A 115,343-nucleotide genomic window follows, 5' to 3' on the forward strand; every position below is an offset into this window, starting at 1 on the left:
TGGGCAGTTCTCTCATCCCAAATGCGGCTTATCCCAAATGAGCTAATGCGTGACGAAACGCCGGTGGCAGGTTGTCGCCGAACCGCACCCGGCCATCGGCCTGGGTGAAAATGCCCATGTTCGCCAGCCACGTCTCGAATTCCGGCGCCGGCTTCAGGCCCAGGGTCTGGCGGGCGTAGAGGGCGTCGTGGAACGAAGTGGTCTGGTAGTTGAGCATGATGTCGTCGGAGCCGGGGATGCCCATGATGAAGTTGATCCCGGCCACGCCCAGCAGGGTCAGCAGAGTGTCCATGTCGTCCTGGTCGGCTTCGGCGTGGTTGGTGTAGCAGATGTCGCAACCCATCGGCACGCCCAAAAGCTTGCCGCAGAAGTGGTCTTCCAGGCCGGCGCGGATGATCTGTTTGCCGTTGTACAGGTATTCCGGGCCGATAAATCCTACGACCGTGTTCACCAGAAACGGCTTGAAATGCCGTGCGACGGCGTAGGCCCGGGTTTCGCAGGTCTGTTGATCGACGCCGTGGTGGGCGTTGGCTGACAGGGCGCTGCCCTGGCCGGTTTCGAAATACATCAGGTTGTTGCCCAAGGTGCCGCGATTCAGGCTCAGCCCGGCGTCGTAGCCTTCCTGCAAGACGTTCAGGTTGATGCCGAAACTGGCGTTGGCCGCTTCGGTGCCGGCGATGGACTGGAACACCAGGTCCAGGGGCACGCCACGGTTCGCCGCTTCAATGGAGGTGGTGACGTGGGTCAGCACGCAGCCTTGGGTCGGGATGTCGTAGCGCTGGATGATGGCGTCGAGCATTTCCAGCATGGCGCAGATCGACGCTGTGCTGTCGGTGGCCGGGTTGATTCCGATCATGGCGTCGCCATTGCCGAAGAGCAGGCCGTCGAGGATGCTTGCGGCGATCCCGGCGGGCTCGTCGGTGGGGTGGTTGGGTTGCAGGCGGGTGGAGAGCCGCCCACGCAGGCCGAGGGTGCCGCGAAATTTCGTCACCACGCGGATTTTCTGCGCTACCAGCACCAGGTCCTGCACGCGCATGATCTTCGATACGGCGGCGACCATTTCCGGGGTCAGGCCCGGGACCAGCGCCCGCAGGCTGTGTTCGTCGGCCGCATCGCTGAGCAGCCAGTCGCGAAAACCGCCGACGGTGAGATGGCTGACGGCGGCGAAGGCCTGTTTATCGTGGGTGTCGACGATCAGTCGGGTGACTTCGTCGTCCTCGTAAGGAATCAGCATTTCTTGCAGGAAATGGCTGAGGGGCAGGTCGGCCAAGGCCATTTGCGCTGCGACGCGTTCGCCATCGTTGAGCGCCGCGACCTCGGCCAGGAAATCCCCGGAACGCGCCGGGCTGGCCTTGGCCATCAGGTCTTTGAGGCTGTCGAAGCGGTAGGTCTGGGCGCCGACCGTGTGTGCAAAACTGGCCATACAGGTTCTCCGTGACGGCGCCGCTGGGCGGCGCCGTGGTTTTCGGCGTTTTACAACTTAGTGCAAGGCTTCTTCAGCTTTCTGAATGGCCGCGAATTCTTCTTCGGGCGTGCCTGCTACCAAGTGATGCCGACTGTAGAACGCGAAGTAAGCAATTAACACTCCATAGATGATCGCCGCGCCGATGACCACCCGCGGATCCACCAGAAAGCCCGCTACTACGGCGATGCACGCCAGCACCAGGGCCACGCCCGAGGTGAAGATGCCGCCCGGTGTGCGGTATGGCCGGTCCATTTTGGGGCGGCGGATGCGCAGGGTGATGTGCGCGGCCATCATCAGCACGTAGGAGATGGTGGCGCCGAACACCGCCACCAGAATCAGCAGATCGCCCTGGCCGGTCAGGGACAGACCGAAACCGATAATGCCGGGGATGACCAGCGCCAATACTGGTGCTTTGCTTTTATTGGTTTCGGAGAGCTTGCGTGGCAGGTAACCGGCGCGAGACAACGCGAAGATCTGCCGCGAGTAGGCGTAGATGATCGAGAAGAAGCTGGCGATCAGGCCCGCCAGGCCCACGAGGTTGACGAAGTTGCCCATCCAGGTCGAGCCGCCGTAGGCCTTGGTCAGGGCTTCCACCAGCGGGTTGCCCGAAGCCATCAGCGCATTGGAACCCGCGCCGCCTGGGCCGATCACCAGAATCAGCAGGGCAAACGCCACCAGCACCAGCATGGCGCCGATCAGGCCGCGCGGCAGGTCGCGCTTGGGGTTCTTGGTTTCTTCAGCCGCCAGCGGTACGCCTTCCACGGCCAGGAAAAACCAGATGGCATACGGAATGGCTGCCCACACGCCGACATAGCCGAACGGCAGGAATGGGCTGGCGCCCGTGGCTGTGGTGACCGGGATGTCCAGCAGGTTGGCGACGTCGAAGTGCGGCACCATCGCTACCAGAAACACGCCCAGTGCCAGGGCGGCGACGGCGGTGATGATGAACATCAGTTTGAGCGCTTCACCCACGCCGAATATGTGGATGGCGATGAAGATGATGTAGAACGCCAGGTAGATCATCCAGCCGCCAATGCCAAATAGCGATTGGCAATACGCGCCGATGAACACGGCAATCGCCGCCGGGGCGATGGCGTACTCAATGAGGATCGCCGTGCCCGTGAGAAACCCGCCCCAGGGCCCGAATGCGCTACGGGCAAAGCCATAGCCGCCGCCAGCGGTAGGAATCATCGAGGACAGCTCGGCCAGGGAAAAGCACATGCACAGGTACATCGCGGCCATCAGCAGCGTGGCAAGAAACATCCCGCCCCAACCGCCCTGGGCCAGGCCGAAGTTCCAGCCGGCATAGTCCCCGGAAATGACATACGCCACCCCCAGGCCCACCAGCAGGACCCAGCCCGCCGCGCCTTTTTTCAGTTCACGTTGTTGGAAGTATTCGGAGCCGACTTTTTCAAAGTCGACCGAGGACGTTGCCGGTTGCGGGTTTGCTTGATCGCTTGGCATAAGGGGTTACCTGTTTTTATTGTTTTTTGGCCCTGTTGGAGCGGGGCTGCTCTTGGAACCGGTGTGTTGCATACAGCAGGGATGCAAGCTTGATTGTTCCCACGCTCTGCGTGGGAACACAGCCAGGGACGCTCCGCGTCCCAAAGAGCCGAACGCGGAGCGTCCGTAGAGGCGTTCCCACGCAGAGCGTGGGAACGATCGGCCGGGCACAAATTTCCCGCAGGTTAGAAGAACCCCAACGGATTGATGTCATAGCTCACCAGCAGGTTCTTGGTCTGCTGGTAATGATCGAGCATCATCTTGTGGGTTTCACGACCCACGCCGGACTTCTTGTAGCCACCAAACGCCGCATGGGCCGGGTAGAGGTGGTAGCAGTTGGTCCAGACGCGACCGGCCTTGATCGCCCGGCCCATGCGGTAGGCGCGGTTGATGTCGCGGGTCCAGAGACCGGCGCCGAGGCCGAACTCGGTGTCGTTGGCGATGGCCAGGGCTTCGGCTTCATCCTTGAAGGTGGTGATGCTCACCACTGGGCCGAAGATTTCTTCCTGGAACACGCGCATCTTGTTGGTGCCCTTGAGCAGGGTGGGCTGGATGTAATAACCCGTGGCCAGGTTGCCCTCGAGTTTTTCCACCCGGCCGCCGGTCAGCAGTTCGGCGCCTTCGCCCTTGGCGATTTCCAGGTACGAAAGAATCTTGTCGAATTGCTGCTCGGACGCCTGGGCGCCGACCATGGTGTCGGTGTCCAGCGGGTCGCCGCGCTTGATCTGCAGGACTTTGTTCATCACAACTTTCATGAACTCGTCGTAGATCGACTCCTGCACCAGGGCGCGGGAAGGGCAAGTGCAGACTTCACCCTGGTTGAAGAACGCCAGCACCAGGCCTTCGGCCGCTTTCTCAATGAAGCTCGGCTCGGCCTGCATGATGTCTTCGAAGAAGATGTTCGGCGACTTGCCGCCCAATTCCACGGTAGACGGGATGATGTTCTCGGCCGCGCATTTCATGATGTGCGAGCCGACCGGGGTCGAGCCGGTGAAGGCGATCTTGGCGATGCGCTTGCTGGTGGCCAGGGCTTCACCGGCTTCCTTGCCGAAGCCTTGCACCACGTTCAGTACGCCAGGTGGCAGCAGATCGCCGATCAGCTCCATCAGCACGCAAATGCCCAATGGGGTTTGCTCGGCGGGCTTGAGCACCACGCAGTTACCGGCGGCCAGGGCCGGGGCGAGTTTCCAGGCGGCCATCAGCAGCGGGAAGTTCCACGGGATGATCTGCCCGACCACGCCCAGCGGTTCATGGATGTGATAGGCCACGGTGTTGCCGTCGATCTCGGCGGCGCTGCCTTCCTGGGCGCGCAGGCAACCGGCGAAGTAGCGGAAATGGTCGGCGGCCAGGGGGATGTCGGCGTTGAGGGTTTCGCGCACGGCCTTGCCGTTGTCCCAGGACTCGGTGATCGCCAGAACCTCAAGGTTTGCTTCGATGCGGTCGGCGATTTTCAGCAGGACCAGCGAACGGGCCTGGGCGGACGTGGCGCCCCAGGCATCGGCAGCGGCGTGGGCGGCGTCCAGGGCTTTTTCGATGTCTTCGGCGGTGGAACGCGGGAATTCGGCAATGGGCTGGCCATTGACCGGGGAAGTATTGGTGAAGTACTGACCTTTGACAGGCGCGACGAACTCGCCGCCGATGTAGTTACCGTATTTGCTCTTGAACGAAACGATAGCGCCTTCAGTACCGGGGTGAGCGTAACGCATGATGAGTTCTCCTTGGCTTTTGTGCTTATACGGGAGGCCGCGCAAAATTGAGCGCTGGTAATTAAGCCTAGAGCAAAGGTCGGGCCACTGCCTTGCAGGGCCCGTAAATCAAGACTTTAGGAGCAGTTCGTCGGACAAACGGATGCCCTGCGTGACGATAGCGGTACAGCGGGTGTGACAGTTTGTGCCAGATGCGAGACAGTCTTTGACTGACAGGTCGCGCCAGCATTGCAAAGGTGGGTGGGCTGGAGGATGCTGGGCCTCACCAGTTGGCCTGCCCAGCAAAGTTGTGGTGAGGGGATTTATCCCCGTTGGGCTGCGAAGCAGCCCCCTAAGCAGCCAACTCGATCAATCTGATACACCGCATGCTTAGGTTTCAGGGCTGCTTCGCAGCCCAGCGGGGATAAATCCCCTCGCCACAGGTTAAGTGTTGAACATTGGTTAAATGTTAAACAGTTGCTCCAGTGAGGCAGGTCCTTCGGGGAGAAATAATAAGAAATGCACAGCAACCACTTGAGTCGCCATGCCCAACAAGTCCTGACGGTCACCCAGGGCAAGGCCCATTTGCAGGGCCCTGGCAGCGATCCGTCGATTGCCCGTTCCTGGCTGCGCTGCCTTGAGGACTATCACCTCGACCCGGCGCAAAACCTGGCGCCGACGGTGCTTGAGCATGGCCGGGTGCTGGAAAGCCGCGAGCGCCTGCAACAGGTGTTGCACATCGCTGGCACGGAAATGACCAGCCTGCATCAACAGCTCTCCGGCGCCGGTCACGCGGTGCTGCTGACCGACGCGCGCGGCGTGATCCTCAACTGTGTCACCGCCCCCAGTGAGCGCAAGATTTTCGAACGGGCCGGCCTCTGGCTCGGCGCCGACTGGAGCGAAGCCTGCGAAGGCACCAACGGCATCGGCACCTGCCTGGTGGAGCGCCAGGCCCTGACCATTCACCAGGAAGAACACTTTCGCGGCCGCCACACCGGCCTGACCTGCTCGGCCAGCCCGGTTTTCGACCCCCACGGCGAACTGCTCGCGGTGCTGGATGTGTCATCGGCCCGGCCGGACGTGTCGCGCCAGAGCCAGTTCCACACCATGGCCCTGGTCAACCTCTCGGCGAAGATGATCGAGAGCTGCTATTTCCTGCGCTGCTTCGACAATCAATGGCTGCTGCGTTTTCACTTGCAGGCCGAGTCCGTGGGGTTGTTCAGCGAGGGGCTGCTGGCGTTCGACGGCGAAGGGCGGATCAGCGCGGTCAACCAGAGCGCGCTGAACCTGTTGGGGCATATTCGCGGTGGCTTGCTGGGTCAGCGGGTGGAAGACTTTTTCGATTGTTCACTGGATGAGCTGCTCGGACGGGCCAGCACCCAGGCCAGCGCCAGTTGGCCGTTGCGCACCCGTGACGGGCGGCATTTGTTTGCCGTGCTGCGGGGGCAGCCGCGCAGTGTGCCGGTCCCGGTCGTTCCTGCGTTTAAAGCCATCGAGCCCGCCCGGTTACCGGGCATCTGCCTGGGGGATGCGGCGTTGCAAGAGCATTTTCGCAAGGCGCTGCGAGTGTTCGAGCGCGATGTGCCGCTGCTGATCCATGGCGAAACCGGCTCCGGTAAAGAAGCCTTCGCCAAAGCCGTGCATCACGCCAGCCAGCGTGCTGGGAAAAACTTCGTGGCGCTTAACTGCGCAGCCATCCCGGAAAGCCTGATCGAGAGTGAGCTGTTCGGTTATCGCGGCGGCAGCTTCACCGGCGCGCGCAAGGAAGGCATGCGCGGCAAGCTGCAACAGGCCGACGGTGGCACGCTGTTTCTGGATGAGATCGGTGACATGCCCCTGGCCTTGCAGACCCGTTTGCTGCGGGTGCTGGAAGATCGCCAGGTGGTGCCCATCGGTGGCGAACCCGAAGCGGTGAACGTGCGCATCATCAGCGCCACCCACCGTCAGTTGCTTGATCGGGTGCGCGACGGCAGTTTTCGCGAGGACTTGTACTATCGCCTCAACGGCCTGGAGATCCCTTTGCCGGCGTTGCGCGAGCGCAGCGACAAGTCCCAGTTGCTGGATTTTCTGTTGGCCGAAGAAGCGGGCGCCGAAGCGGTGGCGATCGACGAACCGGCGCGCCAGGCATTGCTGAGTTTTGATTGGCCGGGCAACGTGCGGCAACTGCGCAATGTGCTGCGCACCCTTGCTGCGTTGTGCGACGGCGGGCGGATCGGGTTGGAGGATCTGCCGGCGATGATTCGCCAGTGTCCGGTGGCGTTGGTTGAAACCGTGGCGGAACGCCCGCTGGAAGATGCCGAGCGGTTGGCGCTGCTCGATGCACTGGAGCGCCAGCGCTGGCACATGACCCACACCGCCGAACAACTGGGCATCAGCCGCAATACCCTCTACCGGAAGCTGCGCAAGCACGCCATCGCCCGCTGAACCGCGTCGCGGCCATTTGCGAGCAAGCCCGCTCCCACATTCTGACCGCATTCTTCCTGAAAGAGCTCGGTCAACTGTGGGAGCGAGCCTGCTCGCGATGGCGGCAGCACATTCAGCATCAATGCAAACTGACCCACCGCTATCGCGAGCAAGCTCGCTCCCACAGAGGATTTGCGGTGTTCTGATGGTTGCAGTTCGAAACACAAGGTGCGATTTCCCCCTCCCTACGCTAACCTGCGGCCATGTTTACGAGGTCGACTATGCACATCCATATTCTCGGTATTTGCGGCACTTTCATGGGCTCGATGGCGGTATTGGCCAAGGAGCTGGGCCATCACGTGACCGGTTCCGACGCCAACGTCTACCCGCCGATGAGCACGCAGCTGGAGGCCCAGGGCATTGAACTGACCCAAGGCTACGACCCGGCGCAACTGGACCCGGCGCCGGACCTGGTGGTCATCGGCAACGCCATGTCCCGTGGCAATCCGGCGGTTGAATACGTGCTCAACAAAGGCCTGCCTTACGTGTCCGGCCCGCAATGGCTGGCCGATCATGTGTTGCAGGGCCGTTGGGTCCTGGCCGTGGCCGGCACCCATGGCAAGACCACCACCAGCAGTATGCTCGCCTGGGTGCTGGAGCACGCGGGCATGAGCCCGGGCTTCCTGATCGGCGGCGTGCCGCAGAATTTCTCGGTGTCGGCGCGCCTGGGCGGCACGCCGTTCTTCGTGATCGAGGCCGATGAATACGACAGCGCGTTCTTCGACAAGCGTTCGAAATTCGTCCACTACCGCCCGCGCACCGCGATCCTCAACAACCTTGAGTTCGATCACGCCGACATCTTCCCCGATCTGCCGGCCATCGAGCGGCAGTTCCACCATTTGGTGCGCACCATTCCGAGTGAAGGCCTGGTCATCCATCCGACCACCGAGCCCGCGTTGCAGCGGGTGATCGAAATGGGTTGCTGGACCCCGGTGCAAACCACCGGCGCCGGCGGGCAGTGGCAAGTGAAGTTGCTCAAGGACGACGGTTCGCAGTTCGAAGTCATGTTCGAAGGCGTGGCCCAAGGTGTGGTCGATTGGGACATGACCGGCCAGCACAACGTCGCCAACGCCCTGGCCACCCTGGCGGCGGCCCGTCATGTCGGCGTGGTGCCGTCGATGGGCATCGCCGCGCTGAGTGCGTTCAAAAGCGTGAAGCGGCGGATGGAAAAGGTCGCTGAAGTGCGCGGCATCACCATCTATGACGACTTCGCCCACCACCCGACGGCCATCGCCACCACCCTCGACGGTTTGCGCAAGCGCATCGGCGATGCACCGCTGATTGCCATCATCGAGCCGCGTTCCAACTCCATGAAACTCGGCGCCCACCGCGACGGCCTGCCGGAAAGCGTGGTGGATGCCGATCAGGTGATCTGGTACGCACCGGCCAACCTGGGCTGGGACCTGGGCGCCACCGCCGCGTTGTGCACGGTGCCGTCGATTGTCAGCGATTCCCTGGAGGGCATCATCGAGCGCGTGAAGAGCCAGGCCCAGCCTGGTACTCACGTGGTGATCATGAGCAACGGCGGCTTCGGCGGCCTGCACGGCAAACTGGCCGAGGCACTGAAATGAGCACGCGCCTGGAGAGCAACGGTCCCGACCGCATCACCCTGGCCATGACCGGTGCTTCCGGCGCCCAGTACGGCTTGCGCCTGCTCGATTGCCTGGTGCGGGAAGACCGCGAGGTGCATTTCCTCATCTCCAAGGCGGCGCAATTGGTGATGGCCACCGAGACCGACGTCACCCTGCCGGCCAAGACCCAGATGATGCAGGCCTTCCTCACCGAATACACCGGTGCGGCGGCGGGGCAGATACGTGTGTATGGCAAGGAAGACTGGATGTCGCCGGTGGCTTCGGGCTCCGGGGCGCCGGCGGCGATGGTGGTGGTGCCGTGTTCCACCGGTACGCTCTCGGCGATTGCCACCGGTGCCTGCAACAACCTGATCGAGCGCGCCGCCGACGTGACGCTCAAGGAGCGCCGCCAGTTGATCCTGGTACCGCGTGAGGCGCCGTATTCGAGCATTCATCTGGAGCACATGCTCAAGCTGTCGAACATGGGCGTGACGATTCTGCCGGCCTCTCCGGGTTTTTATCACCAGCCACAGACCATCGATGACCTGATCGATTTTGTGGTCGCGCGGATTCTCAATCTGCTGAACATCCCCCAGGACATGCTGCCGCGCTGGGGCGAGTACCATTTGAGCAGTGATGAATAAGCTGCTGGTGGTGCTGCTGGCGCTGCAACTGACCGGCTGCGCCACCGCCCGTACCCTGGACGCCGCGAAACCCGGCGCGCCGGTGGTGTATGCGGGCACGCGCCTGGATCTCTACGCCCTCAATGGCGGCTGCTGCGCGATGGACCGCTTCGGTGCCGAAGCCCCGAGCTATCCAGGCCTGGATCTGCCGGGCAGTGCGTTGCTCGACACCCTGTTGTTGCCCTTGTCATTGCTGACGGCGTTGGGCGTGGGGTTTCAGGCTACGGGTGGGTTGTAGCACCAACCCTGGCTGAAGAAGATCTAACTGTGTCGAGGGGTTTATCTGTGGCGAGGGGATTTATCCCCGCTGGACTGCGAAGCAGTCCCCAAAGACTGGGCTATTACTCCTGAGCAACAGCATGACACTGGGTTGTGCCAGTTGGGGCCGCTTCGCGGCCCAGCGGGGATAAATCCCCTCGCCACAATGATCGCGCTGTCCCAGGTGTCACTTTATTTGCCCAACTTACGCAACTCATCCGACTCCACCACCCGCACCCCTTCCTGTTCTTCCAGGGCCAGGCGCCACATGGCGCGGGCCAGTTGGCAGGCTTCGATGCCGTGGTACTTGCCGGGGATCAGCCTCGACAAGGGGCCGGCCAATTGTTCGGCCAACCGCGGTTCGGTGCGTTCGCCCAGTAGCAGGGAAGGGCGGCAGAGGGTCAGTTGTGGCCAGTCCTGGGCCTTGAGGGCGGCTTCCATTTCGCCTTTGACCCGGTTGTAGAAAATCGAAGAACTCGGGTCAGCCCCCAGCGCGCTGATCACGATCAGGTGCCTTGCGCCCAGCTCCCGGGCGCGCTTGGCGAAGGCCACCACCAGGTCCAGGTCCACCGCGCGAAACGCCTGTTCTGAGCCGGCCTTCTTGATGGTCGTGCCAAGGCAGCAAAATGCGATGTCCACCTGGCCACTGAGGCGGGGCAGCAGTTCAGCTGTTTCACCGACCGGGTTTTCCAGGTGTGGATGCTCGGCCAGCGGCCGGCGTGAAGGCGCCAATACACGTGTGATGGTCGGCTCGTTGAGCAGCCGGTCCAGTAGATGTTCCCCGGTCAACCCGGAAGCTCCGGCAAGCAAAACATGCTGAGGCGTCAAGTACATAGTGTTTCCCCCTTGATACGATTCAGCTTAGTTGCTCTTTTGGGCCTCGTCGTTCAATGCCGTACTTTGTAATGCTTTTCGCGCCTGTTGCTTGCGCAATAGCTGCCAATGGGAAAGGACGGTCCTGGGCGCCCAGATCTGCGGCTCGGAGGCTTCGAAATTGTCCGCCTGTTCCCGCTCGGCCACGGTGGCCTTGGCACGCTTGAAGGCTTGCTCAAGATCGTCGGTCTGGTTCAGTGCCTGGGCGAACAGCGCGTCGCCGAAGTAGGTGAAGTTGGCCTCCTCGGAGCAGCCGAACGACACCCGATCGGCGCGGGAAGCGGTCATGATCAAGGTGCGTTCATCCTTGAGCGCCGGGATGAAGCCGCCGGAGTAACAGGCTGAAATCACCACGATCTTGTCGCGATCCTTCAGCGGCGCCAGCACCACGGCCAGTTCATCGGCGGGCAGGTCGGCCAGTTCCATGCGCGGCTGGTCGAGCACCAGTTCGTGTTCGCTGGTGCCGTGGCTGGTCAGGTAGATGAAGATCAGGTCTTCCGGGCCGCTGCGTTCGGCCAGGGCGCTGGCGGCGCGGCGCAGGCTTTCGCGAGTGGCCATGGGCCGGTCACCGAGGTGATCGCGGTGGTTGACCAGGCGGATCTGGCCGAACGCGCCAAAACGGCTGGTGAGCATATTGGCGACGTAGTCGGACTCGCGCAGGAACACACTCTGCTTGCCGTCGCCGCCCACCGTCAGGCTGTACAGCTCCACCGCAGGGGTCGAGGCCGGGATATTGGCCAGGGCATTTTCCAACAGGCGACCCTGGGCCAAAAGGCCGAGCTCGAGCACATCCGGCAGTAGCCGCCCGCCAGCGTCGCGTACTCGCAGGCCGTTGGCCCAGGTGCCGCTTTGCACGGTGCCATCGGTCAGCGCCAGGGTGCCGCGCCCGTGGTAGGTGTCGTTCTCGAACTGGCCGATATAAAAGCTGCCGTCGGGCAGGTTCAGCCGGCCCTCGCCGCTAAAGCGCCAGTCATTGAATTGACCGAGGTAGTGGCTGCCGTCGGCACCGATCAGTTGGCCCTTGCCAGTGAGCGCGCCTTCCTTGAACTGGCCGATCCAGACATCGCCGTCGGCATTTTCATAACGACCGCGACCGCTGAGCTGGTTGTTCTTGAACCCGCCGATGTAGACATCGCCCTCGGCGCTGTTGAAGGTGCCTTTGCCCTGGAGCTGGCCGTCGACGAAATTGCCGGTGAACTGGTTGCCACTGGCATCGAAGCGCTGGCCTTCACCGTTGGGTTTGCCGTTGACGAACGGCCCCTGGTATTGGCTGCCGTCCTCAAGCTCCAGGCGCCCGAAACCGGAATAGCGGTCGGCCTTGAATTCGCCGCGGTAGATCATGCCGTGTTCTTTGAGCGTGCCTTCACCGTCGCGCCGGCCTTGCTTGAAGCCGCCGGTGTAGCTGCTGGTGGGCGTGGTCAGGCTACCCTGGCCGTTGAACAGGCCCTGCTGGAACTGGCCGCGATAGACCTCGCCATTGCTGCCGTGCCATTCCCCGGTGCCGTGCCACTGGCCTTTGTCGAACTGCCCGGCGTACCAACTGCCGTTGGGGTAGTCGACACGCCCCTGGCCCTGCAGCAAACCGTCCACCAGGTCGCCGCGATAGCGTCCGCCGTCGGGCAGGCGCGCGTCGGGAGGCAACAGCGATTCGCCGTCGCCGCAAGCGGTGAGCAGCAGGGTCAGGGCCAAAGGGAGAAATGAGCGCATAACGGGATCCAGATAATCAGGTCACGAGTATGCCGTAGCAATGCGCGTCAGGAGAAGCGATGCGAAACTGCCGCAGCGGCTTCGCATCCGCGAGGGGCTACACGAAGCAGAGCGACAGGGGCTCAGCGATGTAGGCCGGTTTGTCCGAACCTTCGATTTCCAGGGTAGCGGTGGCCTTGAGCAGCCATTGGCCGGGTTTCTTCTCGGTCACGTCCACCAGGTCGACCTTGAGGCGGACCTTGGAGTCGACTTTCACGGGCTGAATGAAGCGCACGCTGTCCAACCCGTAGTTGACGACCATCTTAACGCCTTCGGGCAGGATCAGGATGTCTTCCATGAGTTTGGGCATCAGCGACAGCGACAGGAAACCGTGGGCGATGGTGCTGCCGAACGGTGTCTGCGCGGCCTTGACCGGATCGACGTGGATGAACTGAAAGTCGCCAGTGGCTTCGGCGAACAGGTTAATGCGATCCTGATCGATGGTAAGCCATTCGGAACGTCCAAGTTCCTTGCCGACATAATCTTTGAGCGCTGCAACGGGAACGTAGGGCATTGAGACTCTCCTTGGGTTCATCGGTTTTGTCTTTTTTGGAACGGGGATCGGCGTCCCCGGAGAACCACTGTAGATCAACATGACGGGCAGGGCAGGTCATCGACCATGCTTTTTACGAATGCCGACCCATAGCGCGGGCGTGCTTATAATGCGCGCGCATTGTTTGCGTACGTGTTGCTGGGGAGGATGAAGGATGTTGCTACGGGGCCTGACCTGGCTGGTGCTGTTCCAATTGCTGGGCACCGCCATCAATCATTTGTTCCTGCCGGTGCTGCCGGGGCCGATCATTGGCCTGCTGTTGCTGCTGGGCTATCTGGTCATCCGTGGTGAAGTCGGCGAGCCATTGAACCTGGCGGCCGGCAGCCTGCTGCGCTACTTGCCGTTGCTGCTGGTGCCGCCAGCGGTGGGGGTGATGGTGTACGCCCGGGCCATCGCTGCCGATTTCTGGGCCATTGTCGGTGCGCTGGTGCTGTCGTTGATCCTGTCCATGGCGTTTACCGGTGTGCTGATGCAACGCCTGGCCCGGCGTCACGCCCCCGAGTCGGAGGATGGGCAATGATGCTTGATTGGCAGGGCGCCTGGAGTTCGGTGATCCATCATCCGCTGTTTGGTATCGGCATCACCCTGGGCGCCTATCAACTGGTGCTGGCGGCGTTCGAAAAGACCCGCTGGGTGTTTCTGCAGCCGGTGCTGATGTCGATGTTGCTGCTGATCGGTGTGCTGGTCGGCTGCGGCATCAGCTACGCCGAGTACCGTGAGAGCACGGAAATTCTCAGCGTTCTGCTGGGGCCGGCCACCGTCGCGCTGGCGGTGCCCTTGTACCTGAACCTGCGACGGATCCGGCAATTGTTCTGGCCGATTTTTACTACGCTGGTGATAGGCGGGGTGTTCGCCACGGGCTCTGCGGTGGTGTTGGGCTGGGCTTTTGGCGCCGAACACATGATCCTGATGACCATGGCGCCCAAGTCGGTGACTTCACCGATCGCCATGCTGGTGGCCGAGCAGATCGGCGGCGTAGCGGCCATGGCGGCGGTGTTTGTGTTGATCACCGGGGTGCTCGGGGCGATTCTGGGCCCGAGCATTCTGACTAGGCTTGGGGTCCATAGCCCTGAAGCCCGTGGCATGGCCCTGGGCCTGACCGCTCACGCGGTCGGCACGTCCGTGGCGTTGCAGGAAAGCGAAGAGTCCGGCGCCTTTGCGGCGCTGGCGATGAGTCTGATGGGCGTGGCCACGGCGGTGTTGCTGCCGTTGGTGGTGTCGATGACGGTTTAAGGAACTGCTTATGAGCTTGCCGCTTTTCCCGTTGAACACGGTACTGTTCCCCGGTTGCATCCTCGATTTGCAGATTTTCGAGGCGCGTTACCTCGATATGATCGGTCGCTGCATGAAAATGGGCGAGGGGTTCGGCGTGGTGTGCATCCTCGATGGCGAGGAAGTCGGTATCGCCCCCGACGGCTTTGCGCGGGTGGGCTGTGAAGCGCGAATCACCGATTTCTCCCAGCAGGACAACGGGCTGCTGGGCATTCGTGTGCAGGGTGGACGACGTTTTATCGTACACAGCAGCAGTGTCCAGGCCGATCAACTGACCGTCGCTGAAGTCGAGTGGCTGGAGGATGAGCCGGAACAGCCGCTGCAGGATGAGGATGCCGATCTGGTGGCGCTGCTCAAGGCCCTGGCCGAACACCCGATGGTCGAGGCCCTGAACATGGGCACCGAAGCCACCGGCCAGCAGTCGCTCGCCAATCAACTGGCCTACCTGCTGCCCTTCAATGAACTGGACAAGCTCGACCTGCTGCAACTCGATGATCCTCAGCAGCGGCTGGATGCAATCCAGGCGTTGCTTGATGAGTTGCAAGGCGAACTGTTCGCCTGAGGCGCTCATCACTGACCAGGCTGATCTCTTGTGGGAGCGAGCTTGCTCGCGATAACGGTGGCTCAGTTTGCATCAATGCTGAATGTACCGACGTCATCGCGAGCAGGCTCGCTCCCACAGTTGATCTTCAGTGACCACAAAGGGGCGTTTCACGGCCGATTCCCTGTGGGAGTGAGCCTGCTCGCGATAGCTGGCTGCCGGCCTCAATAGGCATACCGCAGCATCCCATTGGACAGGTGGCGCAGTGCGAAGAAGCTGAATGCCGCCACCATCGCCGGCAGAATCAACCACCAGATTTTCGGCGGCATGGCCGGCAGCGGGGTCTGGCGCTGGCTCAGCCAGAGCATCGCTGCGCAGACACAGGCAGCGAGCATGGCGCCGGCGACGATGTCGCTCGGCCAATGGGCACCCAGGTACACCCGCGACAGGGCAATGGCCAGCGCTGGCAAACAGCCCAGCAACAGCCAGGTCAGGCGCAGGCGTGGCGGTTGCCCGCGACCGGCCAGGATGGCCAGCGCCAGGAACAGGGCAAAGGCGCCGGAGGCATGACCGCTGGGCATGCTGTAGCTGGTCAGCGGCTCGCTCAGGACTTCCGGGCGTACACGGGCGAAAAAGTGCTTGGTGCCGGTATTGGCCAATGCGGTGAACAGCATCGTGGCCCCGGCAAAGATTGCCTGGCGCCATTGGCGCGCCAGCAATAGCAACCCGGTCAGCAGGGCGCTGAAAATCAGCATGTAGTGGAATTCGCCGATCAGCGTGAAGGTCACGGCGATTTCGTCCATTGTCGGGCTGCGATGTTCCTGGACCAGAGCCACCAGCCCCTGATCGAAAGCTGTGAGGTAGCGAAAGCCGATGAACAGCCCGATCAGGATCACCAGGCCCAGACCTGCGATCAGCGCTGAGGCATGTCGATGGCGCCGCAGGCTGCTGTTGACGCTCAATGCGATCATCACCGCGATGCTGCCAATCACGACACCGGCCTGTGGCCAGAAACCCTCGGGCAACGGCAGGCGGATCGCTGCGCCAGTGGCCCAGCCGGGCAGCAGGTACGCCACGCTCCAGCCGGCGGCGGCCAACAGGCTGACGGCGGCGAAGCGCGGGAAGGGCATGTCGAACATCCCGGCCACCATCGGCAACATGGGCCGCAGCGGGCCAATGAAGCGTCCCACCAGCAGGCTGGCGATGCCGTAGCGCTGGAAATAGCTTTCCGCCGCGCTCATCCACTCCGGGTGATGCCGCAGCCCCGGCAGGCGCCGGATGTTCTGGTGAAAATGCCTGCCCAGGAAATACGACACCAAGTCCCCCAGCAAACCGCCCAGCAGGCCCAGCAGCAAAGTCTCGCCCAGGGACAACGCGCCGCTGCCGGCCAGGACCGCGACCGCAAACAACAGCACCGTACCTGGCACGAGCAACCCGGCGATGGCCAGGCACTCTACACAGGCAACGATAAACACCGCCGCCGCCAGCCATTGCGGGTTGGCGGTCAGCCAGCCAGTGATGCTATCGAGCCATGGGCCCATAAAAACAACTCCATTTCCATTGAGCATTAAGCGGCATGCATTTTTTACTGTGGGAGCGAGCCTGCTCGCGATAGCGGTGTATCAGCCAACCTCTGATTCGACTGACCTGGCGCCATCGCGAGCAGGCTCGCTCCTACAGGGTTGGGCAGTGTGGCGTTCAGGAAAGCAAAAAATAATCCCGCCCTTCGACCTGTCCGCGACGCAGCGGGTTCCGCGTGCACCAGGGTGCGTAGGCCGCGTCGACGAAGCGGTAGAGCAGGTGTTCATCCCGTCCCAGTGGGATGCCCAGGCGGGTAGTCTGGATCACGTTGACTGTCGGCACGCCCACGTCTTCCACCAGCAAGCGTTCCGGGTCGAAGCGTTTGGCATCCCACTGCGGCACTTTCAGCCCCAGGGCCTTGCACAACAACGTCTGGCCGGCGCAAAGCTTTTGCGAGGGGCGCGGGCGGCCTTGGGCGTCGGGGTTGTTGAGCAGCATCTGCGCCAGGCTCGCCGGGCCGGAAACAGTATCGACCCACGGGTATGCCGATTTGATCAGCACCGCATTGCCGGGGCCATGGGCGCTGAAATTCAGCGAATCGCCACCCCGGGCGTAATACATATAGATGTGGCCGCCATCCAGAAACAAAGCCTTACGTTTTTCCGTGTAGCCCAGCGAGGCGTGGCTGCCCTTTTCAGCGAAGTAATAGGCTTCGGTTTCGATGATCCGCGCGCTGAGCCACAGGTCACCGACCTTGTGGCGAATGACTTTGCCCAGCAGGTCCCGGGCGAGCACTTGGGCATCGCGATCAAAAAAACCGTCGGGCAGGGCGTTTGGCAGTGGGGGCGAATCGGTCATGGCGTGAGACGAAGGGAGGCCAAAGGAAGCGCGATGATAGCAATGGAAAGCTTAATCGGCGCTGAACAGCGACTATTTGCACAGGTTTTGCTCTTCCGCCGGTCACCACTGTGAGTCCACGCTGTTAGTCGAGGGATACGACAGCTATAATCTGCCGCTTTCCCCTTGGCAAGACCACACAGACCATGACTGAGTCCGTTCTTGACTACATGACCCGCCTGGGTCGCGCCGCTCGCCAGGCGTCGCGCATCATCGGCCGTGCCAGCACCGCGCAGAAAAACCGCGCCCTGCTGGCCGCCGCCAATGCGCTGGACGCCGCTCGCGCCGAGTTGTCCGCCGCCAATGAGCTGGACCTGGCCGCCGGCCGGGCCAACGGCCTCGAGCCGGCCATGCTCGAACGCCTGGCGCTGACCCCGGCGCGCATCGACGGCATGATCGTCGGTCTGCGCCAGGTCGCGGCGCTGCCGGACCCGGTCGGGGCGATCCGGGACATGAGTTATCGGCCGTCGGGTATCCAGGTCGGCAAAATGCGCGTGCCCCTGGGCGTGGTCGGCATCATCTACGAGTCGCGACCGAACGTGACCATCGATGCTGCGAGTCTGTGCCTGAAGTCGGGTAACGCGACCATCCTGCGCGGTGGTTCCGAGGCCATTCATTCCAACCGCGCGATTGCCGCCTGCATCCAGCGCGGCCTCGCCGAAGCCGATCTGCCGGCGGCCGTGGTGCAAGTGGTGGAAACCACCGACCGCGCCGCGGTCGGCGCACTGATCACCATGCCCGAGTTCGTCGACGTCATCGTGCCCCGTGGCGGCAAGGGCCTGATCGAACGGGTCAGCCGCGACGCCCGCGTGCCGGTGATCAAGCACCTGGACGGCATCTGCCACGTTTACGTCAGTGCCCACGCCGAGTTGCCCAAAGCCCAGCGCATTGCCTTCAACGCCAAGACTTACCGCTATGGTATCTGCGGCGCGATGGAAACCCTGCTGGTGGACCAGGCCGTTGCCCAGGACTTCCTGCCGGCGATGGCCGCCCAGTTCCGCGAAAAAGGCGTCGAGCTGCGCGGTTGCCAGCGTACCCGGGCAATCATTGAGGCGGCCGAGGCCACCGAAGAAGACTGGAACACCGAGTACCTGGCGCCGATCCTGTCGATCCGCGTGGTCGACGGGCTGGACCAGGCCATCGAGCACATCAATCGCCATGGTTCCCACCACACCGACTCCATCGTCAGCGAACACCAGGGCGAAACCCGGCGTTTCGTGGCCGAAGTGGACTCGGCGTCGGTGATGATCAACACCCCGACCTGTTTCGCCGACGGCTTCGAATACGGATTGGGTGCCGAGATCGGCATTTCTACTGATAAGCTGCACGCCCGTGGCCCGGTGGGCCTCGAAGGCTTGACCTGCGAGAAGTACATCGTGGTCGGTGACGGCCAGTTGCGCGGACAGGAGCCGGTCTGACTTGGGCGACCTTGACCCGTCAGCCGCAGTGACGACGACAACTGCGCCCCAGCGCATCGGTATCCTGGGCGGCACGTTCGACCCAGTGCACATCGGCCACTTGCGCGGTGCGCTGGAAGTCGCCGATGCCCTGGCCCTCGATGAGCTACGCCTGACGCCCAGCGCCAGGCCGCCTCACCGGGATACGCCGCAGGTATCGGCCCAGGACCGTCTGGCGATGGTCGAGTGCGCGGTGGCCGGTGTGGCGCCGTTGGTGGTGGACGCCCGCGAATTGCTGCGGGACAAACCGTCCTACACCATTGATACCCTGGAGCTGATGCGCGCCGAACTGGCCGCCGATGCCCAGGTTTTTCTGCTTTTGGGCTGGGACGCATTTTGCGGCCTGCCCACTTGGCATCGCTGGGAAGAGTTGCTCCAGCATTGCCACATCCTGGTGTTGCAACGCCCGGATGCCGACAGCGAGCCGCCGGATGCCTTGCGCAACCTGCTGGCGGCGCGTTCGGTGAGCGACCCGCTGGCCCTGAAAGGGCCGAGCGGACAGATTGCATTCGTCTGGCAGACGCCGCTCGCGGTATCCGCCACCCAGATCCGTCAACTGCTGGCCAGCGGTAAGTCGGTACGTTTCCTGGTGCCCGACGCGGTCCTGGCCTACATCGATGCGCACGGGCTGTACCGTGCGTCGAACTGAAAAAAGGGCGCGCTTCAAGGCACGTGAATGCGTGTAGCGAAGCGCCCGAACATACGAGCAAAACGAGTTTTATATGACTGACAAAGACGTAAACAAAGTAAAGCGCAAGGGCACATTCAAGAGCGCCCCGCTTCCCGTAGAAGCCCATACTGGCGTGGTACTGGCAGGCGAAGAGCTGGTCAAGGTTGCCGTGGCGGCCCTGGAAGACGTCAAGGCCCAGGACATTCAGGTGATCGACGTTCGCGAGAAGCAGAGCATCACGGATTACATGATCATCGCCACCGGTACCTCCAACCGCCAGATCGGCGCGATGCTGGATAAGGTTCGCGAAGCGGTCAAGGCCCAGGGCGTCAAGCCGCTGGGTGAAGAAGGCAAGGGCGACAGCGACTGGGTGTTGCTGGATATGGACGACGTCATCGTGCACATGATGACCGCCTCGGCGCGCCAGTTCTATGACCTGGAGCGCCTGTGGGCCGGTGCCGAGCAAAGCCGTTCGGCCAGCGCCGCGCACCACAGCCCGGAAAATACCCATGAGCATTTCACCAAGCTCAACAAAGACCAGCAATAAGGGATCGCTGTGCGACTGCGCCTGATCGCCGTCGGTTCCCGCATGCCCAAGTGGGTGGAAGAAGGCTGGCATGAATATGCCAAGCGTCTTCCTTCCGAGCTGGCCCTGGAACTGGTGGAAATTCCGCTCAACACCCGCGGCAAGAACGCTGATGTGGCGCGCTTTATCCGTCAGGAAGGCGAAGCCATGTTGGCCAAGGTCGGGCCGAACGAGCGGATCGTCACGCTCGAAGTGCACGGCAAGCCTTGGAGCACCGAGCAACTGGCGGTCGAGCTCGATCGCTGGCGGCTGGACGCGCGCACGGTCAACTTCATGGTGGGTGGCCCGGAAGGGTTGGCACCGGAAGTCTGTGCCCGGGCCGATCAACGCTGGTCGTTGTCGCCTTTGACGTTGCCGCACCCGCTGGTGCGGATTCTGATCGGCGAACAGTTGTATCGTGCCTGGACAGTCCTGTCCGGGCACCCTTACCACAAGTAATCCTGCCCTCATGCCTCAGCCGATTCGCATCAAGGACCACGAAAAAGACGCCCGCCTGGTGCGTGGTCGCGTCGTGTTCGGTGCAATTGCGGTCGTGGCGCTGATTGGTGTGCTGATCGCGCGCCTGTATTTCCTCCAGGTGATTCAGTACGAGTACCACTCGACCCTGTCGGAAAACAATCGCGTGCATGTGCAGCCGATTCCGCCGACTCGCGGGTTGATTTTCGACCGCAACGGCGTGGTGGTGGCCGATAACCGGCCCAGCTTCAGCCTGAGCATGACCCGTGAGCGGTCCGGGGATTGGCAGAAGGTGCTCGACGTGATCGTCGAAGTGCTGCAACTGACCCCCGAGGACCGGGCGATTTTCGAGAAGCGCATGCGCCAGGGCCGGCGCCCGTTCGAGCCGGTGCCGATCCTGTTCGAGCTGACCGAAGAGCAGATCGCCCTGATCGCCGTGAACCAATTCCGCCTGCCGGGCGTTGAGGTGGTGGCGCAGTTGGTGCGTCACTACCCCCAGGGCGCGCACTTCGCCCATTCGGTGGGCTACATGGGGCGGATCAACGAAAAAGAGCTCAAGAACCTCGACCCGGTCAATTACAGCGGTACCCACCACATCGGCAAGACCGGCATCGAACGCTTCTACGAGGCCGAGCTGCACGGCCAGGTGGGCTACGAGGAAGTCGAGACCAATGCCCGTGGCCGCGTGTTGCGGGTGCTCAAGCGCACCGACCCGATCCCCGGCAAGGACATCGTCCTGAGCCTGGACATCAAATTGCAGGAAGCCGCCGAAGCGGCGTTGGGCGGCCGACGCGGCGCTGTCGTGGCGCTGGACCCGAACACCGGCGAGGTCCTGGCGATGGTCAGCCAGCCGAGTTTCGACCCGAACCTGTTCGTCACCGGCATCAGTTTCAAGGCCTACGCCGAGTTGCGCGATTCCATCGATCGGCCACTGTTCAACCGCGTGTTGCGCGGCCTCTATCCGCCGGGTTCGACCATCAAGCCGGCGGTAGCGATTGCCGGGCTGGACGCGGGTGTGATCACCGCTTCCAGCCGGGTCTACGACCCCGGTTATTACCAACTGCCGAACTACGACCACAAGTACCGCAACTGGAATCGCTCCGGCGACGGGTACGTGGATCTGGAAACGGCGATCATGCGGTCCAACGACACCTACTTCTATGACCTGGCCCACAAGCTGGGGATCGACCGGCTGGCGTCCTACATGGGCAAGTTCGGTCTCGGTCAGAAAGTGTCCCTGGACATGTTCGAAGAGTCGCCGGGCCTGATGCCATCCCGCGAGTGGAAGCGGGCGACCCGCCGCCAGCCGTGGTTCCCGGGTGAGACGCTGATCCTGGGGATCGGCCAGGGCTACATGCAGGCGACGCCGCTGCAACTGGCCCAGGCCACAGCCCTGGTGGCGAGCAAAGGCAAGTGGTATCGCCCGCATCTGGCCAAGACCATCGAGGGCCAGAAGCCCGTGGACCCCAACCCGGTGCCGGACATCATCCTGCGTAATCCGTCGGACTGGCAGAAGGTCAATATCGGCATGCAGCAGGTGATGCACGGCGCCCGGGGCACCGCGCGCAAGGCTGCCATCGGCGCGCAATACCGGATTGCCGGCAAGAGTGGTACGGCCCAGGTGGTCGCGATCAAGCAGGGCGAAAAGTACGACCGTTCCAAGGTTCAGGAGCGCCACCGCGACCACGCCTTGTTCGTTGGTTTCGCGCCGGCCGAGAACCCGAAGATCGTCGTGTCGGTGATGGTCGAGAACGGCGAGTCCGGCTCCGGCGTTGCCGCGCCGGTGGTGCGCCAGATCATGGACGCCTGGCTGCTGGATGAACACGGCCAGCTCAAGCCCGAATACGCAAGCCCCATCACTGCGGAGGCTACGGCCCGTGAAGAATAATTTCGACCGGATCCTCTCCAGCGAAGATGTGATGCGTCGTCGCGCCACTCTGTTGCAGCGCATGCACATCGACGGTCCGTTGTTGATCCTGTTGCTGACACTGGCCGCCGGCAGCCTGTTCGTGCTGTATTCGGCCAGCGGCAAGAATTGGGACCTGCTGGCCAAGCAGGCCACTTCATTCGGCATCGGCCTGGTATCGATGATCTTTATCGCCCAACTGGAGCCTCGGTTCATGGCGCGCTGGGTGCCACTGGCCTATGTGGGCGGCGTGGTCTTGTTGGTGATCGTGGACATCATGGGCCACAACGCCATGGGGGCGACACGCTGGATCAACATCCCCGGGGTGATCCGCTTCCAGCCTTCCGAGTTCCTGAAAATCATCATGCCGGCGACCATCGCCTGGTATCTGTCCAAGCGCACCTTGCCGCCACAGCTCAAGCATGTGGGCATCAGCCTGCTGCTGATTGGGGTCCCGTTTATCCTGATCGTGCGCCAGCCCGATCTCGGCACCTCGTTGCTGATCCTGGCCGGCGGCGCCTTCGTGCTGTTCATGGGCGGGTTGCGCTGGCGCTGGATCCTCAGCGTGATCGCTGCCGCCGTGCCGGTGTCCGTGGCCATGTGGTACTTCGTGATGCACGACTACCAGAAGCAGCGGGTCCTGACGTTCCTCGATCCGGAGAGCGATCCGCTGGGCACCGGCTGGAACATCATCCAGTCCAAGGCCGCCATCGGCTCCGGCGGTGTGTTCGGCAAAGGGTGGTTGCTGGGTACCCAGTCGCACCTGGACTTTCTGCCGGAAAGCCACACCGACTTCATCATCGCCGTGTTGGGCGAAGAGTTCGGTCTGGTGGGTATTTGCGTGCTGCTGCTGATCTACCTGTTGTTGATCGGCCGTGGCCTGGTGATTACCGCCCAGGCCCAGACATTGTTCGGCAAATTGCTCGCGGGCAGTCTGACCATGACGTTTTTTGTTTATGTTTTCGTCAATATCGGTATGGTCAGTGGCCTGTTGCCGGTCGTGGGGGTGCCGTTGCCATTCATTAGCTACGGAGGAACTTCGCTGGTGACGCTACTGTCAGCGTTTGGGGTTTTGATGTCGATCCATACCCATCGCAAGTGGATCGCGCAGGTTTGAATAAGGTGAAGAGTTCAATGCAAGCAATGCGTGGCTGGTCGACGCGATTTGCGCCGTGGGTCGGCCTGTTCGGCCTCCTGGGCGGTGCGTCGCACGCCCTGGCCGGCGAATATGAAGGCTCGCCGCAAGTGGCCGAATTCGTCGGTGAAATGACCCGCGACTACGGTTTTGCCGGTGAACAGCTGATGGGGGTGTTCCGCGAGGCCCAGCGCAAGCAGTCGATTCTCGACGCGATCTCCCGGCCCGCCGAGCGGGTCAAGCAGTGGAGCGAGTATCGGCCGATGTTCATCTCCGAGGCGCGCATCGCCCGGGGCGTGGACTTCTGGCGCCAGCACGAGGCCGTGCTGGCTCGCGCCGAGCAGGAGTATGGCGTGCCGGCTCAGGTCATCGTGTCTATTATTGGTGTCGAGACGTTTTTTGGTCGTAATACCGGGAATTTCCGGGTGGTCGATGCGCTGTCGACCCTGGGCTTCGACTATCCGCCGCGCGCCGAGTTCTTCCGCAAGGAGCTGCGCGAGTTCCTGCTGCTGGCTCGTGAGGAACAGGTCGATCCGTTGACCCTCAAGGGCTCCTATGCCGGAGCCATGGGCTTGCCACAGTTCATGCCCAGCAGTTTCCGCGCCTATGCGGTGGACTTCGACGGCGATGGCCACATTAATATCTGGACCAACCCGACCGATGCCATCGGCAGTGTTGCCAGCTACTTCAAGCGCCACGGCTGGGAGCCTGGCGAGCCGGTGGTCAGCCGTGCAGACGTGCGTGGCGACCAGGTAGACGAAGGCCTGACCACAGGCATCGAGCCGACGAAGACCGTCGGGGAGTTGCGGGCGCTGGGGTGGTCGAGTCATGATGCGCTGCGTGACGACATGCCAGTCACCGCGATTCGCCTGGAAGGCGAACAAGGCCCTGAGTACTGGATGGGCCTGAAGAATTTCTACGCGATTACGCGTTATAACCGCAGTGTGATGTACGCCATGGCCGTGCATCAGCTGTCTGAAGAGCTGGTCAAAGCACGGGGCGTCAAATAATGCAGGCATTGCCTACCTATCAACCCCTGAAAGCCGGACCCCTGAAGCTGGTAGCGCTGGCTGCGCTGTCGTTGCTGGTCGTCAGTTGCTCCACCAGTCGCCCGCCGGCCCAGAAAACCTCCACTGCCGTGCGCGCCACGCCAGGCCTGGACATCAACCGGGCCCACAAGGACGGCGCGCCGTGGTGGGACGTGGATGTTTCGCGCATTCCCGACGCCACGCCAACCCTGCACACCGGCCCGTACAAGGCCAACCCATACACGGTGCTGGGCAAGACGTATTTCCCGATGGCCGAATCCAAGCGTTACGTCGCTTCGGGCACGGCGTCCTGGTATGGCACCAAGTTCCACGGCCAGAACACCGCCAATGGCGAGGTTTATGACCTGTATGGCATGAGCGCGGCCCACAAGACCTTGCCGCTGCCCAGTTATGTGCGGGTGACCAACCTGGACAACAACAAGGCCGTGATCCTGCGGGTCAATGACCGCGGGCCGTTCTATTCCGACCGCATCATCGACCTGTCGTATGCGGCGGCAAAAAAACTCGGTTACGCTGAAACCGGCACCGCGCGAGTCAAGGTCGAAGGCATCGATCCGCAGGAATGGTGGGCCCAGCGAGGCCGTCCGGCGCCTTTGATGCTCAACGAGCCAAAAGTGGCGCAAAATGCCGCGCCGACCGTGACGGCTTCCACCGGTACGGTCGAGCAATGGTCCCCGCCGCCGCAGCAACATGCCGCCGCCGTGGTGCCCGTGCCGCTCGACGCAAAAAAAAACGCTTCTGCAACAGCGTCTGGCCAGTATCTGCAAGTCGGCGCGTTCGCCAACCCGGACGCTGCCGAACTGTTGAGATCCAAGCTCAGCTCGATGGTCAGCGCGCCGGTGTTCATCAGCTCCATCGTGCGCAACCAGCAGACACTGCATCGGGTACGCCTGGGGCCGATCGGTTCTCCGGATGAAGTCCAGCAGGTGCAGAACAGTGTGCGCCTGGCCAATCTCGGTTCGCCGAGCCTGGTCAGCGCGGAATGATTTGATTGAAGGCCCGCTAGCGGTTGGAGCGGGCCAGGTTGTTGGCTCTACGAATAACAAAAGCCCGGCAAGGGATGTGAGTGAGCAACTTAAATACGCGGCGACCCGTTAGAAGGTTGCCTGTTTAGTTTTGCCTTCGGGCAGTTTCCATTAGCGATTTCGAGAGACGGATGAACATCACCACCTTTGCCAAACGCCTTTGCCTGCTAGTCCCGCTGCTGCTCTCACCTGCCGCGTTCGCGGTCGAGATGATGCCCGCGCCCCCTCAACTGGCCGCCAAATCCTTTGTGCTCATGGATGCCAGCAGCGGTGAGGTCCTGGTGGAGAGCAATGGTGACCAGCGCCTGCCACCGGCCAGCCTGACCAAACTGATGACCGCCTACATCGCCACCCTGGAAATCCGTCGTGGCCAGATCGGTGAAAACGATCCGGTGACCGTCAGCGAAAACGCCTGGCGCACCGGCGGTTCGCGGATGTTCATCAAGGTCGGTTCGCAAGTGACCGTCAGCGACCTGCTGCACGGCATCATCATCCAGTCCGGCAACGACGCCAGCGTCGCCCTGGCCGAGCACATCGCCGGCAGCGAAGATGCGTTCGCCGACATGATGAACAAGACTGCCAGCGACCTGGGTCTGACCAACAGCCACTTCATGAACCCGACCGGCTTGCCGAACCCGGAGCACTACTCTTCGGCTCACGACATGGCGATTCTGGCGCGAGCGATCATTCACGAAGACCCGGCGCACTACGCCATCTACTCCCAGAAGGAATTCTTCTGGAACAACATCAAGCAGCCTAACCGCAACCTGCTGTTGTGGCGCGACAAGACCGTCGATGGCCTGAAGACCGGCCACACCGAAGAGGCCGGCTATTGCATGGTGTCTTCGGCCGTTCGTGACGGCATGCGCCTGATCGCCGTCGTTTTCGGCACCAACAGCGAAGTGGCCCGTGCCGCCGAAACCCAGAAGCTCTTGACCTACGGTTTCCGCTTCTTCGAAACCCAGACCTTCTACCAGAAGGGCACCGAACTGGCCCAGGCCCAGGTGTGGAAAGGCACCACCAATCAGGTGAAGGCCGGTCTGGCTCAGGACCTGACCATGACCCTGCCAAAAGGCCAGCTCAAAAAGCTGGTCGCGACCATGACCATGAATCCGCAAATGATCGCGCCAATCGCCAAGGGCGACGTGATCGGCAAGGTGGAAGTCAAACTGGACGACAAAGTGGTGCACAGCGCCGACCTGATTGCGCTGGACGCGGTCGAGGAAGGTGGTATCTTCCGCCGCATGTGGGATAGCATCCGTCTATTCTTCTACGGCTTGTTCAACTGATTGAAGTGTTGACCTGCATGGCCCCGTTCCTTTCCGGTGCGGGGCCATGTGCGTTATCACGGCTTACGAGGCCGTTACGCCATGACAGACTCAGAAGTAAAGGCGCCAAAGATCGAGTTTCCTTGCGAGGATTATCCGATCAAGGTAATTGGCGACACCGGTGTGGGATTCAAGGACAAGATCATCGCGATTCTTGAAAAACACGCCACCGTTGATCACAAGACCCTGGCCGAACGCCAGAGTACCAACGGCAAGTACACGACGATTCAGTTGCACATCATTGCCACCGGTCAGGAGCAGCTGTACGACATCAACAGCGAGTTGCGAGCGACCGGGTTCGTGCACATGGTGTTGTGATGCCGGGCACGCTGGGCTTTCGCGAGCTGGGCCAGATGGCTTACGAGCCGGTCTGGCATGCCATGCAACGCTTCACCAACGACCGCGGCACCACCGCCGGTGACGAAGTCTGGCTGGTGCAACACCCGCCGGTGTTCACCCAGGGCCAGGCCGGCAAGGCCGAACACCTGTTGCTGCCGGGGAATATCCCGGTGGTGAAGACCGACCGCGGTGGCCAGGTGACCTACCATGGCCCCGGTCAATTGGTGGCCTATCTGTTGCTGGACGTACGCAAGCTGGGGTTCGGTGTACGCGAGCTGGTCACCCGCATGGAGACCTGCCTGATCGAACTGCTGGCCAGCTACGGTGTGATAGCAGCGGCCAAGCCGGATGCTCCGGGTGTCTACGTCGACGGAGCGAAAATTGCCTCTCTGGGTTTGCGCATCCGCCATGGTTGTTCGTTTCACGGCCTGGCGTTGAACGTGGACATGGACATGGAGCCGTTTCGACGGATTAATCCCTGTGGCTATGCAGGGCTGGCGATGACCCAGCTGTGCGATCACACAGGATCGATTGAATTTGCCGAGGTAAGTGCCCGGCTGCGCGCGCAGCTCGTCAAACACCTCGACTACGCTGAGCAGACGACCCTCACGGGCGGAATCGACTGATATGACTACTGATGCTGTGCAAACCATGATCCCGACGCTGGATGTTACCGAGCGTCCGGCCCCGCGTGCCAAGGTCGAGGCCGGCGTAAAGCTGCGCGGCGCCGAGAAAGTTGCACGTATCCCGGTCAAGATCATCCCGACCACCGAACTGCCGAAGAAACCTGATTGGATCCGCGTGCGCATCCCGGTTTCGCCGGAAGTCGACCGCATCAAGGCGCTGCTGCGTAAACACAAACTGCACAGCGTCTGTGAAGAAGCGTCCTGCCCGAACCTGGGGGAATGCTTCTCCGGCGGCACCGCCACGTTCATGATCATGGGCGACATCTGCACCCGTCGCTGCCCGTTCTGTGACGTCGGCCATGGTCGGCCGAAGCCATTGGACGTGAACGAACCCGAAAGCCTGGCCATCGCCATTGCCGACCTCAAACTCAAGTACGTGGTCATCACCTCGGTGGACCGCGACGACCTGCGTGACGGTGGTGCCCAGCACTTTGCCGATTGCATCCGCGAAATCCGCAAGCTGTCACCGAACGTGCAGCTTGAGACGTTGGTGCCGGACTATCGCGGTCGCATGGACATCGCACTGCAAATCACCGCCGCCGAGCCGCCGGATGTCTTCAACCACAACCTGGAAACCGTACCGCGCCTGTACAAGGCTGCGCGTCCGGGTTCGGACTACCAGTGGTCGCTGACCTTGCTGCAACGCTTCAAGCAGATGATGCCGCACATTCCGACCAAATCCGGCTTGATGCTGGGCCTGGGGGAAACTGACGAAGAAGTCATCGAGGTCATGAAGCGCATGCGTGAGCATGACATCGACATGCTGACCCTGGGTCAGTATCTGCAGCCTTCGCGTAGTCACCTGCCGGTGCAGCGTTTTGTGCACCCGGATACCTTTGCCTGGTTTGCTGAGGAAGGGTACAAGATGGGCTTCAAGAACGTTGCTTCCGGGCCGTTGGTGCGGTCTTCGTATCATGCGGATGAGCAGGCTAAGTTGGTCAAGGCTGAGTTGCTCGGGTCTTGATCCTTTAGTTTTTTGGGGCGGGTACATATCCGTTGCTGCGGTAATGGCCTCTTATGGTTCCGCTCTTACAGCGGGTCACTTTTGGAAGAGCGCCAAAAGTAACCAAAAACGCTTTGCCCCACCACTCGGTGCCTCGCCTAGGCTCGGCATGCCTTCACTCCGGCATTGGTTCGTGGGCCCGCCGCGAAGGGCCATCCATGGCCCAGCGCGGCTAACCCGGCATCCATGCCGGGTTACCCACGAACCAATGCCTGCGTTCAGCCAGCGTGGTTAACGGGGCGCCCCAGATCAACGTCCACCGCGAGGCGGCCTGACAGCCGGCCTGGTTTGGGGGTATCGCGTTTCCCCTGTGGGAGCGGGTTTGCTCGCGAAAGCGGTGGTTCAGATACATGGATACTGGCTTTGCTGGCCTCATCGCGAGCAGGCTCGCTCCCACAGTGGGTCTGCGGTTTACATGAGTTTTGTGGCTGCTGAAGATCAAGTGTGGGAGCGAGCCTGCTCGCGATAGTGGTGGTTCAGCCACATAGATGCTGGACATGCCCAGCTCTTGCTTTGCTTTGCTTTAGATCTTGATCTTGATCTTGACGCCCCGTTAAACCACGCTGGCCGAACGCAGGTATTGCGCAGTGGGCATCCCGGCATGGATGCCGGGATAGCCGCGCTGGGCCATGGATGGCCCTTCGCGGCGGGCCCACGGAGCAATGCCTGCGTTCGGGCACACCGAGCCTAAGCGAGGTGCCGAGTGGTGGGGCAAAGCGTTTTTGGTTACTTTTGGCGCTCTTCCAAAAGTGACCCGCTGTAAGAGCGGAACCGCCAGCCGCCGTTACGCAAAAAAACGGATATACACCCATAACCATGCCTAAAAACCGGGAGACTCATGGAACCCACTCACACCCTAAATCCACATCACCCCGTCCCAGCACTCCCGACCGAAGGCCTGATCGCCGTGATCGCCCCCGCCGGTCCAGCAAACCTGGAAACGGACAAAGCCATCCAATGGATGCGCGCCCGGGGCCATGAGCTGCGTATATTCCCAGGTGTGTACGAAAAGGACGGCTACCTGGCCGGCAGCGACGAAGTACGCCTCAACGACCTGCATGCCGCCTTCGCCGACCCAGAAGTAAAAGCGATCATTTGCCTGCGCGGCGGCTACGGCACCCCGCGTTTGCTGGACCGCATCGATTTCGACCTGTTGCGGCGCAACGCCAAGCCCTTCGTCGGCTACAGCGACATCACCGCCTTGCACCTGGCCATCAGCCGATATGCAGGGTTTGTCACCTTTCATGGCCCGTTGCTCAACGCCGATCTTCTCGGCGACAAGGAACCCTCCACCGTCACTTCTTTTTTCAGCCTGTTGCGTGGGCAGTTGAAGGCCGGCAGTGTGCTGAGCCATCCCGCAGCTTATCCATTGACTACCGTCGCACCCGGCATCGCCTGCGGGCGTTTGCTGGGGGGCAATCTGTCGATGATTGCCGCGACCATGGGCACGCCCTACGAAATCGACGCCGAAGGCGTGATCCTGTTGGTGGAAGACATCAACGAGCCGCTTTACCGCATCGACCGTCTGCTGACCCAGTTACGGCTGGCTGGCACGCTGGCAAAGTTGCGGGGTGTGTTGCTGGGGGATGTCGCCGGGGTGGACCTTGAGGCGTTGAACAAGCTGTTCCAGCAGACCTTCGAGCCGTTTGGCATCCCGGTGTTGTCCGGTTGGCGCAGTGGGCATTGCGATCCGAACCTGACGTTGCCCATGGGCGCGTTGGTGACGCTGGATGCGGGGGAGAAGAGGTTGGTGCTGGAGCAGGATGTGGTGGTCAGCCGAGCGCTTGTTGCCTGAAAGTCCCTCATCGCGAGCAGGCTCGCTCCCACACTGGACCGCGTTTGGTAGTCAGCTGTGGGAGCGAGCCTGCTCGCGATGAGGGCAGCGGCCATAAGGCGATCTAGCGGTTACGCAACCCTTCCAGCAGCTTGTGCGTCGGATAACCATCCGCGGGCCAGCCGAACGACTGCTGGGCGCTGCGTATGGCCTTGCGGGTGTTGGCGCCGATGATGCCGTCGGGCGTGCCTGCGTCGAAGTTGTGTTTGCCCAGCAAGGTTTGCAGTTCAAAGCGTTCGCTACGGCTCAAGGGCAGATCGTCCTTGGGCCATTGCCCGCTGATCAGCCCCGCGCCGGCGAAGCGTTCTGACAGCAAACTCACCGCCAGGGCGTACGACGAGGAATTGTTGTACTTGAGGATGGCGCGGAAGTTATCGAGCACCAGGAAGGCCGGCCCGCGATAGCCGGCCGGCAGCAGCAGGGCTGCCGACAAGTGTTCGGCGCCGGCTGGGACCTGGCTGCCGTTGGGCAGGCTGACGCCCAGTTGCAGCCATTCGGAGACGGGTTTGCGGATCGCGCCATCGGCCAGCGGGTAGTCGAACCCTTCTCTGAGTCGTACCTCGAAGCCCCACGGCTGTCCGCGCTGCCAGCCAGAGCTTTGCAGGTAGTGTGCGGTCGAGGCCAGGGCGTCGGTGGCGCTGCCCCAGATATCGCGGCGGCCGTCACCATCGAAATCCACCGCGTGGGTGTTGTACGTGGTGGGAATGAACTGGGTCTGGCCCATGGCTCCGGCCCAGGAACCGAGCATTTTTTCCGGAGCGATGTCGCCGTCTTGCAGGATCTGCAGTGCGGCGATCAGCTGCGCATGGGCAAACCCCGGGCGTCGCCCTTCATAGGCCAGGGTCGCCAGGGAGTTGATCACCGACTTGGTGCCCTGGAACTGACCGAAGTTGCTTTCCATGCCCCACACCGCAACCAAGGCCTGGCGGTCGACGCCATAGCGCTGCTCGATGCTTTGCAGGATGTCGGCATGCTGTTGGACCAGTGTCTGGCCCCGGCGTACTCGCAGCGGCGACAGCGCTCCATCGAGGTATTCCCACACCGGACGGCTGAATTCTGGCTGGCTGCGGTCGGCTCTGATGACGCTCATGTCCGGGCTGACGCCGATAAAGGCGCGATCAAACAGGTCGGCACGGATTCCCGCGGCCAGGGCTTGCTTGCGAAACCCGGCTTGCCATTCGGCGAAAGTTTGCGTGGGGGCGATGACCAGGTTGTCACCGGTCGGGACCACGGGCGGCACGATGGCAGGAGCAGGCACGGCAGGGACGGTCTTGAGCGGTTGGGCGTCGGCGGCGGTAGGTTTTTCTGCGCAGGCGACAAGCAGAACGACGCTTGTGGCTGCAATCAATTGGCGCAGGGGCCAACGACGGGAAAGACAAAAGGGCATGCACGGGTCCAGATAAACAAATCAGATGCTGACCTTATCATGCGCAAAGGAGAATAGGGCTGGTCCGGGTGTTTCAAGCCGCCACAAAGCAAGAAGCCTCCCAGTTGTCAGACTGGAAGGCTTCGCGGCGGTAGCTGCCTTTGCCCTTGGCGGGTCGTTCCTGGCGGCTGCGGAACAGGGGCTGGGCGATGATGGATTTGGCCTTGTTGGGGCCATGCTTGGATGGCTTGTTGCTCATGATGGGATCTCTCGTGGGGTGGTTTTGCGGAGCAAATCATGGGACAGAGTCGGGAGGTTGTCCAGTCCCTGGGGTGTGCAAGAAGTGTCATCAGACGGACACGCAACTTGTGGTGGAAGATGACCCGTGGCGAGGGGATTTATCCCCGCTGGGGCGCGAAGCGTCCCCATTACAAACTGCCTGACACTCCACGGCGCCTAGTTTTGGGGTTGCTTCGCAACCCAGCGGGGATAAATCCCCTCGCCATAGGTATGCAGTGTGCTTCTGCCGAGTGACTACTCAGCGGGCAAAGGGAGTCGCTGCCCAGCCATCAACAGCGACAAGCGGCTCAGGCTCATCCATGGCGACCCTGCCGCCTGACCTTTGATCTGCGCATCGATGCGCTGGGCTTCGAGCAGCAGTTGTGCCCAGCGCGGTGCCGAGTAGCGTTGCAGGGCCTTGCTCATCAGCGGCTTGCGTTTGTCCCACACCGGCGGACGGGCTTGGCTGAAAGCCTTGTCCAACGGTACACCCTGGCTGTATTGCAATGAGAGGTTGGCCAGCAGGCGCAACTCTCGGGCCAGGGCCCAGAGGATCACCGGAGGCTCGACGCCTTCGCCCCGCAAGCCCTCGAGCATGCGCAGGGCGTGGGCGGCTTCACCGTTGAGGATCGCATCGGTCAGCCCGAACACATCGAAACGCGCACTGTCGGCCACGGCGGCCTGTACCGTTTCCACGGTGATCTGCCCGCCCTCGGCCATCAGCTTGAGCTTTTCGATTTCCTGAGCGGCGGCCAGCAGGTTGCCTTCGACCCGGGCGGCGATCAGTTCCACCGCATCCTGGCTGGCTGATAAGCCGGCCTGGGACAGGCGCTGGCGGATCCAGCTGGGCAACTGGCTGACGTCCACCGGCCAGATCTGTACGAACTGGGTCTGCTGACCTTCAACCAGGGCCTTGCCCCATTTGGTTTTTTGCGCGCTGCCGTCGAGTTTTGGCAGGCTGATGAGCAACAACGTGTCTTCAGCCGGTCGTGAGCAATATTCGATCAGCGCGGCGGCGCCCTTGTCACCGGGTTTGCCGGATGGCAAGCGCAGTTCCAGCAGGCGTTTTTCCGCGAACAGCGACATGCTCGCCCCAGCCTGCAACAGCGTGCCCCAGTCGAAACTGGCGTCGGCGGCGAACACCTGGCGTTCGTCGAAGCCTTGCTGACGGGCGGCAGAGCGAATGGCGTCGGCGGCTTCCTGGCACAGCAGCGGATCATCGCCACTGATGATGTAGACCGGCGCGAGGGCGCCTTGCAGGTGTTTGCCGAGTTGGGCGGGAGCGAGCTTCATAAGAGAAGGCGAGCGGGGCGCCGGAGCGCCCCGCAAGGCTTATTCAGAGGGGATTTGCATCGGCGACTGTTGCGGGGTTTCCGCTTCAGCCTTGCGTGCCGCTTCCAGTGCGTCGGCTTCTGCCTTGGCGCGGGCGTCGGCGGTCTGCTGCAACTGGTCCAGTTGGGCTGGGCTCAGTTGTTGCAGGCGCAGCATCATGCGTTGCACGAGGTCACGACGCATTTCGACACGTACTTCGCTCGACTCCTGGTCGGAACTGGTGATGTTGTTGCCATCGTGCAGGTAGACCTTCTGCACTTGCAGTTTGTCGTCCAGCAGTACCAGGTTGTTCTGGCCGCGGATCTCATAGCTCAGGACGTTGTTGAGTTCGTACTCGGCCGAGCGACCGGCACCGGCGTAACTCAGACTGCGCTGGCTTTGCTGTTCACTGGTCAGCACCAGTTTGTACGGCGCGCCGTTGTAGACCTTCACGCCGCTGTTTTCCAGTGAGTCGCGCAGCATCTTCACGGTCTCGCCATAAGCGTCCCGGGCGCTGAGGTCCAGCTCCGTGATGGCCAGCTCGGTGGTGCCGGTGCCGCGCAGCTGGAAGCCGCAGGCGCTCAACAGGACCGCCAGGCCCATTACCAGCAGATTACGTTTGATCATCTTGTTGCTCCCCTTGAAACCCTATGGCTCGACAGTGCGGCCCCGCAGGTTATATTCGGCGCCCGGCCCAAGCCGGCGCCCGATCCAATTAGCTTGCGACGATGTTGACCAGTTTGCCGGGCACGACGATCACTTTGCGGATCGTCAGGCCATCGACGAAGCGCAACACGTTTTCATTGGCCCGTGCGGCGGCTTCGATTTCTTCACGAGTGGCGGCGGCCGGCATTTCGATCTGGCCGCGCAGCTTGCCGTTGACCTGGATGACCAGGGTCAGGCTGTCCTGCACCAGCGCGGTTTCGTCCACCACCGGCCAGCTGGCGTCAATCACCGGGTCAGCGTGGCCCAGGCGGTTCCACAGCTCGTGGCTGATGTGCGGCGTGATCGGAGCCAGCAGCAGCGTCACGGCTTCCAGACCTTCGTGAACCAGTGCGCGATCCTGTTCGGTGCCTTGCGCGGCTTTTTCCAGGACATTCATCAGCGTCATCACCTGGGCGATGGCGGTGTTGAATTTGTGGTTCTGGCCGACGTCATGGCTGGCCTGCTTGATGGCCAGGTGGATCGAACGGCGAACGGCTTTCTGCTCGTCGTTCAGGCCGGCGACGTCCAGTTTGCCCGGCAGGCCCTGAGTGACGTGGGCTTGAGCCAGACGCCAGACGCGCTTGAGGAAGCGGTGCGAACCTTCGACGCCGGAGTCGGACCATTCCGCGCTCATGTCGGGTGGCGAGGCGAACATCATGAACAGGCGGCAGGTGTCGGCGCCGAACTGGTCGATCATCGACTGCGGGTCGACGCCGTTGTTCTTCGACTTGGCCATCTTCTCGGTGCCGCCGATTTCCACCGGCAGGCCGTCGGCGATCAGTTTGGCGCTGATGACCTTGGCTTTGCTGTCGCGTTCGAGTTCGACGTCGGCCGGGTTGTACCAGGTGTAGGCACCGTTGGCTTCGCGACGATAGTAAGTCTCGGCGATCACCATGCCTTGGGTCAGCAGGTTCTTGAACGGCTCGTTGGAGCTCACCAGGCCTTCGTCACGCATCAGCTTGTGGAAGAAACGCGCGTAGAGCAGGTGGAGAATGGCGTGTTCGATGCCGCCGATGTACTGATCCACCGGCAACCAGTGGTCAGCCGCGGATTTTTCCACCAGGCCGCCTTCATAGTGCGGCGAGGCGTAGCGGGCGTAGTACCACGAGGACTCGACGAACGTGTCCATGGTGTCGGTTTCACGCCGGGCCGGCGCGCCGCATTTCGGGCAGCTGCATTCGTAGAACTCGGGCATGCGCGCCAGGGGCGAGCCGGCGCCGTCGGGTACCACATCTTCGGGCAGGACCACGGGCAGTTGATCTTCCGGTACCGGTACGTCACCGCAAGTATCGCAGTGCACGATCGGAATCGGGCAGCCCCAGTAGCGCTGGCGGCTGATGCCCCAGTCCCGCAGGCGGAACTGGGTGCGGGAGGCACCGAGGTTTTTCTTGATCAGGGCCACTTCGATGGCGTCGAACGCGCCGGGGAAGTCCAGGCCGTCAAACTCGCCGGAGTTGATCAGTTCGCCGTGTTCGCCATAAGCGTCCTGCCATGGCGCCGGGGTCTGGTCACCGGCGCTGGTACGCACCACGGCCTTGATCGGCAGGTTGTACTTGTGGGCGAATTCGAAATCGCGCTCGTCGTGGGCCGGAACAGCCATGACGGCGCCGTCGCCGTAGTGCATCAGCACATAGTTGGCGACCCATACCGGGAGTTTTTCGCCGGTGAGCGGATGCTCGACGAACAGCGAGGTCGGCAGGCCTTTCTTCTCTTGAGTGGCGACATCGGCTTCAGCGACGCTGCCACCTTTGCATTCGGCAATGAACGCCTGCAGCTCGGGGTTGTTGCGGGCGGCCAGGGTCGCCAGCGGATGCTCGGCGGCCACGGCGACATAGGTGGCGCCCATCAGGGTATCCGGACGGGTGGTGAAGACTTTCAGATTGCCCGCTTCGCCAATGGAGGCGACGTCGTAGGGGAACTGCACTTCCATGCCCCGGGACTTGCCGATCCAGTTGCGCTGCATGGTCTTGACCTGTTCAGGCCAGCCGGTCAGCTCGTCGAGACTCTCCAGCAGTTCATCCGCGTAGGCGGTGATCTTGAAGTAGTACATCGGGATTTCGCGCTTTTCGATCAGCGCGCCGGAGCGCCAGCCGCGACCGTCAATCACCTGCTCGTTGGCCAGTACGGTCTGGTCCACCGGGTCCCAGTTCACGGTGCCGTTCTTGCGGTAGATCACACCTTTTTCGAACAGGCGGGTGAACAGCCATTGTTCCCAGCGGTAGTAATCAGGCTTGCAGGTGGTGACCTCGCGGGACCAGTCCACCGCCAGGCCCAGGCTGCGCAGCTGGGTCTTCATGTAGGCGATGTTTTCGTAGGTCCACTTGGCGGGGGCCACGTTGTTCTTCATCGCGGCGTTTTCCGCCGGCATGCCGAAAGCGTCCCAACCCATGGGTTGCAGGACATTCTTGCCTTGCATGCGCTGGTAGCGGGAGATCACATCGCCGATGGTGTAGTTGCGCACATGCCCCATGTGTAGCTTGCCGCTGGGGTAAGGGAACATCGACAGGCAGTAGTAAGTCTCCTTGCCTGGCTGTTCACTGACTTCAAAGGACTTTTGCTCGTCCCAGAACGACTGGGCGGCGGCTTCGATTTCACGGGGCTGATAGTGTTCGTGCATGGCTACTTTTGTACTGAATGGGGTGGCCCAATCCTCTTCGTTGCCATGCTGGACGCAGACGACGCCTGATGCGGCGTTTTCGATGCCCAGCCGAGCTGGAAGTGGAGTTACAGGAAGCGCCGTAGCATACATGACCGTGCTCTGCCGAGGGAAACCCTGATTGCGTGCCGGGGCATTGTCGATATCCGGTGACGGCCGCTGTTCAGGGCCGTTGGTCGCGGCGCCCTGCCGGTTTGCCCAGCGAAGCTAAGCTTCTCAATGGGGAGTGAGTCTTATCTTCAATGAGGTGAGGGATGGTTGAATCACAACGTAAAGTAACTACACCTGAGTTGTACGAAAAACTGATCGATCGTCTCGGGGTGGCCCTGGACGCTGCAAGAACCGCCGGTCGCTTGCGCGATGAACGTCCGGCAGAGCTGGAACTGCGTGGCTTGACCCCCGCAGAGTTCGAGCTGGTCAAGGCTTACCTTGAGCAGGTCGGGCATCAAGCCCCCACAAGTGGGGCTCAGCTACTCAAGCGCCTCGATACGCCCCGTTCGGCCAAGGTTGTATGGCTCAAGGATCGGACGCCCACCAGGGATGCTGTAAAAGTCCGGTCACTGCAGTTCAAGTAAAGCCGGATTCACGCTTGTCGCTTTTTTTGATTCAAGATTATTTCGAATCTGTTGTCGCTTTGCGTCAACCCACCTAGGCTTCGGGCATCTATGGAGATGCCCGATGCCGTTTCGCTATTTCATCAAACAACTTTTATTGCCGCCCGGCATTCTTTTGCTGCTGTTGGTGCTTGCCTGGTGGTGGCGCAACTCCCGGCCGCGCCTGGCTCGCCTGTGTTTCATTGCAGGGGTGGGCGGTTTCTGGCTGATGAGTTTGCCTGTGGTGGTGCAATGGAGCGCCAAGGCGCTGGAGCGCGAGCCACCGCTGCCTCGCAGCGAATGGGGGACGCTGGCGCAACGTGCCGATGCCATCGTGTTGCTTGGTTCGGGCCGCGATCGCGGTGACCTGGCCTGGGGTACCGACCAGCCCACCGGCATCGGTCTGGAGCGCCAGCGGTATGCGGCGCGACTGGCCAAGGCATCGGGATTGCCGGTGCTGACCAGCGGCGGCTTGCACTATGGCTCCCCGCCGAGTGAAGCGAAATTGATGGCCGATTCGATGCTCGATGATTTTGGTGTCACCGTGCGCTGGCAGGAAGGGCGCAGTCGCACGACCTGGGAAAACGCCCAGATGAGCGCCGAGATGTTGCTGCCGCAGGGCATCAGACGAGTCGTGGTGGTGACCCATGCGTCGCACATGCCACGGGCAGTCTGGAGTTTCGAGCGCTCGGGGTTTGAAGTGGTTCCTGCACCGGTGGGCTTTCTGGGGCAGGACAATGCCCGCCCGCTGGGCGGTTGGATGCCGGAGTTCAAGTCGATCTGGCAATCGGGGCAGTTGATGAACGAGGCGGTGGGGCAGGTGGGGTATAGGTTGTTTTATCGTTGAAGTGTTCCCGGATCGTTCCCACGCTCCTGCGTGGGCACGCCTCAAGGGACGCTCTGCGTTCCAAGGCGGGCTGGCGTCGGCCACCAATGACGCGGAGCGTCACGGGCTGCATTCCCACGCGGAGCGTGGGAACGAGCAACCTTAAACCGTCTTGGCCATCCGTCCCGCCATCAACGCCCAGCCCAGCAGCAACACGCACACGATGATCAACGGCCACGAGCGCCATTGCAGGTAGGGCGTCAGCCCGTGCATCGGCACGACTTCGCCGTACAGTACGCCACGCTCGAATTGCGGGATCTGTACGGTGATCTGGCCGAAGGGGTTGATCAGGCCGGTGACGCCGTTGTTGGTGGAGCGGATCATCCAGCGACCGGCTTCCAGGGCGCGCATCTGCGCCATTTGCAGGTGTTGCAACGGGCCGATCGAGGTGCCGAACCAGGTGTCGTTGCTGATGGTCAGCAGCAGGTCGCTGCGCGCCGAGAGGCCGGCGGCGAACTCCGGGTAGACCACTTCATAGCAGATGAACGGCGCGATCTGGTAACCCTTGGCTTGCAGCAAAGGCTGGTCGGCCGGGCCCCGGGCAAAGTCCGACATGGGGAGATCGAAGAACGCGATCAACCCCCGCAGAATGTCCTGCAACGGCACATATTCGCCAAATGGCACCAGTTTTTGCTTCAGATAAGTGCCGTCACCTTCACCGGTCACGGTGATGCCGTTGAAGTAACGCTTCTGCTGGTGCACCAGTTGGCGAATCGGAACGCCGGTAATCAGCGCCGAATTTCGCTCGGCGGCGAAGGTGCCCATCATGTCCAGGTAGCCCTGGGCAGATTCCTTGAGCACCGGCACAGCTGTTTCCGGCCAGATCAGCAGGTCGACCCGTTTGGAGGCAAAGCTCATGTCGCGGTACAACGCCAGTTGCGCGTTGAGCTGCTCGGGGTCCCACTTCATGCTTTGTTCGATGTTGCCCTGGATCGCCGCGACGCTCAGCGCATCACCCGAAGGGCTGGTCCAGGCATGGTCTTTGAGCGCCATGCCGGCGACCCACGGGCCGATCAGCAGGATCACGCCCGCTGCGATAAAGCCTTTGCGCCCGGCGCGGATCAACCGTGGCGCGTTGTACAGCAGCGCGGCGGTCAGGGCCAGGGTGAAGGAAATCAGCCACATCCCGCCCAGCGGCGCGAGGCCGGCCAAGGGGCCGTCAAGTTGGCTGTAACCGGAATACAGCCACGGAAACCCGGTGAGGAACCAGCCGCGAAAGGCTTCCTGGCCCAGCCACAGGGCGGCGAAGGCCAAGGCGTCGGCCAGCGGGGCTTCGTTACGCCGCAACCATCGGGCCCAGAGCCAGGCGGGCAGGGCGAAAAACCAGGCAATGGCGGCGATGAACAGCAGCATCAAGAAACCGGCGAGCAGCACCGAGGCGCCGCCGAAGTTGTGAATGCTGACGTAGATCCAGCTGGTGCCGGCGCCAAACAGGCCGAAACCGAAGCACCAGCCACGGCCGAGGGCCTGGCGCGGTGAAAGCTCGCGCAGACCGGCATAGAACAGTCCGACCGCCAGCAGTGCCAGCGGCCAGATGTCGAACGGCGCCAGGGCCAGGGTGGTGATCGCGCCAGCCGCCATGGCCAGCAGGTTACCGGGCCAGCCGGGGCGGGTTGTCCAGCGCATGTGTGTCCTTAGCGGGTCTCGCAGGGTTTATCGGGCAATGGGTGACAGGCGCAGCAAGTGAATCCGACGGCTGTCGGCGTTCAGGATGCGAAAGCGCCAGGAACCGATTTCCGTGGTTTCATTGCGCTTGGGCAGGTGCCCGAAAGCACTCATCACCAGGCCGCCGACGGTGTCGAACTCATCGTCGGAGAATTGACTGTCGAAAAACTCGTTGAAGTTCTCGATCGGCGTCAGGGCCTTGATCAGGAAGTCGCCGCTGGGCAGCGGTTTGATGTAGCTGTCTTCCTCGACGTCGTGCTCGTCTTCGATGTCGCCGACGATCTGCTCGAGCACGTCTTCGATGGTGACCAGCCCGGCCACGCCGCCGTATTCGTCGATGACGATGGCCATGTGGTTGTGATTGGCGCGGAATTCACGCAGCAGCACGTTCAGGCGCTTGGACTCGGGCACGAAGGTGGCCGGGCGCAGCAAGTCCTTGATGTTGAAACTGTCGCCGTTCTCCTGAAGGATCAGCGGCAGCAGATCCTTGGCCAGCAGCACGCCCATGACGTCGTCATGGCTCTCGCCGACTACCGGGTAGCGCGAGTGAGCGGAATCGACCACGGCGGGCAGGAATTCGCGAGGTGTCTGGGTCGCCTTGATGCTGACCATCTGCGAACGGGGGACCATGATGTCCCGCACTTGCAGGTCAGCGACCTGGATGGCGCCTTCGACGATGGCCAGCGCTTCGCTGTCCAGCAGTTTGTTCTGGTGTGCATCGCGCAGCAGCTCCAGCAGCTCCTGGCGGTTTTTCGGCTCATGGGCAAAAGCCTGGGTGAGCTTGCCCAGCCATGACTTCTGCCCGTTGCTCGATCGATCTTCGCTCATAGCGATTACTCTGAATCCTTTGTCGTTACAGGTTGATGTATCAGTGTTCGTCGCCGGCGTAGGGGTCGGGGTGACCCAGCTCTGCAAGCAACGTTCGTTCCAGCGATTCCATTTCCTCGGCTTCGTCATCTTCTATATGGTCGTAACCCAATAGATGCAAGCAGCCGTGAATCACCAGATGGGCCCAGTGGGCCTCAGCGGTCTTGCCTTGTTCGGCCGCTTCGCGCTCCACCACCGGGATGCAGATCACCAGATCGCCCAGCAGCGGAATGTCGAGCAGTTCGTCGGGCACGTCGGCGGGGAACGACAACACATTGGTGGCGTAGTCTTTCTGCCGCCAGGTGTGGTTCAACTCGCGGCCTTCGGGCTCGTCCACCAGGCGGATGGTCAGTTCCGAGTCGGCGCTGCGCTGGCGCAGGGCCAGCTCGCACCATTGGCGTAACTGAGCCTCGCTGGGAGCGGGGCGTTCGCTGGCCAGTTGCAGGTCAAGTTCAAGCATCGTGGCGATTGCCCTTCTCAGCGGTCGCCAGCTCATCCTGATGATTCTCGAAGCGCTCGTAGGCTTCGACGATGCGCTGCACCAATGGATGGCGCACGACGTCCTTGGGCATGAAATGCGTGAAACTGATGCCCGGCACGTCCTTGAGCACCTGGATCACATGGTTCAGCCCGGATTTGGTGCCGCGGGGCAGGTCGACCTGGGTGATGTCCCCGGTGATCACCGCGGTGGAGCCGAAGCCGATCCGGGTCAGGAACATTTTCATCTGCTCGACCGTGGTGTTCTGGCTTTCGTCGAGGATGATGAAGCTGTTGTTCAGCGTACGGCCACGCATATAAGCCAGCGGTGCGACCTCGATGACCTGGCGTTCGATCAGCTTGGCGACGTATTCGAAGCCGAGCATTTCGTACAGTGCGTCATACAGCGGACGCAAGTACGGGTCGATTTTCTGGGCGAGGTCGCCGGGCAGGAAACCGAGTTTTTCCCCCGCTTCAACCGCCGGACGCACCAGCAGGATACGGCGCACCTGTTCGCGTTCCAGCGCATCGACGGCGCAGGCCACGGCCAGATAGGTCTTGCCGGTACCGGCCGGACCGATGCCGAAGTTGATGTCGTTGCCCAGGATTTCCTTCACGTAGCGCTGCTGATTCAAGCCGCGAGGGCGAATCATGCCTTTTTTCGTGCGCAAGGCCACGGCAGGTTCCGACGGAGCGTGGTTCTCGAGTTCTTCGAGGGCCGACTCCTGCAGGAACAGGTGGACGGTGTCCGGCGACAACTCGCTTCCCTTGGTTTCCCGATAGAGGCGGCGCAGCAGGTTTTCCGCGGAGGAGGTGTGCTTGGGTTCGCCGATCAGTTCGAACTGGTTTCCGCGGTTGCGGATCTCGATGGCCAGGCGCTGTTCGATCAAGCGCAGATGCTCGTCGAATTGCCCGCACAGATTGGCGAAGCGGCGAGCCTCAAAGGGCTCGAGAATGAAACGATGTGGTTCGATGGGTGCGTTCAAGGTCGTTTTTAGCCGCCCTGGGGCAATTAAGATGAAATCAAGGATAACGCCAGTAGGCTGGGTGCGAAAGCTCTTAAAGAGGCGAATCTGATCACAGGGCATGGCACGACCACTGTGGGAGCGAGCTTGCTCGCGATGGGGGCTTCACATTCAACATAAGTATTGACTGTCATGCCGCTATCGCGAGCAAGCTCGCTCCCACAGGAAGTGCGGGGTCACTGGACCAACGAGCCGCGCAACGAGTGCGGTTGCGCGGCATCGATGTGGACGTCGGCGAACTGGCCGATCAGGGCCGGAGTGTCGCAGCGGAAGTTGACGATGCGGTTGTTTTCGGTCCGTCCTTGCAATTCGCCCGGGTCTTTTTTCGAGTAATCGGTCACCAGAATCCGCTGGACGGAGCCGACCATCTGTCGGCTGATCTCGAAACCTTGCTGGTTCAAGCGATGTTGCAAGGCGTTGAGCCGTTCTTTTTTCACTTCTTCAGGGGTTTCGTCCGCCAAATCGGCCGCCGGAGTGCCGGGACGCTGGCTGTAGACGAAGGAATAGGAAAAATCGAAACCCACGTCTTCGATCAGCTTCATGGTCTGCTGGAAATCTTTCTCGGTTTCGCCGGGGAAACCCACGATAAAGTCTGAACTGATGCAGATCCCCGGCACCGCCGCCCGCAGTTTGCGCAGCTTGGATTTGTACTCCAGCGCCGTGTGGTTGCGCTTCATGGCCGCCAGGATCCGGTCGGAGCCCGATTGCACCGGCAGGTGCAGATGCTTGACCAGCTCAGGCACTTCGGCATGGGCCTGGATCAGGCTGTCGGAGAACTCCAGTGGGTGCGAGGTGGTGTAGCGGATACGGTCGATGCCCTCCACGGCCGCCACCACGCGGATCAGCTCGGCGAGGTCGGCCAGGCGCCCGTCGTGGGTCAGGCCGCGATAACCGTTGACGTTCTGCCCCAGCAGCGTCACTTCCCGCACGCCGTGTTCCGCCAGGTGGATGATTTCGGCGATGACGTCGTCGAACGGCCGGCTGACTTCTTCGCCACGGGTATAGGGCACCACGCAGAACGTGCAGTACTTGCTGCAACCTTCCATCACTGACACGTAGGCGCTCGGGCCGTCGATACGGGGTTCGGGCAGGTGGTCGAATTTTTCGATTTCCGGAAACGAAACGTCGACTTGCGGCAGTTTGGTGATGCGCGCCGCGTCGATCATCTCCGGCAGGCGGTGCAGGGTCTGCGGGCCGAAGACCACGTCTACGTAGGGCGCGCGGTCACGAATGGCAGCGCCTTCCTGGCTGGCCACGCAACCGCCCACGGCGATGACCATTTCCGGGTTGGCCAGTTTCAGTTCACGCCAGCGGCCGAGCTGGGAGTACACCCGGTCCTGGGCGCGCTCGCGAATCGAACAGGTGTTGAGCAGGATCACGTCGGCGTCTTCGGCACGGGCGGTGACTTCCAGGGCCTGGTGTTCACCCAGCAGATCGACCATGCGCGAGCTGTCGTACTCGTTCATCTGGCAACCGTGGGTTTCGATGTAAAGCTTCTTGGCCATGGACGGAGTCATCACGTGATTCAAAGAACCGCGCATTATAGGGAACAAGTCACCCGGTTCCTACCGCTGCGCGAGCAGTGGCTATGCTATAGTTCGCGCCCTCATTTTTACCCGCCGATGTGTTTCGCCTGCCATGACCAAACGTGAAGCTCCAATCTACAAGGTGATTTTCCTCAACCAGGGCCAGGTGTTCGAAATGTACGCCAAGCAGATCTATCAAAGTGATCTGTGGGGCTTCCTGGAAGTCGAAGAATTCGTCTTTGGCGAGCGCACGCAAATGGTCGTCGATCCGAGCGAAGAAAAGCTCAAGGCGCAGTTCGAAGGCGTGGTGCGCAGCTTCGTGCCGATGCATTCGATCGTGCGTATCGACGAGGTCGAGCGCCTGGGCACCCCGAAAATCAGCGAAGCCCGCGGCGCGGTCGGCAATGTCATGCCGTTTCCGATGCCGATGCCTGAGAAGTAAGCGCCAAGACAGAGTTGCCCCCAATCGCGAGCGGGCTCGCTCCCACACTGGATCTTCTGTGTGCACATTATTTGTGAACACCCGGGATTAACTGTGGGAGCGAGCCTGCTCGCGATTAGGCTCTCAAGGCCGTGGTGGATTCAGGGCAGTGGCGAGAAGGGCGTGCGCCCGTCGGCGTTTTGCAATTCCATCAGGTATTTGCGGAAGATCTGCCCCAGCACCTGGGTCGCGACTTCCAGTTCGTCGCGGGGCATCTGTTCGGCGACTTCGTCGGCGGTGTCCAGGGCTTCTTCGGCGCCATTGACCGCCGCCATCTTCAAGACAATGTAGGCCTGCACGTTGTTGGCCGGCACGCCTTCGCCATGGAAGAACATGCCGCCCAGCTTGTATTGCGCCTGGGCATGGCCTTGCAGTGAGGCTTTTTCGAAGTAGCTGAGGGCCAGTTTGAGGTCGCGCGGCGCAGCCTTGCCGTCGTAGTAGAACTCGCCCAACTCGTATTGCGCTTGTGCATCGCCCGCGTCCGCCGCTTTTTGACAGGCGTCGAGTGCCGGTGCGAGATCTTGTGGCTGGGTGTTGAGCGTGCAACGGCCCATCGCCGGGATCAACAACGAGTTGCCGCCTCCTTGTGCGTTCGCCAGCAGCGGCTGAAGGAGCAACAGGCAGCCCAGGGCAAGGGTGCGGCCGGTGCGGTTCATGGGAATCGACTTACCTCTGAGGGGCACGCGGACCCTCCGGGGGATCCAATAAGCGCGCATTATGAAATAAGCAGGGCCATCCTTACAAAGTCTTTACTCGTTTTTCTGCTGCGAGGGAGCGCTAACGGCAGCTTCGGGGGGTAATACGTAGGAAAAGGGGCAAGAGGTTGTCGTCAATCACTGACGCCAGCGTCAGCCAGCGTCAGTTATCCACAGGCTTACTTCAACGCGGCGAAGGCCCGCTCGGCGGCGTCGAGGGTGATCTTCAGCTCGGCCTCGCCATGGGCGATGGAGGTAAAGCCGGCTTCGAACGCGCTCGGTGCCAGGTACACGCCACCGTCGAGCATCAGGTGGAAGAAACGCTTGAAGCGGTCAGCGTCGCTGGCCATCACATCTTCGAAGGTCACGATGTCATCGGCGCCACTGAAGTACAGGCCGAACATGCCACCGGCCTGGGTGGTCACGAACGGAATGCCCGCTGCGTCGGCACGAATCTGCAAACCGTCGAGCAGACGGGTGGTGTAGTCGGTCAGCTCGGCGTGAAAGCCCGGGCGGCTGATCAGACGCAGGGTGGTCAGGCCGGCGGCCATGGCCAGCGGATTGCCTGACAGCGTACCGGCCTGGTAGACCGGACCTAGCGGCGCGATGCATTCCATGATGGCACGCTTGCCGCCGAAGCAACCGACCGGCATGCCGCCGCCGATGATCTTGCCGAAGGTGCTCAGGTCCGGTGTCACGCCGTAGTGGGCCTGGGCGCCGCCGAGGGCTACGCGGAAACCGGTCATCACTTCGTCGAAAATCAGCACCACGCCGTGCTGGTCGCACAGGCTGCGCAGGCCTTCGAGGAAACCCGGCGCCGGCGGTACGCAGTTCATGTTGCCAGCCACAGGCTCGACGATGATGCAGGCCACTTCCTGGCCGACTTCGCCGAGCATCTTCTCGACTTCTTCGAGGTCGTTGAACGGCAGGGTCAGGGTGTGCTTGGCAAACGCTGCGGGCACGCCGGCCGAACTTGGTACACCTTGGGTCAGCGCGCCGGAACCGGCCTTGACCAGCAGGCTGTCGGAGTGGCCGTGGTAGCAGCCTTCGAACTTGATGATGCTGTCGCGACCGGTGAAGCCCCGCGCCAGGCGAATCGCACTCATGGTTGCCTCGGTGCCGGAGCTGACCATGCGCACCATTTCCATCGACGGCACGATCGAGCAGACCAGGTCGGCCATCTCGGTTTCCATGGCGGTCGGGGCACCGTAGGACAGGCCATGCTGCAACTGGTTGCGCACCGCTTCCAGCACGTCCGGATGGCTGTGGCCGAGGATCATCGGGCCCCACGAACCGACGTAGTCCACATAGCGCTTGTCATCTTCGTCCGTCACGTACGCGCCTTCGGCGTGTTTGAAGAACAGCGGGGTACCGCCAACGCTCTTGAACGCACGAACGGGGGAGTTCACGCCGCCGGGGATGTGCTTTTGGGCATTGGCAAACAGGGTTTCGGAACGGGACATGGTTGGGCTCTCGAAATCGAAAAATTATTTGATCTGCAACAGATCGTTGAAGGCACGGGCGCGGCGCGTCACTTCCTGAGGGCTGTCGGCGCCGAACAGACCATGGACCACGGCCAGCAGGTCGACACCGTGAGCCACCAGCGGGGCGGCGTTGTCCAGGGTGATGCCGCCGATGGCGCACACCGGTATATGCAGTTTGATCCGGGCCTGGTCGAGCAGTTCAAGGTTTGCACTGGGTGCGCCGGGCTTGGTGTTGGAGTTGAAGAAGCGTCCGAACGCGACATAGCTGGCGCCCTCGCTGGCGGCCTGTTCGGCCAGTTCCAGGCTGGAATGACAGGTGGAGCCGATGATTGCGTCGCGCCCCAGCAGCGCCCGTACTGGCGCCAGAGGGCCATCGGTCTGGCCCAGGTGAACGCCGACGCCCAGGCGCGCGGCCAGTTCGGCGTCGTCGTTGATGATCAATCGGGTCTTGTAGCGCTCGCACAGATTGCGCAGCGCTTCGGCTTCGCGCAGACGGCGGGCTTCGTCGCTGCTTTTATCACGGTATTGCAGCAGGGTGACGCCACCTTCCAGTGCCGCTTGCACATACGCGAGGAATTTGCCGGCCAGCAGTTGGCTATCGGTGATGGCGTAAAGGCCACGTAGTTTCATTCCACAGCCTCCGGGGCTACGAGCAGAAATCCAGCGGCAGGCGACGCGGGACGAACTGGCCTTTGCCCAGCTGTTCGGCATCGCGCAGGGTGCGCCAGGTGTAATCCAGTGCTGTCTTGACCGCGCTGGCGAGGTGTTCGCCCTGGGCCAGTCGTCCAGCCAGGGCGCTGGCCAGGGTGCAGCCGGAACCATGGTAGCTGCCGGGCAAGCGCTGGCAGGTGAAGGTTTCGCGGCGACCATCGCGGCTGTACAGGCGATTGTGGACTTCATGTTCGTCGCCGTGACCACCGGTGATCAACAGGTGCTTGACGAAGGGCAGCAGTTTTTCGGCGCATTCATCGGCGCTGCCCTCTGGCAGTTCGGCGAGGATGCGTGCTTCCGGCAGATTGGGGGTGGCGATGATTGCCAGGGGTAACAGGCGTTCGCGCATGGCGTAGCCGACTTCATCCTTGCCCAATCGTCCGCCGCCACCGGCACGCAGCACCGGGTCGCAGACCATGGGCAAATGCGGGTGCGCCTGCAGCAGTTCGACTACCGTGTCGACCATTTCCAGTGAGCCGAGCATCCCCAGCTTGACCGCCGCTACCTGCGAATCGTTGAGCACGGCATTGGCTTGCGCCAGCACCCACTCCCGATCGAGCACGCGGAAATCGCTCACGTTAACCGTGTCCTGCACGGTCAATGCGGTAACGGCCGGGGCGGCATGACAACCCTGGGCGAGCAGGGCTTCGATATCTGCCTGCAAACCGGCGCCACCACTGGGGTCGTGGCCGGAGAGACAGAGGACAACGGGGCGAGAGCTGTAGATATTCATGGTGCGCGAGCTTACCACCAAACCTGTTTTGTCGGTGGTCGGACTCTGAGGGTTTTATGCTGGACTGCTTGCTCTGATGATTGCTTTTGATCCACCCGTTGCCGACCTGACCAAAGCAACAGCTCTATCTCAATGCTTGGCGCTGGAACGCCCGTTCTAGAGCCATCTGTAGGAAAAATTTCAATGGTGCAAATTGGCCATCAGCGGCTATGCTAGAAATGGATCCAACCAATAACAGGTAATGCCGGTTTTACGTCTACTCAGGGAATGGGGGGCTTCCTGATTCAACCGGACAGGCCACGCTGGGGCTTAAATGCGCTATTTGCTGATGTTGCTGCTGTGCTTGCCCGCTTTGGCAAGCGCCCTCGAATTCGATGAATTCACCCAAAGCCTGCCCTTGGGCCATGCCCTGCAGGTGTTCGAAGACACCCACGGTACGGCCACCATCGACGACGTCCTGGCAGAGGCTGCGGCGGGTCACTTCAAGCCCCATGACAAAGCCACGCTGAACGCTGGTTATTCGCGCTCGGCATTCTGGCTGAAAATAGACCTGCACTACCGTCCCGGCAATCCGGACGCCCAACGCACCTGGTTGTTGGAGCTGGCCTATCCGCCGCTGGACCATCTGGACTTGTATCTGCCTGACAGCGCCGGGGCGTATCGCCTGGTTCGCCAGACCGGCGATGCCTTGCCGTTCGCCAGCCGTGAAATTCGCCAGAACAACTACCTGTTCAGCCTGGACTTCAAACCTGAACAACGTCAGGCCGTGTACCTGCGCCTGCAAAGCCAGGGGTCGATCCAGGCGCCGCTGACGTTATGGTCGAGCACGGCCTATCTTGAGCAACAACCTGTGCGCTTGTACGTGTTGGGCACCATCTATGGCGTACTGCTGGGGATGCTGGTCTACAACCTGTTCATTTACCTGAGCGTGCGGGACACCAGTTACCTTTATTACATCGTTTATATCGCCTCGTTCGGCTTGTATCAGTTGTCGGTCAACGGAGCGGCCGTGGAGTATTTCTGGCCGGACAACCCCTGGTGGGCCAATGCCGCAACCCCCTTTTTCATCGGCTGTGCGGGTCTGTTCGGCAGCCAGTTTGCGCGCAGCTTCCTGCAAACCGCGCAACACAGTCGTTGGCTTGACCGGCTGCTGCTGGCGCTGATCGCCTACAGCGCGGTAGTGGTGGGCCTGTCGCTGATGACCAGTTACGCCTTGGCCTTGCGCCTGGCGACGGCATTGGCGCTGGTATTTACCGTGGTGATTTTCGCCGCTGGGCTGTTCGCCTGGTGGCGTGGCCTGCGGGTGGCGCGTTATTTCATCATCGCCTGGTCGGCGTTTCTGCTGGGGGGCGTGGTCAACACGATGATGGTGCTCGGTTATCTGCCGAACGTATTCCTGACCATGTACGCCAGCCAGATTGGCTCGGCCATCGAAGTAGCGCTGTTGTCCCTGGCCCTGGCCGACCGTATCAATGCCATGCGCGAGCAGCAGGCCCAGACGCTGTTTGACGCCGGGCAGAAACTTGAAGTGCTCAACCAGCAATTGGCCCATGGCAACAAACTCAAGGATGAATTCCTCGCCACCTTGACCCATGAGCTGCGCACGCCGATGAATGGCGTGATCGGTTCGCTGGAGTTGATGGAAACCGTCGAAATGAATGAGGAGCTGACCCAGTATCAACAGACCGCCGCAGGTTCTGCGCGGGACATGATGCGCATGGTCAACGGCATCCTCACCCTTACCGAGTTGCAGGCCGGCAAGCTCAAGGCCTACCCGGCGCCGTTCAGTCTGCGGGCGATGGTCGACGCCTTGCAGGTGCAGTTCGGTGCCAATGCGGCGGTCAAGAGCCTGGATTTCAAGGTCGACGTGGCACCCGGCCTGACGGACCGGCTGATCGGTGACAGTGGCAAGCTGGCTCAATGCCTGGAATGCCTGCTGGACAACGCCGTCAAGTTCACCCGCACAGGGGGCCTGGCGCTGCGGGTCAGTGGCAGGCCGTCGGGGCTCGATCGGCTGGTGCTGTCCTTTGCCGTGATCGACACCGGTATTGGTTTCACGGACCTCGGGGAGGCGAGCTTGTACCAGCGCTTCTTCCAGCTGGACGGTTCCATGACCCGGGAATACGGCGGCCTCGGTGTGGGGCTGGCGATCTGTCGGCAGCTGGTGGAGTTGCTGGGCGGACGCCTGACTCACACCTCCGAACCCGGTCGCGGCAGCCGATTCCAGTTGGATGTCGAGGTGGAAATGGCCGTGCCCGTGGAGGCGCCCACGCCATTTTCGTTCAGCCCGCGAGAAAGCGCGCGGTTGCCCCAGGATTGCACGGTGTTGCTGGCTGACGACAACAGCATTGATCTGCTGGTGATGCGCGGCATGTTGCTCAAGCTCGGTTACCGGGTGCGTACCGCCGACAGCGGCCGCGCGGCACTGGATATGCTGCAGGGCGAGAGTGTTGATGCCGTGCTGCTCGATTGCCAGTCGCCACCGCTGGACGGGGTGTCGGTCTGCTGTCAGATCCGTACGCTCGCCGGCTGCGAGGACCTGCCGGTGTTTGTGGTCAGTCCCAATCCGAATCACGAGCGCTGCACGTCGGGCGCGTTGACCGATTACCTGAGCAAACCGGTGAAATTCGAGGTGTTGCGCACGATTCTGCAACGGCGGGTACTTTGTCCAAAACAGGGTGAAAGCGCCGATATTTAGGCGGGTATGACACTTTGTTCGACCTTGGGGCGGTGCTTAACTGAACCTCTGCTGGCCGACCAAGGAGCCCTGTCATGAACCTGCACCAGTTCGCCGAGACCCACGAGGTCACCAATCAGCCACCGTCCCTGGATGGCGCCAACCTCTATCGCATCGACCTGCCGCTGCAACAGTGGTCGCAGCGTTTTGGTGCGGGTTGGGCGCAAGGGCGGATCGATGCGTATGGCGCACTGGCCGGCGGGCCGCTGATGGAAGCGGGGTTTCTGGCGAACCAGAACAAGCCGGTGTTTTCCAGCCACGACCGCTACGGCCATCGCATCGATCTGGTGGAATTCCATCCCGCTTACCACCAGTTGATGCGCACCGCCGTCGAGCATGGCTTGCCCAGCCTGCCATGGGCCCAGCCGCAACCCGGCGCCCACGTCGCCCGAGCCTCGATGACTTATCTGCACAGCCAGGCTGAAGCCGGCACCGGTTGTCCGCTGACCATGACCTTCGCCAGCGTCCCGGCGTTGCGTTTGCAACCGGACCTGGCCGAGCTCTGGGTGCCCAAAGCGCTCGCCACCGAGTACGACCCGCGAAACGTCGGCATGGCCCACAAGGCCGGGGTGACCCTCGGCATGGCGATGACTGAAAAGCAGGGCGGCACCGACGTGCGGGCCAACACCACCAAAGCTTATCCGGTGGGCGCCAGCGGTCCGGGCCAGGCCTATGAGCTGGTGGGCCACAAGTGGTTCTGCTCGGCGCCGATGTGCGATGCCTTCCTGACCCTGGCCCAGACCGACAAGGGCCTGAGCTGTTTCCTGCTGCCGCGCCATCGCCCGGACGACACCCGTAATCAGTTCTATATCCAGCGGCTGAAGAACAAGCTGGGCAACTGTTCCAACGCCTCCAGCGAAGTTGAATTCCGTGGGGCGCTGGCCTGGATGGTCGGTGAAGAAGGGCGAGGCGTGCCGACCATCATCGAGATGGTCGCCATGACCCGCTTCGATTGCATGGTCGGTTCCAGTGCTCTGATGCGCCAGGCCCTGACCCAGGCCAGCCATCACTGCGCGCATCGCCAGGTCGGTGGCAAGTTGTTGAGCGAGCAGCCACTGATGCAAAACGTATTGGCTGACCTGGCGCTGGAAAGTGAAGCCGCCCTCGCCCTGAGCCTGCGCATGGGCCGGGCGCTGGACCACTTGAGTGACGAACACGAGGCCAAGTTCGCGCGGCTGGTGACTGCGGTGGGCAAATACTGGATCTGCAAACGCGCCCCCGCGATGATCAACGAAGCCGCCGAATGCATGGGCGGCGCGGGTTATGTCGAAGACAGCATCCTGCCGCGCCTCTATCGTGAAGCACCAGTGAACTCGACCTGGGAAGGCTCCGGCAATGTGCAGTGCCTGGATGTGTTGCGGGCGCTGTCCAAGGAACCGGGCGTGCTTGAAGTGCTGTTCACCGAGCTGGGTGACGGCCACGGCGACAAACGCCTGGCTGCCCACATCGATCGGTTGCAGGCGGCGTTCAAGGATACCGCTGACATCCAGTACCGCGCCCGGCAATTGACTGAAGAGATCGCCATCGGCCTGCAAGCCAAGCTGCTGCTGGAAGCGGGCAACAGCGACGTCAGCGACGCCTTCATCGCCAGCCGCCTGGGTTCGGCTGGCCGGGCATACGGCGCCTTACCCCGAGGCCTGAATGTCGAGGCCATCGTGGCACGCTCCACGCCCCAAGGTTTCTAAACGCCGAACCTGTGGGAGCGAGCTTGCTCGCGAAGGCGTAGGCACATCCAACATCTCTGGTGACTGATACACCGCTATCGCGAGCAGGCTCGCTCCCACAGGGGATCTGCGGTGAATGAAGAATCTGCGGCTGGCGGCGATCAAGGGTGGGAGCGAGCCTGCTCGCGATGGCGGCGGCACATCCAACATCTCTGGTGACTGATACAGCGCTATCGCGAGCAAGCTCGCTCCCACAGGGGATCTGCGGTGAATGAAGAACCTGCGGCTGGTGGTGATCAAGGGTGGGAGCGAGCCTGCTCGCGATGGCGTCGGCACATCCAACATCTTTGCTGACTGATACACCGCTATCGCGAGCAAGCTCGCTCCCACAGGGGATCGGCGGTGAATGAAGAATCTGCGGCTGGCGGCGATCAAGGGTGGGAGCGAGCCTGCTCGCGAAGGCGTAGGCACATCCAACATCTCTGGTGACTGATACACCGCTATCGCGAGCAGGCTCGCTCCCACAGGGATCTGCGGTGAATGAAGAACCTGCGGCTGGCGGCGATCAAGGGTGGGAGCGAGCCTGCTCGCGAAGGCGTAGGCACATTTAACATCTCTGGTGACTGATACACCGCTATCGCGAGCAGGCTCGCTCCCACAGGGGATCTGCGGTGAATGAAGAACCTGCGGCTGGCGGCGATCAAGGGTGGGAGCGAGCCTGCTCGCGATGGCGGCGGCACATCCAACATCTCTGGTGACTGACACAGCGCTATCGCGAGCAAGCCCGCTCCCACAGGGAAGCTGCGGTGAATGAAGAATCTGCGGCTGGTGGTGATCAAGGGTGGGAGCGAGCCTGCTCGCGATGGCGTAGGCACATCCAACATCTTTGCTGACTGACACAGCGCTATCGCGAGCAGGCTGAACTGGTCAAGTAATTCTGGACACCAGTTAAGGTTTCACGCCGCCAGTTTCTCCATGGCTACCGGCGACCGGTAGTCGTTGTAGCTATGGAGCCTGACGTTGTTGTATCGCATCACATAACGTTGCACATCCACGCGGGCTTCATGCTCCGAGCTGTAGCCATCGTCTGGCACCCACTCTGATTTCAGGCTCCCAAAGAAACGCTCCATCGGGGCGTTGTCCCAGCACTCACCTTTACGACTCATGCTGTGCAGGAGTCCATGCTTGCGCATCTCATTCCTGAATTTGTGGCTGGTGTATTGGCAACCTTGGTCAGAATGAAACAGCACCTCTTTTGGACAGCCTCGCAATTGAACCGCCATTCGCAACGCTTCGCAGGTCAGCGTGGCATCGGAAATCATTGAAAACGACCACCCCACGATCCGGCGAGCAAACAAATCCAACACTGCCGCGAAATACATCCAGCGCTTACCCACCTTGATGTACGTCACATCTCCACACCACACCTGGTTGATCGCCGTGACATCAAACTTGCGCTTGAGCACATGCGGCGCTACCAGCGCTTCCACGCCGGAAGATTTGTACTTGTGCCGCCGCCGCTGATGACTGGCAACACCGGCTTCGCGCATCAAACTGCGAGCCAGATGTCGCCCGACACGATGCCCCTTTGCTTGCAGTTCCTTGGAAAGGGTGCGAGACCCGGCGGATGCTCTGGATTCCTTGTGATGCTCGACCAGCACGGCTTTGAGTTTCTCCCGCTCAGGCTTCACCTTGCCTTGGCGCTGACGCCAGGCGTAAAAGCTGCTGCGGTTGACCCCAAACGCCCGACAGCAATTGTTAACGCCGTACTGCTCGTCCAGCTCGTTGATCAACGAGAATGATCTTTGGAGTCCAAAAGCAGGAGAGCACTGGCCTTTTTTAGGATTTCAATGTCCAGGTCTTTTTGCCTGAGCAACGCTTTGAGCTGCTGAATCTCTCGCTGATCGGCGGTAATCGCCTTAGCCCCCTCGGGGGTCGAACCCAAGCGCTCTTTGCGAACCTGGTCGACCCAACGGCGCAAGGCGGTAGGGCCAATATCCAGGCTGGCACAGACTTCGGGAACGGACTGGCCCTCGTCCAGCACCATGCTGGCAGCCTTGAGCTTGAACTCACTGGAATAAGATTTGCGCATATCCAAACACCTCAGATTTGGGCGCCATCATAGCGCCCGATTGAAGTGTCCAAAATCATTAGGCCAGTTCAGGCTCGCTCCCACAGGGGATCTGCGGTGAATGAAGAATCTGCGGCTGGCGGCGATCAAGGGTGGGAGCGAGCCTGCTCGCGATGGCGGCGGCACATTCAACATCTCTGGAGACTGACACAGCGCTATCGCGAGCAAGCTCGCTCCCACAGGGGATCTGCGGTGAATGAAGAATCTGCGGCTGGTGGCGATCAAGGGTGGGAGCGAGCCTGCTCGCGATGGCGGCGGCACATTCAACATCTCTGGTGACTGATACAGCGCTATCGCGAGCAAGCTCGCTCCCACAGGGGATCTGCGGTGAATGAAGAATCTGCGACTGGCGGTGATCAAGGGTGGGAGCGAGCCTGCTCGCGAAGGCGTCGGCACATTCAACATCTTTGCTGACTGATACACCGCTATCGCGAGCAGGCTCGCTCCCACATGGGGATTTGTGGTGGATGATTGATCGCGCCCAATACGCCACTGTTCCCGTCGGCCGACGATGCAGGCAAGATGAAGGCCTGCAAGTCAGAACACAGGAAGCTGATCGTGACCGAAGCGTTTATTGTCGTTCAAACCGCCGAACAAGCCGTGGATCGTCTGGCGGCCCTGCACGAGCGTGCGACCACTGCGCTGAACCAGGCGCTCAAGCGGTACCTCAAGGATCGTATCGAGCCGGATGCCGAACAGCGGGCGTTGTTTCGCTATCCCGCCCTGCGCCTGACCTATCACTGCCATGGCGAAGTCCCGCAAACCACCCGCGCCTACGCCAAGGTCCAGTTGCCGGGCACTTACAGTGTCACCGTCACCCACCCGGCTGCGTTCCGTAAATACCTGCTGGAGCAGTTGGTCCCGCTGATGCACGACTTTACCGTCACCGTCGAAGTGGGTGTCAGCGAGCAGAACATCCCCTATCCCTACGTGGTGGAGCAGGGTGATGAACTGGCCGGCTCCGGTGTGACTGCCGCGGTGCTGGCGCGAGTGTTCCCCAGTACCGACCTGTCGGCCGCCACCGATGGCATTGCCGACGGCCTCTACGACTGGGAAAACACCGACCCGCTGCCGCTGGCGTTGTTTGATGCGGCGCGGGTGGACTTTTCCCTGCGTCGGCTGGTGCATTACACCGGCAGCGACTGGCGCCATGTGCAGCCGTGGATCCTGCTGACCAACTATCACCGTTATGTGGATCAGTTCATTGTCCATGGCCTGGAGCAACTGCGCAGTGACCCGCGTTTTGTGCGCATGGTCCTGCCGGGCAACGTGATCATCGAAAAGAGCATGGACCACGGTGAAGCCTCGGCGATCGCCGCGGGCGTGGTCTGGCACCGCTACCAGATGCCGGCCTATCACCTGCAGGCCAGCGACGGCCACGGCGTGACGCTGGTGAACATCGGCGTCGGGCCGTCCAACGCCAAGAACATCACCGACCACCTCGCCGTGCTGCGCCCCCACTGTTGGCTGATGATCGGTCACTGCGGTGGGTTGCGGCAGTCCCAGACCATCGGCGACTACGTGCTGGCCCACGCTTACATGCGTCGCGACGGCATCCTCGACCGGGTCGTGCCGCCGAATATTCCGATCCCGGCCCTGGCTGAAGTGCAGATGGCCTTGCAGCAAGCGGCGGCCAATGTCACCGGTGAAAAGGGCGACGAGCTGAAGAAACGCCTGCGCACCGGCACTGTGCTGACCTACGACGACCGCAACTGGGAATTGCGCTGGGCCCAGGAGCGTCCGTTGATCAACCTGTCCCGCGCCGTGGCGGTGGACATGGAAAGCGGCACCATCGCCGCTCAGGGATACCGCTTGCGGGTGCCGTACGGCACGTTGCTTTGTGTCTCGGACAAACCGCTGCACAGCGAGATCAAATTGCCGGGTTCGGCCAACGCGTTTTACGAACGGGCGGTCAACCAGCACCTGAAGATCGGCATCGCGGCGCTGGACCTGTTGCGCAACGAACTCAACTCGCTGCACTCGCGCAAGTTGCGCAGCTTCGACGAGCCGCCGTTCCGCTGATGAACTGATCCCGGTTGAAGGGGCAGTGGTTATTTAACGGTCGGGCCACTAGCATGGTCGGCCCAGACCGTTAGATGTTGTGTTTGCCATGCCTCGTCCGCCACGTCCCGCTTCCCGCCGCCCTGGCGCGAAACCTCCCGCATCCGCCCCGCGCCGTGTGGCCAAGGCCCCGCCGGCCGAGCCGAGGCTGATCCTGTTCAACAAACCCTTCGATGTGCTGACGCAGTTCAGTGACGATCAAGGGCGGGCGACGCTCAAGGACTTTATCGACGTGCCCGGCATTTATCCCGCCGGGAGGCTGGATCGCGACAGCGAAGGGTTGCTGCTGCTCACCAACGACGGGCAGTTGCAGGCCCGCATCGCCGACCCCCGACACAAACTGGCCAAGACCTATTGGGTGCAAGTAGAAGGTGAGCCCAGTGCCGAGCAATTACAGCGACTGTGCGCTGGCGTGGAACTGAACGACGGCATGACCTTGCCCGCACAAGCGCGGCAACTGGATGAGCCGCAGCTATGGCCGCGCAACCCGCCGGTGCGCTTTCGTAAAAGCGTGCCGACCAGTTGGCTGGAACTGGTGATTCGCGAAGGGCGCAACCGTCAGGTACGGCGCATGACCGCCGCGGTGGGCTTGCCGACATTGCGTCTGGTGCGGGTCAGGATCGGTGACTGGACGCTTGAAGGGCTGGATCAGGGACAGTGGAAGGAAGTGCCGGCGCGTTTATAAGGTGCCCGTCTCGATCAGGCCGATCACCACGCTCTTGATGACGAATGCCGCCACGCCCAGTCCCAGCACAAAAAACAGGATGAACGAGCCAAAACGCCCGGCCTTGGACTTCTTCGCCAGATCCCAGACGATGAAACCCATGAAAATGATCAGGATGCTGACAAGGCCAGTCATCATCCACTCTTCGAAAACCACAGGATCCATCGAAACACTCCGGCGTGGGCGAGGTTGAAAAGGCGGGGCGAGTATACGGCATGGAAAGAGGGCGAAGGATTGGGCTGCGACGGTGTGTCGCAGCTATTCATCGCCTGGGCTGACGCAGCGGTGTTCTCTTCAGTCGTGGTGGACACCGGCCCGCTTGAGCATCTGTTTGCAGCGTTCGGACAAGTGAAACACCCGCAGGTGCTTGCCGGCCTTGCTATAGCGTTCACGCAGGGTCTTGAGCGCCGCGATGGCCGAATAGTCGACAAAGCTCAAGTGACGGCAGTCCAGGGTCACCTGGGACGGATCGTTGGCCGGGTCGAACTGGTTGAGAAACGGCGTGGTCGAGGCGAAGAACAGGGTGCCGTGCAGGCGATAGAGCTTGCTGCCGTCCGCTTCCAGATGCGTATCGGCGTACAGTTCCCGGGCCTGTTGCCAGGCAAAGTTGAGCGCCGCAATGATAATGCCGCACAGCACCGCGGTCGCCAGATCGGTGAACACCGTGATGGTCGTCACCGCGATGATCACCAACACGTCATTGACGGGCACTTTGTTGATCACCCGCAGCGAGGCCCAGGCAAAGGTCTGCTGGGACACCACGAACATCACGCCTACCAGCGCGGCCAACGGAATGCGTTCGATCAACGGCGACAGAAACAACACGAACAGCAGAACCATCACCCCGGCCACCACGCCGGATAACCGGCCGCGCCCGCCCGAACTCAGGTTGATCACGGTCTGGCCGATCATTGCGCAACCGCCCATGCCGCCGAACAGTCCGGAGGCCATGTTGGCCGCGCCCAACGCTACGCACTCGCGGTCCGGGTAGCCGCGGCTCTCGGTGATCTCGTCGGTCAGGTTCAGGGTCAGCAGGGTTTCCAGCAGGCCGACCATCGCCATCACCACCGCATAGGGCGCGATGATCCGCAAGGTATCCAGGTTCCAGGGAATGTCCGGCCAGACAAAAGCCGGCAGGCCGCCGGCGATATGCGCCATATCACCCAGGGTGCGGGTCGGCAGCCCGAAAAAGTACACCGCCAGGCCAACCCCCAGGATCGCCACCAGGGCCGGCGGAACACTGCGGGTCAGGCGCGGCAACAGGTAGACGATGGCCATGGTCAGCGCCACCAGGCCGATCATCAGGTACAACGGGCCGCCACTGAGCCAGGTCTCGCCGCTCTTGAAGTGTTCCAGTTGCGCCAGGGCGATGATGATCGCCAGGCCGTTGACGAAACCGAGCATCACCGGGTGCGGCACCATGCGCACCAGTTTGCCCAGCCGCAACAGCCCGAACGCCATCATGATCAACCCGCCCAGCAGCACAGTGGCCAGCAGGTATTGCACGCCGTGTTGCACCACCAGCGCGACAATCACCACGGCCATCGATCCCGCCGCGCCAGACACCATGCCTGGCCGCCCACCGAACAGCGCGGTCAGCGTGCAGATGATGAAAGCGCCATACAACCCCATCAACGGGTTGAGATGGGCCACCAGGGCGAACGCGATGCATTCGGGCAGCAAGGCAAAAGAAGTGGTGAGGCCGGCGAGGGCGTCGGCGCGAAGACGTGCTGGTTTCATGATTGTCCTGGCGGGGCAGCGCCTGAGAGTCGACTGCCGTGGGCGTGGTGCAAAAACAGGGTGGGGATGGTACGGAATTGAGTGCGGTGCGGCCAGTGGTTGGTCGTCGTATGGATGATTGCGGGGCGGCTTCGCAGCCCGGAAGGCGCACGCTTCCTCGCCACGGGAGACGGCCAGGGATGAAAATCCTGCGCTGAATTTACATGGCAGGTGGTGAGCGATGTCCGTCAGCGACATTTCTTGTCTGTGTACGAAAATTACTTTCAGCGCGTTTGAAGATTAATCCTCGAAATGATTTATGAGTTTCACAAACACAACGACGTGACCCCATTCGAGGAGTAACGCATGGCCCCTGCATTCGGTTATTGGCTGTTGGTCTACGCGGCCATCGCCATCATTGCGCTGATCGTTTTGATCGCCCGATATCGGCTTAATCCGTTCATTGTCATTACGCTGGTGTCCATTGGCCTGGCGCTGCTGGCCGGGATGCCGCCGTCCAGTGTGGTCGGGGCGTATGAGGCGGGCGTGGGCAAGACCCTGGGGCACATCGCGCTGGTGGTGGCCTTGGGCACGATGCTCGGCAAGATGATGGCCGAGTCCGGCGGGGCCGAGCGCATGGCGCAAACGCTGATCGAGCGCTTCGGCGAGCGCAACGCCCATTGGGCGATGGTGTGCATTGCCTTCCTGGTGGGGCTGCCGTTGTTTTTCGAAGTCGGTTTCGTGCTGCTGGTGCCCATCGCGTTCACCATTGCCCGGCGCGTGGGCGTGTCAATCCTGATGGTGGGGTTGCCGATGGTCGCCGGTCTCTCGGTGGTGCATGCCCTGGTGCCGCCGCACCCGGCGGCAATGCTGGCGGTGCAGGCGTTCCAGGCCTCGGTGGGGCAAACCTTGCTGTACGCGATCCTGATCGGTATTCCTACCGCGATCATTGCCGGCCCTGTGTATGCCAAGTTCATCGTGCCGCGCATCCAACTGCCGGACGATAACCCGCTGGAGCGCCAATTCCTCGACCGCGAGCCCCGCGCCAATCTGCCAGGTTTCGGGATAACCCTGGGGACCATCCTGCTGCCGGTGGTGCTGATGTTGATCGGCGGTTGGGCCAACCTGATCTCCGAGCCGGGCAGCGGCTTCAATCAGTTCCTGCTGTTCATCGGCAACTCGGTGATTGCCTTGCTGCTGGCGACCCTTCTCAGCTTCTGGACGCTGGGCCTGGCCCAGGGCTTCAACCGTGAGTCGATCCTCAAGTTCACCAATGAATGCCTGGCGCCAACGGCCAGTATTACGTTGCTGGTGGGCGCTGGCGGTGGTTTGAACCGGATCCTGGTGGACGCCGGAGTCACTCAACAAATCGTCGGCCTGGCCCAGGAATTTCAATTATCGCCACTGGTCATGGGCTGGCTGTTCGCCGCCCTGATGCGTGTCGCCACCGGCTCGGCCACGGTGGCGATGACCACGGCCTCCGGTATCGTCGCCCCCGTGGCGATCGGTCTGGGCTATCCCCATCCCGAGCTGCTAGTGCTGGCCACCGGCGCCGGGTCGGTGATCTTTTCCCACGTCAACGACGGCGGCTTCTGGCTGATCAAGGAATACTTCAATATGACCGTCACTCAAACTTTCAAGACCTGGACCGTACTCGAAACGCTGATCTCCCTGGTTGCGTTCGGCCTGACCCTAGGACTTGCGCGCTTGCTTTAATCGCAGCGCTCCAACACAGGTGCCGTCATGGACATCCTTTACCAGATTCGCTCCCGTCAGGATTCCTTCAGCGCCGGCGAAGGAAGAATCGCCCGGCTGATGCTCGACGACGTAGGGTTCGCCGCCTCGGCCAGCCTGGATGAACTGGCCCAGCGGGCCGAAGTGAGCAGCGCCACGCTGTCACGGTTTGCCCGTACCGTTGGCTGCCGCGACCTGCGGGACTTGCGCCTGCAACTGGCCCAGGCCAGTGGCGTCGGCAGCCGGTTTCTCGACCCCGCCGGCGCGCCCGAGCAGTCGGCGTTTTATGGGCAGATCGTCGGCGATATCGAGACGACCCTGCGTCAGCACCTGTCGGCATTCGAAGAGTCTCGGTTCAGCGACGCGGTGCGGATGCTCGGCAAGGCGCGGATGATTCACGCGTTCGGGCTCGGCGGTTGGTCGGCGTTGTGCGGCGAGGAGTTGCAGGTACGGCTGGTGCGTTTCGGCTACTCGATTGCCGCCTGCCGGGATCCGGTGATGATGCGCATCACCGCCACCTCATTGAGCCAGGAGCATTTGGTCATCGCCTGTTCACTCACCGGCATCACCCCGGAACTGCTCGGCGCGGTGGAACTGGCGCGCAGTTATGGTGCGCCCATCCTGGCCATCACCCGCGCCGACTCACCGTTGGCCCGACTGGCCGATGTAGTGTTGCCGCTGCAAGGCGCGGAAACCTCGTTCATTTATAAGCCCACGGCGGCGCGCTACGGCATGTTGCTGGCCATCGATGTGCTCGCCACCGAGCTTGCGCTGGCCCACCCCGAAGACAATCAAGAGCGTCTGCGGCGAGTCAAACTCGCCCTGGACGATTACCGCGGCGGCGACGATCACTTGCCGCTGGGAGACTGAGATGCTGTACGACACGCTTATCCGCAACGCACGGGTCATCGATGGCAGCAACACCCCCGGTTACAGCGCCGACGTGGCGATCCGTGCCGGTCGCATCGAGCGCATCGCCGAGCTGCGCGATGCCCGGGCAATCGAAGAAATAGACGCCGCCGGCCGGGTGCTGGCTCCAGGGTTCATCGATGTGCACACCCACGACGACACGGTGGTCATTCGCCAACCGCAGATGCTGCCCAAACTCAGCCAGGGCGTGACCACGGTGATTGTCGGCAATTGCGGCATCAGTGCTTCACCAGTGAGCCTGCGGGGCGAGCCGCCGGACCCGATGAATTTGCTCGGCACCGCCCAAGCGTTCGTCTATCCGCGTTTCGATGATTATCGTTCGGCGGTGGAGGCGGCCACGCCGGCGGTCAACGTGGCGGCGCTGGTGGGGCACACGGCGCTGCGCAGCAACCACATGGATGATTTGTTGCGCACCGCCAGCGTGAGAGAAATCGCCGCCATGCGTCAGCAACTGCGCGAAAGCCTGGAGGCCGGCGCACTGGGGTTATCCACAGGCCTGGCCTACGCCAACGCATTTTCGGCCTCCACCGACGAAGTCATGCAACTGACCCAAGAGCTGAGCGCATTCGGTGCGGTCTACACCACCCATCTGCGCAGCGAATTCGAACCGGTGCTTGAGGCCATGGACGAAGCGTTCCAGATCGGCCGTCACGCTCGCAGCCCGGTGATCATTTCCCACCTCAAATGTGCGGGTGCCGGGAATTGGGGGCGCAGTCCGCAGGTGCTCGCGGCGCTGGAGAATGCGGCGAAAACCCATCCGGTCGGTTGTGATTGCTATCCCTATGCGGCCAGCTCCTCGACTCTGGATCTCAAGCAGGTGACCGATGCCCATCGCATCACCATCACCTGGTCGACGCCTCATCCGCACATGGGAGGGCGCGATCTGGCTGACATCGCCGCCGAATGGAATGTGCCGCTGCTGGATGCTGCGCGGCGCCTGCAACCGGCCGGCGCGGTGTACTACGGCATGGACGAAAGCGACGTACGACGAATCCTCGCCCACCCGTTGTCCATGGTCGGCTCCGACGGTTTGCCGGAGGATCCGTTTCCGCATCCGCGCTTGTGGGGGGCTTTCCCGCGGGTGCTGGGGCATTTCAGCCGAGACATCGGGCTGTTTGCGTTGCACACCGCCGTGCACAAAATGACCGGCCTGTCGGCGGCGCGCTTCGGCCTGAAGGACCGTGGGGAAATTCGGGAAGGGCATTGGGCGGATCTGGTGTTGTTCGATCCTCATACCATCAGGGATGTCGCCGATTTCAACGAGCCGCAACGGGCCGCCGACGGTATCGATGGGGTTTGGGTCAACGGCGTCTTGAGCTACCGCGAGGGCCGGGCGAATGGGCGCAGGCACGGGCGGTTTCTGGCGCGAGAAGGGGATCTACGCCGTGGATTCAGTTCGTCACCCGGCGCTTGAGAGGTGGAAACACAATGGAATGCCCTTGTGATCTGCTTCTCAGTGGTGGCATTGCGATATTAAAGAAGCCGCTGATATAGCCGAAGCAATGAGTTCAACCCATCTAAACTGGGTCTTTTCAGCCAGGGAGCAACCCATGAGCTTCGGTAAAACCACCCCGATCCTGCGGATCTTCGATGAAACCAAGGCATTGGCGTTCTATGTCGACTTCCTGGGATTTACCGTCGACTGGCAACATCGCTTTGGTGACGATTTTCCGCTGTACCTGCAAGTCTCTCGCGACGGATGCGTGCTGCACCTGTCCGAACACCATGGCGACTGCACCCCGGGCTCGGCACTGCGCATCGAAACGGATGAACTGGAAGCTTTCCAGGCGCAACTGCTGGCCAAGCAATACCCCTTCGCCCGCCCTCAGATTCAGGCCATGCCGTGGGGTAGCCAGGACATGACGGTGGTGGATCCGTTTGGCAATCGGTTGGTGTTTACCAACGGGATTAGTGTGTAACGAGGTTGGACACATTGATGGGCGAGCGGGGGTGTTGGACTAGATCTGCCGCCACGTGACGAAAGAGCCAAGGTGATGGATCTTTTTGACTGATTGTAATGACATTGCGCAAAGCGCCCATTTCTTCCGGGAAATGGGCGCTTGTCATGATCAGACCCGGAAGTGACTCACCATCATTTGCAATTGATTACCCAAACGTGCCAGTTCAACACTGGACGCTGCGGTTTCTTCGCTGGCGGCGGCGGTCTGTTCGGACACGTCGCGTACGTTGATGATGCTGCGGCTGATCTCCTCGGCCACGGCGCTTTGCTCTTCGGCGGCGGCGGCGATCTGCTGGTTCATCGACTGGATGTTCGACACCGTGCGGGTGATGTTTTCCAGTGAGACGCCGGCCTTGCGAGTCAGGGCTACGCTGCTGTCGGTGAGGCTGCGGCTGTTGTTCATCACGGCGGCCACTTGTAGGGTGCCGTTCTGCAGACCGGCCACCAGGCCTTCGATTTCCTCGGTGGACTTTTGGGTGCGCTGGGCCAGGCCACGGACTTCGTCGGCAACCACCGCGAAGCCACGACCGGCTTCACCGGCGCGCGCCGCTTCGATTGCCGCGTTCAGGGCCAACAGGTTGGTTTGTTCGGCGACGGCCTTGATCACGTCCATGACACTGCCGATCTTGTCGCTTTCCTGTTGCAGCACGGTCATGGCGTCGGTGGAGCGCTCCACTTCACTGGCCAGGCGCTCGATCTGGGCGATGGCTTCGTTGACCACCTGGTCGCCGGCACGGGCTTCACCGTCTGCCGCGGCGGCTGCCTGGGATGCCTCTTCGGCGTTGCGGGCAACTTCCTGAACCGTGGCGGTCATCTCGTGCATGGCGGTCGCCACCTGATCGGTCTCGACTTTCTGGCTGTTGACGCCGGCGCTGGTCTGCTCGGTTATTGCGGACAATTGTTCGGCAGCACTGGCGATCTGGGCCACGCCATCACGGATGCCGCTGATCAGATCGCGCAGGGTCACGCCCATGCGTGCGATGCCCTGTTGCAGTACGCCCAGCTCATCGCGACGGGTAACGATGAGGTTGTGCGAGAGGTCGCCACTGGCGATGCGATCGACCACCGCCAGGGTTTCGCGCAGCGGTCGGGTGATCTGGCGAGTGATGATGACCGCCGCGATGATGCCTACCAGCAACGCCAACAACGTGCTGACCAATTGCAGGGTGCGGGCCTGGGCGCTTTCGGCATCGCGACGGTCGAGCTGGATCTGATACAGCTGTTCGCTCAGGGAGACGATGGTCGTGCCCTGGTCGGTCATTTCCTTGCGGGCCTGCACCGCCTCGGCAATGGCCTGGGTGAAAGCCTGGACGGAGCTGCGGTATTGAGTCAGGGCAGCTTCGAGCTGACGCAGCTCACCTTGCCGGGTGCTGGCGAAATACGCATTCAGCGGTTGGAGCGAAGCGAGGGCGGCATCCAGTTGGGCGACGGCCTTGCGTTCGTTTTCGGGGTTGCTGTTGGCGGTGTAGCCGCGCACTTCATAGCGGGCCAACATGAACGCCTGCTTGGCCTCGGTGATGGCCTGGTACTGTTCCAGGCGCTGGTCGCTCGAGAGCATTTGCTGAACGTCGGTATTGATCGTCTCGATCAGCTGGTAAGCGGTCCCGGCGTTGGCAGTCATCGCGTCGCGGGCGGTGTTGGCGCTGCGGTAGGCGTTGCGCATTTTGTTCAGGGACACCTGATAGGCGCTGATCGTCGCGCTCTGCTCCTTGAGCAGCTTGACGTTTTCCGGGCTCTTGAAGCTGCTCAGCAGCGCGTTCTGTTGTGCAACGAAACTATCGAGGGTGGTTTGCACATTCTGTGCGGCGGTCTCGTCGCCATTGGTGAGCATGTATTGCAGGCGCACGACCCGAAGCTTGGTCAAGCCGGCATTGAGCTTGGTGATGTCGCTCATCCAGTTGCTGCGGTCGATCAGCCCTCCCAGGCTGGTCCAACTGGTCAGTGCCAGGACGCAGGTCAGTACCAGCACCAGGCCAAAGCCCAGGCCCAGTTTCATGTTGACGCTAATGTTGCCAAACCAGCTATTCATCATATTCCTCCAGGAACGTTGTGCTGCTTGATCGTCGGTACGCTGGAAGATTGTTGTTTTTGAGCCAGCTAAAACGTGTAACAGGGCTGTATCGGCTGCCGACTCTGGATCTGAAAGGATTTTTTTGGAGTGTCAGGCATTCGCTGGAGAACTTGCTGCGCGCCTCAGGGTTATCCTGAATTCCAGGCAAAAAAAAGCCCGCGGGAGGGCGGGCTAAAACCTTAGTTTCTTGAATGAGCGAGGGGACTTTACCCAATCACGCGAACGCGTGGGGTGAAGAAAAGTTCATGAGAGGCGGGTAGCAATGAGCAGAGAACGAAGCCCTCAACCTGGATCAGATTGAGGGCTTCTCTCAGCGCCTGACAACCTCACCTCAGATCAAACCGATCCAGGTTCATCACCTTGACCCACGCAGCGATGAAGTCGCTGACGAACTGCTCCTGCGCATCTGCGCTGGCATACACTTCGGCCAGGGCCCGTAGTTGGGCGTTGGAGCCGAAGACCAGATCGACACGAGTGCCGGTCCATTTGACCTGACCGGTCTTGCGGTCGCGGGCTTCGAACGTTTGCTGGTCGTCTGAGAGCGGTTTCCATTCCACGCCCATGTCCAGCAGGTTGACGAAGAAGTCGTTGGTCAACGCACCTGGCCGTTGGGTGAAAACCCCATGCCGGGTTTGGCCGACATTGGTATCGAGCACACGCAGGCCGCCGATCAGTGCGGTCATTTCCGGTGCACTGAGGGTCAGCAGTTGCGCCTTGTCGATCAGCAGTGCCTCGGCGGATACGCGATACCTGCCCTTGAGGTAGTTGCGAAAGCCATCGGCGATGGGTTCAAGAAAGCCGAACGACTCGACGTCGGTCTGCTCCTGGCTGGCGTCCATACGCCCCGGCGAGAAAGGCACCGTCACGCTGAGCCCGGCATTCTTCGCCGCCTGTTCAATGCCGGCGCTGCCAGCCAGCACGATCAGGTCCGCCAGGGAGATTTTTTTACCACCGGACTGGGCCCCGTTGAACTCGTCCCGGATTTTTTCGAGAGTCGCCAGCACCTGCGCCAATTGTTCCGGCTGGTTGGCCGGCCAATCTTTCTGCGGGGCCAGACGCAGCCGGCCACCGTTGGCACCGCCGCGCTTGTCGGAGCCACGGAAGCTGGACGCGGCCGCCCAGGCGGTGGACACCAGTTGTGAAACCGACAGGCCCGAGGCCAACAGTTTGCCTTTGAGGGATGCGATGTCGCTGTCGTTGACCAGGGCATGGTCCACTGCCGGGATAGGGTCCTGCCAGAGCAGCTCTTCGTTGGGCAGTTCCGGGCCGAGGTAGCGCGAGAGCGGGCCCATATCGCGGTGGATCAGCTTGAACCAGGCCCGGGCGAAGGCGTCGGCCAATTGGTCCGGGTTCTCCAGGAAGCGCCGTGAGATTTTCTCGTAGATCGGGTCGAAGCGCAGCGCCAGGTCAGTGGTCAGCATGGTTGGATTGCGACGCTTGGACGGATCATGGGCGTCCGGAATGATGCCCGCGCCAGCACCGTTTTTTGGGGTCCACTGATGCGCACCGGCCGGGCTCTTGGTCAGCTCCCACTCAAACCCGAACAGGTTCTCCAGATAATTGTTGCTCCAGCGGGTGGGCGTGGTGGTCCAGGTCACTTCCAGGCCACTGGTGATGGTGTCGGGGCCTTTGCCGGTGCCGAATGCGTTCTTCCAGCCCAGGCCCTGTTGTTCCAGGCCGGCGGCTTCAGGCTCGGCGCCGACATTGTCCGCAGGCCCTGCGCCGTGGGTCTTGCCAAAGGCATGGCCGCCGGCAATCAGGGCCACGGTCTCTTCATCGTTCATCGCCATGCGGCCAAAGGTTTCGCGGATATCCAGCCCCGCAGCGACCGGGTCCGGTTGACCCTCGGGGCCTTCCGGGTTGACGTAGATCAGCCCCATCTGCACGGCGGCCAGCGGGTTCTCCAGATTGCGCCCCAGATCGGTACGGCTTTCTTCATTGCCCGGCTCGGCCACCAGTTGTCCTTCGCCGGGATCTTGCATCGCGGCTTTATCCGGCTTGCCGTAGCGGGTGTCGCCGCCCAACCATTTGTTTTCGGAACCCCAGTAGACGTCTTCATCCGGCTCCCAGACGTCGGGACGACCGCCGGAAAAGCCGAAGGTCTTGAAGCCCATGGATTCCAGCGCGACGTTGCCGGTGAGCACGATCAGGTCGGCCCAGGATATGTTGCGACCGTACTTCTGCTTGATCGGCCATAACAGCCGGCGCGCCTTGTCGAGGCTGACGTTGTCCGGCCAGCTGTTGAGGGGCGCAAAACGCTGTTGGCCGGAGCCTGCGCCACCGCGCCCGTCGCCGGTGCGGTAAGTGCCGGCGCTGTGCCAGGCCATACGGACAAAGAGCGGGCCGTAGTGCCCGAAGTCCGCCGGCCACCAGTCCTGGGAGTCGGTCATCAACGCATTCAGGTCATTTTTCAGGGCCTGGAAATCCAGGCTTTTGAATGCTTCGGCGTAGTTGAAATCCTCGCCCATGGGGTCGGACAGCGGGGAGTGTTGGTGCAGGATTTTCAGATTCAGCTGGTTGGGCCACCAGTCACGGTTTGTGGTGCCACCACCCGCAGCATGATTGAACGGGCATTTCGATTCGTTTGCCATGAGGAGCTACCTTGGTCGTATTCATCCAGCTATCCAGCCCGAGCGGGCTCTATAGCGACAGGTGAAAATCAATACGTAGATGCAGGGCTCACAGTTCGCTCATTGATCGTTCGGCCTTCCGGCAATCGACGTCGATTGACCGCATCGTGGCCCACGGCAAGCCCAGTACGTTTCGAACGCTTTCGTATCTCTTATCAGGTCTGATCCGGCCAGCTTACGCTGGCGCTGAATCAAGGCTAGTCCTTCTGTGGCAGATCGCTAATAGCCGCAGTATTAATGGTTAATAGGCAGATTCTTTTACCCGGCTTGCCGGTCGAGGCAGATGATAGGGCCAGCGCTTGGTTACGGGAGAGGACCGGACCATGAACGAACGCCCCCGCAGCACGGCCATCCACGAAGCCGGCCACGCCTTGGCTTTTTGGTGGAACGGCCAGCCTATAAAACGCGTCACCGTACGCACCCGGGCTGAAGCCCGCGCGGGACCGATGTTCGACCTGCTCGGTCACCCGCAATACGCCGAAGGGTTAGTGGAGGCCGATTACCTCGTCCTGCGCCCGGCCTTCACCGCCCGGGGAATTGCTGAATATTTGCCATCGATGGTCGACTTTATTGAACGCGACCTGATCCATTGCTTTTCAGGGCCTGTGGCCGAAGCGATCTACCGACATCGCCAATCCGACCGGCTGTTCCGAAGCAGTGGCCGCGCAGACCTCGTCCGCGGGCATGAACTGATCAGCCTGCTGCCCCCACGCCTGTTGCTCGACGCCGAATCCCGAGCCATCGCCCGTAGCAGTTGCCTTGTGCATCGTTACTGGTTTGCCGTCCGCGCGGTGGCGGACCTTTTGCAGGAGCAGGGGGCGATCGAGGGAGAGACCGTCACCGCACTGCTGCACGAGATTACTGGGGAGGCGCCGGTGCGGTTGGGGAATGAGGTGAGGAGTCTTGATCTTTGATCGAGGGACTCACTGAAGGTTATATGTGCGAAATTTATGAGAGTAGGTGGATAGTTATTGATTTCTGTTGGGGTTGCGCTGCTGGCGACAGCGCGAAGTTGATTGTTTGCTTTACCAAAGTGTGGAAGCTGAAAGGGCTGATCTTTCAGTTTCAACTAGCAGAGCGAGCTGGTTTACTGATTCCAAAAGCTCTTGGTGATTGTTGGTTGAGTTGTATTGCAAAGCTTTTAAGTTGTAATTGCTGGATAGAAGTCTCTTGTACTCGGGTGTGATTGTTCCGCCTAAAGTAACAAAGTGAGGTGGCGCGGCGCCGAATGAGCGAGCGTACTGTTCCAGTATTAATGATAGATCTGGATCATTCATCCCGCAGCCAATGAATATGAATGTGTGGGTGAAAATTAGAGAGTCAATGGCGCGATAAAAATTCGCATGTTCATTGCGGATGTCTGCGTAATCCTCTCTGGTGAATATCAGCTTGTCTGGAGTGTCTATGCAGCCGTGTACTTTCAAAATTAAACGCTGGTGGCCAGTGCCGCGAAGTACTCTGGGAATATCCTCGTCGTAATATTTTTTTTATCTTTAGCAAATTATGATTTTGAGTGGATGCATAGCTATCGAAAATTTTATCAAAGTTAGGTGTTAGTACAATGGATGAGTCTAGAGAAAATATGGCTCTGTGGAGTTCGTTAGGTCTAAACTGTGGGGTTAGAAAGTTGCTCTCTACAAATGGTACCCAGTCTTGGTCAAGCTTGTATTTTATTATCTGGCAGCAGCTTAAATAATCTCCGTTTTTGAGGAGTCTGTTTAGCTCGGTTTTAGGCCCTGTGCAGCGAGCTATCCCCGCAGTCAAAAATGCTTTCCAAGATGGAGGGCTTAAGCCTGCTGCATTAACGGATGTCATAGAACATCCTGCACCCATAAATATTACTGATCTTCTTCGGGCTATGGACGAAACTACTTCTTCAGGCCATGCGATCATTGGAAAGCCTTCACGTTGGAGGTGAAGTTCTCAGCGATCCTTTCAAAAATATCTGCTGACTCTTTAACCTTCATGAAGTGTGCTCCAACAATACCGTCAGAAGCTTTTAAGTCAAAAATAGGTTTTCGACTATTTTGAGACATTGGTATTAAGCTGTGGAGGTTGGGGATGGATCCGAGCTTGTAATCCAGTCCCGCAGGACTATTTTGTTGCTCGATTAGACTGTTTTCAATCGCTTTTGGAACTTCTGACATGATTTTTTCATACGCTTTAACTGCACGTCTCTCACCAGTCGCGTCTTTCTTAGCCGTGTACTGTTGATTGACATATCCGAGAAGTTTAAGCCTGAATTCTAGGTCATCTACTTCCGTCTCTTCTGGCTCTGATAGGCCCTGAAGATGCAGGTCCAGCCGTTTTTTCCATTCTTTGAGCCATGCAGATATGTTTTCTGTTGCTCGAATGCTGAAAATATCCATCGAAAGTGGAAGTATAAAATAGTCGCATGCTATCAATACAGCTCTATTTATCGATCCCAGCGATGGTCCCATGTCAAAAAAAACGTAGTCATAGTCATCGCAGTGCGATAAGAATTCGCGGAACATATAAGTCGTTCGTACACCGCGAATCCCACCTGAATTCCAGTCGGAGGCCAAAGTGTCTTCAATTAGTGCTAGTCGGGGGTCACCTAATAGTACATCAATGCCAAATGACTCTGATCTGCGGTACTGATTCCCTACTGAGTATCCTTTGCCTTGGGATAGCGGGCGTGCCATTGAATAAATTGTAAAGGCTGTTTTTTTATCATAAATTTCCTCTAGTACATTATCGTCGAATGTGTACTGGGTTGCATTTGTTTGCGGGTCAGCATCTACTAAAAGTATTTTTTTATGCTTTACGTTGGCTAAGTATGCTGCGAGGTTGCATACAAGTGTGGTTTTTCCTACACCACCTTTATTGGTAAAAAAAGCTACGGATTTCATAATTTCCCTATTAAGTGGTGGATGCTGATAACAAATACTGGGCAATGATGGCCTAATGCCGTCTATTTGTCGATAGGATCCTATCCTGCGTTACGGCCTATAGAAACTCTGACCAAACCTTGGGAAAGGGAACAGATCTATTTACTATGATTTATAAATAACTCTATCTCCTTTCCTCTTTCTCTCAGACACATTTCAAGTGCCCGTCAACCGCGCATATTCCGCATCCAGATAGGCATCCACCGCTTCCACATCCAGCGACCCCGCCATGTAGTAGGCTTTGACTTCCTTGATCGCCAGCGTCCCGAACCGGGTCCAGGCCACTAGGTTGCTGCGCAACATGAAGGCGACGATGTTGCCGCCCGAACGCAGGGCCGCATCGGTGGTATCGACCAGGCACAACGTGCCGTGGCCGATCAGCAGCATCCGGCGTAACTCCGGATTGTTGGCGGAAGGGACGCAATCGCGCCAATCCTGTTCATGATAAAAGCGCTGCTTCACAACCCACATCATTCGGGTGAGCAGTTCGGTGATCAGTACGGGGATCGCCATCGCCAACCCGTGGCGTAAGTCGTAGCCCGACTCGAAGACTTTCACCGCTATGGTCGAAAATGTCTGGCGATGCTGTCCGAAAGAGCCCACATTGATAAATTGCAGCAGCGAGTAGAAGGGCATTGGAATGCCTGAACCGCGCCCGGCGTTCACTTTGCCGCGCCCGCCCGACGAGCCGGCCATGTCGGAAAACAAATGCCCCAACCAATTCATAAAACCGGCAAATACCTTGGCGACTACGTTGCTGCCGCTGAGCTCGAAGGTGTCAGTATTGATGCTGATCAGCTTCCCCTTGTCGACGAAGTGCGCTGTGTTGCTGAACTGATCGAGGATGGAAAAAAACATTCCGACCAGATCCGGGGAATGGCCGAGGCTTTTGACGTGATGGTTGCTGAGCGACATATTCTTCACAGCTCCGCCCGTGTCATGGCTGGTGCCGTGGTCGTAATTGATCTTGAACTTTTTCTCGAGAAAACCTATGGCGCTGGCGGTCTCTTGGCCAGGCTTGCCCGGACCTTTCCAGCCGTTAAACTTGGCAAACCGCTGCACCGCGTTGTCGGTCTGGTTGTCTGCCCACTTGCTCAGCGCCCCTTTCCCGGGGACTCCGACGAACAGCACATCCACCAGGCCGCCGATCAGGCCGCAGGTGCCGGCAATCATGTAGTCGTATTTGTCGCAGGCCGCCGCTTTTATCGAAAATTCGTCCTTGATGCGTTTCTCCAGCGCAATGCGCTGGCTGTCGGTCATCAAGTCGCGGAACGGGTCTTGGGCGAAGGCGAGGTCGTGCCGCGTGGCGTAGTTCTCCAACTGCGACAGGTAGGACGGCCAGTCGGTGTCGGCATCGATGTCAATGGTGTCGAGCAGGGCTAGGGGTTGCAGCGTCGTTTGATAGTCCGACGGTGCATCCAGCAAGTATTCATCGAAGACCACCAGGTCCTGCTCTTCGACGACGAACACTGTGTCCTGCTCGTTGACAATGCTCTGCGCCTGGGCCAGCAGACTGTCGAGCAGTGTGTCGTTGCTGCGCTGGTCCTGGCTCAAGCTGTTGAGAGAGCTGAGCATACTGTCCAGATGAGCATTGGTCTTGTCGAGCTGGTGCTGCTGGACGAGCATGGCCTGCGCCTGATCGTCCAGAAAGCGCTTCTGCGTCATGAGAACAGACCGCTCAGTTTCTCACGCGCCTTGCCGGCAACGTCTGCCGCCGTGCCTTTGAGAACGTCGCTTACGTTGAAGTAACCAACGGCCTCGAAGGCCCTGGCAAGGCTTTCCAGATCCTTGCTGTTTTTATAGCGTTTAATACCGAGTTTGGTCACCGTTTGTTCTTCGGCGTCCTTACTGGTGACCACGACCGAGCGTTCCTCATAGAAGCCGCGGATGAAGTCATAAAGTTCGGCTTTGGTCGGTTCGCGAGTCAGCGACTTGAGCTTGCCTTCGTCCAGGTACTGGGCGCAGCGCAATTTGGTCGCGCTGGCCTGGGCGGAGTTGGATTTGTCGGTCAGTACCGTGCCGGCGCCGGTCATTTGCGTCATCAGGCCCAGTAGCTTCTTGATTTTCTCGTCCTGAGCGCCGTGGGCCAGGATGTATTCGTTGAGTTTGCCGGTGATGAAATTGATGTCTTTCATCACTAGGGAAATGGTCAGTTGGGTTTGTTTGATCACTTCATTGAGCATCAGCTCACGACGCTTGGAGCGGGTCAGCTCGTTGGCGCCAGTCAGCTTGCGCACGCCGGCATAGGTCCCTACGCCGATCAACACTGCGACGCCTATGCCCGTCATCATTCCTGACATTCCGAGCAAACCACCCATGCCCAAGCTAGCCAGACCAGACGTCAGCCCGGCGGCGGACATGCCCACCACCGACCCCGACAAGTACACCGCCGCCAAGGGAGTGCCTACGGCCGCAGCCTTGGCGGACAGTAGTTTGAGGGCCGAGACAATCTGGTCATCGGTCATGTCATCGCGAAGCATGTCGTGGTCGTTTTTGATTGCCAGCACGGCCAGTTCGATCTCTTCATCGCTGACTAATAACAGCCCGCGGTGTTTTTGCAGAAACCCGAATGCGCCAATATCCCGGCCACCGGTGCTGTAGAAGAGATTGATCAGATCCTTGACCAGGGAAATATGCAGCGCCTTGATTTGACCGCCCGGGCTGTGGTTATCGATTCGGGCCAGCAAGGTTTCCAGGGGGATTTGCGCATTGCTGGAGCCCATGTAGGCCCTCAGGGTAAAGCGAGTTTCGGGGCTCAGGTCCAGACGCGTCATCAACTGCAGGATTTCAGCGAATTCCTTGTCATCGATTATGTCGTCGTTGTCATAAGCCATATTGATGACAGCCTGGACGTAGGCCACTTTCAGCGCTTCGCTCAGTTCATCGATGGAAACTAGTTGGCGCTCTTCCCTGTACTCGCCGAAGTCCTGCACACAGGCTTGTAGCGTTTCCGCCAGTTTGCGGTAGTTACAGTTCAGTAGGCCGGTAATGGACAGGCTGCTACCTTCGTTGCGGTGGATCAGCAGCGACACTTCGATTTTGTCACTCTTGCTGCCGGTGACAGTTTCAACGTATTCCGCCGAGGCAATCGAAGCATAGGGAACACTGACTGGATCGGAGAACGAAGCGCGATAGATGAGCTGTTCACCAGTGAACAGAATGCCGTCCTTGCCGCTGCCCAGCAGTGTGTTATCGAGCAGGGCGACCACGTTGGAAGGGTTGCCACCGAAGGCGAATGATTTGACTGCGTTGTTGAGTTTTTTTTCGTCGATCTGCGGAGCGATGGACATTTTGTTCGAAACGCTGCCGAGGTTCTCGCGCAGGTAAACGTTAACGTTGGTCATCTCACGTCCTTGTCAGTAGTGATCAGTGGCTTTTTGCCATTAAAGGAATCTAACAAGATGTGTCGTCCGGGTACAGACCTATCGATTGTTGACTGACGATGGCAGCCACAAAAAGTCCCCGTCTTTTTTGTCATTGCGGCGCTGTTCTTCGAGCACGTTCATTGGGCACGAGAGTATCCACGCTGCAACAGATGCAGACGGGTAAGCGAGGCTGAAAAGTTGCCTGTCCAGAATTCGAGCGATTGATCAGCATTCTCGGTCATTCCCTAATCTCTTCCAGACCGATAGAGCGGTGAAGGTCACCATGGCTGAGGACGAAATCCTTGTCTTTATCTCGACCGGCTTGAGCTGACGGCCGGAGAGGCGGAGGCAGGCATGAGAGCTACCTCTGTCAGCGTTTTGGTATCCCAAAACAATGACTCGGATGGCTTGGAATACCATGGGAATACTCAACCGGTGAGAACTCACGACTCCTCTGCTGAGCTCAATGGCCCTGAAACCCCCGTATTTACTGGATTTCAGGCACAAAAAAAGACGTCCGTGGACGTCTTTAGATGATGAAGTGGTGGAGCCGGGGGGATTTGAACCCCCGTCCGCCAGTACTCCGCTGTCGGTACTACATGCTTAGCCGTGTCTATTAAGTTAACCCTCAGCGACCCGACGGGCAGGGTGCTTTGGGCGAGTTGTGTAAGTTTTAGCCGATTCGTCCACAACGTACTGCACGGCGATTCCGTTCTATATGACAATCACTTTGGGTTTACGGACATCCCCTGGTGATTGCTGGACCCGAAGGTACCAGAAGGGAAGGGCTAAGGCTGCTTACGCAGCGAGAGCGTATTCCCCGTAGGTTTCGTCATTGGCAACTATAGGAAGTTGCAACAGTGGATTTACGAGTTCTGTTACCAACTCGGCATGCACCTAAAGTTTCGCAACCGGCGTCGAATCCTAAACGGCCCCGAGCCTGTAGCTCCGTGAATCAGCTGGAGCGACAAGCCTGTGCAGTGTACGCCAATACGCGGCTGAGGCCAACCCGAAGGTTGGCCTGACGCGAGGTTACTACTGATCGCCTTTGGTGTTGTTCTGCAATTTCTGAATGGCCTGAGTGGTCAGCGAGATGCAGTTCTTGGTGCCTTCCTCGGTGCCTTTGGCCTGTTCCGCCGTGGCTTGTCCGACGGTGGCGTCAATTTCGGTTTTCATGCCTTCGCTCATCTGCTCGGTGCTGACCTGGGCGTCTTTGATTTTCTGCAGATTGATCTGGCAAAGGTCTGCCTGGTTATCTGCGAACACCGGAGAGGCCAACAGCGCAGCGGAAATGAACAAGCCAGCAAATGCAGTGTGCTTCATGTGTATCTCCTTGAACGTTTGGTCTCGGTGCTGCCGGACATCGCCGCCAGGCCCGAGTCAATAAAGGGCCCGACGGCGTCGGGCCTATTCAAGTGACTACAGCGAAACGCAGGAATTCGATTTTTCTTCGGGTGCGATGGGGAGCCCCTCAGCATCAGCAGATTTGGGCCGGGTGACGCGATCCACCAGATACACCAGGCCGTGGTAGTCGATTTCGCCATGGCGCGTCAGACCGATCTCGCAGGTGCGGCTGGTGGAGACGCCTTCGCTGCAATACTGCACCGCGTCCTTGAGGGTTCGCAGTGAGTGGGCGTTGAGCTCCGGTGTGGTGAAGCCTTTGTCTCCGGCAAAACCACAGCAGTGGATGCCTTCGGGGATCACGACTTGCTTGCTGCATTTGCGCGCCAGGTCGATCAGCGCCTGGCTCTCGCCCAGGTGCTGGGTACTGCACGTGACGTGTACGGCAATCGGTGCATCCTGCGGGGTGAATTCGAGACGGTCCATTAAGTGCGTACGAATGAAACGTACCGGGTCGTACAGGTCCAATCGAACATTTCCCAAGTCCTGGACCAGGCGCAGCGTGCAAGGGCTGGTGTCGCAGTAGATCGGGTCGATCCCGCCGCGGCTGGCGTGGAGCAGGGCGCCGATCAACTCCTGGCGTTTGTGCTCGGCCTGTTCCGCGTAGCCTTTGGATGCGAAAGGCTGGCCGCAGCACAGGCTGTCCACGTTGTCCGGAAAGACCACCTGATAACCGGCTTTTTCCAGCAGTCGTTGAGTTTTTTCATACAGCGACATCTGTTCTTTGTCACCCGCCGCCGGCGCCATGGCGCGCGACACACACGCGGCCAGATAGACCACGCGCGGGCGTTCGTCGCAGACGGCCGGGCTGAAGCGGATGGCTTTTTCCGGCTGCGGCATGGCGTTGTCCCACTGGGGAACCTGACCCTTCGACAGTCGGGTCAGGCCGGCTGACAGGCGGGCCAGTCGCGGCGCGCCCAGCAGCATTCGGGCACCGTTGGCGACGTGCAGGGTAAAGCGTGCGCCTTGCAGGGCGATGGCGAAATTGCTTGCCAGCCAATCGGCGGTTTTCGTACGTGTTGCGCTGCGGCTACGGAGTTTTTTCACCAGCTCGCCGGTGTTGATGCCGACCGGGCAACGTTGTGCGCATAACCCGGTGGCGGCGCAGGTGTCGATGCCGTGGTATTGGTAGGCCGTTTCCAGCGCTGAAGTGTCGATGCCTGCGCGCTTTTTCGCCTGGATGTCCCGCCAGATCACGATGCGCTGGCGCGGGCTTAAGGTCAGGTCTTTGGACGGACAGACCGGCTCGCAGAAGCCGCACTCGATGCACTTGTCCACTATCTCGTCGGCCGCCGGCAGCGGCTTGAGGTGCTTGAGGTGGATTTGTGGATCTTCGCTGAGCACCACGTCCGGGTTGAGGATGCCGTTAGGGTCGAGCAGGCGTTTGAGTTGCCACATCAACTGGTAGGCGTCGCTGCCCCACTCCAGTTCGACGAATGGCGCCATGTTGCGGCCGGTGCCGTGTTCGGCCTTCAACGAACCGCCGAACTCCACCGCCACCAACTGCGCCACGTCATCCATGAATGCTTGATAGCGCGCAACTTCTTCGGCGTTGTTGAAGCCTTGGGTGAAGACGAAATGCAGATTGCCTTCCAGGGCGTGTCCGAAAAGAATCGCCTCGTCGTAGTGATGTTTGTCGAACAACTCGATCAGGCGGTTCACGCCAAGGGCCAGTTGCTCGACCGGGAAGGTCACGTCTTCGATGATCACCGTGGTCCCGGTTTTGCGTACCGCGCCCACCGCAGGGAAAGTGTCTTTGCGGATGGCCCAGAGTCGCGCGTTTTCTCGCGGGTCTTCGGTGAAGTCGACCTGTTTTTCCACAGGGAAACCGGCCAGCGATGCCATGATCCGGGCCAGTTGCTCTTGCAGCAAAGATGACGAAGCCGCGCGGGATTCAATCAGCAGGGCGCAGGCATTTGTCGACAGATGCTGTACGAAATCCGGCATGCCCGGTTTGTCCTGCACCGAACGCAAGCTGCGCCGGTCCAGCAACTCCACCGCCGATACCGGCTGGCTTTTCAACACCGTGACCGCGTTGCAGCAGGTTTCCACGTCCGGGAAGACGATCAGCGCCGAGGCTTTGTTCGGGTGATCGATGACGGTGTTGTAGGTCACCGCGCTGATGAAGCCGAGCGTGCCTTCGGAACCCACCAACAGGTGGCTCAAGATATCCACAGGCTCGTCGTAATCCACCAAGGCATTGAGCGACAGGCCAGTGGTATTTTTCAGACGGTATTTGTGGCGAATTCGAGCCGCCAGCTCGGTGTTGGCGCGGGTCTCGCGGCCAAGGGTTGCCAGACGTTCCAGCAGTTCGCCATGGCTTGTACGAAAGGCCGCCACGCTGGTTTCATCTTCAGTGTCCAGACGGGTGCCATCGGCCAGTACCAGGCGGATGCCGGCGAGGGTGTGATAGGTGTTTTGCGCTGTGCCGCAGCACATGCCGCTGGCATTGTTGGCGACGATGCCGCCGATTTTGCAGGCGTTGATCGATGCCGGATCGGGGCCGATCTTGCGGCCGAACGGTGCCAGCCAGGCATTGGCCTGGGCGCCGATCACGCCGGGCTGCAAGCGGATCTGCATGCCTTCTTGGCGAATCTCGCGAGCGTTCCAGTTATCCCCCAGCACGATCAGCACCGAGTCGCTGATGGCTTGCCCGGACAGGCTGGTGCCGGCGGCGCGGAAGGTGACCGGGACCTGGTCCCGTTGGGCCAGTTTTAGCAGGGCGATCACTTCATCTTCGGATTCGACGCGTATCACCAGTTTCGGAATCAGCCGATAGAAACTGGCGTCGGTGCCGAAGGCCAATGTCGACAGCGGGTCGTCGAAACGGCGCTTTGGCGGGATCAACTGCTGTACGTCGCGCAGGAAAGGGGCCGGAAGCGTCATTGGTCCTCCAGAATCAGAACCACCAGATCCTTCGGACCATGGGCGCCATAGGCCAGCACCTGTTCGATGTCGGCCGTCTTGGAGGGCCCCGAGACCAGCAGGGCGTTGGTGGGCATGCCTTGGGCCCAGGCGAATTCCTGTTGCACTTCATAGAAGTTGTCGCGGATTTCGCTGGCCTTGAGCAAAGCAAAATGCACCGGCGGAACCAGGCTCATCAACCGCGGTTCTTCACGCGTCGGCCAGAGAATCAGGCTACCGGTTGCCGCGATGGCACCCAGGGTCCCGGTCAGGCTGGCGGGGGTGTCGTTGAACAGTTCGGCTTTCCATTGCTCGACAGGCCGGTCGTAGGCCTTGAGCGTTGGCAGCTCGGGATTGTTCGCCCAGAACTGTGTGATTTTTTGCCCGTGAGGCGTCGTCGGGGCGATGAGCAGGCTGGGTAATTGACGGTCGCGCAGCAACTGCGCCAGCAGCGCCGGCCAACCTTCGCCAGACGTCAGGTGGATTTCAGTGTGCACCGCTTCCATCAGTTTGCGCAGTTGAGCGATGCGCTCCTCAGGGGCGTAGCGATAGGTTTTCGTCACCAGGTCGACATCGAAGTTGTCGGCCACTGGTGTGGTGCCGGTCAGACTTTTACGCAGCTTGGCGAGGATATTGTCCTTGGCGCTCATCGACGGTCTCCCTGCTGGTTCAGGTGTTCGCGGGCCAGGTCATGCAATGAGCGGGCGGCGGGTTTGGGGGCGCTGTGGTTCTGCGTCCATGGGCCGACGTTGTCGGGCGTCAGGGCGCGCAGGCGCGTGGCGAGGAAAGCGAACAGCCGATACAGGCGCGGCGAACTGTTGAGTCGGGCCCAGGCGTTCCAGATGAAGCGCTCCTTGGGCGAATACTTGCTGCCCTGGCCACGCATCACCGGGTTCGGACTGTCCGGTGCCTTGACGTTTTCTTCGCGCAGGCGCCGCAACAGCGCCGGAATTGGAATCTTCACCGGGCACACTTCGCCGCAGGCACCGCACAGTGAAGAGGCGCTTGGGTGGTCCGGCACTTTGGCCAGGCCCACCATGTGCGGCGTGATGATTTTTCCGATAGGCCCCGGGTAAACCTCGCCGTAGGCATGACCACCGATTCGGGTGTAGACCGGGCAATGATTCATGCAGGCGCCGCAACGAATGCAGTTCAGGGTCTGGCGCAGTTCGCTGTCGGCGAATGCCTGGCTGCGCCCGTTGTCCAGCAGGACCAGGTGCACTTGCTGAGGGCCGTCCAGTTCGTCGGCCTTGCGTGGGCCGGAGATCATGTTGACGTAGGTGGTGATCGGCTGGCCGAGGGCCGAGCGGGTCAGCAGCGAGAGCAGCGGCACCACGTCCCGCAGGTTCTCCACGACTTTTTCGATGCCGGTCACGGCAATGTGAACCGGTGGCACGGTGGTGGACATCCGCCCGTTGCCTTCGTTTTCCACTAGCAGCAATGTGCCGGTTTCAGCCACGGCGAAGTTGACGCCGGAGACGCCGATGTCAGCCTCGAAGAATTTCTGCCGCAGGACCTTGCGACCGATCTGAATGAGTTGGTCAACGTCCTTGGTGTACTCCACGCCAAGTTTGTCGTGGAACAAGGACGCGACCTGACCGGCGTTCTTGTGGATCGCCGGCATAATGATGTGTGAAGGCTTCTCGTGGTCGAGCTGGACGATGTATTCCCCCATGTCGGACTCGAGACATTCGATGTCCCGACCCTCGAGGAAATGGTTCATCTCCATCTCTTCGCTGACCATCGATTTGCCCTTGATCACTTGCCGCGCCTCGTGAGCGCGGATGATCGAGAGGACGATGCCATTGGCTTCGTCCACCGTTTCCGCCCAGTGTACTTTCACACCGTTGCGGGTCAGGTTGGTTTCAAGCTGCTCGAGCAGGTCGGGCAACTTCGATAACGCACGAGCGCGGACGGCATTGCCCAGCACTCGCAGATGTTCTCTTTCGTGGGCATCGCTGAAGGACGCTGCCCGCTTGGTCATCAGTGAATCCATCGCTGTGCGAAAGTTGTTTCGCAGTTGCGTGTCGTCCAGCGCCTTGTGGGCCCGGGCGCGAAAATCTTCCTGCACCTCAACGGTCGGAATCAGCGTCGGTGTGCTCATACGACACCCCCGGTGCGCTGCCAGAGGAAGCTCGCCAGGTGCTGCCCGCGTAATGCTTGCCGCTGTTTCTCCAGGGCGCCATTGATATTCATCAGGCAACCGCAGTCGGCACTGACGACCTGGTGCGCGCCGGACTCCTTCAGCGCGCGGGTCTTGTCGGCCACCATCGCGCCGGAAATATCCGGCATGCGAACGCTGAACGTCCCACCAAACCCACAGCATTCACTTTCATGGCTGTGTTCGACGCGCTCCACGTTGTCCAGCTGCGCCAGCAAGGCGCGGCCATGCAAGTGGGTGTTCATTTCCCGTCGTGCCGAGCAGGAGGTGTGCAGCGCGACCTTCACCGGTTCGCCCCTGTCGTTCAACTGCACCTTGCAGACAAACAGCAGAAACTCGGCCAATTCATAGGTTCTGGCCGCCAGGGCCTGGACCTGTTTGAGCGTATCGGGCTCGTCCTTGAACAGGTCGGCATAATGCTCGCGCAGCATGCCGGCACAGGAGCCCGACGGCACCACCACCGGATAATCTCCGGCAAACAACGCCAATTGCGCCCGCGCTACCGTCCGGGCCTGCTCGGTGTAACCGGAGGTGTACGCCGGTTGCCCGCAACAGGTCTGCCCTTGCGGGTAGTCCACCCGTATCCCTTCGCGCTCCAGAAGATGAATCGCATCCATCCCGGCTTCGGGATAGAACAGGTCCACCACGCAGGTTCCGAACAGGTAAACCCGTTCGGGCTTGTTGCTGGGGTACTGCCGAGGCTCGGGCAATGGCGGGGCGACACGGGTCGCATTCGGCACGGCGTTGTAAAAAAGCTCGCTCATCAGGCGTGTCTCCGGGTGGTCCCGGTTATCCGTCCGCTGAGGCTGCTGAATATAGATAAGGAATCTTTCAGCAGCCTTGCAGACCCGGTTATCAATAGCAGACGCCGAATCGTGGTTCGGCGTCGTTCTTTTTCGGTGTTAGCTGTCGTGCTTAGTGCACCAGCATGCCGGTGAACCAGTAGGCCTGGGCCAAGGTGATCAAGCCCACGATCGTTGCAAAGAATAGGCTGTGTTTCAGGGTGAAACGGAACAGATCCGATTCCTTGCCCACCAGGCCGGTCGCAGCGCAGGCCACGGCAATGGACTGTGGCGAAATCATCTTGCCGGTCACGCCGCCACTGGTATTGGCTGCGACCAGTAATGTGTCGTTGACGCCGATCTGGTGCGCGGTGGTGGCTTGCAGTGAGCCGAACAGCGCGTTGGACGAGGTATCGGAACCGGTCAGGAATACTCCCAGCCACCCCAGGAAGGGCGAGAAGAACGGAAACGCCGCGCCCGTGCCGGCCAATACCAGGGCCATGGTGGACGACATGCCCGAGAAGTTGGTGACGAAGGCGAACGCCAACACCATGCCAATGGACAGGATAGGCCAACGCAGCTCGTAGAAGGTTTCTTTTAAAGTGGTAAGACCAGTTCTGAGGTTGATCTTCAGCACCAGCATCGAGATCAATGCGGAAAAGAAAATCGCTGTGCCGGTGGCGGAAATCGGATCAAGTTTGAAGATCGCCGGGATGGCTGTTGGATTGGTCACGATCGGCGCGACCTTGATCACCATCTGATCCAGGTGCGGGATGGCGAAATTGAACACCCAGCCGTACATCGATCCGCCCGGGGCGAACATCGCCTTGAACGGTTTGAGCGTCCAGATCGTCACCAGCACGGTGAGGATCAGGAACGGTGACCAGGCCTTGAGGATTTCTCCCAGGCTGTAAGGGGAAGCCACGGTGCTGCGTGGCTGGCCGAAACCGCCGACGCTGGCGGTAATGGCTGCGCTGGAGGTGGCGCCGGCAATCTGGGCGCCTGCGGTGCGTTTTGGCTGCCAGATTTTCAGGAACAGGGTCAGGGAAACCAGGCTGGCAAGGGCCGACGTGATGTCCGGCAGTTCCGGGCCGATGAAGTTGGAAGTGAAGTATTGGGTGATGGCGAAGCTCAAGCCTGCCACCAGCGCCGCCGGCCAGGTTTCCCGAACGCCGCGCAGGCCATCCATCATGAACACCAGCCAGAACGGTACAAACAGCGACAGCAATGGCAATTGACGGCCCGTCATGGCGCCGATCTTGAACGCGTCGATCCCGGTGACCTGGCCGGCCACGATAATCGGAATGCCCAGGGCGCCGAAGGCCACGGGGGCGGTGTTGGCGATCAAGCAAAGGCCGGCGGCGTACAGGGGATTGAAGCCCAGGCCGACCAGCAGCGCCGCGGTAATCGCTACCGGCGCGCCGAAGCCGGCGGCACCTTCCAGAAATGCCCCGAAGCAAAAGCCGATCAACAGCACCTGCAGGCGCTGGTCATCGGTGATCGACAGCACCGAGCTGCGGATCACTTCGAACTGGCCGCTCTTGACGGTCAGTTTGTAGAGAAACACCGCCGCGACGATGATCCAGGCGATAGGCCACAGGCCATAGGCAAAACCATAACCGGCAGCAGCGAACGCCATGTCCGCCGGCATTTGAAACGCGAAGATTGCCACGGCAATCGCCAAGGCCAGGGTGATGCTGCCGGCCACATGTCCCTTGAGGCGAAACACCGCCAGGGCCAGGAAGAAAAATACGATGGGAATAACGGCCGCAAGTGCGGACAAGCCGAGGCTGCCGAGCGGGCTGTAGAGCTGTTGCCAGGTTTGCATAGTGGGTGGGCCCCTAATTGTTGTTGGTCAGGCACTGGTCAGCGATTTTGGATAATTGGTAAGACCAATTTACAAGCGCTGTCGGCTAGGGTAAAAGCCTTGGTTGTCGCATGTCAATTTGCCGCTCTGAAACTTTCGTCGAATGAGTGCGGCCGATGGCATCTGATCTGTGGGTCGAAGTGGCTTCTGGAGGGTGTCGGCGGGGCGCGGATAGGCGAGAATAGAGAGCCCGGCGAGCCGTCGGGATCGTGGAGAGTCGAGTTATGGGGTTTGATCAGATTCGTCAGCGCCGTTTGTCTGACGATATTGTCGAGCGGCTTGAAGGAATGATCCTTGAAGGCACGCTGAAGTCCGGCGAACGCCTGCCCGCCGAGCGTGCCTTGGCCGAGCAGTTCGGCGTGTCACGCCCTTCGTTGCGCGAAGCGATTCAGAAACTGGCGGCCAAGGGTTTGCTGGTCAGTCGCCAGGGCGGTGGCAACTATGTGGTGGAGTCGCTGGGCTCAACCTTCAGTGATCCCCTGTTGCAGTTGTTGGAAAGCAATCCTGAGGCGCAACGTGATTTGCTGGAGTTTCGCCATACGCTGGAAGCTTCCTGCGCTTACTACGCGGCACAGCGGGCCACGGACGTGGACCGCGAGCGGCTGACGGCGGCGTTCGAGGAGCTTCAGGATTGCTATTCACGCCATGAAAATGTGAGTCGGGCTGAGGAGGGCGCGGCGGATGCGCGGTTTCACCTGGCCATCGCCGAAGCCAGTCACAATGCAGTGTTGCTGCATACGATTCGGGGTCTGTTCGATCTGCTCAGGCGCAACGTCGTCACCAACATTGGCGGCATGTACAAACAGCGCAGCGAAACCCGAGACATGCTGATCAGTCAGCATCGGGAGTTGTACCAGGCCATTATGGGCGGCCACGCCGAGCAGGCGCGGGAAGTCTCCAGTCGGCATATTCTGTATGTGCAGGAAGTGTTGGAAGAGGTGCGTCAGGAAGTGCAGCGGGTGGCGCGGGCAGAGCGGCGCAAGGGGATGTAGTCAGTGGGTTCTATAGTGATTGGACCCCTGTGGGAGCGGGCCTGCTCGCGAAAGCGGTTTGTCTGACACATCAAGGTTGCATGTGCCTCCGTCATCGCGAGCAGGCTCGCTCCCACATTGGATCTTCAGCGAACGCATAACCCAGGCGAAAGAATCAGTCTTCCTTGCCCTTGTTGCGTACCGCGCGTTGCAGCTCGCGACCGGCGTCGCGTTCGCGCTCGGTATCACGCTTGTCGTATTCCTTCTTGCCTTTGCCCAGCGCAATTTCGCATTTGATCAAATGCTTGCTCCAGTACAACGACGTGCAGACGCAGGCGTAGCCTTTTTGCTGCACGGACGCGAAGAGCTTTTCCAGCTCGCGCTTGTTGAGCAGCAGCTTGCGCGAACGTGTCGGATCGGCGATCACGTGGGTGCTGGCGGTGGTCAGGGGCGTGATATGGCTGCCCAGCAGCCAGGCCTCGCCGTCCTTGAGCAGCACATAACTGTCGACCAGTTGCGCCTTGCCTGCACGTAAGCTCTTTACTTCCCAGCCGGCCAGGACCATGCCAGCCTCGAAACGTTGTTCGATGAAGTAGTCGTGTCGCGCTTTTTTATTTTGCGCGATGGTCCCTGTGGGGTGTTTCTTCTGTTTAGCCATAGGGGCGGCATTATAGGCAGTTGCGGGCGTGTCGGCTACGGTGAAGCTACGTGCTTGAGCAGGTTGAATGAATCCCGGACAATGCGGCCTCTTTTTCGAACGCTTGGGCGTGATCACGATGTCGACAGACAAGGTTTCTGTCCACGGCAGTTGGGCTAGCCGCTGGGTCTTCATATTCGCCGCAACCGGTTCGGCCGTGGGGCTGGGCAGTATCTGGAAGTTTCCCTACATGGTCGGCGTCTATGGCGGCGGTGCCTTTGTATTGATGTTTCTGGCGTGCATCGCGCTCATCGGCGCGCCGGTGATGCTGGCCGAAACCCTCATCGGTCGTCGCGCCCGGCAAAGCCCGGCCAATGCCCTGAAGGTGCTGGCAGTGGAGGCCGGGCACTCGGCCAAGTGGTCGTGGGGCGCGTTTGCCGGAATGATCACGGCGCTGCTGATCCTGTCTTTCTACAGTGTGGTCGGCGGCTGGTCGCTGGACTACATCATCGATATGGGGCGTGGGGACTTTCAGGGGGTGACACCCGATCAGGTTGGCGCCTACTTCGGCGATGTGATCTCCGATCCCTGGCGGCTGACACTTTGGCATACGATTTTCATGCTGCTTTCTGCGGTGGTGATTGCCCGCGGGGTGGTTGCGGGGCTTGAGCGCAGCCTGCGAATCATGATGCCGCTGCTGTTCGTGATGATCCTGGTATTGCTGGGCTACAGCATGACCACCGGGCACTTCATGGAGGGCGTTCACTTCATGTTCGATTTCCAGCCGGAGAAAGTCATGGATGGCCTGCTGCCGGCCATGGGGCATGCGTTTTTCTCCCTGAGCGTGGGGGTGGGCTCGATCATGATCTATGGCGCCTACATGCCCAAGAGCGCCTCGCTGACCAAGACCGTTGTAGGTGTCGCGCTGCTGGATACCTTTGTATCGTTGCTGGCCGGGCTGGCGTTGTTTCCGATTGTCTTCGCCGCCGGCCTGAACCCCAGCGAAGGGCCGGGGCTGATGTTCGTCAGCCTGCCATTCGCCTTCGGCAACATGGCATTTGGTCAATTCATGGGGGTGGTATTTTTTCTCCTGGTGGCCATTGCTGCCTGGAGTTCGGCCATTTCCCTGCTGGAACCCATGGTCGCTTATCTGGTGGAGCGAACCCGGCTCAGTCGCGCCTGGGTGACGTTCTGGCTGGCCTTTACCTGTTGGTTCGTTGGCCTGGGGACGGTGTTTTCCTTCAATATATGGAAGCAAGCGAAGTTTTTCGTGAACGAAGGAGGGATGTTCCATCTCTACCAGTGGGGAACAACCGGAGGGCTGGATTTCTTCGGCGTGATTGATTTCTTCACATCACGGATCATGCTGCCGCTGGGTGGTTTGTGTTTCGTGGTGTTTGCAGGATGGGTCATGGGGCGTGAGGCGGTGCGTGACGAATTGTCGTTGCGCAGCCCTGTACTATTTACCTTGAGCCTGTTCTTGATGCGCTATGTAGCGCCCATCGGCATTCTTGTAGTGTTTGCCGCCCAGCTGTGGAAGTGACGCTTACATGACGACACATATTCAACGCTCGGCCTTGCTGCCCTATCCGGCGCAGGCGTTGTACGACCTGGTCAACGATGTGGCAAGTTACCCGCAATTTTTGCCTTGGTGCTCGTCCGCCGAAGTGCTCGAAAGCTCTGAAGCCCATATGCGCGCCAGGCTCAATGTCGCCAAGGGCGGATTGAGCCAGCACTTTGTCACGCGCAACACCCTGGTGCCTGGACAGTCCATTGAAATGAACCTGGAAGAGGGGCCTTTCAATCAGCTCCACGGCGTCTGGGTGTTCAAGGCGCTGGGAGAGAAGGCCTGCAAGATCAGCCTGGATCTGTCGTTCGACTATGCAGGTCCGTTGGTGCGGGCCACGTTGGGGCCGTTGTTCAATCAGGCGGCCAATACCCTGGTCGACGCGTTCTGCCAGCGCGCCAAGCAAAACGCCGAGCTTGCCCGGTGATTGAGCTGGAAGTGGTGTATGCCGGCGTCGATCGTCAGGTCTTGCGCGTATTTTCCGTGCCGGAAGGCACGAGTGTTCGGGCGGCGTTAGAGGCGTCCGGCATTGCTGCTGAGTTTCCGCAACTGGATCTGGCCACTTGCCCGGTGGGGATTTTTGGCAAGGTGGTTGCCGATCCGGATCGCCAGGTGGTGCAGGCGGCTGATCGACTTGAAATTTATCGACCGTTATTGGCAGATCCAAAAGAGATTCGGCGGCTGCGCGCCGCCAAGGCCGCCCAGGCGCGCCAAGCTGATCAATAGTCAGCTCTGAATTGCAGGCAATAAAAAACCCGGTAAGCCGGGTTTTTTATTGAGCAATTTATTGCGGCGAAGTATCCAGTGGTTCTGGCGTCGGGACCGGTACGGTCTCGACGTTGTCCACGTCCTTCTGGATCTGATCGAGCAACGAGCCTGGCTTGACCGGTTTTTCCGGTTTCGGCTGCTCGGCATTCTGGGTTGGGTCGGTCACCGTAGTGCCGCTGTCCTGGCCCATAATGGCCTCGTCGCGGCTCACGCCGGGCATGAAATCGCCAGACAGGCTGACAAGTTGGTCATTGGCGTTGAAGATAACGCTGATGCGTTCCTGTTGGCGTTCACCACCACCTGGTTGCAGGCTGTACAAATAATCCCAGCGATCGGCATGGAACGTGTCGGTCAGCAGAGGGTTACCCATGATAAACCGTACTTGCCGACGGGTCATTCCCGGGCGTAACTGGTCTATCATGTCCTGCGTGACGACATTGCCCTGCTGGATGTCGATTTTGTAAACCCCGGGGAATGAACAACCGGCGAGTGCGAGCAGTCCCACAAAGGTGAAACTGGTTAGCAAGAGCTTGGTGTTTTGCATCGGTGGGCGACTTCCACTATCTTGGCTGGGACAACGTAAACGCCGATCATACCCGCATTAAGAGAAGCTGCGAAGCAGCATCGCGAGAAAGCTGACCATGGTTGAAAATAGCGAACTACGCAAAGCCGGCCTCAAAGTGACCCTGCCACGGGTCAAAATTCTGCAGATGCTCGATTCCGCCGAGCAACGCCACATGAGTGCCGAGGATGTCTACAAGGCGCTTATGGAAGCTGGCGAGGACGTCGGTCTGGCCACGGTTTACCGTGTCCTGACTCAGTTCGAGGCGGCGGGGCTGGTGGCTCGTCACAATTTCGATGGCGGTCATGCGGTCTTTGAATTGGCCGATGGGGAACATCACGACCACATGGTGGACGTGGAAACCCGTGAGGTCGTCGAATTCACTTGTCCGGCAATCGAAAAGCGCCAAAAGGAAATTGCTGAAGAGCATGGCTTCGAGTTGATCGATCACCATCTCGTCTTGCATGTGCGCAAGAGAAAGCCGGTTTAAAGCTGTTGAAACGCAAAAAGGCGACCCCAGGGTCGCCTTTTTGCGTTTGGGCTGTTCAGATTTTTGCCGCGACGACCATTTTTTTCGCGTGAGCCAGGGACTCCTTGGTGAGGTCGATGCCGCCCAGCATCCGTGCCACTTCTTCCACGCGCTCGTTCTTGTTCAGCTTGGACACGGCGGTGCGAGTGGCGTCCTCGTCACGCACCTTGTGCACAAATAAATGCTGGTGTCCTTGGGCTGCGACCTGGGGCAGGTGAGTCACTGTCAGCACTTGGCCGCGCTCCCCGAGTCGACGCAGCAACTGGCCGACAATTTCCGCCGTAGGGCCGCCAATACCCACGTCCACTTCGTCGAATACCAGCGTCGGCACACGCGAGGTCTGTGCGGTGATGACCTGGATGGCCAGGCTGATGCGTGACAACTCGCCGCCGGAGGCGACTTTGGCCAGGGCCTTGAGCGGTTGGCCAGGGTTGGCGCTGACCAGCAACTCCACCTGCTCCAGCCCGTTGGGTTGAAGCTCGTCCCCCGCGTTGGGGTGCAGCTCGATGGTGAAGCGCCCGCCGGGCATGCCCAGGCGCTGGATTTCCTGCTCAACGGCACTGGCCAGCCCGGTCGCGGCCTGCTGACGCAGCTCACTGAGCTCCCTGGCTTTTTCCTGATAATGACGGGCATAGGACGCCAGTTCGTCTCCCAGGCGCTCAATGGATTCGTCGTTGGCGTTCAGGGTTTCCAGCTCTTCAAGCAGGCGCTGCTGCAGTTCGGCGACATCGGTTGGCTGGACGCGGTGCTTGCGCGCCAGCGTATAGATAGTGTCCAGGCGTTCTTCCAGATATTGCAGGCGCGCCGGGTCGGCGTCGAAATGATCCAGAAACCGGTTCAGTTCCCCGACGGCCTCCTCGACCTGGATCTGTGCGCTCGTGAGCAGATTGGTCGCTTCGCTCAGGGCGCCTACCGAATTGTTGACGCTGGACAGCCGGTTCAGGCTGGCGGTCAGCGCATTGAGCACGTTCCCCGAGTCGCTTTCACTGCATTGCTCGACCACTTGCCGGCAAATGCCCAGCAGGGTTTCGGCATTGGTGAGGTTCTTGTGTTCCTGTTCCAGTTCCGCCAGCTCGTTTTCGCCCAGGGCCAGGTTCTCCAGCTCTTCGAGCTGATAACTCAGCAACTGGTGGCGGGCACGTTGTTCGTCGCCGGAGTTGGAGAGGCGATCCAGTTCCTGGCGGGTCTGGCGCCATCGCTGGGCGGCCAGTTGAACCTGGCGGGCCAGATCGGTGGCGCCGGCGTATTCGTCGAGCAGGCGGCGATGGGTCTCGGTCTTGAGCAGGGACTGGTGTTCATGCTGGCTGTGAATGTCGATCAGCAGCTCGCCCAGGGCCTTGAGGTCGCCGAGGGGGCAGGGCGTACCGTTGATGTAACCCCGGGAGCGGCCTTCGGCGGTGATGACCCGGCGCAATATGCACAGGCCGTCGGTATCCAGGTCACGTTCCGCCAGCCAGGCGCTGGCCTCGGGGATGTCGATCAGGTCGAAGGTGGCCAGGATGTCGGCCTTGTCCGCACCGGGGCGTACCACGCCGCTGTCGGCGCGATCGCCCAGCGTCAGGCCCAGCGCGTCGAGCATGATCGATTTGCCGGCACCGGTTTCACCGGTGATCACGCTCATGCCCCGATCGAGCTCGAGGTCGAGGTGTTCGACGATGGCGTAGTTGTGTACGGACAGGTGCACCAGCATAAAGGCCGCTCCCAGGCTTAGGTCTGGTTATTTATACAGTGTTTTGTTTCGGCCTGACAATGCCTTCGCTTAGCTCGATTTGCTTGGGTGGAAGACTTTCTTAGCGCCGGGAGGAATGAATATGCAGGGGTTTTTTGTAAGGTTAATTCGTCGGACCGCCCTTGAAGCTGGAAAACACGGCCCCATATACCGGGGCAGAAGCGCGAGTTGAGCTCGCGGACGAAGTTGAAAGGAGAAATCTATGGCTGACGAACAGACGCAGGACACGCAAAATCTAGACGCCAATCAGGCTCCCCAGGATTCGGGTGACGACCTGGCGGCACGTGTACAAGTGCTCGAAGAGCAACTGGCCGGTGCGCAGGATCAGGCGCTGCGTGTAGCCGCCGACCTGCAGAATGTCCGCCGTCGCGCCGAGCAAGATGTTGAAAAAGCTCATAAATTCGCCCTGGAGCGGTTCGCAGGCGACCTGTTGCCGATCATCGACAGTCTGGAGCGCGGCCTGGAGCTGTCCAATCCGGACGACGAAAACATTCGTCCGATGCGTGAAGGCATCGAGCTGACCCTGAAGATGTTCCAGGACACGCTCAAGCGCTATCAGCTTGAAGCCATTGATCCGCATGGCGAGCCCTTCAATGCCGAGCACCATCAGGCCATGGCGATGCAGGAAAGTGCGGACGTCGAGCCCAACAGCGTATTGAAGGTTTTCCAGAAGGGCTACTTGCTCAACGGTCGCTTGCTGCGCCCGGCCATGGTTGTGGTCAGCAAGACGCCGGCGCCGGTTTCGCCTTCTATTGATGAGCAGGCTTGAAATTTAGCGCAGCGGCCCCATTAAGAAGTCAAGCGTTTAAGTGCTACCGCAGTTAGCCACCACTGCTGCGGCAACAAAATCCAAGTTCCGGGAGAGTTAACATGGGCAAGATTATCGGTATCGACCTGGGGACCACCAACTCGTGCGTCTCCGTGCTGGAAAACGGCAAGGCCAAAGTAATTGAAAACGCTGAAGGCGCGCGTACTACGCCGTCGATCATCGCGTACGCCAACGATGGCGAAATTCTGGTTGGCCAGTCGGCCAAGCGTCAGGCAGTGACCAATCCGCATAACACCCTCTACGCGGTGAAGCGTCTGATCGGTCGCAAGTTCGACGAAGAAGTCGTTCAGAAAGACATCAAGATGGTGCCTTACAAAATCGCCAAGGCTGACAATGGCGACGCCTGGGTTGAAGTGAACGGCCAGAAAATGGCGCCGCCACAGATCTCGGCGGAAATCCTGAAGAAAATGAAGAAAACCGCCGAAGACTATCTCGGCGAAGCGGTGACCGAAGCGGTAATCACTGTTCCGGCCTACTTCAACGACAGCCAGCGTCAGGCGACCAAAGACGCCGGCCGCATCGCGGGCCTGGACGTCAAGCGCATCATCAACGAACCAACCGCGGCCGCTCTGGCTTACGGTATGGACAAGGCCAAGGGCGATCACACCGTGATCGTTTATGACCTGGGTGGCGGTACCTTCGACGTCTCCGTGATCGAGATCGCTGAAGTCGATGGTGAGCACCAGTTCGAAGTACTGGCCACCAACGGTGACACCTTCCTCGGTGGTGAGGACTTCGACATTCGTCTGATCGACTACCTCGTCGACGAATTCAAGAAAGAAAGCGGCATGAACCTCAAGGGTGACCCGCTGGCCATGCAGCGTCTGAAAGAAGCTGCCGAAAAAGCCAAGATCGAGCTGTCCTCGAGCCAGTCGACCGACGTGAACCTGCCGTACATCACTGCAGATGCCACGGGGCCGAAGCACCTGAACGTGAAAATCTCCCGCGCCAAGCTCGAAGCGCTGGTGGAAGACCTGGTTCAGCGCACCATCGAACCTTGCCGCATTGCAATGAAGGACGCCGGTATCGACGTTGGCTCGATCAACGACGTGATCCTGGTCGGCGGCCAGACCCGTATGCCGCTGGTTCAGAAGCTGGTAACCGATTTCTTCGGTAAAGAAGCGCGTAAAGACGTGAACCCGGACGAAGCCGTTGCCATGGGTGCCGCCATCCAGGGTGCTGTTCTGGCCGGTGACGTGAAAGACGTTCTGCTGCTCGACGTCAGCCCGCTGACCCTGGGTATCGAAACCATGGGTGGCGTGATGACTGCGCTGATCGAGAAAAACACTACGATTCCTACCAAGAAATCCCAAGTGTTCTCGACCGCCGATGACAACCAGAACGCCGTGACCATTCACGTGCTGCAGGGTGAGCGCAAGCAAGCCGCGCAGAACAAGTCCCTGGGCAAGTTCGACCTGGCCGAGATTCCGCCAGCTCCACGTGGCGTGCCACAAATCGAAGTGACCTTCGACATCGACGCCAACGGCATCCTGCACGTTGGTGCGAAAGACAAGGCCACCGGCAAGACCCAGTCGATCGTGATCAAGGCCAACTCCGGTCTGTCCGAGGAAGAAATTCAGCAGATGGTTCGCGATGCTGAAGTCAACGCCGAAGAAGACCGCAAGTTCGAAGAGCTGGCCAGTGCCCGCAACCAGGGTGATGCCCTGGTGCACTCGACTCGCAAGATGGTCGCTGATGCTGGCGATAAAGTGACCGCTGAAGAGAAAACCGCCATCGAGGCAGCTGTGGTTGCTCTTGAAGCGGCTGTCAAAGGTGACGACAAGGCGGCCATCGAGGCGAAGATCGAAGAACTGTCCAAGGTCTCCGCTCCAGTGGCTCAGAAGATGTACGCCGAGCAGGCTCAGCCGGCTGAAGGCGCAGCGCAGCAAGGCGAGTCGGCCGAAAAAGCCGATGATGTCGTTGATGCCGAGTTCGAAGAAGTGAAAGACCACAAGTAATCGCTTGTTGGTCGGCCGGTTGACTGCATTTGTGCGGTGACTGGTAGGATGTCGCCGCGCGGGAGCTTGCTCCCGCGTTGGCGTGTCTGGAGTCAGTGAATTTTTACAGCATGCGACAGCGTTCGGATGTTGGCGGTGTGATCGGGAATGCTCCTGCTTTCCGAGCGAGAGACGCCGCGTTTTGGCCGGTTCCCTGGCTGAAAGATGTGGGTTTGTACGAATCGTCGCTCAGCCACTTTTCGTACAGGGCCCAAGACCAGGATCGTTGAATTGACGTGAGTTGGGTCCGGGCCTGTATTGGGGCTCAACGAGTTTGGCAAGGTTCAGGAGAGGTTTGCCGGACGTCCTATAAGAGTGCAAAGACTAATGGCAAAGCGTGACTATTACGAAGTATTGGGTGTCGAGCGTGGTTCAAGCGACGCGGACCTGAAAAAGGCCTACCGTCGTCTGGCAATGAAGCACCACCCGGACCGTAATCCCGACGACAAAGCGTCGGAAGAGTTGTTCAAGGAAGCCAACGAGGCTTACGAAGTACTGTCCGATTCCAGCAAGCGTGCGGCTTACGACCAGTACGGTCATGCCGGTGTCGACCCGAGCATGGGCGGCGGCGGTGCCGGTTTTGGCGGGCAGAACTTCTCCGATATTTTTGGCGACGTGTTCAGCGACTTCTTCGGTGGCGGTCGCGGTGGTGCTCGTGGCGGCGCCCAGCGCGGCAGCGATTTGCGCTACACGCTGGAGTTGAACCTGGAAGAGGCGGTGCGCGGTACCACCGTCAACATCCGCGTTCCCACGCTGGTCAATTGCAAGCCGTGTGACGGGTCGGGCGCCAAGAAGGGCTCCTCGCCCGTCACCTGTCCGACTTGCGGCGGCATCGGTCAGGTGCGCATGCAACAGGGTTTCTTCTCTGTGCAGCAGACCTGTCCGCGTTGCCATGGCCAGGGCAAGATCATTTCCGATCCGTGCGATTCCTGCCACGGCGAAGGGCGCGTCGAAGAGTACAAGACGCTGTCGGTGAAAGTGCCGGCCGGTGTCGATACCGGTGACCGCATACGTTTGTCTGGCGAAGGCGAGGCGGGTGCCCAGGGCGGTCCGACTGGCGACCTGTACGTGGTCATCAACGTGCGTGAGCACGCGATCTTCCAGCGCGACGGCAAGCATCTGTTCTGCGAGGTGCCGATCAGTTTCGTCGATGCGGCCTTGGGCGGTGAGCTTGAGATCCCGACTCTCGATGGTCGCGTGAAGCTGAAAATCCCCGAGGGCACGCAAACCGGCAAGCAGTTCCGGATTCGCGGCAAGGGTGTTGCGCCGGTGCGTGGCGGCGGTGCGGGTGACCTGATGTGCCGTGTTGCGGTGGAGACTCCGGTCAATCTGAGTCGGCGCCAGCGCGAATTGCTGGAAGAGTTCCGCAGCTCGCTGGCGGACGATAACAGCCACTCCCCGAAAACCACCGGTTGGTTCGAAGGCGTGAAGCGCTTCTTCGGCGATCTGTAAGGAGCTCGCATGCGACGTATAGCTGTGATGGGCGCTGCCGGGCGCATGGGCAAGGCGTTGGTCGAGGCGGTGCAGCAGCGCTCGCCGCTCTCGGGCCTGACAGCTGCTATCGTCCGGCCCGACAGTACGCTGGTCGGTGCTGATGCGGGCGAGCTGGCCTCCCTGGGGCGTATCGGGGTGCCGATGTCCGGTGGCCTGGAAAAGGTCTTGGATGAGTTCGATGTCCTGATCGATTTCACCCTGCCGCAAGTGATGCTGAAAAATCTGGCCATTTGCCGCAAGCATGGCAAGGCCATGGTCATTGGCACGACCGGGCTGGATGCTGCGCAAAAGCAGTTACTGGCCGAGGCTGGCAACGATATTCCGATCGTTTTTGCGGCGAACTTCAGCGTGGGTGTGAATCTGTCGTTGAAGCTGCTGGAGATGACGGCTCGGGTTCTGGGTGACGATGCGGATATCGAAATCATCGAGGCTCACCACCGGCACAAGATCGACGCGCCTTCGGGCACGGCCCTGCGCATGGGCGAAGTGATTGCCGATACCTTGGGTCGCGATCTGCAGAAGGTGGCCGTCTACGGACGCGAAGGGCATACCGGTGCCCGTGAGCGCGACACCATCGGTTTCGCCACGGTTCGTGGTGGTGATGTGGTGGGGGATCACACCGTGCTGTTCGCCACAGAGGGCGAGCGTCTGGAGATCACTCACAAGGCGTCAAGCCGCATGACCTTCGCCAAGGGGGCGGTGCGTGCCGCGTTGTGGCTGGATGGTCGCGAGGCTGGTCTGTACGACATGCAGGATGTTCTCGACCTGCGTTGATGTTCCGGTGTGCTGTCTGGCAAACCTTTTGCCAGACGCAGCGCCAGAAAGCGGGGTTCAGGTTATACTGAGCCCCGTTTTACACCGCCTCGCGACGACCTGTCGCATTCCCCTGCCTTTAAGGCTCATTAGCGGTGGACCAAAAAAGCCTTTTTCTGTAAGCTACAGCTTTAGTGTGTCCACTAAAAGCGCGCAGAATAATTCAGTGAACAAGCGGGGTGACGTGTCCATACGTCACTCCGCTTTTTTACAACCTGCGATCGCCCTTTCAGGCTTTATTTACGGGAGGTCTTCTTGACTAAGCCAGCCATACTCGCCCTTGCTGATGGCAGCATTTTTCGCGGCGAAGCCATTGGAGCCGACGGCCAGACCGTTGGTGAGGTGGTGTTTAACACCGCAATGACCGGCTATCAGGAAATTCTTACCGATCCTTCCTACGCCCAGCAAATCGTTACTTTGACTTACCCGCACATCGGCAACACCGGCACCACGCCGCAAGATGCCGAGTCCGATCGTGTCTGGTCCGCCGGCCTGGTCATCCGTGATCTGCCGCTGGTAGCGAGCAACTGGCGTAACACCATGTCCCTGTCCGACTACCTCAAAGCCAACAACGTTGTGGCAATCGCCGGTATCGACACCCGTCGCCTGACCCGCATCCTTCGCGAGAAGGGCGCGCAGAACGGCTGCATCATGGCTGGTGAAAACATCACCGAAGAAGCCGCCATCGCCGCTGCCCAGGGCTTCCCTGGCCTTAAAGGCATGGATCTGGCGAAAGTCGTCAGCACCAAGAAGCAGTATGAGTGGCGCTCCACGGTCTGGGACTTGAAAACCGACAGCCACGCGACGATCGAGGCTTCCGAGCTGCCGTACCACGTGGTTGCTTACGACTACGGCGTCAAGCTGAACATCCTGCGCATGCTCGTGGAGCGTGGTTGCCGCGTGACCGTGGTGCCGGCGCAAACTCCGGCGGCAGATGTCCTGGCCCTCAATCCTGACGGCGTGTTCCTGTCCAACGGCCCGGGTGACCCCGAGCCTTGCGACTACGCGATCCAGGCGATCAAGGACGTGCTGGAAACCGAGATCCCGGTGTTCGGCATCTGCCTCGGTCATCAGTTGCTGGCCCTCGCTTCGGGCGCCAAGACCTTGAAAATGGGGCACGGCCACCACGGCGCCAACCACCCGGTCCAGGACCTGGATACTGGCGTGGTGATGATCACCAGTCAGAACCACGGCTTTGCGGTGGATGAGGCGACCCTGCCGGCAAACGTGCGGGCGATCCACAAGTCGCTGTTCGACGGCACGCTGCAAGGCATCGAGCGTACCGACAAGAGCGCATTCAGCTTCCAGGGCCACCCTGAAGCGAGCCCTGGCCCGAACGATGTAGCGCCGCTGTTCGATCGCTTCATCACCGAGATGGCCAAGCGACGCTGACCGCGTGAAGCCTGAGGGCGGCCCCGAAACCGGTGGTCCCCTTGGGCGCTGCAAAGATTGTTCGACGGCCTAGCCGACTGACCTGCGGATTTGAGTGACAAACCCATGCCAAAACGTACAGACATAAAAAGCATCCTGATTCTCGGCGCTGGCCCGATCGTGATCGGCCAGGCCTGCGAATTCGACTACTCCGGCGCCCAGGCCTGTAAAGCCCTGCGCGAAGAGGGCTATCGCGTCATCCTGGTGAACTCCAACCCGGCCACCATCATGACCGACCCGGCCATGGCCGACGCCACCTACATCGAGCCGATCAAGTGGCAGACCGTTGCCAAGATCATCGAGAAGGAGCGCCCGGACGCACTGCTGCCGACCATGGGTGGCCAGACTGCATTGAACTGCGCCCTGGACCTGGAGCGTGAAGGCGTCCTGGAGAAGTTCGGTGTGGAAATGATCGGCGCCAACGCCGACACCATCGACAAGGCCGAAGACCGTTCGCGCTTCGACAAGGCGATGAAGTCCATCGGTCTGGACTGCCCACGCTCGGGCATCGCCCACAGCATGGAAGAAGCCAACGCTGTCCTGGAACGCCTCGGCTTCCCGTGCATCATCCGTCCGTCCTTCACCATGGGCGGCACCGGTGGCGGCATCGCTTACAACCGTGAAGAATTCGAAGAAATCTGTGCCCGTGGTCTGGATCTGTCGCCGACCAAAGAGCTGCTGATCGACGAATCCCTGATCGGCTGGAAAGAATATGAAATGGAAGTTGTCCGCGACAAAAAGGACAACTGCATCATCGTCTGCTCCATCGAAAACTTCGACCCGATGGGCGTGCACACCGGTGACTCCATCACCGTCGCACCCGCCCAGACGCTGACTGACAAGGAATACCAGATCCTGCGGAACGCCTCCCTGGCGGTACTGCGCGAGATCGGCGTGGAAACCGGCGGCTCCAACGTCCAGTTCGGCATCTGCCCGAACACCGGTCGCATGGTGGTCATCGAGATGAACCCGCGGGTATCCCGTTCCTCGGCCCTGGCCTCGAAAGCCACCGGCTTCCCGATCGCCAAGGTCGCGGCCAAACTGGCTGTGGGTTACACCCTGGACGAACTGTCGAACGACATCACCGGTGGCAAGACCCCGGCGTCTTTCGAGCCGTCCATCGACTACGTCGTCACCAAGCTGCCACGTTTCGCCTTCGAAAAATTCGCCAAGGCCGACGCCCGCCTGACCACTCAGATGAAATCGGTCGGTGAAGTCATGGCCATCGGCCGGACCTTCCAGGAATCCCTGCAGAAAGCCCTTCGCGGCCTGGAAGTGGGTGTTTGCGGCCTCGATCCGAAACTGGACCTGAGCCACCCGGACGCCATGAGCGAGCTCAAGCGTGAGCTGACCGTGCCAGGCGCCGAGCGGATCTGGTACGTGGCGGACGCCTTCCGTGCCGGCATGACTGTCGAGCAGATCTTCGGCATGAACATGATCGACCCTTGGTTCCTGGTGCAGATCGAAGATCTGATCAAGGAAGAGGAGAAGGTCAAGACCCTGGGCATGTCCAGCATTGACCACGACACGATGTTCCGCCTCAAGCGCAAGGGCTTCTCCGACATGCGCCTGGCAAAACTGCTGGGTGTGACCGAGAAGAGCCTGCGCAGTCATCGCCACAAGCTTGAAGTGTTCCCGGTCTACAAGCGCGTGGACACTTGCGCCGCCGAATTCGCCACCGACACTGCTTACCTGTACTCCACGTACGAAGAAGAGTGTGAAGCCGCGCCGTCGACGCGTGACAAGATCATGATCCTGGGTGGCGGTCCTAACCGGATCGGCCAGGGCATCGAGTTCGACTACTGCTGCGTGCACGCGGCACTGGCCCTGCGCGACGACGGGTACGAGACCATCATGGTCAACTGCAACCCGGAAACCGTGTCCACCGACTACGACACCTCTGATCGCCTGTATTTCGAACCAGTGACCCTGGAAGACGTGCTGGAAATCGTCCGTGTCGAGAAGCCAAAAGGCGTGATCGTCCAGTACGGTGGCCAGACCCCTCTGAAACTGGCGCGTGCCCTTGAAGCGGCCGGTGTGCCGATCATCGGGACCAGCCCGGATGCCATCGACCGTGCAGAAGACCGTGAGCGCTTCCAGCAGATGGTTGAGCGTCTGAACCTGCGTCAGCCGCCTAACGCTACCGTGCGCAGCGAAGACGAAGCGATTCGCGCCGCCGCCAAGATCGGTTACCCGCTGGTGGTGCGGCCGTCCTATGTGCTGGGCGGTCGGGCGATGGAAATCGTTTACCAGGAAGACGAACTCAAGCGCTACCTGCGCGAAGCGGTTCAGGTGTCCAACGACAGCCCGGTGCTGCTGGACCACTTCCTCAACTGCGCCATCGAAATGGACGTGGATGCGGTCTGTGACGGCAAGGACGTGGTGATCGGCGCGATCATGCAGCACATCGAGCAGGCCGGTGTTCACTCCGGTGACTCCGCTTGTTCGCTGCCGCCTTATTCGTTGCCGGCCCACATCCAGGACGAAATGCGCGAGCAGGTCAAGAAAATGGCCCTGGAGCTGGGCGTGGTCGGCCTGATGAACGTGCAACTGGCCCTGCAGGGCGAGGACATCTACGTCATCGAAGTCAACCCGCGCGCGTCCCGTACCGTACCGTTCGTCTCCAAGTGCATCGGTGTGTCCCTGGCGATGATCGCTGCACGGGTCATGGCCGGTAAGACCCTGAAAGAGCTGAATTTCACCAAGGAAATCATTCCGAACTTCTACAGCGTCAAAGAAGCGGTGTTCCCGTTCGCCAAGTTCCCTGGCGTGGACCCGATCCTTGGCCCTGAAATGAAGTCCACCGGCGAAGTCATGGGCGTGGGCGATACCTTCGGCGAAGCTTTTGCCAAGGCCCAGATGGGCGCCAGCGAAGTTCTGCCAACTGGCGGCACGGCGTTCATCAGCGTGCGTGATGACGACAAGCCGCTGGTTGCAGGCGTGGCCCGTGATCTGATCAACTTGGGCTTCGAAGTGGTCGCCACTGCCGGTACCGCCAAGCTGATCGAGGCGGCTGGCTTGAAGGTGCGCCGCGTGAACAAGGTGACCGAGGGGCGTCCGCACGTGGTCGACATGATCAAGAATGATGAAGTCACGCTGATCATCAACACCACCGAAGGTCGCCAGTCGATCGCCGATTCGTATTCCATTCGTCGCAACGCGCTGCAGCACAAGATCTACTGCACCACGACCATTGCTGCGGGCGAAGCTATCTGCGAAGCGCTCAAGTTCGGTCCCGAGAAGACCGTGCGTCGCTTGCAGGATCTACATGCAGGATTGAAGGCATGAGCATAACCAAGTACCCGATGACGGTTCAGGGCGCGAAGGCCCTGGAAGAAGAACACGCTTTCCTGACCAAGGTCGAGCGTCCGCGCTTGAGCCAGGCGATTGGCGAAGCGCGTGAGCTGGGCGATCTCAAGGAAAACGCCGAATACCACGCTGCCCGCGAGGAGCAGGGTATGGTCGAGGCGCGAGTCCGTGATATCGAAGGTCGCATGCAGAATGCCGTGATCATTGATGTCACGACGATCCCGCACACTGGCAAGGTCATTTTCGGCACCACAGTGGAAATCGCCAACGTTGAGACTGATGAAAGCGTCACTTACCAGATCGTTGGTGAGGACGAGGCGGACATCAAGCTTGGCAAGATTTCCGTCGGCTCCCCCATTGCTCGCGCCTTGATTGCCAAGGAAGAGGGCGATGTAGTGGTTGTGAAGACGCCGGGTGGTGTCATCGAGTATGAGATTGTCGAAGTCCGTCACATCTGAGCGAAGGCGTCCGCTGCGAGCCGGCGCCATGATCTGGCAGCTCACCCAGATGTTGTGGGTGGGCGGCGTCTGGTTGTTGCACGTCGGTTTGCTGCCGGTGCTGGGTCGAATCGGCCTGGCACCGCTGCTCATCGATGAAATCGCAGCTATGCTGACGTCGCTTCTGGTGGGTTTTTCCTCGGCATGCGTAGTGTTTCAGGCTTTGGTGCTGGTTCAGGCCGAGGGCCTTGACAGTCTATGGCGCGACATTCGTGGGCAGTTGCTGCTCATGTCGTTGTATGCGTGCGGGATGTTTCTTGCTGTACGTCTCGGCTGGCCGGATGCGAGCCTGTGGCAGGTATTCAGCTACCTGGTGCTGGGTTTTTCCGGGTTGGTGCTGGTGTTGCAACCGGTACCCGGATGGAGCAGCAGGGTGCGCGAAGCACACCCTTGACCCTTTGGCATTACTTGAAGCGGTGAACGTTCGACAGTTGCTTGTTGACGCTGAAATTCTTGCGATAAATCAGTGCCATCTTGCCGATGACCTGCACCAGGTCTGCCTTGCCGGTCTTGCACAGTTCGGCAACGGCAGCCAGGCGGGCTTCGCGATCGAGAATATTGAGCTTGATCTTGATAAGCTCATGATCGCCCAAGGCGCGTTCCAGCTCAGCTAGAACACCTTCAGTCAAACCGTTGTCAGCCACAGTCAAAACCGGTTTCAGATGGTGGCCAATGGATTTGTATTGTTTCTTCTGCTCTTGAGTGAGCGGCATAATCTGACCCCTGCGTCTGATCTTGTAAAAAGCGGCGGCCAGTTTACCCGAGCGAGTCCGGGACCGCCCAGTTAATCACGACCCGTTTTATTTTTTAGAGGTGGCCCGTGGCCCGTTCCAAGACTAGCCAGAACTGGCTCAGAGAGCATTTCAACGATCCGTACGTCAAAATGGCGCAAAAAGACGGCTATCGTTCTCGTGCCAGCTATAAATTGCTCGAAATCCAGGAAAAGGATCGTCTGATCCGCCCTGGCATGACCGTGATCGACCTTGGCGCCGCACCGGGGGGGTGGTCTCAGGTGACCAGTCGTCTGATCGGCGGTCAGGGGCGATTGATTGCTTCCGACATCCTGGAAATGGACAGCATCCCCGACGTGACCTTCATCCAGGGCGATTTCACCGAAGACGCCGTGCTGGCGCAGATTCTCGAGGCTGTCGGAAATACGCAGGTTGACCTTGTGATTTCCGATATGGCCCCCAATATGAGTGGATTGGCGGCTGTCGACATGCCTCGAGCAATGTTCCTCAGCGAGCTGGCCCTGGATCTTGCCGGGCGGGTGTTGCGCCCAGGTGGTGATTTTTTGATCAAGGTCTTCCAGGGTGAAGGTTTTGATGAGTACCACAAGGGGATGCGCAAGCTGTTCGACAAAGTGCAGATGCGCAAGCCATTGTCGTCGCGCGATCGCTCTCGTGAGCAGTATCTGCTGGCGCGGGGCTTCCGGGGAATTGAAGGCGCAGCCAGTGATGAGCGTCTTTGATAAAGGCCGATAGTTTTTTTTGTCTCGCCTTGCAAGAGCCGTGTTACGAAAATTACGCGGTCAGAGTTTCACAAAGGGTTACAGACGGCGCCTGCCAGAGTCGTAGGTAATGTAGTAAGTTAGGCCGGTGAATATCATGCGAAGCGCGCGCCAGTAGCGGAGCTTGCTTCAGAGGGTAGTTAATTGAACGATATGGCAAAGAATCTGATCCTGTGGTTGATCATCGCCGCTGTCCTTGTGACCGTGATGAACAACTTCTCCAGCCCTAACGAGCCGCAGACCCTCAACTATTCCGACTTCATCCAGCAAGTCAAGGATGGCAAGGTCGAGCGCGTTGCCGTCGATGGTTATGTGATTACCGGCAAGCGCACCGATGGCGACAGCTTCAAGACCATTCGTCCGGCGATTCAGGACAACGGCCTGATCGGCGACCTGGTGGACAATCATGTCGTGGTCGAAGGCAAGCAGCCTGAGCAGCAGAGCATCTGGACCCAGCTTCTGGTGGCCAGCTTCCCGATCCTGGTGATCATCGCGGTGTTCATGTTCTTCATGCGCCAGATGCAGGGCGGTGCCGGTGGCAAGGGCGGGCCGATGAGTTTCGGCAAAAGCAAGGCCCGACTGCTCTCTGAAGACCAGGTGAAGACCACCCTGGCCGACGTCGCCGGGTGCGATGAGGCCAAGGAAGAGGTCGGCGAGCTGGTTGAATTCCTGCGTGATCCGGGCAAGTTCCAGCGCCTGGGCGGCCGTATCCCACGCGGCGTGCTGATGGTTGGTCCTCCGGGTACCGGTAAAACCTTGCTGGCCAAAGCGATTGCCGGCGAAGCCAAAGTGCCGTTCTTCACGATTTCCGGTTCCGACTTCGTGGAAATGTTCGTCGGTGTGGGCGCCAGTCGTGTGCGTGACATGTTCGAACAGGCCAAGAAACACGCGCCTTGCATCATCTTCATCGACGAAATCGACGCTGTCGGTCGCCATCGTGGCGCCGGCATGGGTGGTGGTCACGACGAGCGCGAGCAGACCCTCAACCAGTTGCTGGTCGAGATGGACGGTTTCGAAATGAATGACGGCATCATCGTGATTGCCGCCACCAACCGTCCGGACGTGCTCGATCCTGCGCTGTTGCGTCCAGGCCGTTTCGACCGCCAGGTCGTGGTGGGGCTGCCGGACATTCGTGGTCGCGAACAGATCCTCAAGGTTCATATGCGCAAGGTGCCGATGGGTGACGACGTCGCTCCGGCAGTGATCGCTCGTGGTACACCGGGTTTTTCCGGTGCCGACCTTGCGAACCTGGTCAACGAGGCGTCGCTGTTCGCTGCTCGTACCGGCAAGCGTGTCGTTGAGATGAAAGAGTTCGAACTGGCCAAAGACAAGATCATGATGGGCGCGGAGCGCAAATCCATGGTCATGTCCGAGAAAGAAAAGCAGAACACGGCGTATCACGAGGCGGGTCACGCGATCGTTGGTCGTGTGGTGCCCGAGCATGACCCGGTCTACAAGGTCTCGATCATCCCGCGCGGTCGTGCCTTGGGTGTGACCATGTTCCTGCCGGAAGAAGATCGTTACAGCCTGTCCAAGCGTGCGCTGATCAGCCAGATCTGTTCGCTCTACGGCGGCCGTATTGCCGAAGAAATGACACTGGGCTTTGACGGTGTAACCACCGGCGCGTCCAACGACATCATGCGTGCCAGCCAGATCGCCCGGAACATGGTCACCAAGTGGGGCCTGTCCGAAAAACTGGGCCCACTGATGTACGCCGAAGAAGAGGGTGAAGTGTTCCTCGGTCGTGGTGGCGGTGGCCAGCACGCAAGCTTCTCTGGCGAGACGGCAAAGCTGATCGACTCTGAAGTGCGCAGCATCATCGACCAGTGCTATGGCACCGCCAAGCAGATCCTCACGGATAACCGTGACAAGCTCGACGCCATGGCTGATGCCCTGATGAAGTATGAAACCATTGATGCCGAGCAGATCGACGACATCATGGCAGGTCGCGAGCCTCGCGAGCCTCGTGACTGGTCGGGCGGCGGCACCGGTACGTCCGGTACGCCTCCGGCGGTACAGGGCGAGCGTCCGGAGACACCGATTGGCGGTCCGGCTGCTGACGTTTAAGGCTTGAAATGACTTCTGTTCAGTCCTCAACCCGGTTGCCTTGCGGCAACCGGGTTCTTGATTTGTCCCATGTCCATGTCATGGGCATTCTCAATGTCACTCCCGATTCCTTTTCCGATGGCGGTCGATTCAGTCAGCTTGATGCTGCGTTGCGGCATGCCGAGGCTATGGTCGCCGCCGGCGCGACGTTGATCGATGTCGGCGGTGAGTCGACCCGGCCAGGCGCGCGGGCAGTCTCGCCCACCGAAGAGCTGGAGCGGGTGGCGCCGATTGTCGAGCGCATTCATCGCGAACTTGATGTCATCATCTCGGTGGATACATCAACGCCCGCGGTCATGCGTGAGACTGCACGGCTTGGAGCGGGGTTGATCAACGACGTTCGCTCCTTGCGGCGCGATGGTGCCCTGGATGCCGCAGCGGCTACGGGGTTGCCGGTGTGTCTGATGCATATGCTGGGCGAGCCCGGAACGATGCAGGACGACCCGCACTATCATGATGTGACCAGGGAAGTCGGAGAGTTTTTGGTGGAGCGCCTGGATCAATGTGCCGCCGCAGGTATTCCTGCGCAGCGGATCATTCTTGATCCCGGGTTCGGCTTTGCCAAGACGCTGGCTCACAATCTGAGCCTGTTCAAACATATGGAAGCCTTGCATACCCTGGGGCGGCCCCTGTTGGTCGGGGTTTCGCGAAAGAGCATGATAGGCAATGCCCTGGGTCGTCCCGTGGGGGAGCGCCTGTACGGCGGTCTTGCGCTGGCGGCCCTGGCTATTACAAAAGGCGCACGCATATTGCGGGTGCATGATGTGGTCGAAACGATGGATGTTGTGCGGATGATCGCAGCAGTGGATTCAGCCGAATAAGAATGACGGAGCACTTATGAGCAAGAAATACTTTGGCACCGACGGTATTCGTGGTCGGGTCGGCGAATACCCCATTACCCCTGATTTCATGCTCAAGCTCGGCTGGGCTGCCGGTATGGCATTCCGCAAGATGGGCGCCTGCAAAGTGCTGGTTGGCAAGGACACGCGAATTTCCGGCTACATGTTCGAATCGGCGCTCGAGGCCGGCCTGACTTCGGCGGGCGCCGATGTGATGCTGCTCGGTCCGATGCCGACGCCGGCCATTGCCTACCTGACGCGTACGTTCCAGGCCCAGGCAGGCATCGTAATCAGTGCTTCGCACAACCCGCATGATGACAACGGCATCAAGTTCTTCTCCGGCCAGGGTACCAAGCTGCCGGATGATATCGAGCTGATGATCGAAGAGCTGCTGGACGCGCCGATGACTGTGGTTGAGTCGAGCAAGATCGGTAAAGTGTCGCGGATCAACGATGCGTCAGGTCGTTATATCGAGTTTTGCAAAGGCAGCGTGCCCACCGGTACGAGCTTTTCGGGTCTGAAAATCGTCGTCGATTGTGCTCATGGTGCGACCTATAAAGTCGCGCCAAGCGTATTTCGCGAATTGGGAGCAGAGGTTGTCGTGCTCTCCGCCCAGCCTAACGGGCTGAACATCAACCACAACTGCGGCTCCACTCATACCGAGGCGCTGCAAGCGGCCGTGCTGGCCGAGCAGGCTGATCTCGGGATTGCCTTTGATGGTGACGGTGACCGGGTTCTGATGGTCGATCACACCGGCACTGTCGTCGATGGTGATGAGCTGCTGTTCATCATTGCTCGCGATCTGCACGGGCGCGGCAAGCTGCAGGGCGGCGTGGTGGGGACGTTGATGAGCAATCTCGGGCTCGAGTTGGCCCTGGTGGACCTGGATATTCCCTTCGTACGGGCCAACGTCGGTGATCGCTATGTGATCTCGGAGCTGCTGGAGCGCAATTGGGTGATCGGTGGCGAGAACTCCGGGCATATTGTTTGTTTTGACCACACCACCACTGGCGATGCGATTATCGCTGCTTTGCAAGTGTTGATGGCACTCAAGGCGCGCAATGAAGGGCTTGCGCAGTCGCGTCAGGCATTGCGCAAATGTCCGCAGGTGCTGATTAATGTGCGTTTCGGCGGTGGTGCGAACCCTCTTGAGCATGCGACGGTCAAGCAAGCCAGCGAGCGCGTAACGCAGGCTATGGCCGGGCGTGGGCGCGTGCTATTGCGCAAGTCTGGTACCGAGCCGTTGGTGCGGGTCATGGTCGAAGGCGAGGATGAAGCACAGGTCCGCGGTTATGCTGAAGAGCTGGCGAAGCTTGTTAGTGAAGTTTCTGCCTGAATTCGGCTTGCCAGTCATCAATCGGTTGGGTAACATCTGCGCCCACTTTGACCGACGAGGTACAGCATGCGTCGCCCTATGGTAGCTGGTAACTGGAAGATGCACGGTACCCGCGCCAGCGTCGCTGAGCTGATCAAAGGCCTTCGTCATCTGGCCTTGTCAAGCGGTGTTGACGTCGCGGTATTCCCGCCTTGCCTGTATATCAATCAAGTGGTTGATGGTTTGAAAGGTAAGTCGATTGCGGTTGGTGCGCAGAATTCCGCGGTGGAATCCATGCAGGGCGCGTTGACCGGTGAAATTGCGCCGAGTCAGCTGGTGGATGCAGGTTGTTCCCTGGTTTTGGTCGGGCATTCCGAGCGCCGCATGATCATGGGCGAGCAGGACAAGACCTTGATCCGCAAGTTTGCTGCGGCCCAGGCCTGTGGTCTGATTCCGGTGTTGTGCATAGGTGAAACCCTTGTGCAGCGTGAAGCCGGTAAGACCCTTGAAGTTGTCGAGCGTCAGCTGGGCAGCATCATCGAGGAGCTGGGTGTCGGTGCTTTTGCAAAGGCGGTCATTGCTTACGAGCCGGTCTGGGCCATTGGCACCGGGCTGACTGCTTCGCCGCAACAGGCGCAGGATGTGCACGCCGCCATCCGCGCGCAGTTGGCGGCAGAGAATTCTGAAGTGGCACGAGGTGTGCGGCTTCTATACGGCGGCAGCGTGAAGGCGGCCAATGCGGTCGAACTGTTCGGCATGCCGGATATCGATGGGGGGCTCATTGGTGGAGCGTCCCTGAATGCAGATGAGTTCGGTGCGATCTGTCGCGCCGCGGGAAACTGAAAAAATGCTGGAAACAGTCGTAGTCGTTTTTCATCTGCTGGGTGCATTGGGTGTAGTTGCCCTGGTATTGCTGCAGCAGGGTAAAGGTGCGGATGCTGGTGCGTCTTTCGGTGCAGGTGCTTCAAATACTGTGTTCGGAAGCCAAGGTTCCTCTACCTTTCTTAGTAAGTTTACTGCTATACTTGCCGCCGGTTTCTTCATAACCAGCTTGGGGTTAGGTTACTTTGCTAAAGAGAAGGCTCAAGAGCTGACTCAAGTAGGTTTGCCAAATCCAGCAGTGTTGGAAGTACCAAAGCAACAACCGGCTTCTGATGATGTACCGGTGCTTCAAGAGCAACAGTCGGCCAATCCGGCGACTGACGTGCCTCCAGCTCAAGAGCAGAAGTAAGAAGGTTTCAAACGCTGTATTGCCGAGGTGGTGGAATTGGTAGACACGCAACCTTGAGGTGGTTGTGCCCATAGGGTGTAGGGGTTCGAGTCCCCTTCTCGGTACCAATTATCAGGAGAGCCCGCGATTGCGGGCTTTCTTGTAGGTGGAAGGGTTACATTGACCCTGTAAGGGATCGGTCGTATACTTCCGCCCCAGCTTTGTCGCGGGATGGAGCAGTCTGGTAGCTCGTCGGGCTCATAACCCGAAGGTCGTCGGTTCAAATCCGGCTCCCGCAACCAGTTTCAGGGGCCCCTTCCAAGGGGCTTTTTGTTAGCTGGACACTTTATAACGCCGCTGTTCAACGGCGTTTCAGGGATGGGCTATTCGCCCATTTTTTTTTATTTGCACAGCATGCACAAACATGCACGAGGGGGTTCAGGTGTCGAGCAAGCTAGAACAGTTGCAGGCCTTGTTGGCCCCGGTGGTCGTGGCCCTTGGCTATGAATGCTGGGGTATTGAGTTTTCGGCTCAAGGTCGCCACTCACTGTTGCGCGTTTATATCGATAAGGAAGGCGGCGTATTGGTGGATGACTGCGCCATCGTCAGCCGTCAGATCAGCGGTGTATTGGATGTCGAAGATCCAATCACTTCCGAATACACCCTTGAAGTTTCCTCGCCTGGCATGGAACGCCCTCTGTTCACCCTTGAACAGTTCGCTTCGTTTGCCGGTGAACAAGTGAAGATCAAGCTGCGCTCGCCCTTCGAGGGTCGACGCAACTTTCAAGGCCTTCTGCGCGGTGTAGAAGAGCAGGATGTCGTGGTGCAGGTAGAAGACCATGAGTTCCTGTTGCCGATCGATATGATCGACAAGGCCAACATTATTCCCAGTTTTGACTGATACGTGCCAGATACTGCGGATCCCGCGGATCCAATGGCTTGCGAAAGGCGAGGCGTACGATGAGCAAAGAAGTACTGCTGGTTGTTGAGTCGGTATCCAATGAAAAGGGCGTACCGGCTAACGTTATTTTTGAAGCGCTGGAGCTGGCTCTGGCCACTGCTACCAAGAAGCGGTTTGAAGACGAAGTTGATTTGCGTGTGGAAATCAATCGCCACACCGGTGCCTATGAGACTTTCCGTCGCTGGACGGTCGTCGAAGAAGCCGACCTGGACGATCCGGCTATCGAAACCTGGCCAAGCAAGGTTGCAGAAACGCATCCTGGCGCCAAGGTAGGTGATGTAGTCGAAGAGAAGATCGAATCCATCGAGTTCGGTCGTATTGCTGCGCAGACCGCCAAGCAGGTCATTGTGCAGAAAGTTCGCGAAGCCGAGCGTGCGCAAGTCGTCGATGCTTATCGCGAGCGCCTGGGTGAAATCATCTCCGGCACCGTGAAGAAAGTCACCCGCGACAACGTGATTGTCGACCTGGGCAACAACGCTGAAGCGTTGCTGGCTCGTGAAGACATCATTTCTCGCGAAACTTTCCGGGTTGGCGTGCGACTGCGTGCGCTGCTCAAGGAAATCCGCACCGAGAACCGGGGCCCGCAGCTGATCCTGTCGCGTACCGCGCCGGAAATGCTGATCGAGTTGTTCCGCATCGAAGTGCCGGAAATTGCTGAAGGCCTGATCGAAGTAATGGCCGCCTCCCGTGATCCGGGTTCGCGTGCCAAGATCGCGGTCCGCTCCAAGGACAAGCGCATCGACCCGCAAGGTGCCTGCATTGGCATGCGTGGTTCGCGTGTCCAGGCCGTATCCGGCGAGTTGGGCGGCGAGCGTGTGGATATCGTCCTGTGGGACGACAACCCGGCTCAGTTCGTGATCAACGCCATGTCGCCTGCTGAAGTGGCGGCAATTATCGTCGACGAAGATGCCCATGCAATGGACATCGCCGTTGGCGCAGACAATCTCGCTCAGGCCATCGGTCGCGGTGGTCAGAACGTGCGTCTGGCTAGCCAATTGACTGGCTGGACACTGAACGTGATGACCGAATCGGACATCCAGGCTAAGCAGCAAGCTGAAACCGGCGATATCCTGCGCAACTTCATCGAAGAGCTTGAAGTCGATGAAGAGCTGGCGCAGGTGCTGGTGGATGAAGGCTTTACCAGCCTGGAAGAGATTGCCTACGTACCGGTGGAGGAAATGCTCAACATCGACGGCTTTGACGAGGACATCGTCAACGAGCTTCGCGCTCGGGCCAAGGATCGTTTGTTGACCAAAGCCATCGCTACTGAGGAAAAGCTGGCAGACGCCCATCCGGCCGAAGACCTGCTCTCGCTTGAGGGCATGGACAAGGATTTGGCGATGGAACTGGCGGTGCGCGGCGTAATTACCCGCGAAGACCTGGCCGAGCAGTCTATTGACGATCTGCTCGACATCGACGGCATTGACGATGATCGTGCCGGCAAGTTGATCATGGCCGCCCGAGCCCACTGGTTCGAGTAATTAGGCGCGGCCTGAGGAGAGAAGTGCATGACGCAAGTCACGGTGAAACAACTGGCCGATGAGGTCAAAACACCGGTAGAGCGCCTGTTGCAGCAGATGCGTGAGGCAGGTCTGCCGCACACCGCCGCCGAGGAACATGTGACCGACAGTGAGAAGCAGTCCCTGCTGACTCACTTGAAGAGCAGTCACAAGGCGAAAGTGGAAGAACCGCGCAAGATCACTCTGCAGCGTAAAACCACCAGCACCCTGCGTGTTGCCGGTAGCAAAAGCATCAGCGTTGAAGTACGCAAGAAGAAAGTCTTCGTACAGCGCAGCCCGGAAGAAATCGAAGCCGAGCGCAAACGCGAACTGGAAGAACGTCGCGCAGTAGAAAATGCTGCACGTCAGAAGGCTGAAGAAGAAGCCAAGCGTCGCGCCGAAGAAGAAGCGCGTCGCCAGCCTGCTGCTGCGCAATCCGCTCCGGCCGAAGCCGTTGCGGCTCCAGCCCCGGCAGCCGAGCCTGTGCGTGAAAGCGCGCCGGTCCCGGCACCCGCTCCAGCACCTGCGGCCGATACCCGCAAGCGCGACGAACAGCGTCGTCCGGACAAACCACGTGCCGACGACAACCGTCGGGGCAGTGGTGATGGCGAGCGCAAAAACGCTCCTCATCGTGCTTCGGTCAAGGAAAAGGCGCCAGCGCCACGCGTTGCGCCACGTACCACCGACGAAGAAAGCGATGGCTTCCGTCGTGGCGGTCGCGGCAAGGCCAAGCTGAAGAAACGCAACGCCCACGGTTTCCAGAGCCCTACCGGCCCTGTCGTGCGTGAAGTGAAAATCGGCGAGACCATCACTGTGGGCGATCTGGCCCAGCAGATGTCGGTCAAGGCTGCTGAAATCATCAAGTTCATGTTCAAGCTGGGTACGCCGGCCACCATCAACCAGGTACTGGATCAGGAAACTGCCCAACTGGTTGCTGAAGAGCTGGGCCACAAAGTGACCCTGGTCAGCGACACTGCCCTGGAAGATTCCCTGGCCGAGTCCCTGAAGTTTGAAGGCGAGGCGGTTTCCCGTGCTCCGGTCGTGACCGTAATGGGCCACGTTGACCACGGTAAAACCTCCCTGCTCGACTATATCCGTCGTGCGAAGGTTGCGGCAGGCGAGGCGGGTGGTATCACCCAGCACATCGGCGCCTACCACGTTGAAACCGACCGCGGCATGGTGACGTTCCTCGACACCCCGGGTCACGCTGCGTTTACCGCAATGCGTGCCCGTGGTGCCAAAGCGACCGACATCGTGATCCTGGTGGTAGCAGCGGACGACGGCGTGATGCCACAAACCATCGAAGCCGTTCAGCATGCCAAGGCAGCTGGCGTCCCTCTGGTGGTTGCGGTGAACAAGATCGACAAGCCGGGCGCCGATCTCGATCGCATCCGTAGCGAACTGTCGGTTCACGGCGTGACTTCCGAAGAGTGGGGTGGCGACACTCCATTCGTACCGGTCTCTGCGAAGATGGGTACCGGCGTTGACGAACTGCTCGAAGCCGTTCTGTTGCAAGCCGAGGTTCTGGAACTGACTGCTACACCTTCGGCTCCTGGCCGTGGCGTGGTCGTCGAATCGCGTCTCGACAAGGGCCGTGGCCCGGTTGCGACCGTTCTGGTTCAAGACGGTACCCTGCGCCAGGGCGACATGGTGCTGGTCGGTTCGAACTATGGCCGCGTGCGCGCCATGCTCGACGAGAACGGCAAGCCCATCAAGGAAGCAGGTCCTGCTATCCCGGTCGAGATCCTCGGCCTGGACGGCACTCCGGACGCTGGCGACGAGATGAGCGTTGTGGCTGACGAGAAGAAAGCCCGTGAAGTGGCTCTGTTCCGTCAAGGCAAGTTCCGCGAAGTCAAACTGGCTCGTGCTCACGCCGGCAAGCTGGAAAACATCTTCGAGAACATGGGTCAGGAAGAGAAGAAGACGCTCAACATCGTCCTCAAATCCGACGTCCGTGGATCGCTGGAAGCGTTGAACGGCGCCTTGAATGGCCTGGGTAACGACGAAGTGCAAGTGCGCGTGGTCGGTGGCGGTGTCGGTGGTATCACCGAATCCGACGCCAACCTGGCACTGGCCTCCAACGCTGTACTGTTTGGCTTCAACGTGCGTGCCGATGCCGGCGCTCGCAAGATCGTCGAGCAGGAAGGTCTGGATATGCGTTACTACAACGTGATCTACGACATCATCGAAGACGTCAAGAAAGCCCTGACCGGTATGTTGGGCAGCGATGTTCGCGAGAACATCCTGGGTACCGCTGAAGTGCGTGACGTGTTCCGTTCGCCGAAGTTTGGCGCGATCGCCGGTTGCATGGTGATCGAAGGTGTCGTTCACCGTAACCGTCCAATCCGTGTACTGCGTGAAGACATCGTTATCTTCGAAGGCGAGCTGGAATCCCTGCGCCGCTTCAAGGATGACGCTTCGGAAGTCCGCGCTGGCATGGAATGCGGTATTGGCGTCAAGAGCTACAACGACGTCAAGGTCGGCGACAAGATCGAAGTCTTCGAGAAGGTCCAGGTTGCTCGCAGCCTCTGACTCGCGTACTTCAAGAGCCGCACCGGGCAGTCGCATGAACATGCGCTGCCTCTCAGGCGGACTCTAAACGCAACGCCCGGTCTGGCTTTTGTCAGGCCGGGCGTTTGCCGCTTTCAGACCTCACGGGATTGACCGTGGGGCAGTAACAGGTAACAAGACATGGCAAAAGAATATAGCCGTACCCAACGAATCGGCGATCAGATGCAGCGCGAGCTGGCCCAACTGATCCGTCGCGAAGTCAAAGACCCGCGCGTCGGCCTGGTCACCATTACCGCAGTGGAAGTCAGCCGTGACGTCGGTCATGCAAAGATTTTCATCACCGTGATGGGGCAGGACAGCGCCGAAGAAATCGCCCAAAGCATCAAGGTGCTCAACTCGGCTGCCGGTTTTCTGCGGATGCAGTTGGCCCGTGAGATGAAGCTGCGCAGCGTTCCACAGTTGCACTTCCACTACGACGAAAGCGTCGTGCGGGGCGCGCATCTGTCGGCCCTGATCGAGCGCGCCGTGGCTGAAGACAGTCAGCACCCGGTTGCGGCTGAACCCGAAGACACCAAGGAGTAATCGGTGGCTCAGGTCAAACGTATCCGCCGCAACGTCAGCGGCATCATCCTGCTCGACAAACCGCTGGGATTCACCTCCAATGCGGCGCTGCAGAAGGTTCGCTGGCTGCTCAATGCCGAGAAAGCCGGGCACACCGGCAGCCTTGATCCGCTGGCTACCGGCGTGTTGCCACTGTGTTTTGGCGAGGCGACCAAGTTCTCTCAGTATTTGCTCGATTCGGACAAGGGCTACGAAACCCTGGCGCAACTGGGCAAGACCACCACCACGGCGGACGCCGAAGGTGAGGTGTTGCTGGAGCGGCCGGTGACCGTTGGTCAGGCTGATATCGAGGCTGTGTTGCCGGGTTTTCGCGGACAAATCAGCCAGATACCGCCGATGTACTCTGCTCTCAAGCGTGATGGCCAGCCGTTATACAAACTGGCCCGTGCAGGCGAAGTAGTGGAGCGTGAACCGCGTTCTGTTACTATTGCGCGCTTGGAATTGCTGGCCTTTGACGGTAATACTGCGCGGCTGGCAGTCGATTGCAGCAAAGGCACCTATATCCGCACCCTGGTGGAGGATATTGGTGAAAAGCTCGGCTGTGGTGCGTACGTGGCCGAACTGCGACGGACCCAGGCCGGACCTTTCACGCTGGCCCAGACGGTCACGCTGGAAGAGCTCGAAGCGGTACATGCCGAAGGCGGCAACGAAGCGGTTGACCGTTTCCTGATGCCATCGGACAGCGGCCTGCTGGACTGGCCACTGTTGCAGTTCTCCGAGCACAGCGCGTTCTACTGGCTCAACGGCCAACCGGTACGTGCTCCGGATGCACCGAAGTTCGGCATGGTACGGGTACAGGATCACAATGGCCGCTTCATCGGTATCGGTGAAGTGAGCGAAGACGGGCGCATTGCGCCGCGTCGACTGATTCGGTCGGAATGACCGGAACCAGCCTGTGTAACAGCAGGTTGGCGAGTGTGGCTGTTAACAGGCACGGTCACTACTCATTTATAGATACAGGGATTTGTCCCTGGCCTGTTGGTACGGTTTCCTTGGGAACGGTACCTTACAAGAGGAAAGCCACATGGCACTCAGCGTTGAAGAAAAAGCTCAGATCGTGACCGACTACCAGCAAGCTGTTGGTGATACTGGTTCGCCAGAAGTGCAAGTTGCACTGCTGACCGCCAACATCAACAAACTGCAGGGTCACTTCAAGGCCAACGGTAAAGATCACCACTCCCGTCGTGGTCTGATCCGCATGGTAAACCAGCGTCGTAAGCTGCTGGATTACCTCAAGGGTAAGGACGTAAGTCGTTACAGCACCTTGATCGGTCGCCTGGGTCTGCGTCGCTAATCAGCGATTGCGCTATGAGGTTGGTTGTCTGCCTGTTGCCTGCGTTTTGCGCCGGCAGCCGGCAGGCTCCCAGCCTCAAGTTTTATCTGGACAGTCGTTGGGCCGATTCCCCGCACTGCCCAAGAATTTCGCAAGAAGACAAGTTCCCCAAGAGCCACAAAGAAGGTAGGACACCGTGAACCCGGTAATCAAAAAATTCCAGTTCGGTCAGTCGACCGTTACCCTCGAGACTGGCCGTATCGCCCGTCAGGCCTCCGGCGCAGTGCTGGTCACCGTTGACGACGACGTCAGCGTATTGGTGACCGTTGTCGGTGCCAAGCAAGCCGATCCAGGCAAGGGCTTCTTCCCTCTGTCTGTCCACTACCAGGAAAAGACTTACGCTGCCGGTAAGATCCCTGGCGGTTTCTTCAAGCGCGAAGGCCGTCCTTCCGAGAAGGAAACCCTGACTTCCCGACTGATCGACCGTCCGATCCGTCCGCTGTTCCCAGAAGGCTTCATGAACGAAGTGCAGGTTGTCTGCACCGTCGTTTCCACCAGCAAGAAGACTGATCCGGACATCGCTGCGATGATCGGTACTTCGGCCGCGCTGGCGATCTCCGGCATTCCTTTCGATGGTCCGATCGGCG

Annotated in this window: 101 protein-coding genes, 2 tRNA genes, 1 other RNA gene and 1 pseudogene (2 of these 105 running past the window's edge); 60 read left to right on the top strand and 45 right to left on the bottom strand. The window is 60.3% G+C overall.

Translation table 11 applies throughout. From position 1 onward, the window contains the following. The 4 genes from eutC to exaC all read right to left on the bottom strand — a co-directional run. Position 1 carries a 1-nt sliver of an ethanolamine ammonia-lyase subunit EutC gene (gene eutC / locus BW979_RS07045; RefSeq protein WP_076383490.1) on the bottom strand. The gene continues 824 nt to the left of window position 1, outside the view, so a 1-nt sliver of its 825-nt coding sequence is all that appears in the window; its start codon straddles the left edge of the window (only 1 of its three bases is visible, at position 1); its stop codon lies off the left edge, out of view. 27 nt (positions 2-28) lie between these two features. Next, complete coding sequence (locus BW979_RS07050; RefSeq protein ID WP_076383491.1) at positions 29-1,423, bottom strand: ethanolamine ammonia-lyase subunit EutB; 1,395 nt, start codon at positions 1,421-1,423, stop codon at positions 29-31. Positions 1,424-1,480: 57 nt separating this feature from the next. Then, on the bottom strand, positions 1,481-2,929 hold the full coding sequence (gene eat, locus BW979_RS07055; RefSeq protein WP_076383492.1) for an ethanolamine permease: 1,449 nt from the start codon (positions 2,927-2,929) through the stop codon (positions 1,481-1,483). A 224-nt stretch (positions 2,930-3,153) separates the two neighbouring features. Then, a complete protein-coding gene (gene exaC / locus BW979_RS07060) occupies positions 3,154-4,674 on the bottom strand; it encodes an acetaldehyde dehydrogenase ExaC (protein ID WP_076383493.1) in 1,521 nt (506 codons plus the stop codon). 498 nt (positions 4,675-5,172) lie between these two features. On the opposite strand from exaC, the gene BW979_RS07065 reads away from it, so the two are divergent. The 4 genes from BW979_RS07065 to BW979_RS07080 all read left to right on the top strand — a co-directional run bounded on the left by BW979_RS07065 (position 5,173) and on the right by BW979_RS07080 (position 9,608). Next, the gene (locus BW979_RS07065) at positions 5,173-7,077 is read left to right on the top strand and encodes a sigma-54-dependent Fis family transcriptional regulator (protein ID WP_076383494.1); all 1,905 of its coding nucleotides are present in this window, start codon (positions 5,173-5,175) and stop codon (positions 7,075-7,077) included. A gap of 260 nt (positions 7,078-7,337) precedes the next feature. Then, entirely contained in the window at positions 7,338-8,687 is a 1,350-nt protein-coding gene (gene mpl, locus BW979_RS07070; protein WP_076383495.1) for a UDP-N-acetylmuramate:L-alanyl-gamma-D-glutamyl-meso-diaminopimelate ligase, read from the top strand. Then, positions 8,684-9,331, top strand: coding sequence for a flavin prenyltransferase UbiX (gene ubiX, locus BW979_RS07075; protein ID WP_076383496.1), 648 nt, complete (start codon positions 8,684-8,686; stop codon positions 9,329-9,331). The genes mpl and ubiX overlap by 4 nt, the downstream gene beginning before the upstream one ends. After that, a complete protein-coding gene (locus tag BW979_RS07080) occupies positions 9,324-9,608 on the top strand; it encodes a YceK/YidQ family lipoprotein (protein WP_076383497.1) in 285 nt (94 codons plus the stop codon). The genes ubiX and BW979_RS07080 overlap by 8 nt, the downstream gene beginning before the upstream one ends. Positions 9,609-9,820: 212 nt before the next feature. Here BW979_RS07080 and BW979_RS07085 read toward each other — a convergent pair whose 3' ends face one another. The 3 genes from BW979_RS07085 to BW979_RS07095 all read right to left on the bottom strand — a co-directional run bounded on the left by BW979_RS07085 (position 9,821) and on the right by BW979_RS07095 (position 12,761). Continuing rightward, on the bottom strand, positions 9,821-10,462 hold the full coding sequence (locus BW979_RS07085) for an oxidoreductase (RefSeq protein ID WP_047229480.1): 642 nt from the start codon (positions 10,460-10,462) through the stop codon (positions 9,821-9,823). A 27-nt stretch (positions 10,463-10,489) separates the two neighbouring features. Next, on the bottom strand, positions 10,490-12,208 hold the full coding sequence (locus tag BW979_RS07090) for a C13 family peptidase (protein ID WP_076383498.1): 1,719 nt from the start codon (positions 12,206-12,208) through the stop codon (positions 10,490-10,492). A gap of 97 nt (positions 12,209-12,305) precedes the next feature. Continuing rightward, on the bottom strand, positions 12,306-12,761 hold the full coding sequence (locus BW979_RS07095; RefSeq protein WP_047229482.1) for a MaoC family dehydratase: 456 nt from the start codon (positions 12,759-12,761) through the stop codon (positions 12,306-12,308). Between the two features lie 193 nt (positions 12,762-12,954). On the opposite strand from BW979_RS07095, the gene BW979_RS07100 reads away from it, so the two are divergent. Genes BW979_RS07100 through BW979_RS07110 form a run of 3 tightly spaced genes read left to right on the top strand, consistent with a single transcriptional unit; the run spans position 12,955 to position 14,634 of the window. Then, positions 12,955-13,320, top strand: a complete 366-nt coding sequence (locus tag BW979_RS07100; protein ID WP_047229483.1) for a CidA/LrgA family protein — start codon at positions 12,955-12,957, stop codon at positions 13,318-13,320. Continuing rightward, on the top strand, positions 13,317-14,033 hold the full coding sequence (locus BW979_RS07105) for an LrgB family protein (RefSeq protein WP_076383499.1): 717 nt from the start codon (positions 13,317-13,319) through the stop codon (positions 14,031-14,033). Before BW979_RS07100 ends, BW979_RS07105 begins: the two co-directional genes overlap by 4 nt. A gap of 10 nt (positions 14,034-14,043) precedes the next feature. After that, entirely contained in the window at positions 14,044-14,634 is a 591-nt protein-coding gene (locus tag BW979_RS07110) for an LON peptidase substrate-binding domain-containing protein (protein ID WP_047229485.1), read from the top strand. A 203-nt stretch (positions 14,635-14,837) separates the two neighbouring features. On the opposite strand, the gene BW979_RS07115 is transcribed toward BW979_RS07110, so the two are convergent. Both BW979_RS07115 and BW979_RS07120 read right to left on the bottom strand, forming a co-directional pair. Beyond that, on the bottom strand, positions 14,838-16,154 hold the full coding sequence (locus BW979_RS07115; protein WP_076383500.1) for a bifunctional DedA family/phosphatase PAP2 family protein: 1,317 nt from the start codon (positions 16,152-16,154) through the stop codon (positions 14,838-14,840). 157 nt (positions 16,155-16,311) lie between these two features. After that, on the bottom strand, positions 16,312-16,992 hold the full coding sequence (locus BW979_RS07120) for a DNA-3-methyladenine glycosylase (RefSeq protein WP_047229487.1): 681 nt from the start codon (positions 16,990-16,992) through the stop codon (positions 16,312-16,314). A 185-nt stretch (positions 16,993-17,177) separates the two neighbouring features. Between BW979_RS07120 and BW979_RS07125 the strand changes: the two genes are divergently transcribed. From BW979_RS07125 to BW979_RS07190, 13 genes are all read left to right on the top strand, one after another. Then, positions 17,178-18,449, top strand: coding sequence for a glutamate-5-semialdehyde dehydrogenase (locus BW979_RS07125; protein WP_047229488.1), 1,272 nt, complete (start codon positions 17,178-17,180; stop codon positions 18,447-18,449). Between the two features lies 1 nt (position 18,450). Continuing rightward, a complete protein-coding gene (gene nadD / locus BW979_RS07130) occupies positions 18,451-19,137 on the top strand; it encodes a nicotinate-nucleotide adenylyltransferase (RefSeq protein WP_047229489.1) in 687 nt (228 codons plus the stop codon). Positions 19,138-19,210: 73 nt separating this feature from the next. Next, on the top strand, positions 19,211-19,705 hold the full coding sequence (gene rsfS, locus BW979_RS07135) for a ribosome silencing factor (RefSeq protein WP_014340379.1): 495 nt from the start codon (positions 19,211-19,213) through the stop codon (positions 19,703-19,705). A gap of 9 nt (positions 19,706-19,714) precedes the next feature. Then, the gene (gene rlmH, locus BW979_RS07140) at positions 19,715-20,182 is read left to right on the top strand and encodes a 23S rRNA (pseudouridine(1915)-N(3))-methyltransferase RlmH (RefSeq protein ID WP_047229490.1); all 468 of its coding nucleotides are present in this window, start codon (positions 19,715-19,717) and stop codon (positions 20,180-20,182) included. A 10-nt stretch (positions 20,183-20,192) separates the two neighbouring features. After that, positions 20,193-22,088 carry a penicillin-binding protein 2 gene (gene mrdA / locus BW979_RS07145; protein WP_047229491.1) on the top strand — a complete coding sequence of 632 codons (1,896 nt, stop codon included), beginning with the start codon at positions 20,193-20,195 and terminating at the stop codon, positions 22,086-22,088. 31 nt (positions 22,089-22,119) lie between these two features. Continuing rightward, positions 22,120-23,223, top strand: coding sequence for a rod shape-determining protein RodA (rodA, locus tag BW979_RS07150; RefSeq protein ID WP_047229517.1), 1,104 nt, complete (start codon positions 22,120-22,122; stop codon positions 23,221-23,223). A gap of 17 nt (positions 23,224-23,240) precedes the next feature. Beyond that, complete coding sequence (gene mltB, locus BW979_RS07155; protein WP_047229492.1) at positions 23,241-24,251, top strand: lytic murein transglycosylase B; 1,011 nt, start codon at positions 23,241-23,243, stop codon at positions 24,249-24,251. Next, on the top strand, positions 24,251-25,276 hold the full coding sequence (locus BW979_RS07160; protein WP_047229493.1) for a septal ring lytic transglycosylase RlpA family protein: 1,026 nt from the start codon (positions 24,251-24,253) through the stop codon (positions 25,274-25,276). Before mltB ends, BW979_RS07160 begins: the two co-directional genes overlap by 1 nt. Before the next feature lie 170 nt (positions 25,277-25,446). Beyond that, positions 25,447-26,604, top strand: a complete 1,158-nt coding sequence (locus tag BW979_RS07165; RefSeq protein WP_047229494.1) for a D-alanyl-D-alanine carboxypeptidase family protein — start codon at positions 25,447-25,449, stop codon at positions 26,602-26,604. A gap of 81 nt (positions 26,605-26,685) precedes the next feature. Continuing rightward, the gene (locus tag BW979_RS07170; protein ID WP_047229495.1) at positions 26,686-26,961 is read left to right on the top strand and encodes a DUF493 domain-containing protein; all 276 of its coding nucleotides are present in this window, start codon (positions 26,686-26,688) and stop codon (positions 26,959-26,961) included. After that, positions 26,961-27,608 carry a lipoyl(octanoyl) transferase LipB gene (lipB, locus tag BW979_RS07175; RefSeq protein WP_047229496.1) on the top strand — a complete coding sequence of 216 codons (648 nt, stop codon included), beginning with the start codon at positions 26,961-26,963 and terminating at the stop codon, positions 27,606-27,608. Before BW979_RS07170 ends, lipB begins: the two co-directional genes overlap by 1 nt. A 1-nt stretch (position 27,609) precedes the next feature. Continuing rightward, on the top strand, positions 27,610-28,632 hold the full coding sequence (gene lipA, locus BW979_RS07180; protein WP_047229497.1) for a lipoyl synthase: 1,023 nt from the start codon (positions 27,610-27,612) through the stop codon (positions 28,630-28,632). Positions 28,633-29,509: 877 nt separating this feature from the next. Next, positions 29,510-30,466 carry a S66 peptidase family protein gene (locus tag BW979_RS07190; RefSeq protein ID WP_047229498.1) on the top strand — a complete coding sequence of 319 codons (957 nt, stop codon included), beginning with the start codon at positions 29,510-29,512 and terminating at the stop codon, positions 30,464-30,466. 103 nt (positions 30,467-30,569) lie between these two features. On the opposite strand, the gene BW979_RS07195 is transcribed toward BW979_RS07190, so the two are convergent. The 5 genes from BW979_RS07195 to leuS form a co-directional block, all read right to left on the bottom strand. After that, complete coding sequence (locus tag BW979_RS07195; RefSeq protein WP_076383503.1) at positions 30,570-31,892, bottom strand: lytic murein transglycosylase; 1,323 nt, start codon at positions 31,890-31,892, stop codon at positions 30,570-30,572. Positions 31,893-31,965: 73 nt separating this feature from the next. Further along, positions 31,966-32,130 carry an alternative ribosome rescue factor ArfA gene (gene arfA / locus BW979_RS07200; protein ID WP_076383504.1) on the bottom strand — a complete coding sequence of 55 codons (165 nt, stop codon included), beginning with the start codon at positions 32,128-32,130 and terminating at the stop codon, positions 31,966-31,968. A gap of 275 nt (positions 32,131-32,405) precedes the next feature. Next, positions 32,406-33,443, bottom strand: a complete 1,038-nt coding sequence (gene holA, locus BW979_RS07205) for a DNA polymerase III subunit delta (RefSeq protein WP_076383505.1) — start codon at positions 33,441-33,443, stop codon at positions 32,406-32,408. A 39-nt stretch (positions 33,444-33,482) separates the two neighbouring features. After that, the gene (locus BW979_RS07210; RefSeq protein WP_076383506.1) at positions 33,483-34,088 is read right to left on the bottom strand and encodes an LPS-assembly lipoprotein LptE; all 606 of its coding nucleotides are present in this window, start codon (positions 34,086-34,088) and stop codon (positions 33,483-33,485) included. A gap of 88 nt (positions 34,089-34,176) precedes the next feature. After that, the gene (leuS, locus tag BW979_RS07215) at positions 34,177-36,783 is read right to left on the bottom strand and encodes a leucine--tRNA ligase (RefSeq protein ID WP_047229503.1); all 2,607 of its coding nucleotides are present in this window, start codon (positions 36,781-36,783) and stop codon (positions 34,177-34,179) included. 293 nt (positions 36,784-37,076) lie between these two features. Between leuS and BW979_RS07220 the strand changes: the two genes are divergently transcribed. Both BW979_RS07220 and BW979_RS07225 read left to right on the top strand, forming a co-directional pair. Then, a complete protein-coding gene (locus BW979_RS07220) occupies positions 37,077-37,397 on the top strand; it encodes a hypothetical protein (RefSeq protein ID WP_047229504.1) in 321 nt (106 codons plus the stop codon). 103 nt (positions 37,398-37,500) lie between these two features. Next, positions 37,501-38,262 (top strand): YdcF family protein, encoded by a 762-nt coding sequence (locus tag BW979_RS07225; RefSeq protein ID WP_047229505.1) that lies wholly within the window; start codon positions 37,501-37,503, stop codon positions 38,260-38,262. 141 nt (positions 38,263-38,403) lie between these two features. Here BW979_RS07225 and lnt read toward each other — a convergent pair whose 3' ends face one another. From lnt to miaB, 5 genes are all read right to left on the bottom strand, one after another. Continuing rightward, complete coding sequence (gene lnt, locus BW979_RS07230; RefSeq protein WP_076383507.1) at positions 38,404-39,927, bottom strand: apolipoprotein N-acyltransferase; 1,524 nt, start codon at positions 39,925-39,927, stop codon at positions 38,404-38,406. Positions 39,928-39,954: 27 nt separating this feature from the next. Then, a complete protein-coding gene (locus BW979_RS07235) occupies positions 39,955-40,794 on the bottom strand; it encodes an HlyC/CorC family transporter (protein ID WP_025215634.1) in 840 nt (279 codons plus the stop codon). A gap of 40 nt (positions 40,795-40,834) precedes the next feature. Next, positions 40,835-41,293: an rRNA maturation RNase YbeY gene (gene ybeY / locus BW979_RS07240; RefSeq protein WP_047229507.1), complete on the bottom strand. Its 459-nt coding sequence runs from the start codon at positions 41,291-41,293 to the stop codon at positions 40,835-40,837. Next, a complete protein-coding gene (locus BW979_RS07245; RefSeq protein WP_047229508.1) occupies positions 41,286-42,296 on the bottom strand; it encodes a PhoH family protein in 1,011 nt (336 codons plus the stop codon). Before BW979_RS07245 ends, ybeY begins: the two co-directional genes overlap by 8 nt. 215 nt (positions 42,297-42,511) lie before the next feature. Continuing rightward, complete coding sequence (gene miaB / locus BW979_RS07250) at positions 42,512-43,840, bottom strand: tRNA (N6-isopentenyl adenosine(37)-C2)-methylthiotransferase MiaB (protein ID WP_172833785.1); 1,329 nt, start codon at positions 43,838-43,840, stop codon at positions 42,512-42,514. A gap of 133 nt (positions 43,841-43,973) precedes the next feature. Here miaB and BW979_RS07255 point away from each other — a divergent pair, with 133 nt between their 5' ends. Continuing rightward, positions 43,974-44,303 (top strand): DUF1820 family protein, encoded by a 330-nt coding sequence (locus tag BW979_RS07255; protein ID WP_016773045.1) that lies wholly within the window; start codon positions 43,974-43,976, stop codon positions 44,301-44,303. 140 nt (positions 44,304-44,443) lie between these two features. Here BW979_RS07255 and BW979_RS07260 read toward each other — a convergent pair whose 3' ends face one another. From BW979_RS07260 to BW979_RS07275, 4 genes are all read right to left on the bottom strand, one after another. Continuing rightward, on the bottom strand, positions 44,444-44,998 hold the full coding sequence (locus BW979_RS07260; RefSeq protein ID WP_076383509.1) for a tetratricopeptide repeat protein: 555 nt from the start codon (positions 44,996-44,998) through the stop codon (positions 44,444-44,446). Positions 44,999-45,216: 218 nt separating this feature from the next. After that, positions 45,217-46,500 (bottom strand): glutamate-1-semialdehyde 2,1-aminomutase, encoded by a 1,284-nt coding sequence (gene hemL / locus BW979_RS07265; protein ID WP_047229511.1) that lies wholly within the window; start codon positions 46,498-46,500, stop codon positions 45,217-45,219. Between the two features lie 24 nt (positions 46,501-46,524). Next, positions 46,525-47,151 carry a thiamine phosphate synthase gene (gene thiE, locus BW979_RS07270; protein ID WP_047229512.1) on the bottom strand — a complete coding sequence of 209 codons (627 nt, stop codon included), beginning with the start codon at positions 47,149-47,151 and terminating at the stop codon, positions 46,525-46,527. Between the two features lie 16 nt (positions 47,152-47,167). Further along, complete coding sequence (locus BW979_RS07275; protein ID WP_076383510.1) at positions 47,168-47,965, bottom strand: hydroxymethylpyrimidine/phosphomethylpyrimidine kinase; 798 nt, start codon at positions 47,963-47,965, stop codon at positions 47,168-47,170. Positions 47,966-48,278: 313 nt separating this feature from the next. Between BW979_RS07275 and BW979_RS07280 the strand changes: the two genes are divergently transcribed. Together BW979_RS07280 and BW979_RS07285 are read left to right on the top strand one after the other, a co-directional pair. Then, positions 48,279-50,663, top strand: coding sequence for a hybrid sensor histidine kinase/response regulator (locus tag BW979_RS07280; RefSeq protein ID WP_047229514.1), 2,385 nt, complete (start codon positions 48,279-48,281; stop codon positions 50,661-50,663). A gap of 74 nt (positions 50,664-50,737) precedes the next feature. Next, positions 50,738-52,387 carry an acyl-CoA dehydrogenase family protein gene (locus BW979_RS07285; protein WP_076383511.1) on the top strand — a complete coding sequence of 550 codons (1,650 nt, stop codon included), beginning with the start codon at positions 50,738-50,740 and terminating at the stop codon, positions 52,385-52,387. Between the two features lie 935 nt (positions 52,388-53,322). Here the strand turns inward: BW979_RS07285 and BW979_RS07290 are convergent. Both BW979_RS07290 and BW979_RS27770 read right to left on the bottom strand, forming a co-directional pair. Beyond that, positions 53,323-54,159, bottom strand: coding sequence for an IS3 family transposase (locus BW979_RS07290; RefSeq protein ID WP_047230569.1), 837 nt, complete (start codon positions 54,157-54,159; stop codon positions 53,323-53,325). Next, the gene (locus tag BW979_RS27770) at positions 54,156-54,458 is read right to left on the bottom strand and encodes an IS3 family transposase (RefSeq protein WP_047230570.1); all 303 of its coding nucleotides are present in this window, start codon (positions 54,456-54,458) and stop codon (positions 54,156-54,158) included. The genes BW979_RS07290 and BW979_RS27770 overlap by 4 nt, the downstream gene beginning before the upstream one ends. A 561-nt stretch (positions 54,459-55,019) precedes the next feature. Between BW979_RS27770 and amn the strand changes: the two genes are divergently transcribed. Further along, entirely contained in the window at positions 55,020-56,519 is a 1,500-nt protein-coding gene (amn, locus tag BW979_RS07300) for an AMP nucleosidase (protein ID WP_160893475.1), read from the top strand. 157 nt (positions 56,520-56,676) lie between these two features. Next, entirely contained in the window at positions 56,677-57,243 is a 567-nt protein-coding gene (locus tag BW979_RS07305) for a pseudouridine synthase (RefSeq protein WP_160893474.1), read from the top strand. On the opposite strand, the gene BW979_RS07310 is transcribed toward BW979_RS07305, so the two are convergent. Together BW979_RS07310 and BW979_RS07315 are read right to left on the bottom strand one after the other, a co-directional pair. Further along, complete coding sequence (locus BW979_RS07310) at positions 57,238-57,447, bottom strand: DUF2788 domain-containing protein (RefSeq protein ID WP_047230243.1); 210 nt, start codon at positions 57,445-57,447, stop codon at positions 57,238-57,240. The genes BW979_RS07305 and BW979_RS07310 overlap by 6 nt on opposite strands. Before the next feature lie 129 nt (positions 57,448-57,576). Next, complete coding sequence (locus BW979_RS07315) at positions 57,577-59,022, bottom strand: SulP family inorganic anion transporter (protein WP_076383512.1); 1,446 nt, start codon at positions 59,020-59,022, stop codon at positions 57,577-57,579. A gap of 345 nt (positions 59,023-59,367) precedes the next feature. Here BW979_RS07315 and BW979_RS07320 point away from each other — a divergent pair, with 345 nt between their 5' ends. The 4 genes from BW979_RS07320 to BW979_RS07335 all read left to right on the top strand — a co-directional run bounded on the left by BW979_RS07320 (position 59,368) and on the right by BW979_RS07335 (position 63,584). Further along, entirely contained in the window at positions 59,368-60,717 is a 1,350-nt protein-coding gene (locus BW979_RS07320; RefSeq protein ID WP_047230241.1) for a GntT/GntP/DsdX family permease, read from the top strand. 27 nt (positions 60,718-60,744) lie between these two features. Continuing rightward, a complete protein-coding gene (locus BW979_RS07325; protein WP_047230240.1) occupies positions 60,745-61,605 on the top strand; it encodes a MurR/RpiR family transcriptional regulator in 861 nt (286 codons plus the stop codon). Position 61,606: 1 nt separating this feature from the next. Next, positions 61,607-63,079, top strand: a complete 1,473-nt coding sequence (locus BW979_RS07330) for an N-acyl-D-amino-acid deacylase family protein (protein ID WP_076383513.1) — start codon at positions 61,607-61,609, stop codon at positions 63,077-63,079. Between the two features lie 136 nt (positions 63,080-63,215). Then, on the top strand, positions 63,216-63,584 hold the full coding sequence (locus BW979_RS07335) for a glyoxalase superfamily protein (RefSeq protein WP_047230238.1): 369 nt from the start codon (positions 63,216-63,218) through the stop codon (positions 63,582-63,584). Positions 63,585-63,734: 150 nt separating this feature from the next. Here the strand turns inward: BW979_RS07335 and BW979_RS28075 are convergent, their stop codons facing one another. The 3 genes and pseudogenes from BW979_RS28075 to katG form a co-directional block, all read right to left on the bottom strand. After that, the gene (locus BW979_RS28075) at positions 63,735-64,598 is read right to left on the bottom strand and encodes a methyl-accepting chemotaxis protein (protein WP_442962056.1); all 864 of its coding nucleotides are present in this window, start codon (positions 64,596-64,598) and stop codon (positions 63,735-63,737) included. A 42-nt stretch (positions 64,599-64,640) separates the two neighbouring features. Next, a pseudogene (locus tag BW979_RS28080) lies at positions 64,641-65,657 on the bottom strand (methyl-accepting chemotaxis protein); the annotation flags it as partial. Positions 65,658-66,022: 365 nt separating this feature from the next. After that, on the bottom strand, positions 66,023-68,287 hold the full coding sequence (katG, locus tag BW979_RS07345) for a catalase/peroxidase HPI (protein WP_076383515.1): 2,265 nt from the start codon (positions 68,285-68,287) through the stop codon (positions 66,023-66,025). 362 nt (positions 68,288-68,649) lie between these two features. Here katG and BW979_RS07350 point away from each other — a divergent pair, with 362 nt between their 5' ends. Further along, on the top strand, positions 68,650-69,240 hold the full coding sequence (locus tag BW979_RS07350; RefSeq protein WP_076383516.1) for a hypothetical protein: 591 nt from the start codon (positions 68,650-68,652) through the stop codon (positions 69,238-69,240). 111 nt (positions 69,241-69,351) lie between these two features. Here the strand turns inward: BW979_RS07350 and BW979_RS28085 are convergent, their stop codons facing one another. The 11 genes from BW979_RS28085 to BW979_RS07405 form a co-directional block, all read right to left on the bottom strand. Continuing rightward, a complete protein-coding gene (locus tag BW979_RS28085) occupies positions 69,352-69,792 on the bottom strand; it encodes an SIR2 family NAD-dependent protein deacylase (RefSeq protein WP_083714371.1) in 441 nt (146 codons plus the stop codon). 423 nt (positions 69,793-70,215) lie between these two features. Continuing rightward, positions 70,216-71,199, bottom strand: coding sequence for a ParA family protein (locus BW979_RS07360; RefSeq protein ID WP_076383518.1), 984 nt, complete (start codon positions 71,197-71,199; stop codon positions 70,216-70,218). A 195-nt stretch (positions 71,200-71,394) separates the two neighbouring features. After that, positions 71,395-72,903: a hypothetical protein gene (locus BW979_RS07365; protein ID WP_076383519.1), complete on the bottom strand. Its 1,509-nt coding sequence runs from the start codon at positions 72,901-72,903 to the stop codon at positions 71,395-71,397. Beyond that, on the bottom strand, positions 72,900-74,582 hold the full coding sequence (locus tag BW979_RS07370) for a hypothetical protein (RefSeq protein WP_076383520.1): 1,683 nt from the start codon (positions 74,580-74,582) through the stop codon (positions 72,900-72,902). The genes BW979_RS07365 and BW979_RS07370 overlap by 4 nt, the downstream gene beginning before the upstream one ends. A 563-nt stretch (positions 74,583-75,145) precedes the next feature. Then, positions 75,146-75,539: a transfer-messenger RNA gene (gene ssrA, locus BW979_RS07375) on the bottom strand. Positions 75,540-75,638: 99 nt separating this feature from the next. After that, on the bottom strand, positions 75,639-75,926 hold the full coding sequence (locus BW979_RS07380) for a hypothetical protein (RefSeq protein WP_047229080.1): 288 nt from the start codon (positions 75,924-75,926) through the stop codon (positions 75,639-75,641). A 96-nt stretch (positions 75,927-76,022) separates the two neighbouring features. Beyond that, positions 76,023-78,890, bottom strand: a complete 2,868-nt coding sequence (locus BW979_RS07385) for an FAD-binding and (Fe-S)-binding domain-containing protein (RefSeq protein WP_076383521.1) — start codon at positions 78,888-78,890, stop codon at positions 76,023-76,025. After that, complete coding sequence (locus tag BW979_RS07390; protein WP_076383522.1) at positions 78,887-79,558, bottom strand: LutC/YkgG family protein; 672 nt, start codon at positions 79,556-79,558, stop codon at positions 78,887-78,889. The genes BW979_RS07385 and BW979_RS07390 overlap by 4 nt, the downstream gene beginning before the upstream one ends. Continuing rightward, entirely contained in the window at positions 79,555-81,012 is a 1,458-nt protein-coding gene (locus tag BW979_RS07395; RefSeq protein WP_047229077.1) for a LutB/LldF family L-lactate oxidation iron-sulfur protein, read from the bottom strand. Before BW979_RS07395 ends, BW979_RS07390 begins: the two co-directional genes overlap by 4 nt. After that, positions 81,009-81,833, bottom strand: coding sequence for a (Fe-S)-binding protein (locus BW979_RS07400; protein WP_076383523.1), 825 nt, complete (start codon positions 81,831-81,833; stop codon positions 81,009-81,011). Before BW979_RS07400 ends, BW979_RS07395 begins: the two co-directional genes overlap by 4 nt. Positions 81,834-81,984: 151 nt before the next feature. Next, complete coding sequence (locus tag BW979_RS07405) at positions 81,985-83,679, bottom strand: lactate permease LctP family transporter (protein ID WP_076383524.1); 1,695 nt, start codon at positions 83,677-83,679, stop codon at positions 81,985-81,987. A gap of 263 nt (positions 83,680-83,942) precedes the next feature. Here BW979_RS07405 and BW979_RS07410 point away from each other — a divergent pair, with 263 nt between their 5' ends. Further along, positions 83,943-84,710: an FCD domain-containing protein gene (locus tag BW979_RS07410; protein ID WP_047229074.1), complete on the top strand. Its 768-nt coding sequence runs from the start codon at positions 83,943-83,945 to the stop codon at positions 84,708-84,710. Positions 84,711-84,864: 154 nt separating this feature from the next. Here BW979_RS07410 and smpB read toward each other — a convergent pair whose 3' ends face one another. Continuing rightward, the gene (gene smpB, locus BW979_RS07415; protein ID WP_047229073.1) at positions 84,865-85,347 is read right to left on the bottom strand and encodes an SsrA-binding protein SmpB; all 483 of its coding nucleotides are present in this window, start codon (positions 85,345-85,347) and stop codon (positions 84,865-84,867) included. A 118-nt stretch (positions 85,348-85,465) separates the two neighbouring features. Between smpB and BW979_RS07420 the strand changes: the two genes are divergently transcribed. The 3 genes from BW979_RS07420 to BW979_RS07430 are packed head-to-tail and all read left to right on the top strand — an operon-like array spanning position 85,466 to position 87,619. Beyond that, complete coding sequence (locus BW979_RS07420; protein WP_076386545.1) at positions 85,466-86,869, top strand: sodium-dependent transporter; 1,404 nt, start codon at positions 85,466-85,468, stop codon at positions 86,867-86,869. Between the two features lie 7 nt (positions 86,870-86,876). Further along, positions 86,877-87,320 carry a type II toxin-antitoxin system RatA family toxin gene (locus tag BW979_RS07425; RefSeq protein WP_047229072.1) on the top strand — a complete coding sequence of 148 codons (444 nt, stop codon included), beginning with the start codon at positions 86,877-86,879 and terminating at the stop codon, positions 87,318-87,320. Then, positions 87,317-87,619, top strand: a complete 303-nt coding sequence (locus BW979_RS07430) for an RnfH family protein (RefSeq protein ID WP_076383525.1) — start codon at positions 87,317-87,319, stop codon at positions 87,617-87,619. Before BW979_RS07425 ends, BW979_RS07430 begins: the two co-directional genes overlap by 4 nt. Before the next feature lie 58 nt (positions 87,620-87,677). On the opposite strand, the gene BW979_RS07435 is transcribed toward BW979_RS07430, so the two are convergent. Beyond that, a complete protein-coding gene (locus tag BW979_RS07435; protein ID WP_047229070.1) occupies positions 87,678-88,205 on the bottom strand; it encodes an outer membrane protein assembly factor BamE in 528 nt (175 codons plus the stop codon). Positions 88,206-88,302: 97 nt separating this feature from the next. Here BW979_RS07435 and fur point away from each other — a divergent pair, with 97 nt between their 5' ends. Continuing rightward, complete coding sequence (gene fur, locus BW979_RS07440) at positions 88,303-88,713, top strand: ferric iron uptake transcriptional regulator (protein WP_076383526.1); 411 nt, start codon at positions 88,303-88,305, stop codon at positions 88,711-88,713. A gap of 55 nt (positions 88,714-88,768) precedes the next feature. On the opposite strand, the gene recN is transcribed toward fur, so the two are convergent. Further along, positions 88,769-90,442 carry a DNA repair protein RecN gene (gene recN, locus BW979_RS07445; RefSeq protein WP_047229068.1) on the bottom strand — a complete coding sequence of 558 codons (1,674 nt, stop codon included), beginning with the start codon at positions 90,440-90,442 and terminating at the stop codon, positions 88,769-88,771. Between the two features lie 241 nt (positions 90,443-90,683). Here recN and grpE point away from each other — a divergent pair, with 241 nt between their 5' ends. The 8 genes from grpE (at position 90,684) to BW979_RS07485 (ending at position 101,245) form a co-directional block, all read left to right on the top strand. After that, positions 90,684-91,250: a nucleotide exchange factor GrpE gene (gene grpE / locus BW979_RS07450; protein ID WP_076383527.1), complete on the top strand. Its 567-nt coding sequence runs from the start codon at positions 90,684-90,686 to the stop codon at positions 91,248-91,250. A 101-nt stretch (positions 91,251-91,351) separates the two neighbouring features. Next, on the top strand, positions 91,352-93,268 hold the full coding sequence (gene dnaK / locus BW979_RS07455; protein WP_047229066.1) for a molecular chaperone DnaK: 1,917 nt from the start codon (positions 91,352-91,354) through the stop codon (positions 93,266-93,268). 366 nt (positions 93,269-93,634) lie between these two features. Then, a complete protein-coding gene (dnaJ, locus tag BW979_RS07460) occupies positions 93,635-94,759 on the top strand; it encodes a molecular chaperone DnaJ (protein WP_047229065.1) in 1,125 nt (374 codons plus the stop codon). Between the two features lie 9 nt (positions 94,760-94,768). Beyond that, positions 94,769-95,575 carry a 4-hydroxy-tetrahydrodipicolinate reductase gene (gene dapB / locus BW979_RS07465; RefSeq protein ID WP_047229064.1) on the top strand — a complete coding sequence of 269 codons (807 nt, stop codon included), beginning with the start codon at positions 94,769-94,771 and terminating at the stop codon, positions 95,573-95,575. A 294-nt stretch (positions 95,576-95,869) separates the two neighbouring features. Beyond that, positions 95,870-97,006, top strand: a complete 1,137-nt coding sequence (gene carA / locus BW979_RS07470; protein WP_076383528.1) for a glutamine-hydrolyzing carbamoyl-phosphate synthase small subunit — start codon at positions 95,870-95,872, stop codon at positions 97,004-97,006. A 105-nt stretch (positions 97,007-97,111) separates the two neighbouring features. Beyond that, positions 97,112-100,333, top strand: a complete 3,222-nt coding sequence (gene carB, locus BW979_RS07475) for a carbamoyl-phosphate synthase large subunit (RefSeq protein WP_047229062.1) — start codon at positions 97,112-97,114, stop codon at positions 100,331-100,333. Positions 100,334-100,335: 2 nt separating this feature from the next. Further along, positions 100,336-100,812: a transcription elongation factor GreA gene (gene greA / locus BW979_RS07480; protein ID WP_027911987.1), complete on the top strand. Its 477-nt coding sequence runs from the start codon at positions 100,336-100,338 to the stop codon at positions 100,810-100,812. Between the two features lie 28 nt (positions 100,813-100,840). Beyond that, positions 100,841-101,245 (top strand): hypothetical protein, encoded by a 405-nt coding sequence (locus tag BW979_RS07485; protein ID WP_047229061.1) that lies wholly within the window; start codon positions 100,841-100,843, stop codon positions 101,243-101,245. Between the two features lie 10 nt (positions 101,246-101,255). On the opposite strand, the gene BW979_RS07490 is transcribed toward BW979_RS07485, so the two are convergent. After that, the gene (locus BW979_RS07490; RefSeq protein WP_003177852.1) at positions 101,256-101,564 is read right to left on the bottom strand and encodes a YhbY family RNA-binding protein; all 309 of its coding nucleotides are present in this window, start codon (positions 101,562-101,564) and stop codon (positions 101,256-101,258) included. A 107-nt stretch (positions 101,565-101,671) separates the two neighbouring features. Between BW979_RS07490 and rlmE the strand changes: the two genes are divergently transcribed. The 15 genes from rlmE to pnp form a co-directional block, all read left to right on the top strand. Beyond that, the gene (gene rlmE / locus BW979_RS07495; RefSeq protein WP_047229060.1) at positions 101,672-102,322 is read left to right on the top strand and encodes a 23S rRNA (uridine(2552)-2'-O)-methyltransferase RlmE; all 651 of its coding nucleotides are present in this window, start codon (positions 101,672-101,674) and stop codon (positions 102,320-102,322) included. 192 nt (positions 102,323-102,514) lie between these two features. Continuing rightward, on the top strand, positions 102,515-104,428 hold the full coding sequence (ftsH, locus tag BW979_RS07500) for an ATP-dependent zinc metalloprotease FtsH (protein ID WP_047229059.1): 1,914 nt from the start codon (positions 102,515-102,517) through the stop codon (positions 104,426-104,428). Between the two features lie 8 nt (positions 104,429-104,436). Beyond that, positions 104,437-105,288, top strand: coding sequence for a dihydropteroate synthase (folP, locus tag BW979_RS07505; RefSeq protein WP_076383529.1), 852 nt, complete (start codon positions 104,437-104,439; stop codon positions 105,286-105,288). A 16-nt stretch (positions 105,289-105,304) separates the two neighbouring features. Then, complete coding sequence (gene glmM / locus BW979_RS07510; RefSeq protein WP_047229057.1) at positions 105,305-106,642, top strand: phosphoglucosamine mutase; 1,338 nt, start codon at positions 105,305-105,307, stop codon at positions 106,640-106,642. Between the two features lie 66 nt (positions 106,643-106,708). Continuing rightward, positions 106,709-107,464, top strand: a complete 756-nt coding sequence (gene tpiA, locus BW979_RS07515) for a triose-phosphate isomerase (RefSeq protein WP_047229056.1) — start codon at positions 106,709-106,711, stop codon at positions 107,462-107,464. Positions 107,465-107,468: 4 nt separating this feature from the next. Further along, positions 107,469-107,852 (top strand): preprotein translocase subunit SecG, encoded by a 384-nt coding sequence (secG, locus tag BW979_RS07520; RefSeq protein WP_047229055.1) that lies wholly within the window; start codon positions 107,469-107,471, stop codon positions 107,850-107,852. Between the two features lie 21 nt (positions 107,853-107,873). Then, positions 107,874-107,959: transfer RNA gene (locus tag BW979_RS07525), tRNA-Leu, on the top strand. 97 nt (positions 107,960-108,056) lie between these two features. Next, positions 108,057-108,133 (top strand) — tRNA-Met (locus BW979_RS07530). A 140-nt stretch (positions 108,134-108,273) separates the two neighbouring features. After that, positions 108,274-108,732: a ribosome maturation factor RimP gene (gene rimP, locus BW979_RS07535; RefSeq protein ID WP_025211790.1), complete on the top strand. Its 459-nt coding sequence runs from the start codon at positions 108,274-108,276 to the stop codon at positions 108,730-108,732. A 59-nt stretch (positions 108,733-108,791) separates the two neighbouring features. Further along, complete coding sequence (gene nusA / locus BW979_RS07540) at positions 108,792-110,273, top strand: transcription termination factor NusA (RefSeq protein WP_047229054.1); 1,482 nt, start codon at positions 108,792-108,794, stop codon at positions 110,271-110,273. Between the two features lie 27 nt (positions 110,274-110,300). After that, positions 110,301-112,823, top strand: a complete 2,523-nt coding sequence (infB, locus tag BW979_RS07545) for a translation initiation factor IF-2 (protein ID WP_047229053.1) — start codon at positions 110,301-110,303, stop codon at positions 112,821-112,823. A 159-nt stretch (positions 112,824-112,982) separates the two neighbouring features. Next, a complete protein-coding gene (rbfA, locus tag BW979_RS07550; RefSeq protein WP_003177871.1) occupies positions 112,983-113,384 on the top strand; it encodes a 30S ribosome-binding factor RbfA in 402 nt (133 codons plus the stop codon). 3 nt (positions 113,385-113,387) lie between these two features. Then, on the top strand, positions 113,388-114,305 hold the full coding sequence (gene truB / locus BW979_RS07555; RefSeq protein ID WP_076383530.1) for a tRNA pseudouridine(55) synthase TruB: 918 nt from the start codon (positions 113,388-113,390) through the stop codon (positions 114,303-114,305). Positions 114,306-114,447: 142 nt separating this feature from the next. Continuing rightward, complete coding sequence (gene rpsO, locus BW979_RS07560; RefSeq protein WP_024684882.1) at positions 114,448-114,717, top strand: 30S ribosomal protein S15; 270 nt, start codon at positions 114,448-114,450, stop codon at positions 114,715-114,717. A 175-nt stretch (positions 114,718-114,892) separates the two neighbouring features. Beyond that, a protein-coding gene (gene pnp, locus BW979_RS07565; RefSeq protein ID WP_047229052.1) for a polyribonucleotide nucleotidyltransferase crosses the window boundary here: on the top strand, positions 114,893-115,343 show its 5' portion. The gene runs 1,655 nt beyond the window's last position; 451 of the gene's 2,106 nt are visible here — the first part of the coding sequence; its start codon is at positions 114,893-114,895; its stop codon lies off the right edge, out of view.

Origin of the sequence: Pseudomonas sp. A214, assembly GCF_900156295.1 — a bacterium.
Lineage (GTDB): Bacteria > Pseudomonadota > Gammaproteobacteria > Pseudomonadales > Pseudomonadaceae > Aquipseudomonas > Aquipseudomonas rhizophila.

Coding starts and splice junctions, on each gene's coding strand:
- BW979_RS07050 (WP_076383491.1), bottom strand. CDS start 1,423: ATGGCCAGTTTTGCACACACGGTCGGCGCCCAGACCTACCGCTTCGAC.
- eat (WP_076383492.1), bottom strand. CDS start 2,929: ATGCCAAGCGATCAAGCAAACCCGCAACCGGCAACGTCCTCGGTCGAC.
- exaC (WP_076383493.1), bottom strand. CDS start 4,674: ATGCGTTACGCTCACCCCGGTACTGAAGGCGCTATCGTTTCGTTCAAG.
- BW979_RS07065 (WP_076383494.1), top strand. CDS start 5,173: ATGCACAGCAACCACTTGAGTCGCCATGCCCAACAAGTCCTGACGGTC.
- mpl (WP_076383495.1), top strand. CDS start 7,338: ATGCACATCCATATTCTCGGTATTTGCGGCACTTTCATGGGCTCGATG.
- ubiX (WP_076383496.1), top strand. CDS start 8,684: ATGAGCACGCGCCTGGAGAGCAACGGTCCCGACCGCATCACCCTGGCC.
- BW979_RS07080 (WP_076383497.1), top strand. CDS start 9,324: ATGAATAAGCTGCTGGTGGTGCTGCTGGCGCTGCAACTGACCGGCTGC.
- BW979_RS07085 (WP_047229480.1), bottom strand. CDS start 10,462: ATGTACTTGACGCCTCAGCATGTTTTGCTTGCCGGAGCTTCCGGGTTG.
- BW979_RS07090 (WP_076383498.1), bottom strand. CDS start 12,208: ATGCGCTCATTTCTCCCTTTGGCCCTGACCCTGCTGCTCACCGCTTGC.
- BW979_RS07095 (WP_047229482.1), bottom strand. CDS start 12,761: ATGCCCTACGTTCCCGTTGCAGCGCTCAAAGATTATGTCGGCAAGGAA.
- BW979_RS07100 (WP_047229483.1), top strand. CDS start 12,955: ATGTTGCTACGGGGCCTGACCTGGCTGGTGCTGTTCCAATTGCTGGGC.
- BW979_RS07105 (WP_076383499.1), top strand. CDS start 13,317: ATGATGCTTGATTGGCAGGGCGCCTGGAGTTCGGTGATCCATCATCCG.
- BW979_RS07110 (WP_047229485.1), top strand. CDS start 14,044: ATGAGCTTGCCGCTTTTCCCGTTGAACACGGTACTGTTCCCCGGTTGC.
- BW979_RS07115 (WP_076383500.1), bottom strand. CDS start 16,154: ATGGGCCCATGGCTCGATAGCATCACTGGCTGGCTGACCGCCAACCCG.
- BW979_RS07120 (WP_047229487.1), bottom strand. CDS start 16,992: ATGACCGATTCGCCCCCACTGCCAAACGCCCTGCCCGACGGTTTTTTT.
- BW979_RS07125 (WP_047229488.1), top strand. CDS start 17,178: ATGACTGAGTCCGTTCTTGACTACATGACCCGCCTGGGTCGCGCCGCT.
- rsfS (WP_014340379.1), top strand. CDS start 19,211: ATGACTGACAAAGACGTAAACAAAGTAAAGCGCAAGGGCACATTCAAG.
- mrdA (WP_047229491.1), top strand. CDS start 20,193: ATGCCTCAGCCGATTCGCATCAAGGACCACGAAAAAGACGCCCGCCTG.
- rodA (WP_047229517.1), top strand. CDS start 22,120: ATGCGTCGTCGCGCCACTCTGTTGCAGCGCATGCACATCGACGGTCCG.
- mltB (WP_047229492.1), top strand. CDS start 23,241: ATGCAAGCAATGCGTGGCTGGTCGACGCGATTTGCGCCGTGGGTCGGC.
- BW979_RS07160 (WP_047229493.1), top strand. CDS start 24,251: ATGCAGGCATTGCCTACCTATCAACCCCTGAAAGCCGGACCCCTGAAG.
- BW979_RS07165 (WP_047229494.1), top strand. CDS start 25,447: ATGAACATCACCACCTTTGCCAAACGCCTTTGCCTGCTAGTCCCGCTG.
- BW979_RS07170 (WP_047229495.1), top strand. CDS start 26,686: ATGACAGACTCAGAAGTAAAGGCGCCAAAGATCGAGTTTCCTTGCGAG.
- lipB (WP_047229496.1), top strand. CDS start 26,961: ATGCCGGGCACGCTGGGCTTTCGCGAGCTGGGCCAGATGGCTTACGAG.
- lipA (WP_047229497.1), top strand. CDS start 27,610: ATGACTACTGATGCTGTGCAAACCATGATCCCGACGCTGGATGTTACC.
- BW979_RS07190 (WP_047229498.1), top strand. CDS start 29,510: ATGGAACCCACTCACACCCTAAATCCACATCACCCCGTCCCAGCACTC.
- BW979_RS07195 (WP_076383503.1), bottom strand. CDS start 31,892: ATGCCCTTTTGTCTTTCCCGTCGTTGGCCCCTGCGCCAATTGATTGCA.
- arfA (WP_076383504.1), bottom strand. CDS start 32,130: ATGAGCAACAAGCCATCCAAGCATGGCCCCAACAAGGCCAAATCCATC.
- holA (WP_076383505.1), bottom strand. CDS start 33,443: ATGAAGCTCGCTCCCGCCCAACTCGGCAAACACCTGCAAGGCGCCCTC.
- BW979_RS07210 (WP_076383506.1), bottom strand. CDS start 34,088: ATGATCAAACGTAATCTGCTGGTAATGGGCCTGGCGGTCCTGTTGAGC.
- leuS (WP_047229503.1), bottom strand. CDS start 36,783: ATGCACGAACACTATCAGCCCCGTGAAATCGAAGCCGCCGCCCAGTCG.
- BW979_RS07220 (WP_047229504.1), top strand. CDS start 37,077: ATGGTTGAATCACAACGTAAAGTAACTACACCTGAGTTGTACGAAAAA.
- BW979_RS07225 (WP_047229505.1), top strand. CDS start 37,501: ATGCCGTTTCGCTATTTCATCAAACAACTTTTATTGCCGCCCGGCATT.
- lnt (WP_076383507.1), bottom strand. CDS start 39,927: ATGCGCTGGACAACCCGCCCCGGCTGGCCCGGTAACCTGCTGGCCATG.
- BW979_RS07235 (WP_025215634.1), bottom strand. CDS start 40,794: ATGAGCGAAGATCGATCGAGCAACGGGCAGAAGTCATGGCTGGGCAAG.
- ybeY (WP_047229507.1), bottom strand. CDS start 41,293: ATGCTTGAACTTGACCTGCAACTGGCCAGCGAACGCCCCGCTCCCAGC.
- miaB (WP_172833785.1), bottom strand. CDS start 43,840: ATGGCCAAGAAGCTTTACATCGAAACCCACGGTTGCCAGATGAACGAG.
- BW979_RS07255 (WP_016773045.1), top strand. CDS start 43,974: ATGACCAAACGTGAAGCTCCAATCTACAAGGTGATTTTCCTCAACCAG.
- BW979_RS07260 (WP_076383509.1), bottom strand. CDS start 44,998: ATGAACCGCACCGGCCGCACCCTTGCCCTGGGCTGCCTGTTGCTCCTT.
- hemL (WP_047229511.1), bottom strand. CDS start 46,500: ATGTCCCGTTCCGAAACCCTGTTTGCCAATGCCCAAAAGCACATCCCC.
- thiE (WP_047229512.1), bottom strand. CDS start 47,151: ATGAAACTACGTGGCCTTTACGCCATCACCGATAGCCAACTGCTGGCC.
- BW979_RS07275 (WP_076383510.1), bottom strand. CDS start 47,965: ATGAATATCTACAGCTCTCGCCCCGTTGTCCTCTGTCTCTCCGGCCAC.
- BW979_RS07280 (WP_047229514.1), top strand. CDS start 48,279: ATGCGCTATTTGCTGATGTTGCTGCTGTGCTTGCCCGCTTTGGCAAGC.
- BW979_RS07285 (WP_076383511.1), top strand. CDS start 50,738: ATGAACCTGCACCAGTTCGCCGAGACCCACGAGGTCACCAATCAGCCA.
- BW979_RS27770 (WP_047230570.1), bottom strand. CDS start 54,458: ATGCGCAAATCTTATTCCAGTGAGTTCAAGCTCAAGGCTGCCAGCATG.
- amn (WP_160893475.1), top strand. CDS start 55,020: ATGAAGGCCTGCAAGTCAGAACACAGGAAGCTGATCGTGACCGAAGCG.
- BW979_RS07310 (WP_047230243.1), bottom strand. CDS start 57,447: ATGGATCCTGTGGTTTTCGAAGAGTGGATGATGACTGGCCTTGTCAGC.
- BW979_RS07315 (WP_076383512.1), bottom strand. CDS start 59,022: ATGAAACCAGCACGTCTTCGCGCCGACGCCCTCGCCGGCCTCACCACT.
- BW979_RS07320 (WP_047230241.1), top strand. CDS start 59,368: ATGGCCCCTGCATTCGGTTATTGGCTGTTGGTCTACGCGGCCATCGCC.
- BW979_RS07325 (WP_047230240.1), top strand. CDS start 60,745: ATGGACATCCTTTACCAGATTCGCTCCCGTCAGGATTCCTTCAGCGCC.
- BW979_RS07330 (WP_076383513.1), top strand. CDS start 61,607: ATGCTGTACGACACGCTTATCCGCAACGCACGGGTCATCGATGGCAGC.
- BW979_RS07335 (WP_047230238.1), top strand. CDS start 63,216: ATGAGCTTCGGTAAAACCACCCCGATCCTGCGGATCTTCGATGAAACC.
- BW979_RS28075 (WP_442962056.1), bottom strand. CDS start 64,598: ATGGGCGTGACCCTGCGCGATCTGATCAGCGGCATCCGTGATGGCGTG.
- katG (WP_076383515.1), bottom strand. CDS start 68,287: ATGGCAAACGAATCGAAATGCCCGTTCAATCATGCTGCGGGTGGTGGC.
- BW979_RS07350 (WP_076383516.1), top strand. CDS start 68,650: ATGAACGAACGCCCCCGCAGCACGGCCATCCACGAAGCCGGCCACGCC.
- BW979_RS07360 (WP_076383518.1), bottom strand. CDS start 71,199: ATGAAATCCGTAGCTTTTTTTACCAATAAAGGTGGTGTAGGAAAAACC.
- BW979_RS07365 (WP_076383519.1), bottom strand. CDS start 72,903: ATGACGCAGAAGCGCTTTCTGGACGATCAGGCGCAGGCCATGCTCGTC.
- BW979_RS07370 (WP_076383520.1), bottom strand. CDS start 74,582: ATGACCAACGTTAACGTTTACCTGCGCGAGAACCTCGGCAGCGTTTCG.
- BW979_RS07380 (WP_047229080.1), bottom strand. CDS start 75,926: ATGAAGCACACTGCATTTGCTGGCTTGTTCATTTCCGCTGCGCTGTTG.
- BW979_RS07385 (WP_076383521.1), bottom strand. CDS start 78,890: ATGACGCTTCCGGCCCCTTTCCTGCGCGACGTACAGCAGTTGATCCCG.
- BW979_RS07390 (WP_076383522.1), bottom strand. CDS start 79,558: ATGAGCGCCAAGGACAATATCCTCGCCAAGCTGCGTAAAAGTCTGACC.
- BW979_RS07395 (WP_047229077.1), bottom strand. CDS start 81,012: ATGAGCACACCGACGCTGATTCCGACCGTTGAGGTGCAGGAAGATTTT.
- BW979_RS07400 (WP_076383523.1), bottom strand. CDS start 81,833: ATGAGCGAGCTTTTTTACAACGCCGTGCCGAATGCGACCCGTGTCGCC.
- BW979_RS07405 (WP_076383524.1), bottom strand. CDS start 83,679: ATGCAAACCTGGCAACAGCTCTACAGCCCGCTCGGCAGCCTCGGCTTG.
- BW979_RS07410 (WP_047229074.1), top strand. CDS start 83,943: ATGGGGTTTGATCAGATTCGTCAGCGCCGTTTGTCTGACGATATTGTC.
- smpB (WP_047229073.1), bottom strand. CDS start 85,347: ATGGCTAAACAGAAGAAACACCCCACAGGGACCATCGCGCAAAATAAA.
- BW979_RS07420 (WP_076386545.1), top strand. CDS start 85,466: ATGTCGACAGACAAGGTTTCTGTCCACGGCAGTTGGGCTAGCCGCTGG.
- BW979_RS07425 (WP_047229072.1), top strand. CDS start 86,877: ATGACGACACATATTCAACGCTCGGCCTTGCTGCCCTATCCGGCGCAG.
- BW979_RS07435 (WP_047229070.1), bottom strand. CDS start 88,205: ATGCAAAACACCAAGCTCTTGCTAACCAGTTTCACCTTTGTGGGACTG.
- fur (WP_076383526.1), top strand. CDS start 88,303: ATGGTTGAAAATAGCGAACTACGCAAAGCCGGCCTCAAAGTGACCCTG.
- recN (WP_047229068.1), bottom strand. CDS start 90,442: ATGCTGGTGCACCTGTCCGTACACAACTACGCCATCGTCGAACACCTC.
- grpE (WP_076383527.1), top strand. CDS start 90,684: ATGGCTGACGAACAGACGCAGGACACGCAAAATCTAGACGCCAATCAG.
- dnaK (WP_047229066.1), top strand. CDS start 91,352: ATGGGCAAGATTATCGGTATCGACCTGGGGACCACCAACTCGTGCGTC.
- dnaJ (WP_047229065.1), top strand. CDS start 93,635: ATGGCAAAGCGTGACTATTACGAAGTATTGGGTGTCGAGCGTGGTTCA.
- dapB (WP_047229064.1), top strand. CDS start 94,769: ATGCGACGTATAGCTGTGATGGGCGCTGCCGGGCGCATGGGCAAGGCG.
- carB (WP_047229062.1), top strand. CDS start 97,112: ATGCCAAAACGTACAGACATAAAAAGCATCCTGATTCTCGGCGCTGGC.
- BW979_RS07485 (WP_047229061.1), top strand. CDS start 100,841: ATGATCTGGCAGCTCACCCAGATGTTGTGGGTGGGCGGCGTCTGGTTG.
- BW979_RS07490 (WP_003177852.1), bottom strand. CDS start 101,564: ATGCCGCTCACTCAAGAGCAGAAGAAACAATACAAATCCATTGGCCAC.
- ftsH (WP_047229059.1), top strand. CDS start 102,515: ATGGCAAAGAATCTGATCCTGTGGTTGATCATCGCCGCTGTCCTTGTG.
- folP (WP_076383529.1), top strand. CDS start 104,437: ATGACTTCTGTTCAGTCCTCAACCCGGTTGCCTTGCGGCAACCGGGTT.
- glmM (WP_047229057.1), top strand. CDS start 105,305: ATGAGCAAGAAATACTTTGGCACCGACGGTATTCGTGGTCGGGTCGGC.
- tpiA (WP_047229056.1), top strand. CDS start 106,709: ATGCGTCGCCCTATGGTAGCTGGTAACTGGAAGATGCACGGTACCCGC.
- secG (WP_047229055.1), top strand. CDS start 107,469: ATGCTGGAAACAGTCGTAGTCGTTTTTCATCTGCTGGGTGCATTGGGT.
- nusA (WP_047229054.1), top strand. CDS start 108,792: ATGAGCAAAGAAGTACTGCTGGTTGTTGAGTCGGTATCCAATGAAAAG.
- infB (WP_047229053.1), top strand. CDS start 110,301: ATGACGCAAGTCACGGTGAAACAACTGGCCGATGAGGTCAAAACACCG.
- rbfA (WP_003177871.1), top strand. CDS start 112,983: ATGGCAAAAGAATATAGCCGTACCCAACGAATCGGCGATCAGATGCAG.
- rpsO (WP_024684882.1), top strand. CDS start 114,448: ATGGCACTCAGCGTTGAAGAAAAAGCTCAGATCGTGACCGACTACCAG.